Annotated in this window: 82 protein-coding genes and 1 pseudogene; 42 read left to right on the top strand and 41 right to left on the bottom strand. The window is 61.4% G+C overall.

All coding sequences use genetic code 11. From position 1 onward, the window contains the following. Positions 1-148: 148 nt before the first annotated feature. Together MnOB_RS01590 and MnOB_RS01585 are read right to left on the bottom strand one after the other, a co-directional pair. Entirely contained in the window at positions 149-1,456 is a 1,308-nt protein-coding gene (locus MnOB_RS01590) for a sensor histidine kinase (protein WP_077521274.1), read from the bottom strand. Continuing rightward, entirely contained in the window at positions 1,456-2,196 is a 741-nt protein-coding gene (locus tag MnOB_RS01585; protein ID WP_077521272.1) for a response regulator, read from the bottom strand. Before MnOB_RS01585 ends, MnOB_RS01590 begins: the two co-directional genes overlap by 1 nt. A gap of 221 nt (positions 2,197-2,417) precedes the next feature. Between MnOB_RS01585 and MnOB_RS01580 the strand changes: the two genes are divergently transcribed. From MnOB_RS01580 to ampC, 3 genes are all read left to right on the top strand, one after another. Continuing rightward, entirely contained in the window at positions 2,418-2,684 is a 267-nt protein-coding gene (locus MnOB_RS01580) for a DUF2790 domain-containing protein (protein ID WP_077521269.1), read from the top strand. A 59-nt stretch (positions 2,685-2,743) separates the two neighbouring features. After that, positions 2,744-3,967 (top strand): cytochrome c biogenesis protein DipZ, encoded by a 1,224-nt coding sequence (locus MnOB_RS01575; protein ID WP_077521266.1) that lies wholly within the window; start codon positions 2,744-2,746, stop codon positions 3,965-3,967. Positions 3,968-4,089: 122 nt separating this feature from the next. Then, on the top strand, positions 4,090-5,259 hold the full coding sequence (gene ampC, locus MnOB_RS01570) for a class C beta-lactamase (protein ID WP_077521263.1): 1,170 nt from the start codon (positions 4,090-4,092) through the stop codon (positions 5,257-5,259). Positions 5,260-5,420: 161 nt separating this feature from the next. Here ampC and MnOB_RS01565 read toward each other — a convergent pair whose 3' ends face one another. Beyond that, a complete protein-coding gene (locus tag MnOB_RS01565) occupies positions 5,421-6,152 on the bottom strand; it encodes an SDR family NAD(P)-dependent oxidoreductase (protein ID WP_077521260.1) in 732 nt (243 codons plus the stop codon). A 287-nt stretch (positions 6,153-6,439) separates the two neighbouring features. On the opposite strand from MnOB_RS01565, the gene MnOB_RS01560 reads away from it, so the two are divergent. After that, the gene (locus MnOB_RS01560) at positions 6,440-6,652 is read left to right on the top strand and encodes a hypothetical protein (RefSeq protein ID WP_158713756.1); all 213 of its coding nucleotides are present in this window, start codon (positions 6,440-6,442) and stop codon (positions 6,650-6,652) included. A gap of 74 nt (positions 6,653-6,726) precedes the next feature. On the opposite strand, the gene MnOB_RS01555 is transcribed toward MnOB_RS01560, so the two are convergent. Both MnOB_RS01555 and MnOB_RS01550 read right to left on the bottom strand, forming a co-directional pair. Beyond that, positions 6,727-7,755, bottom strand: a complete 1,029-nt coding sequence (locus MnOB_RS01555) for a D-cysteine desulfhydrase family protein (protein WP_077521254.1) — start codon at positions 7,753-7,755, stop codon at positions 6,727-6,729. Positions 7,756-7,832: 77 nt separating this feature from the next. After that, positions 7,833-8,039: a tautomerase family protein gene (locus MnOB_RS01550; RefSeq protein ID WP_077521251.1), complete on the bottom strand. Its 207-nt coding sequence runs from the start codon at positions 8,037-8,039 to the stop codon at positions 7,833-7,835. A 196-nt stretch (positions 8,040-8,235) separates the two neighbouring features. Here MnOB_RS01550 and MnOB_RS01545 point away from each other — a divergent pair, with 196 nt between their 5' ends. Then, positions 8,236-9,156, top strand: a complete 921-nt coding sequence (locus MnOB_RS01545) for a LysR family transcriptional regulator (protein WP_077521248.1) — start codon at positions 8,236-8,238, stop codon at positions 9,154-9,156. A 299-nt stretch (positions 9,157-9,455) separates the two neighbouring features. Further along, positions 9,456-11,651, top strand: coding sequence for a catalase/peroxidase HPI (katG, locus tag MnOB_RS01540; protein WP_077521245.1), 2,196 nt, complete (start codon positions 9,456-9,458; stop codon positions 11,649-11,651). 100 nt (positions 11,652-11,751) lie between these two features. Here the strand turns inward: katG and MnOB_RS01535 are convergent, their stop codons facing one another. After that, positions 11,752-12,459, bottom strand: coding sequence for a hypothetical protein (locus MnOB_RS01535; RefSeq protein ID WP_077521242.1), 708 nt, complete (start codon positions 12,457-12,459; stop codon positions 11,752-11,754). 426 nt (positions 12,460-12,885) lie between these two features. Next, complete coding sequence (locus tag MnOB_RS29470) at positions 12,886-13,422, bottom strand: hypothetical protein (RefSeq protein ID WP_158713755.1); 537 nt, start codon at positions 13,420-13,422, stop codon at positions 12,886-12,888. Positions 13,423-13,652: 230 nt separating this feature from the next. Between MnOB_RS29470 and MnOB_RS01525 the strand changes: the two genes are divergently transcribed. From MnOB_RS01525 to MnOB_RS01505, 5 genes are all read left to right on the top strand, one after another. Further along, positions 13,653-14,507 carry a DUF6502 family protein gene (locus MnOB_RS01525; RefSeq protein ID WP_077521236.1) on the top strand — a complete coding sequence of 285 codons (855 nt, stop codon included), beginning with the start codon at positions 13,653-13,655 and terminating at the stop codon, positions 14,505-14,507. Then, complete coding sequence (locus MnOB_RS01520) at positions 14,504-16,012, top strand: DUF5666 domain-containing protein (RefSeq protein WP_077521233.1); 1,509 nt, start codon at positions 14,504-14,506, stop codon at positions 16,010-16,012. Before MnOB_RS01525 ends, MnOB_RS01520 begins: the two co-directional genes overlap by 4 nt. Positions 16,013-16,122: 110 nt before the next feature. Beyond that, positions 16,123-16,878: a hypothetical protein gene (locus MnOB_RS01515; protein WP_077521230.1), complete on the top strand. Its 756-nt coding sequence runs from the start codon at positions 16,123-16,125 to the stop codon at positions 16,876-16,878. 162 nt (positions 16,879-17,040) lie between these two features. After that, positions 17,041-17,691, top strand: coding sequence for an oxygen-insensitive NAD(P)H nitroreductase (nfsB, locus tag MnOB_RS01510; RefSeq protein ID WP_077521227.1), 651 nt, complete (start codon positions 17,041-17,043; stop codon positions 17,689-17,691). 708 nt (positions 17,692-18,399) lie between these two features. Continuing rightward, a complete protein-coding gene (locus tag MnOB_RS01505) occupies positions 18,400-19,068 on the top strand; it encodes a TIGR04211 family SH3 domain-containing protein (protein WP_077521224.1) in 669 nt (222 codons plus the stop codon). A 109-nt stretch (positions 19,069-19,177) separates the two neighbouring features. Here MnOB_RS01505 and MnOB_RS01500 read toward each other — a convergent pair whose 3' ends face one another. Together MnOB_RS01500 and MnOB_RS01495 are read right to left on the bottom strand one after the other, a co-directional pair. After that, on the bottom strand, positions 19,178-21,181 hold the full coding sequence (locus tag MnOB_RS01500; protein WP_077521292.1) for a peptidase U32 family protein: 2,004 nt from the start codon (positions 21,179-21,181) through the stop codon (positions 19,178-19,180). A 108-nt stretch (positions 21,182-21,289) separates the two neighbouring features. Beyond that, positions 21,290-21,706, bottom strand: a complete 417-nt coding sequence (locus MnOB_RS01495; RefSeq protein WP_077521221.1) for a PaaI family thioesterase — start codon at positions 21,704-21,706, stop codon at positions 21,290-21,292. A 146-nt stretch (positions 21,707-21,852) separates the two neighbouring features. On the opposite strand from MnOB_RS01495, the gene MnOB_RS01490 reads away from it, so the two are divergent. Further along, positions 21,853-22,632, top strand: a complete 780-nt coding sequence (locus MnOB_RS01490) for a CHAD domain-containing protein (protein ID WP_077521218.1) — start codon at positions 21,853-21,855, stop codon at positions 22,630-22,632. Between the two features lie 12 nt (positions 22,633-22,644). Here MnOB_RS01490 and MnOB_RS01485 read toward each other — a convergent pair whose 3' ends face one another. Next, positions 22,645-23,259, bottom strand: coding sequence for an NAD(P)H-dependent oxidoreductase (locus MnOB_RS01485; RefSeq protein WP_077521215.1), 615 nt, complete (start codon positions 23,257-23,259; stop codon positions 22,645-22,647). Positions 23,260-23,368: 109 nt separating this feature from the next. Between MnOB_RS01485 and MnOB_RS01480 the strand changes: the two genes are divergently transcribed. Beyond that, complete coding sequence (locus MnOB_RS01480; RefSeq protein WP_077521212.1) at positions 23,369-23,980, top strand: TetR/AcrR family transcriptional regulator; 612 nt, start codon at positions 23,369-23,371, stop codon at positions 23,978-23,980. A gap of 9 nt (positions 23,981-23,989) precedes the next feature. Here MnOB_RS01480 and MnOB_RS01475 read toward each other — a convergent pair whose 3' ends face one another. Together MnOB_RS01475 and MnOB_RS01470 are read right to left on the bottom strand one after the other, a co-directional pair. Next, on the bottom strand, positions 23,990-25,210 hold the full coding sequence (locus tag MnOB_RS01475; RefSeq protein WP_077521208.1) for a diaminopropionate ammonia-lyase: 1,221 nt from the start codon (positions 25,208-25,210) through the stop codon (positions 23,990-23,992). Between the two features lie 34 nt (positions 25,211-25,244). Beyond that, positions 25,245-26,492: a Zn-dependent hydrolase gene (locus tag MnOB_RS01470; RefSeq protein WP_077521205.1), complete on the bottom strand. Its 1,248-nt coding sequence runs from the start codon at positions 26,490-26,492 to the stop codon at positions 25,245-25,247. A gap of 142 nt (positions 26,493-26,634) precedes the next feature. Here MnOB_RS01470 and MnOB_RS01465 point away from each other — a divergent pair, with 142 nt between their 5' ends. Next, positions 26,635-27,111, top strand: coding sequence for an Lrp/AsnC family transcriptional regulator (locus MnOB_RS01465; RefSeq protein WP_077521202.1), 477 nt, complete (start codon positions 26,635-26,637; stop codon positions 27,109-27,111). 156 nt (positions 27,112-27,267) lie between these two features. Here the strand turns inward: MnOB_RS01465 and MnOB_RS01460 are convergent, their stop codons facing one another. The 4 genes from MnOB_RS01460 to MnOB_RS01445 form a co-directional block, all read right to left on the bottom strand. Beyond that, the gene (locus tag MnOB_RS01460; protein ID WP_077521199.1) at positions 27,268-28,113 is read right to left on the bottom strand and encodes an alpha/beta fold hydrolase; all 846 of its coding nucleotides are present in this window, start codon (positions 28,111-28,113) and stop codon (positions 27,268-27,270) included. Positions 28,114-28,322: 209 nt separating this feature from the next. Further along, positions 28,323-29,672 (bottom strand): Na+/H+ antiporter NhaA, encoded by a 1,350-nt coding sequence (nhaA, locus tag MnOB_RS01455; protein ID WP_199824422.1) that lies wholly within the window; start codon positions 29,670-29,672, stop codon positions 28,323-28,325. A 174-nt stretch (positions 29,673-29,846) separates the two neighbouring features. Beyond that, positions 29,847-30,413, bottom strand: a complete 567-nt coding sequence (locus MnOB_RS01450) for a GNAT family N-acetyltransferase (RefSeq protein ID WP_077521196.1) — start codon at positions 30,411-30,413, stop codon at positions 29,847-29,849. Between the two features lie 222 nt (positions 30,414-30,635). After that, positions 30,636-31,829, bottom strand: a complete 1,194-nt coding sequence (locus MnOB_RS01445; RefSeq protein ID WP_077521286.1) for an OprD family porin — start codon at positions 31,827-31,829, stop codon at positions 30,636-30,638. 77 nt (positions 31,830-31,906) lie between these two features. On the opposite strand from MnOB_RS01445, the gene MnOB_RS28715 reads away from it, so the two are divergent. From MnOB_RS28715 to MnOB_RS01430, 3 genes are all read left to right on the top strand, one after another. Then, complete coding sequence (locus tag MnOB_RS28715; protein ID WP_158713754.1) at positions 31,907-32,182, top strand: hypothetical protein; 276 nt, start codon at positions 31,907-31,909, stop codon at positions 32,180-32,182. 557 nt (positions 32,183-32,739) lie between these two features. Next, the gene (locus MnOB_RS01435; protein WP_077521190.1) at positions 32,740-33,438 is read left to right on the top strand and encodes an ArsR/SmtB family transcription factor; all 699 of its coding nucleotides are present in this window, start codon (positions 32,740-32,742) and stop codon (positions 33,436-33,438) included. Between the two features lie 57 nt (positions 33,439-33,495). Beyond that, a complete protein-coding gene (locus MnOB_RS01430; RefSeq protein WP_077521187.1) occupies positions 33,496-34,170 on the top strand; it encodes a nitroreductase in 675 nt (224 codons plus the stop codon). A 23-nt stretch (positions 34,171-34,193) separates the two neighbouring features. Here MnOB_RS01430 and MnOB_RS01425 read toward each other — a convergent pair whose 3' ends face one another. Next, complete coding sequence (locus MnOB_RS01425) at positions 34,194-35,375, bottom strand: lactonase family protein (RefSeq protein WP_234358185.1); 1,182 nt, start codon at positions 35,373-35,375, stop codon at positions 34,194-34,196. 694 nt (positions 35,376-36,069) lie between these two features. Here MnOB_RS01425 and MnOB_RS01420 point away from each other — a divergent pair. Further along, entirely contained in the window at positions 36,070-36,342 is a 273-nt protein-coding gene (locus MnOB_RS01420; RefSeq protein ID WP_077521181.1) for a hypothetical protein, read from the top strand. Positions 36,343-36,559: 217 nt separating this feature from the next. Continuing rightward, complete coding sequence (locus tag MnOB_RS01415; RefSeq protein WP_077521177.1) at positions 36,560-37,057, top strand: ProQ/FinO family protein; 498 nt, start codon at positions 36,560-36,562, stop codon at positions 37,055-37,057. A gap of 171 nt (positions 37,058-37,228) precedes the next feature. Here the strand turns inward: MnOB_RS01415 and MnOB_RS01410 are convergent, their stop codons facing one another. From MnOB_RS01410 to MnOB_RS01360, 11 genes are all read right to left on the bottom strand, one after another. Next, the gene (locus tag MnOB_RS01410; protein WP_077521174.1) at positions 37,229-37,918 is read right to left on the bottom strand and encodes a GNAT family N-acetyltransferase; all 690 of its coding nucleotides are present in this window, start codon (positions 37,916-37,918) and stop codon (positions 37,229-37,231) included. 128 nt (positions 37,919-38,046) lie between these two features. Next, positions 38,047-38,922 carry an SDR family NAD(P)-dependent oxidoreductase gene (locus MnOB_RS01405; RefSeq protein WP_077521171.1) on the bottom strand — a complete coding sequence of 292 codons (876 nt, stop codon included), beginning with the start codon at positions 38,920-38,922 and terminating at the stop codon, positions 38,047-38,049. A 13-nt stretch (positions 38,923-38,935) separates the two neighbouring features. Then, positions 38,936-39,964, bottom strand: coding sequence for a 4-hydroxy-2-oxovalerate aldolase (gene dmpG, locus MnOB_RS01400; protein WP_077521168.1), 1,029 nt, complete (start codon positions 39,962-39,964; stop codon positions 38,936-38,938). A gap of 14 nt (positions 39,965-39,978) precedes the next feature. Then, the gene (locus MnOB_RS01395; RefSeq protein WP_077521165.1) at positions 39,979-40,920 is read right to left on the bottom strand and encodes an acetaldehyde dehydrogenase (acetylating); all 942 of its coding nucleotides are present in this window, start codon (positions 40,918-40,920) and stop codon (positions 39,979-39,981) included. A gap of 20 nt (positions 40,921-40,940) precedes the next feature. Continuing rightward, positions 40,941-41,738 carry a 2-keto-4-pentenoate hydratase gene (locus MnOB_RS01390; RefSeq protein ID WP_077521162.1) on the bottom strand — a complete coding sequence of 266 codons (798 nt, stop codon included), beginning with the start codon at positions 41,736-41,738 and terminating at the stop codon, positions 40,941-40,943. Then, positions 41,735-43,486, bottom strand: coding sequence for a bifunctional 3-(3-hydroxy-phenyl)propionate/3-hydroxycinnamic acid hydroxylase MhpA (gene mhpA / locus MnOB_RS01385; RefSeq protein ID WP_077521159.1), 1,752 nt, complete (start codon positions 43,484-43,486; stop codon positions 41,735-41,737). The genes MnOB_RS01390 and mhpA overlap by 4 nt, the downstream gene beginning before the upstream one ends. Beyond that, a complete protein-coding gene (locus MnOB_RS01380; RefSeq protein WP_199824420.1) occupies positions 43,483-44,484 on the bottom strand; it encodes a VOC family protein in 1,002 nt (333 codons plus the stop codon). Before MnOB_RS01380 ends, mhpA begins: the two co-directional genes overlap by 4 nt. A gap of 19 nt (positions 44,485-44,503) precedes the next feature. Beyond that, entirely contained in the window at positions 44,504-45,373 is an 870-nt protein-coding gene (locus tag MnOB_RS01375) for an alpha/beta fold hydrolase (RefSeq protein ID WP_077521155.1), read from the bottom strand. Positions 45,374-45,588: 215 nt separating this feature from the next. Then, on the bottom strand, positions 45,589-46,956 hold the full coding sequence (locus MnOB_RS01370) for a DUF1329 domain-containing protein (RefSeq protein ID WP_077521152.1): 1,368 nt from the start codon (positions 46,954-46,956) through the stop codon (positions 45,589-45,591). Between the two features lie 15 nt (positions 46,957-46,971). Further along, on the bottom strand, positions 46,972-48,888 hold the full coding sequence (locus MnOB_RS01365; RefSeq protein WP_077521149.1) for a DUF1302 domain-containing protein: 1,917 nt from the start codon (positions 48,886-48,888) through the stop codon (positions 46,972-46,974). A gap of 377 nt (positions 48,889-49,265) precedes the next feature. Continuing rightward, positions 49,266-49,871 carry a TetR/AcrR family transcriptional regulator gene (locus MnOB_RS01360; RefSeq protein ID WP_077521146.1) on the bottom strand — a complete coding sequence of 202 codons (606 nt, stop codon included), beginning with the start codon at positions 49,869-49,871 and terminating at the stop codon, positions 49,266-49,268. Positions 49,872-50,265: 394 nt separating this feature from the next. On the opposite strand from MnOB_RS01360, the gene MnOB_RS01355 reads away from it, so the two are divergent. Continuing rightward, positions 50,266-51,339 (top strand): amidohydrolase family protein, encoded by a 1,074-nt coding sequence (locus tag MnOB_RS01355; RefSeq protein WP_077521144.1) that lies wholly within the window; start codon positions 50,266-50,268, stop codon positions 51,337-51,339. 76 nt (positions 51,340-51,415) lie between these two features. After that, positions 51,416-52,618, top strand: a complete 1,203-nt coding sequence (locus MnOB_RS01350; RefSeq protein WP_077521141.1) for an amidohydrolase family protein — start codon at positions 51,416-51,418, stop codon at positions 52,616-52,618. A 92-nt stretch (positions 52,619-52,710) separates the two neighbouring features. Here MnOB_RS01350 and MnOB_RS01345 read toward each other — a convergent pair whose 3' ends face one another. The 6 genes from MnOB_RS01345 to MnOB_RS01320 all read right to left on the bottom strand — a co-directional run bounded on the left by MnOB_RS01345 (position 52,711) and on the right by MnOB_RS01320 (position 59,679). Further along, on the bottom strand, positions 52,711-54,639 hold the full coding sequence (locus tag MnOB_RS01345; RefSeq protein WP_077521138.1) for an acyl-CoA synthetase: 1,929 nt from the start codon (positions 54,637-54,639) through the stop codon (positions 52,711-52,713). Continuing rightward, on the bottom strand, positions 54,639-55,595 hold the full coding sequence (locus MnOB_RS01340) for a fumarylacetoacetate hydrolase family protein (protein WP_077521135.1): 957 nt from the start codon (positions 55,593-55,595) through the stop codon (positions 54,639-54,641). The genes MnOB_RS01345 and MnOB_RS01340 overlap by 1 nt, the downstream gene beginning before the upstream one ends. A 123-nt stretch (positions 55,596-55,718) precedes the next feature. Next, on the bottom strand, positions 55,719-56,804 hold the full coding sequence (locus MnOB_RS01335) for a VOC family protein (protein WP_077521132.1): 1,086 nt from the start codon (positions 56,802-56,804) through the stop codon (positions 55,719-55,721). Positions 56,805-56,892: 88 nt separating this feature from the next. Continuing rightward, the gene (locus tag MnOB_RS01330) at positions 56,893-57,507 is read right to left on the bottom strand and encodes a TetR/AcrR family transcriptional regulator (RefSeq protein ID WP_077521129.1); all 615 of its coding nucleotides are present in this window, start codon (positions 57,505-57,507) and stop codon (positions 56,893-56,895) included. A gap of 787 nt (positions 57,508-58,294) precedes the next feature. Continuing rightward, positions 58,295-59,110: an inositol monophosphatase family protein gene (locus MnOB_RS01325; protein ID WP_077521126.1), complete on the bottom strand. Its 816-nt coding sequence runs from the start codon at positions 59,108-59,110 to the stop codon at positions 58,295-58,297. A gap of 224 nt (positions 59,111-59,334) precedes the next feature. Then, a complete protein-coding gene (locus MnOB_RS01320; RefSeq protein ID WP_158713753.1) occupies positions 59,335-59,679 on the bottom strand; it encodes an antitoxin Xre/MbcA/ParS toxin-binding domain-containing protein in 345 nt (114 codons plus the stop codon). A gap of 415 nt (positions 59,680-60,094) precedes the next feature. On the opposite strand from MnOB_RS01320, the gene MnOB_RS29465 reads away from it, so the two are divergent. After that, on the top strand, positions 60,095-60,445 hold the full coding sequence (locus MnOB_RS29465) for a hypothetical protein (RefSeq protein WP_077521120.1): 351 nt from the start codon (positions 60,095-60,097) through the stop codon (positions 60,443-60,445). 217 nt (positions 60,446-60,662) lie between these two features. Here MnOB_RS29465 and MnOB_RS01310 read toward each other — a convergent pair whose 3' ends face one another. Beyond that, a complete protein-coding gene (locus MnOB_RS01310; RefSeq protein WP_077521117.1) occupies positions 60,663-60,953 on the bottom strand; it encodes a helix-turn-helix domain-containing protein in 291 nt (96 codons plus the stop codon). Between the two features lie 87 nt (positions 60,954-61,040). Between MnOB_RS01310 and MnOB_RS01305 the strand changes: the two genes are divergently transcribed. Further along, positions 61,041-61,490: a hypothetical protein gene (locus MnOB_RS01305; RefSeq protein WP_077521115.1), complete on the top strand. Its 450-nt coding sequence runs from the start codon at positions 61,041-61,043 to the stop codon at positions 61,488-61,490. Positions 61,491-61,667: 177 nt separating this feature from the next. On the opposite strand, the gene MnOB_RS01300 is transcribed toward MnOB_RS01305, so the two are convergent. Further along, a complete protein-coding gene (locus MnOB_RS01300; protein ID WP_077521112.1) occupies positions 61,668-62,261 on the bottom strand; it encodes a DUF6088 family protein in 594 nt (197 codons plus the stop codon). A 192-nt stretch (positions 62,262-62,453) separates the two neighbouring features. On the opposite strand from MnOB_RS01300, the gene MnOB_RS01295 reads away from it, so the two are divergent. Beyond that, entirely contained in the window at positions 62,454-65,471 is a 3,018-nt protein-coding gene (locus MnOB_RS01295; RefSeq protein ID WP_077521109.1) for a Tn3 family transposase, read from the top strand. Continuing rightward, positions 65,468-65,830, top strand: coding sequence for a Tn3 family transposase post-transcriptional regulator TnpC (gene tnpC, locus MnOB_RS01290; protein ID WP_077521106.1), 363 nt, complete (start codon positions 65,468-65,470; stop codon positions 65,828-65,830). Before MnOB_RS01295 ends, tnpC begins: the two co-directional genes overlap by 4 nt. A 699-nt stretch (positions 65,831-66,529) precedes the next feature. Here the strand turns inward: tnpC and MnOB_RS01285 are convergent. Then, positions 66,530-66,709 (bottom strand): MerR family DNA-binding transcriptional regulator, encoded by a 180-nt coding sequence (locus tag MnOB_RS01285; protein ID WP_077521102.1) that lies wholly within the window; start codon positions 66,707-66,709, stop codon positions 66,530-66,532. 68 nt (positions 66,710-66,777) lie between these two features. Between MnOB_RS01285 and MnOB_RS01280 the strand changes: the two genes are divergently transcribed. The 5 genes from MnOB_RS01280 to MnOB_RS01260 all read left to right on the top strand — a co-directional run bounded on the left by MnOB_RS01280 (position 66,778) and on the right by MnOB_RS01260 (position 70,001). Continuing rightward, on the top strand, positions 66,778-67,569 hold the full coding sequence (locus MnOB_RS01280; RefSeq protein WP_077521099.1) for a cation efflux transmembrane domain-containing protein: 792 nt from the start codon (positions 66,778-66,780) through the stop codon (positions 67,567-67,569). Between the two features lie 28 nt (positions 67,570-67,597). Next, positions 67,598-68,026, top strand: a complete 429-nt coding sequence (locus tag MnOB_RS01275) for a copper chaperone PCu(A)C (RefSeq protein ID WP_077521095.1) — start codon at positions 67,598-67,600, stop codon at positions 68,024-68,026. Between the two features lie 52 nt (positions 68,027-68,078). Beyond that, positions 68,079-68,753, top strand: coding sequence for a DsbA family protein (locus MnOB_RS01270; RefSeq protein ID WP_077521092.1), 675 nt, complete (start codon positions 68,079-68,081; stop codon positions 68,751-68,753). A 4-nt stretch (positions 68,754-68,757) separates the two neighbouring features. Beyond that, complete coding sequence (locus tag MnOB_RS01265; protein WP_077521089.1) at positions 68,758-69,207, top strand: methyltransferase family protein; 450 nt, start codon at positions 68,758-68,760, stop codon at positions 69,205-69,207. A 215-nt stretch (positions 69,208-69,422) separates the two neighbouring features. Then, positions 69,423-70,001, top strand: a complete 579-nt coding sequence (locus tag MnOB_RS01260; protein WP_077521086.1) for an SCO family protein — start codon at positions 69,423-69,425, stop codon at positions 69,999-70,001. A 110-nt stretch (positions 70,002-70,111) separates the two neighbouring features. Here MnOB_RS01260 and MnOB_RS01255 read toward each other — a convergent pair whose 3' ends face one another. The 3 genes from MnOB_RS01255 to MnOB_RS01245 all read right to left on the bottom strand — a co-directional run bounded on the left by MnOB_RS01255 (position 70,112) and on the right by MnOB_RS01245 (position 71,969). Further along, positions 70,112-70,855 (bottom strand): cytochrome c biogenesis CcdA family protein, encoded by a 744-nt coding sequence (locus tag MnOB_RS01255; protein ID WP_077521083.1) that lies wholly within the window; start codon positions 70,853-70,855, stop codon positions 70,112-70,114. Then, complete coding sequence (locus MnOB_RS28970; RefSeq protein WP_234358184.1) at positions 70,852-71,463, bottom strand: TlpA family protein disulfide reductase; 612 nt, start codon at positions 71,461-71,463, stop codon at positions 70,852-70,854. Before MnOB_RS28970 ends, MnOB_RS01255 begins: the two co-directional genes overlap by 4 nt. A gap of 302 nt (positions 71,464-71,765) precedes the next feature. Continuing rightward, positions 71,766-71,969 carry a co-regulatory protein PtrA N-terminal domain-containing protein gene (locus MnOB_RS01245; RefSeq protein WP_077521077.1) on the bottom strand — a complete coding sequence of 68 codons (204 nt, stop codon included), beginning with the start codon at positions 71,967-71,969 and terminating at the stop codon, positions 71,766-71,768. Between the two features lie 263 nt (positions 71,970-72,232). Here MnOB_RS01245 and MnOB_RS01240 point away from each other — a divergent pair, with 263 nt between their 5' ends. The 8 genes from MnOB_RS01240 (at position 72,233) to MnOB_RS01205 (ending at position 78,765) form a co-directional block, all read left to right on the top strand. Further along, entirely contained in the window at positions 72,233-72,550 is a 318-nt protein-coding gene (locus MnOB_RS01240) for a multinuclear nonheme iron-dependent oxidase (RefSeq protein ID WP_371578718.1), read from the top strand. Next, on the top strand, positions 72,541-72,912 hold the full coding sequence (locus tag MnOB_RS29115) for an HvfC/BufC N-terminal domain-containing protein (protein WP_234358183.1): 372 nt from the start codon (positions 72,541-72,543) through the stop codon (positions 72,910-72,912). Before MnOB_RS01240 ends, MnOB_RS29115 begins: the two co-directional genes overlap by 10 nt. 94 nt (positions 72,913-73,006) lie before the next feature. Further along, positions 73,007-73,300, top strand: coding sequence for a hypothetical protein (locus tag MnOB_RS29110; protein ID WP_234358182.1), 294 nt, complete (start codon positions 73,007-73,009; stop codon positions 73,298-73,300). Between the two features lie 790 nt (positions 73,301-74,090). Then, a complete protein-coding gene (locus tag MnOB_RS01230; RefSeq protein ID WP_077521071.1) occupies positions 74,091-74,774 on the top strand; it encodes a heavy metal response regulator transcription factor in 684 nt (227 codons plus the stop codon). Then, positions 74,771-76,165, top strand: coding sequence for a heavy metal sensor histidine kinase (locus MnOB_RS01225; protein ID WP_077521069.1), 1,395 nt, complete (start codon positions 74,771-74,773; stop codon positions 76,163-76,165). The genes MnOB_RS01230 and MnOB_RS01225 overlap by 4 nt, the downstream gene beginning before the upstream one ends. After that, positions 76,162-76,359 (top strand): hypothetical protein, encoded by a 198-nt coding sequence (locus MnOB_RS01220; RefSeq protein ID WP_077521066.1) that lies wholly within the window; start codon positions 76,162-76,164, stop codon positions 76,357-76,359. The genes MnOB_RS01225 and MnOB_RS01220 overlap by 4 nt, the downstream gene beginning before the upstream one ends. Before the next feature lie 11 nt (positions 76,360-76,370). Then, on the top strand, positions 76,371-77,099 hold the full coding sequence (locus tag MnOB_RS01215) for a helix-turn-helix domain-containing protein (RefSeq protein WP_077521063.1): 729 nt from the start codon (positions 76,371-76,373) through the stop codon (positions 77,097-77,099). Positions 77,100-77,817: 718 nt separating this feature from the next. After that, positions 77,818-78,765 (top strand): cation diffusion facilitator family transporter, encoded by a 948-nt coding sequence (locus MnOB_RS01205; protein ID WP_077521057.1) that lies wholly within the window; start codon positions 77,818-77,820, stop codon positions 78,763-78,765. 405 nt (positions 78,766-79,170) lie between these two features. Here the strand turns inward: MnOB_RS01205 and MnOB_RS01200 are convergent, their stop codons facing one another. Further along, positions 79,171-80,034 carry an SMP-30/gluconolactonase/LRE family protein gene (locus MnOB_RS01200; protein ID WP_077521054.1) on the bottom strand — a complete coding sequence of 288 codons (864 nt, stop codon included), beginning with the start codon at positions 80,032-80,034 and terminating at the stop codon, positions 79,171-79,173. 172 nt (positions 80,035-80,206) lie between these two features. Here MnOB_RS01200 and rloA3 point away from each other — a divergent pair, with 172 nt between their 5' ends. The 4 genes and pseudogenes from rloA3 to MnOB_RS01180 all read left to right on the top strand — a co-directional run. Continuing rightward, positions 80,207-80,758, top strand: a complete 552-nt coding sequence (gene rloA3 / locus MnOB_RS01195; protein WP_107504017.1) for a retropepsin-like aspartic peptidase RloA3 — start codon at positions 80,207-80,209, stop codon at positions 80,756-80,758. Positions 80,759-80,834: 76 nt separating this feature from the next. After that, complete coding sequence (locus MnOB_RS01190; protein WP_077521277.1) at positions 80,835-81,527, top strand: response regulator transcription factor; 693 nt, start codon at positions 80,835-80,837, stop codon at positions 81,525-81,527. Positions 81,528-81,543: 16 nt separating this feature from the next. Next, entirely contained in the window at positions 81,544-82,749 is a 1,206-nt protein-coding gene (locus MnOB_RS01185; RefSeq protein ID WP_158713752.1) for a sensor histidine kinase, read from the top strand. Between the two features lie 129 nt (positions 82,750-82,878). After that, positions 82,879-83,468, top strand: a pseudogene (locus tag MnOB_RS01180) (hypothetical protein); the annotation flags it as partial.

Below are 83,468 nucleotides of genomic sequence, written 5' to 3'. Positions count from 1 at the left end.
GTCCCCCGACAGGCGTTACCCATGTATCCCGGCTGAACACCGTGCGCACCGGTGGTATGACCTGGTGCCGAAGCTTTCCTTAAGTCGGTGCGCACAGCGCACCCTACGGTCCAGACCGAGCTAATTCACGTTCTACGAACGTGGATGTTTACTCGCGGCTGGCCAGCTCCAGCCGTGCACAGAGGCCGCCGCCGTCGCGGTTGGCCAAAGTCAGGCGTGCGCCCAGTGCCTGGCTCAGTTGCTGGGCGATAGCCAGGCCGAGGCCGGTGCCGCCGGTGGTGCGGTTGCGCGAGCTTTCCACGCGATAGAACGGTTTGAAGACCTCCTGCAGGTCCTCTTCGGCGATGCCCGGTCCGTTGTCGTTCACCAGCACCTGTACCTTGCCCTGTGCATCTCGTTGCACCGCCACCTGGGCGCTGCCGCCGAATTTCAGGGCGTTGTCGATCAGGTTGCTGAGCACCCTGCGGAAAGCATGGGGGCGGGTTTCCAGCAACAGGCCGCTGGAGCCATCGAGGGTCACGGCCTGGCCGCTGTCCTGGTAATCGCACACGAGGCTGTCGAGGAACGCATCGAGGTCGACTCGGCACAGTGCCTCACTGGCACCGTCCATGCTGCGGGCGTAGGCAACGCCTTCACGCACCAGGTGCTGCATTTCGTTCAGGTCGCTCCACAGCTTCTCCCGCTCCGGGGAAGGGTCCATCTGCTCCACACGCAGTTTCATCCGCGTAATGGGTGTCTGCAGGTCGTGGGAAATGGCCGCCAGCAATTGCATGCGCTCTTTCAGGTACGCACCGATGCGTCCTTGCAACGCATTGAAGGCGCGGGCGGCGTAGGACACTTCCAGGGGACCGCGCTCGTCGAGTTCGGGACCGGGAGTGTCCGGGTCGAGATGGTCCACGGCCTCGGCGAGGCGGGTGAGCGGTCGGATCGCCATGCGCACCGCCAGCCAGGTGCAAAAAAGCAGTACCGCCAATTGCAGGATCAGCATCACCGGCAGCCACTGCGCCATGGGAATGGGGCCGGGTGTGACATCCACCGTCAACGGGCGGCCGTCGCTCAATGTCAGGTGTGCCTGGAAATGCGGCCGCGGACCGGGAATGTCTTCGAAACGCAGCGGATAACGCTGGCCGATCGCCTCCGCAATGGAACTGGCCGCCATGTGCGGCTGGGTCATGTCCATGGGCTCGCCCTGCGTACCTGAGTCGAGCCGATAGCGGTAGTTGCGCCGTTCCAGCAGCGACAGCCAGGTGGCACGTTCCTCCGCCGGCAAGCGGTCGATCAGCGCCACGGCAGTGCTCACGTCGTGTTCGAGGTTGCCGAGCATCACGTCGCGCCCGGTCTGGTAGCGCTCGTAGAACTGCGAGGCGAAGGACATCCCGTAGGCCAGCACCAGCCCGGTGAGGAAGATCAGCGCCAGGCGGGCGGCCAGGGTGGTTGGCCAGCGGGGCAGGGCCATCACGTCGTCGGCTCGATCAGTTGCACGGGTAGCGAGAAGACATAGCCTTCGCTGCGCACCGTCTTGATATAGGCGGATTCGCGCGCATCGTCCTGCAGGCGTTGGCGCAGGCGGCTCACCAGCAGGTCGATGGAGCGGTCGAACACGTCCGCCTCGCGGCCCTGGGTGAGGTTGAGCAATTGCTCGCGGCTGAGTACGCGCTGCGGGTGATCGAGGAATACCCGCAGCAGTCGATACTCTGCGCCGCTCAGGGCAACCAGCGTGCCTTCATCATCGAGCAGGTGGCGCGCCGTGGTGTCCAGGCGCCATTTGCCGAAGCCGATCAACCGGCTGCTTTCGCTGATCTGCAGGTTGGGCGGCAGCATGCGGGTGCGGCGGATCACGGCGTTGATCCGCGCCAGCAGTTCACGGGCCGAGAAGGGCTTGGTCAGGTAGTCGTCGGCGCCCATTTCCAGGCCGATGATGCGGTCGGTCTCTTCGTTGCGCGCCGTCAGCATCAGCACCGGGGTCGCCTTGTGCTTGCCCACGCGCAGTTCGCGGCACAGCCGCAGGCCGTCATCGCCGGGCATCATGATGTCGAGGACGATCAGGTCGACGGTATTGGCGTCGAGGAAGGCCCGCATCTGCCGGCCATCGGCCGCCAGGCTGACGCGCAGGCCATTCTTCTTCAGGTAGTTGCCGACGAGTTCGCGAATCTCCCGGTCGTCGTCAACGACCAGGATGTGATCGACATGGTCCATGGAATAACCTCGTTAGTGGCTGTTCGACGCCAGTGTATCGGGCATTCCCGCGCTTGCCCGCCACCCTTTGTATTCCACTGTATCCGCCGCCCTTACTGATACCTGCCAGCGCAATCCCGGTCGGCACCGGACACATCGGCGATACCTCCCCGCAATGAAATGGGTACCCAGCGGATGCCCCCTTGCATCCGTCCCTTTTCTCAAGCGGTCGGGAGACCAGTATGAAACTCGCAACCCTGGGCAGCGCCTTTTTGCTGGCAGCCACCTTCAATGTCATCAGCTTTACGGCGCAGGCCGCCGAGAGCGTCAAGCCAGAGCCGTATCGCTACGGCACGCACCTGGATGTCAGCAAAGTAGTGTCGCTGCGCGAGGCGCCCTCCGTTCTCTGCCAGGTGGTCGATGCGCGCATGGATTACCTGGACTCCAAGGGCAAGCTGCACAGCCTGGAATACCGCAAGCATTCCAACGCCTGCGGCAATGAAAACTGACACTCGACGCCTGACTCCGCCCCGGTGATTGCCGGGCTCCATCTGCCACCGAGGTGCCTATGCTGCTCGTTGCCTTTCTAGGCGGGGTGCTGACCCTGTTCAGCCCCTGCGTACTTCCTGTCCTGCCCTTGTTGTTCTCCCGTGCGGGTGGCCCCGCCTGGTCGCCACTGCTGACGCTGGCAGGGTTGGCCTCCGGTTTCGCCGTACTGGCCAGTCTCGCGGTGGTTTCCAGTGAATGGGTGATCAACGCCAGCCAATGGGGGCGCTACTTTGCCCTGGTGTTGCTGGCCGTCTCGGCGGCGGCCCTGCTTTCTTCGCGAGTCGGCACCTGGCTGTCGCGTCCCTGGGTGTGGCTGGGCGACCGCCTGCAGGGCGATGCCCGTAGCCTGCCGCCAGCGCTTTCGGCCTGGCTGATGGGCTTTGCCGCCGGCCTGCTCTGGGCGCCCTGTGCCGGCCCCATCCTGGGCCTGATCCTGTCCGGCGCCATGCTCAACGGCGCCAGTGCGTCCACCAGCCTGCTGCTGCTCAGTTATGGCCTCGGTGGCGCCGTGGCGATGGGTGGGCTGATCTTCCTCGGGCGTGGCGTGTTCCAGCGGGCGAAGTTGTCGCTGGGCGCGGTGGAATGGCTGCGTCGCGGTGCCGGCGCCGTGGCGTTGCTGGCGGTGGTCGGCATTGCCACCGGCACCACTGACAAGCTGTCCGGCGTGGGGTCTTCCCGGCTGTCGGCCGAACTTGAACGCAAGGTGATCGAGGGTGTTCCAGTCTTGCTGGAGAGTATGGTCGGCAGCGCCCGCGCCGACAGCATCGAACAACTGCCTGACCTGGGCGCAATGCCGTCGCTGCAGGGTGCAACCCAGTGGCTCAACGGCCCGCCGCTGACCAACCAGCAATTGCTCGGCAAGGTGGTGCTGGTGGACTTCTGGACCTTCGACTGCATCAACTGCCGCAACAGCCTGCCGTACGTGAACCAGTGGGCCGCGCGCTACGCCGACAAGGGCCTGGTGGTGATCGGTGTGCACACGCCCGAATACCCCTTCGAACGGAAGATCGACAACGTTCGCGAGGCGATCGATCGCCTGGGCGTCAAGCATTCGGTGGCCGTCGACAACCAGTACCGTATCTGGAATGCGTTCACCAACCAGTACTGGCCGGCGCATTACTTCATCGATGCCAACGGACGCGTCCGTCACCTGCACATCGGTGAGGGCGATTACGACGACCAGGAAGCGATCATCCAGAAACTGCTGCAGGAACGAGCGGAAGCGGGGAAGACCGCAAGCTGATCTGATCCAGGTGCGCGGCTGCAGGAGGCGCCGCGCAACACCTGGTGGTAAAGGTGTTTTGGAGGGAGTTGCCCGGGATGGTAGGTTCTTCCGCCCTTTTCCATGATCGAAGGACAACCTCGATGCGCCCGACAGGAACGTGCCGCGCACAGATTCTCTTGATGACCCTTGCAGCCTTCCTCGGCGGCCAGGCCATTGCGAAGGACACGCCGGAAGCCATCGACGCCAGCGTCGAACAAGCCGCCCGCCAGGTGATGCAGCAGTACGGCATTCCGGGCCTGGCCATCGGCGTCATCGCCCGGGGCGAGCGACGCTTCTACAACTACGGCGTGGCATCGAAGGCCACCGGTGAGGCTGTCACCGGCGAGACGCTGTTCGAAGTGGGCTCCATCAGCAAGACCCTGACCGTGACCTTGGCCAGCTACGCCGCAGCCAGTGGCAAGTTGTCGCTCACCGACAGCCCAAGTAACTACCTGCCGGCGCTCAAGGGCAGCCGGATGGACCAGGTGACGCTGCTCAATCTCGCCACCCATACCGCTGGCGGCTTTCCTCTGCAATTGCCCGATGACATTCGCAACGAACGCCAGTTGATGGACTACTACAGCGCCTGGCAACCCCAGTTCGCCCCGGGCACCTATCGCACCTATGCCAACCCCAGTATCGGACTGCTGGGTGTGGTGGCCGCCAAGAGCCTGGGCGTGCCCTATGCCCAGGCGATGGAACGCGACCTGCTGCCGAAGCTCGGCATGGGGAATACCTGGATCGATGTGCAGGCCAGTGCGATGCCGCGTTACGCCCAGGGCTACGACAAGCAGGATGCGCCGGTACGGGTGAACCCGGCGATGCTGGCGGCGGAAGCCTATGGCGTGAAGACCAGCAGCAAGGACCTGCTGCGTTTCGTCGAAGCCAACCTGGGCCTGGTTGCGATGGATGGCTCCTTGCAGAAGGCGATAGACGCCACGCGCATCGGCTATTACAGGCTCGGCGCCATGACCCAGGACCTGATCTGGGAGCAATACGACTACCCGGTGGCTCTGCAAACGCTGCTGGACGGCAATGCCAGCCGGATGGCCCTTGAAAGTCATGCCGTCACGGTCGTCACGCCGCCCCTGGCGCCGCAACAGGCGGTCTGGGTCAACAAGACGGGTTCGACCAATGGCTTCGGCGCCTATGTGGCCTTCGTACCCGAGAAGAAGCTCGGCATCGTATTGCTGGCCAACAAGAACTATCCGAACGAAGAGCGGGTGAAGCTGGCGTACCGCATTCTCGGGGAGTTGGACGCGAAGCCGTAGGTTGTAGGGGCGATTTCAATCGCCGAACCTGTAGGAGCGAGGGGGACGCCGAGTTCTTGCTCGCGAAAGATCGTGCCAGGGCTGTTCGCGAGCAAGCTCGCTCCTACAGGTCCCCATGAGAAAGGGAGGCCGAAGCCTCCCTTTTTCTTGCCTTCAGACCATTACCACTTGCCGGTGCTCATGCCGCCGTCCACGGCCAGGACGACGCCGGTGGTGAAGTCGGCCTTGGCCAGGTACAGCACGGCATCGGCAATTTCCTGGACGGTGCCGACGCGGCCCGACGGCGCCAGGTTGTTGAGGAAGTCGCGAGCGGCCGGGTCGTGCATCGGGGTGTCGATGATGCCGGGGGCCACCGCATTCACCTGGATGTTGTGCGGCGACAGCTCCAGGGCCAGGGCACGGGTCAGCTGGTTGACGCCACCCTTGATCAATACCGGCAGGGCCGCAGGTACGTTGATGTTCGGCTGCAGGGCGACCGCCGCAGAGATATTGATGATGTGCCCACCGCCTTGCTGCTGCATGTGCGCCGCCGCTACCTGGGAGGTGTAGACGACGCCTTTGAGGTTGGTATCCAGCAGGCCTTCCAGGTCTTCCGGGGTGTAGTCGACAAAGGGTTTCGGGAGGAAGAAGCCGGCATTGTTGACCAGGGCTTCCACGCTGCCGAAGGCTTCGATGGCCGCGGCGAAGGCGTTGCGGGCAGTGGCCGGATCGGCAACGTCACCGGCGACACCAATGAAGCTGGCCGGATTGCCCAGGCTGGCGGCGGCTTCCTCGAGGCGCTCACTGGACCGGGCGGTACCGACGACGTTGTAGCCGTTGTCGATGAAGGCCTTGGCCAGGCCCAGGCCGATGCCGCTGGATGCGCCGGTGATGATTGCGGTTTTCTTGCTCATGGTGTGTTCCTCGCAGAGATAGTCGGGGGCTTCTTTCAGCGGGTCCGGAAAGTTGGTCGCTGTTGGGGAGGACTATATTCATGCGCTTGAAGTCGAAAAATCCGCTTTGCCTTGTTTCAGTTGATACCTGGTGTAATTAATCGCATGGGCGCTGGCGAGCCGATTTGTACGCTTATGTATCTGGGCGGCAGGGGCTTACATGTCTGTGCAAAGCAACCACGGTTCGACACATCGAGGGCATCCGCGCCGTAGAGACTGATGCTCACGACCTCCGTGGGATGAACTCGATGAAAACCCTGAAAAGCTTCCTGACGTCCATAGCCTTTTCCCTGGCCGGTGTCGCCGTGCACACCAATGCCGCCACCGAGAATCAACGCAATTCGAGCGGGATCTGTTTTCAATCGACTCCGCTGGGCAGCCGGAAGGCATTGCCAGAGGCGGGCCGGGATGGCACGGCAAGCGACTCGCTCGAAGCGCCAGTCGAGCGCGCGCAAGGCTGACGGCAGGCGCGTGCGGGGGAGGGTAATCCCCTGATGTGCGGGAGTCGGCCGGGCGTGTTCCCCGGCCGCATCGCTCACTCGTAGGCCGAGCGGTAGGCGAAGATCCCCGGCAGGCCGCCAGTCATGACGAAGAGGAGGTTGCTGCCCGCCGGGAAATCACCCTGCCGGACTGCGGCCAGCAAGCCTGCGAATGCCTTGCCGCCGTAAACCGGGTCGACCAGTAAACCTTCGTGCGAGGCCAACAGTCGGGTGGCCTCCAGCATCGCCTCGGTAGGTGCCCCGTAGGCATCGCCACGCTGGCTACCGTCGATCCGCACCGAGCCTTCATCCAACTTGGCGGACGAATCGAGGAGCTGCATGACCTGGCGAGTCTTGTCGACGGTTACCGCCAGCGCCTGCTCCTCGGTGGCAAGTACGGTGTAGCCGGTGACGCGTGTGGAAGCACCCGTCAGCGCAATGCCCGCCAACAGCCCGGAGTGGGTGCCGCCGCTGCCGTTGGGAACGATGATCTGCGTGAACTCCAGGCCGAGCGCCGATGCCTGGCGGAGGATCTCGAGCGCACAGGCTGTATAGCCCAGGCTGCCTCTGGGGCTGGAGCCGCCCAGGGGCATGAAGAAGGGTTTGTGGCCTTGTTGCCTGAGCCTGTCCTGCAGCTCGGCCGAATAGGCGTCGGGAGAGGCGCCCTCCGGCAGGCGGTGGAGCGTCGCGCCGAACAGCTTGTCGAGAATGAGGTTGCCACTGTGGCGGAAATCGTCGTCGGTACGCACGGCGGAAGGGGCCAGGATCAGTTCGCAGGCCAGGCCGTGACGAGCCGCGACGGCTGCAGTGAGGCGCGCATGGTTGGATTGCAGGCCGCCCCAGGTGACCAGGGTATCGGCACTTTCGGCCAGTGCCTCGCCGAGCAGGAACTCCAGCTTGCGCAGCTTGTTGCCGCCACCGCCCAGACCCGTCAGGTCATCTCGTTTCACATAGAGGTTGCAACCATTCAGCTCGGGAAGGGCGCTCAGGCGTGAAAGACGCTGGATGGGCGTCGCGCCTTCCAGCAGCGTCACCCTGGCGTAGCGTGCGAGGGCCGCATCCAGGTGACCGAGATCGTTCGACATGCAGACTGCTCCTGTGGTGTTGCGACGTCATGGATTACCCACCCGGCGAATACCGGGTGGGGCAGGGTGCATGCAGATCATCCGGGCTGGTTCTTGCGGTACTCCGTGGTGGTGATTCCGGCGTAGCCCCAGTTATCGGTGTCCACTTCTTCGATGACGATATGGGTGAGGTCCGGGCGCTTGCCGAGCACGCGTTGCAGGGTGTCGGTGATTTCGGCGATGACCTGGGCTTTCTGCTCCCGGGTAACGCCGTCACGGGTGATACGAACGCTGACGAATGGCATGTTTCGAACTCCTACGGGGTTGTTTCAGTGAACACCGGGGCAGCAGGACGACTGCGCCCCCGGTACGGTTTTTCGCCACCAACAGATGGTAGGCCTGGACGGCTTCGCTGAGCGGAAGCACCCGCACTATATTTGTGCCCGATGGGCGGATAAATGTAGCCTCGGATACTTCAGTTGATACTCGGTGTAATGAATCGTGAAACGGCATTTCGATGACATCCAGCTGGGCAGCATCGAGCTCTTCTGTCTTGCCGCGGAGGCGGGAAGCTTCACGGCTGCTGCGCTTTCAGCCGGGGTCACGCCGGCGGCCGTGAGCCGCTCGATTTCGCGGCTGGAGGAGCGTCTGGGCACGCGCCTGTTCGTGCGTACCACGCGGAGCATCCGCCTCACGGAAGGCGGCCGTGCCTACTTCGAACAATGCCGGCAAGCGTTGACCCAATTGGTCGAAGCCGAGCGCGAAGTGATGGGCAAGCAGCTCGAACCCGTCGGCGAATTGCGCATCAGCATTCCCACCACGTACGGGCACTACCGCATCCTGCCGTTGCTGTCCCGCTTTCGCGAACGCCACCCCGGCGTGAAGATCGACATCCACCTGAGCAACCGCAACATCGACTTCGTCGCGGAAGGCTACGACCTGGCGATTCGTGTGCGCGCCCAGCTGGACTCGACGCTGATCGCCCGGCACCTGGAAGATGCACGGCTGGTCGTGATCGCCACGCCGGACTACCTCGCCCGCGCCGGGACGCCCACCAGTCTGGACGACCTCGAGCAGCACGATTGCATCCAGTTCGAATTGCCCAGTAGCGGACGCCGTATCTCCTGGCTGTTCACCGAGGACGGCAAGGAGCGGGAGATCTTCGCCAACGGCAATTACTGTTGCTCGGACGATGTACTGGGCGGGGTGACCCTGGCCAGGCACGGCGCCGGGCTGTTCCAGACCTATCGCTTCATCGTCGAACGGGACCTGGAGGACGGCTCGCTGGTGGAAGTGCTCCAGGCGTTCGGTGGTCGCTCCCGTCCCTACACCTTGCTGTACCCGCATGGGCGCCATGTCCCCTTGCGCCTGCGCGCCTTCGTCGACTTCCTGATGGAGTGCCAGCGGGAGTGGAAGGTCTGATGGGTGGGAGGCTTTTACCGGCCCGGCGATTGAATTCGGCTATGGCTGAAAGATCGTTTCATCATCTTCCCGAACAGGCTCAGCACTCCCCGTGATAAGTCCCGGAAGCCCTTGATATCCCATGGGATGTCACCGCTCCCCCAGCGCCGTGGGCCGTGTGCCGGCGGGCTGCGCCCGAATCGATTTCACATTCCTTGTCTACTATCAATGCCATTTCCAAAACCTATTGGCTGGGTCGGCACCTGGATTCCAAGCTGAATAGACTGGTTGGCTGATGAAAAAAGAGAGAGGAGATAAGCATGTCCAGTGAAGCAAAGTGCCCGTTCGCAGGGAAAAATGTAAGTGCGGGTGTTATGCCATCGAATGCGCAGTGGTGGCCCAACCAACTGAATCTCAAGATCCTTCACCAACACTCGCCCGCCTCCAACCCGCAGGCGGCTGAATTCAACTACGCCGAAGCATTCAAGACCCTCGACCTCGACGCCGTCGTCAAGGACCTGCATGCCCTGATGACCGACTCGCAGGAGTGGTGGCCGGCTGACTATGGCCATTACGGCCCGCTGTTCATTCGCATGGCCTGGCACGCTGCCGGTACCTACCGCATCGCGGATGGCCGTGGCGGTGCGGGGACCGGTAACCAGCGTTTCGCGCCGCTCAACAGCTGGCCGGACAACGGCAACCTCGACAAGGCACGCCGCCTGTTGTGGCCGATCAAGCAGAAGTACGGCAACAAGCTGTCCTGGGGCGACCTCCTGGTCCTGACCGGCAACGTCGCACTGGAATCCATGGGATTCAAGACCTTCGGCTTTGGCGGCGGTCGCGTGGATATCTGGGAACCGGAGGAAGACGTTTACTGGGGTGCCGAAAAGGAATGGTTGGCCACCAGCGACAAACCCAACAGCCGCTATAGCGGAGACCGTCAACTGGAGAACCCGCTGGCTGCCGTGCAGATGGGTCTTATCTACGTGAACCCGCAAGGCCCGGATGGCAATCCCGACCCCGTCGCTTCGGGGCGTGACGTCCGCGAGACATTTGCCCGCATGGCCATGAATGACGAGGAAACCGTGGCCCTAACCGTTGGTGGCCATACCTTCGGCAAGTGCCATGGCGCCGGCGATGCAGCACAGGTGGGGGTTGAGCCCGAGGGCGGCGATATTGCCGACATGGGCTTCGGCTGGAAGAGCACCCACGGCAGCGGCATCGCGGGCGACGCCATCACCAGCGGTCTGGAAGGTGCGTGGACGCCGACACCGACCAAATGGGACAACAGCTACCTGGAAACCCTCTACGGTTTCGAATGGGAACTGACCAAGAGCCCGGCTGGCGCCCATCAGTGGAAGCCCAAGGGGACGACGGGAGACGGCCTGGTGCCGGACGCCCACGACCCATCCAAGCGCCACGCACCCATGATGACTACCGCCGACATGGCGATGCGCATGGACCCGGCCTACGAGAAGATCTCCCGTCGCTACAAGGACAACCCGGCGGAGCTGGCGGACGCCTTCGCCCGTGCCTGGTTCAAACTGACCCACCGCGACATGGGCCCGCGCAGCCGTTATCTCGGCAAGCTGGTGCCGAAGGAAGAGCTGATCTGGCAAGACCCGGTTCCCGCCGTCGACCATCCGCTGGTGAATGACCAGGATGTAGCCGCCCTGAAAGCGAAGATCGCCGCGAGCGGGCTGTCGGTTTCGCAACTGGTGAGTACCGCCTGGGCCGCCGCGTCTTCCTTCCGTGGCAGCGACAAGCGCGGCGGCGCCAATGGTGCGCGCCTGCGTCTGGCACCGCAAAACGCGTGGGAGGTGAACCAGCCGGCTGAAGTGGCCAAGGTGATTTCCGCCCTGGAAGGCATCCAGAAGGACTTCAACGCCTCCGGCAAGAAAGTCTCGCTCGCTGACCTGATCGTGCTGGCCGGCGGTGTGGGTGTCGAAACCGCAGCGAAGAACGCCGGTGTGAATGTGACCGTGCCGTTCGCGCCCGGCCGCACCGATGCTTCGCAAGAGCAGACCGATGTGGATTCCTTCGCCCCCCTGGAGCCGCTCGCCGATGGGTTCCGCAACTACGTCAAGAAGGGCTACGAGGATTCGACGGCGGAAATGCTCGTGGACAAGGCTCAGCTGCTGAAACTGAGCGCGCCGGAACTGACCGTACTGGTGGGTGGCCTGCGTGTACTGGGCGCCAACTACGGAAAGTCCCAGCACGGCGTATTCACCACACGTCCGGAAACGCTGACCAACGACTTCTTCGTGAACCTGCTGGACATGCGGACCAAGTGGGAGCGGTCTGCGTCCGATCCGAATGTACTGGAAGGTCGCGACCGCAGCAGCGGCGCACCCAAGTGGACCGCGACCGTAGTCGACCTGACCTTCGGCTCCAACGCCCAGCTCCGGGCCATCGCGGAGTACTACGGCAGTTCCGACTCGCCGCAGGCCTTCGTGCGCGACTTCGTCGCCGCCTGGACCAAGGTGATGAACGCGGACCGCTATGACCTGAAGTAAGGGTGAAATCGACTCGCCCTGATGGGGCAGTCGCTTCACTTGCATGACCGACGCCGCCGACAGGACATCCCTGCCGGCGGCGTGTTTTTTCAGGCCGGCGTTACCGGGTGTTTTCCGGAAGGGTGCTCTCCAGATACTCGACCACACCGCCCTGGAAATAATGAAATCCTTCCAGCACCCGTGCCGAAGGCGTGTACCTCAGGGCATAGAACCTGGGCAGGACCCTGCTGCGGGTCAGCCGCGTGTACTGCTGCAAGTACTCGGCAAGCTCATCGATCCAGCCCGCCACCAGATGGAAGTGATGGCTGAAGCTGCTCTGCGCCATCGCCATGGGAATGAACAGTCCTTCGTGTCTCGAATGACCCGAAAGTAGGCGGCCGATGCTCTCGGTAATGACGACAGGCTCTGCAGCGCCAGCGTGGGACACCGTCACGGTGAGTTCAATTGCCATGACCTTGCCGATGTCCTCGTGCAACTGCCCGATCAGCCGCACCAGCTCATCCACCTTTTCCTTGCGCTCGAAGTGTTCGGCCTGTTGCGTCAGAGCATTTGCGCTGCGTGCGGCTTCCTTGCGGGTTTCCTCGAGCTCCGTCTGGTTCTGCACGATGGTGAAGAGCAGGGCGATCAGTGCCAGGAAGGACAGGGCTGGATTCAGCAGGCCGCCAATGTAGTCGCCGAACTGTCCCCAGATGTCCTGGTGCTGGGAAAGCGGCAGGCCCTTGAACGCCGCCCAGTAGGCGAAGAACACCGCCGCATAGACGCAAACGGCAATGACCAGAACGCACTTGATGAGGGTCCGAGGCTTCATGTCCGGGCTCCAGGCGAGGAGGGCGTTGCTGCCAAGTATGGCGGGACTGGACGCTGACGCAGTCTGGCCATGGAGTTCGATGCTCGGGCTTCGTGTAGGAGCGAGCTCAAGAGCTTCGCGAGCAAGCTCGCTCCTACAAGTGCAACTCCGGATGATCGGTCGTTGACACTCGACCAGCCGGGACTAACCTCAAGACGTGGGAAAAATTCCCACACCAAAATACAAACCGGCTTACAGGAGCATGCGAAATCTGAAATTGATTTCAAGGTTCGCATGCAAGGGTTGAGCGGGTTGGGCACTGAAATCAGGATGCGGTAACCAATTTTCCAATGCTTGCGTTCGATAGGGAGATGACTACGCAACACCGTTCGGAGGTTCATCATGCTGCTCAAGAAGTGTTTGCTGGCGCTGGCCATTGGCGGCGTTCTATCGGCCTCGACCGTTCTGGTCCCTGACTCTATCAGCGGCTTCTCCAGTGTTTACGCAAAAGATGGAGGTGGCGGCGGTGGCGGTAGTGGCGGCGGCAGCGGTGGTGGGCACGGCGGCGGCAGCGGAAGCGGCGGTGGTGGTGGTGGCCACGGCGGCGGCAGTGGTGGTGGCAATGGAGGCGGTAGTGGCGGCGGCAGCGGTGGTGGCGGTGGTGGGCACGGCGGCGGCAGCGGAAGCGGCGGTGGTGGCCACGGCGGCGGCAGTGGTGGTGGCAATGGAGGCGGTAGTGGCAGTGGTCACGGCGGGGATGGTGGTGGCCACAGTGGGTCCGGTCACAGCGGCGACGGAGCCGCCGGTGGTCAAGGCGGCAATAGTGGACCGGGCAGTGCGAACAGCGGTCGTGGCAACGACGATGGTGCTGACCACGATGTCGGCGAAGCGCACGGTGTGGGACGGGGGGCGGACGACGGCCCCGATCACGATCAGGGCGAAGCACATGGCGTGGGCCAAGGCGCAGATGATGGGCCTGACCATGACGTCGGAGATGATCGGGGCGGAGTCTGACCGGCCAGCCCGCGGTTGCACGGGACCCGGAGTGGCACCGGTGCCCGTGTGACCCGCCTGGCCATATAGGCGGTGCGATTGCCTGAAGGAACGGGGGCACAGTCAGCACCGTCGATAACAGCGGGTGACGTTCAGGGCAGGCTGCCGGGAACGTCTACCCGCGCAACATACGAGTATTCCTATCGACAGGAGCACCTTGAATGCAGTTGCCCGCTTTCCCGCCCTCGTTGTTGCCGGCGCTCCAGCACGTCATGCGGCCGCTGGTGAGGCTGATGCTGAGGAAAGGGGTCACCTACAACTGCTTCGCCGAGCTGCTCAAGGAAATCTTCGTCAACGTGGCCGAGCGAGAATTCCGGCTGGACGACAAACCGCCTACCGACAGCCGCATCAGTCTGCTCACGGGCGTCCATCGCAAGGACGTCAAGCGCTTGCGCAGTGGGGTGGCCGACGAGAAAAAACCTCTGCCGGAAAACATCTCCCTGGGCGCGCACCTGGTCAGCGTCTGGCTGAACAATGCACCGTTCTGCAAGCATCCCGGACGCCCATTGCCTTTACCGCGTCTCGCCAGCAGCGGCAGGGAATGCTCCTTCGATGGGCTGGTCGCGACGGTCAGCAAGGACATCCGTGCCCGCGTGGTGCTGGACGAGTGGCAGCGCCTGGGCATTGTGCGGATCGACGAGCAGGATTGCGTGCACCTGGAGACCATGGCCTTCATTCCCCAGCGCGGATTCGACGAGAAGGCAGCGTATTTCCGCCACAACCTGCATGACCATGCGTGTGCGGCCGTGCACAACCTTACCGAGGAGGGCGAGCCCTTCTTCGAACGCAGCGTCCACTACGACAGCCTTTCGCCGTCTGCGGTCGAGCAGTTGCGCCAGGCGGTCAGCGCCGAAGGCATGCAGGTGCTGATCGCTTTCAACCAGCTGGCCGCGGAACTGGAGGAGCGCGACGTGCCGAAGCCCGAGGCGCGGCAACGCATCACCATCGGCCTTTATTTCTACACTGAAGGCAGTCCAGCCGACGCCTCCCGGCCTGAAGCAGCCCGCAAGCCATGAACATCGCCTCACGTTTCCTCTGCACCCTGGTCCTGCTTGGTGGGACGCTGCTGGCCCTACCCGCAAGCGCCGCGCCGGTTTGCCTTGATCCGGGGGGCATGGGCGGCACCGGTGCGGTGGCGACCGGAGGCATAGGCGGTACCGGGGCGCCTATCGCGCCTGCGGATCACGGAGGAATAGGCGGCACCGGTGCACCCGCTGACGAGGGCGGCATTGGGGGCACCGGCATCGTGGGCACCATCACCGGTTTCGGCTCGATCTGCGTCAATGGCGTGGAAGTCCACTACGACAGCAAGGTGCCGCTGAGCGAAAACGGCGTGCCAGCCAGTACCGGGCAACTGGCCATCGGCCAAGTCGTGGCCGTCGAAGCCCACGCATCGGCAAGAGGGCTGGTGGCACGGAACATCGCCATCCTCCATGCCTACGAAGGCCCGGTTACGGCGGTGGCCTCGGCGAACGCGCCGCTGCGCGTGATGGGGCAGCCTGTTCGCATCGCCGGCGACGCCCGCGTGACATCAGGGCTGCGCGTTGGGGATGCGGTGCGCGTCAGCGGTCTGCGCAACGCCACGGGTGAAGTCGTCGCCAGCCGGATCGACCGGGCACCGAAGCTCGCCCAGGCCAGCGCCATCGGCGCCATCGAGCGGCCAGGCGAACTCCAGGGGCTCGCCCTGACCAACAAGAGGCTGGCTCCCAACGTAGAGGTGCTGGTACGAGGCAACTGGAACGGCCGGCAACTGGATGTCGTCCAGAGCCGGGTCGATCCGGGACTGCCGTTCGAGGGACGCGTACGCAATGTGGTCGTGGAAGGGCTGGTGCATAGGCAGCACGGCGATCGCGTCGAGTTGGGCGGATTCACCGTGCAACTGGGACATGGCACTTCATTCAGCGGTGGGCGGTCGACGGAGCTGGCGGTTGACCAGCGCGTACGCGTTGCCGGGGTGATCGGGGCAGGGCGGAGCATCAAGGCCGAGCGGATCGAACTCGTCCGCGATAACCCCGCCGGCTCCATTCGGCAGGGCTCGGATCACAGTGGATCGGGTTCCGGTGAGACGGAGACGGAGTCGGAACATCATGGAAGCGGGAATTCCGGCAGTGGCAGCCATGATTCGGTGGAGCGGGTGCGGACCGAGTCCAGCGGACGCGACGACGCCGGCGAGACGCGAGAAAGGATCGAGCGGGAAGTGGAGTCGGCATCCGGAGAACTGGAACGCCGGGAACGGATAGAAACCCGTGAGTCCGCTGACCGTGTGGAAACCCGCGAGCGCATCGAGATTTTCGAGAACGGCGTGCGCGTCGAGCGAATCGAACGGATCGAGAAGATCGAGCGGTCGGATCGTCCCGATAAGCCGGATCGCGTGGAAAAGATCGAGCGCGTGGAGCGCGTCGAGAAGCCTGAAAAGATCGAGAAGCCTGAAAAGGTCGAGAGAGTCGAGAAGGTCGAACGTCCGGAGACGGTGGAGCGCCCGGAAGAGGTGGAGCGGGTGGATCGGTCCGGTCCCCACTAATCGCCGCGGCCGGTGCGGGGGAGCCGGAGCGTAATCCGGCGCGCCAGCTACTCTGGAGGAAACCCCGACCGAGCGGGGCGCCACCGTTCCTGGAGCGAAACGAGGTAAGCATGCCTGCCACGCGCGTGATTTCCCCGATCCTGTTGGTTTGCCTGGCTGCACCGGTCCAGGCGGATGAATTCACGCTGACGTCCGGGCTTGATTACTCACGGGGGAAGTACGGGACGCCGACCGTCAGCGAAACCTGGTACGTCCCGGTGGTCGGCAAATATGAAACCGGGCCGATGATCTACAAGCTCACCATCCCTTATCTGCGCATCACCAATCCTGCCGTGGGGCCGGATGGCGAACCCTTGGCGGGCGACGACTGTGGCAGCGACGAAAGCGGCCTTGGTGACACGGTGGGCAGCGCCGACTACGCGCTGCTGGACGGCAGTGACGGGGGAAGCCTGCTGGTGGACCTGATAGGCAAGGTGAAGTTGCCGACAGCCAATGAGGATCACTGCCTCGGTACCGGCAAGACCGACTTTTCGGGCCAGATAGACCTGACCCAGGGCTTCGGTGCATTCAGTGGCTTCGCCACGCTCGGTTGGAAGAAGTTCGGCGATCCGACGGACACGGATTTCCGCGATCCGATCTTCGCCTCGCTGGGCCTGGTCACGCGCGTGGCACCAGCCACCTCCGTCGGCGCCGCTTATGACTGGCGCCAAAAGGTGACCTCCGATGGCGACGAAATCCAGGAATTCACCCTGTTCCTGACACAAAGACTCGACGCCGAATGGAAGGTACAGGTGTACGCGCTGGCAGGCTTTTCCGATGCGAGTCCGGACGCCGGTGGCGGTGTGATGCTGAGCCACAGGTTCTGACTTTTTTTGTAGGAGTGAACTGCGACAGGACGAAAATAACTGCTGAACGTGGTTCATTTTCGTATTTCCTTTGAAAGTCCTTCTCCATCCAGCCGCTGTTTGCGCCTGCACATCCCCGTCACACTCCGGGCCCATACCGTCACCGAAACCCGGAGTGCAACCATGAATCCCGCTTCCCTCGCCAGCGAGCGCTATACCACCAAGGCCTACGATCCGGCCCGGCGCGTTGCCCAGCCGACCATCGACGAGCTGCTGGCACTGCTCCGGCAGGCTCCGTCGTCGGTCAATTCCCAGCCCTGGCACTTCGTGGTCGCCGGCACCGACGAAGGCAAGGCCCGCCTGGCCAAAGGTACCCAGGGGCCCTATGCCTACAACCAGCCCAAGGTACTGGACGCGTCGCACGTGATCCTCATCTGCGCCCGCACGGACATGACCGATTCCCATCTGGCGCAGGTTCTCGAGCAGGAGCAGGAAGACGGCCGCTTCCGTGACGAAGAGGCCCGCGCCGGCCAACTGCGCACCCGGCAGACGTATGTGAATCTGCACCGCGAGCGCCAGGACCTGCAGCACTGGATGGAGAAGCAGGCCTATCTTGCCCTGGGCACGCTGCTACTCGGTGCCGCGGCGCTTGGCGTGGATGCCACGCCGATGGAGGGCTTCGATGCGCAATCGCTGGATGCCGAACTGGGCCTTCGCGAGCAGGGTTACACCAGTGTGGTAATGGTGGCCCTGGGGCACCGCAGCGAGACGGACTTCAATGCCGGCCTGCCCAAATCACGGCTGCCTTCGGAGCGCGTCATCACTTCCCTCTGAGGCTAATGCGGGCTGTAGTAGGCCCGCTCGGAGTGGAACCGTAGGTTGTGGCTGAGCTATGCGAAGCCCAACGATTGGCGGACCTGCGGCCCGCTTGGCGAATGAATTCGCGCCTACAGACGCAGAAGTTCCCCCGCTGCACGGTCAGCCCCCTCTCCCTCTGGAAGAGGGTTGGGGTGAGGGAGGTCAGCGGTGGCTGGGGGCTTGTAGGTCAGACCTGCGGTCTGCTTGGCGATTGAAATCGCCCCTACAGAAAAGCAGAACGCCATCTGCGGAGGCGGAGTCGCCGGCTCGAGTCACCCCTCTCCTTGGGGAGAGGGGCCGGGGGTGAGGGCTGTGCCAGGCTTGCTCGGAGATCGAAACCCGTTCGAACGCTGTTTGGTGGACGAAAAAAGCGTCGTCCACCCTACGGGGCTGCTGCGCAGCCCATGGCGCTGTTCCTTCGGCGAGTTGCGCCAATCCGGCCGCGAACCGGTATGCATCGTCGGACCGTCCATCCCGCACTTTTGCCGCGAGTGAACTCAATCCACACATACGCGGTCTGTCTGCTGTCGGCCCACTGGGTGGATTGCATGGCTTTTCGCTACCTGGGCGACTCGCTGCCTTCCGTTCCATCCTGATCGCGTACCGTTCTGGAGCAATTTGCCCGGCCGGCTTTTTTCATGCCCGTTTGCCGGGTTTTGTCCCATCGCCATGTGAAGATTGCCCATGACCCTGTCCCGTCGTTTCCACGCCCGTGTTTCCCCGCTCCAGTCCCGTGCCTTCGGCGCCCTCATGCTGGGTGGCCTGTTGATGTCCGGGGGATCGGTCCACGCCGAGGAACCCGCCGGCAACGTGCGCTGGGTGAGCGACAGCCTGACGACCTATGTTCGTAGCGGCCCGACTGACGGATATCGCATCGTGGGTACGTTGCCCTCGGGGCAGAAAGTCGAGCTGCTCACGACCCAGGGCGACTACAGCCAGGTTCGTGGCCAGAATGGCAGCAGTGTGTGGATTCCCAGCCGTGACTTGCAGGAAGTACCCGGCCAGGCCGAGCGCCTGCCGCAGCTCGAGCAGAAAGTGACCGAACTCAGTGCGCAGCTCGCCGGCATCGACGAATCGTGGAAATCCCGAGTTCAGGGCATGCAGGAGACGCTGGATGCACGCAAGAAGCTGATCGACGAGCTGCAGGCCGCGCGCTCCGCGCTGGATGCCGAACTGACCCAGGCCCACTCCGAACTGCGTGATGCGCAAGCGCAGCTGGGCGACGAGAACAAACAGGTGCTGATGCGCTACATGGTCTACGGCGGCAGTATCGCCGGCGCGGGATTGCTGGCCGGGCTGATCCTGCCGACTTTCCTGCGAGTGCGGCGCAAGCGTAACGATCAGTGGGTTTGATCGGGGCGGCTCGCCGCGCAACCAGCGAGCTCGTCCCGATGAAGGGGCACTGCAGCGCTAGTGCCCCGGCTGGCGACCACTAGCGGGGCGGGCGCTGCTTTGCCTGGGCTCAATGCGGCCCGCGATGACGGATGGTCTTGAGCAGGTCTTCCGGGGTGATCTGACCCACGACATTGCTCGCCGCGCTGCCGGGTTGCGGCAGGCCGAGGATGTGGCCCTTCATCTTGCCCACCACGTGCATCTCGCAGGGTTTGCAGTCGAACTTCAGGGTCAGCACTTCATCCCCGTGGACCAGTTGCATCGGTGCGACCTTGGTACGCACGCCGGTCACGCCCTTGGCCTGTTTCGGGCACAGGTTGAACGAGAACCGCAGGCAGTGCTTGGTGATCATCACCGGAACTTCGCCCGCTTCCTCGTGCGCCTCGTAGGCCGCATCGATCAACTGCACGCCGTAACGGTGGTAGAAGTCCCGAGCCTTCTGGTTGTAGACGTTGAAGAGGAACGACAGGTGGGCTTCCGGGTACACCGGCGGCGGCACGCTGACGGCCTTGCGGCTGCCATGGGGGTGAGCGGCTACACGGGCTGCGGTCAGCGCTTCGATCGCTTCGCGGCGCAGGGCCTTGAGCTGGGACGCGGGGATGAAATACGCCTGCGGCGCATCCAGCTCGATGTTCTGAGCGTGATAGCTGGTGGTGCCCAGTTGGCCCAGCAGGTCATGCAGTTGCTCCAGGGCCTGTTCGGGTTTGTTCGCCGTCCCGAACGGACCGTCCAGCCTGACGCTTGCGCTCACGCCTTCCTCACTGGTGACGGCCAGTTCCAGGCCGTCTTCGCGCAGGCTGGCTTTCCAGCTCACGCCAACCCGACGTTCCGCCGAAGTCTTCAGCAGCGCCTGTTGCCAGTTGTGGTCCAGGTTGCGGGACAGCGGGTGATTCGGACGCAGCCGCGACAGGCCGGCGGGCATTTCGTTGGGCTCGACGCGGTAGCGCCAGCGCTTTTCACCTTCTTCTTCGAACTCGCCTTTCAACTCGGCGATGTTCGCGCGGAAGCCGACGACCTCGCGCTTGACCAGCACGTTGAGGCCGTCGCCGTTGGACAGCGGCTCATGGGTCACGGCAATCAGGTCGCGCTTGCCGACTTTCTCCACTTGCCCCACCAGCAGTCCGGTGAAGGTCGGCGTGTCGAAGGCGCCGATGTCGATCTTGCGCTCGGTGACGAAGTAGTCGGTGCTGCCGCGGTGGAAGGTCTTGTCCGGGTCCGGCACGAAGAAGTGATCCGTGCGGCCGCTGGAGGCAAGAGCGAGATCAGGGCGCTCGGCGAGGATGCCGTCCAGGCGCTGGCGGTAGTACGCGGTGATGTTCTTGACGTAGCTCGCATCCTTGTAGCGGCCTTCGATCTTGAAGGAGCGCACGCCGGCGTCCACCAGGGCGCTCAGGTTGGCGCTCTGGTTGTTGTCTTTCATCGACAGGAGGTGCTTCTCGAAAGCCACTACGCGGCCCTGGTCATCCTTGAGGGTGTAGGGCAGGCGGCAGGCCTGGGAGCAGTCGCCACGGTTGGCGCTGCGGCCGGTCTGGGCGTGGGAGATGTTGCATTGACCGGAGAAGGCGACGCAGAGCGCACCGTGGATGAAGAACTCGATGGCTGCATCGGTTTCATCGGCGATGGAACGGATCTGCTTGAGGTCCAGTTCGCGGGCGAGCACCAGTTGGGAAAAACCGGCCTGGTCGAGGAACTTTGCGCGCTCCAGGGTGCGAATGTCGGTCTGGGTGCTGGCGTGCAGCTCGATGGGCGGAATGTCCAGTTCGAGTACGCCCATGTCCTGCACGATCAGCGCATCGACGCCAGCGTCGTACAGCTCGTGGATCAGCTTGCGCGCCGGTTCCAGCTCGTCGTCGTGGAGGATGGTGTTGATGGTGACGAACACGCGCACATGGAAGTGGTGGGCGAACTCCACCAGCTTGGCGATATCCGCCACTTCGTTGCAGGCGTTATGGCGGGCGCCGAAACTGGGGCCGCCGATGTACACGGCGTCGGCGCCATGCAGGATGGCCTCGCGGGCGATGTTCACATCACGGGCGGGGCTGAGCAGTTCTAGTTGGTTTTTTGGTAAAGGCATGGCAATCACGTCCGGCACGGGTGCGGGTGGCGCATTGTAGCGGGCATGCGCCACCTGAGCATCCATGGGGTGCCGGATGGAGGTACGGGGAACTGTTGTTGCCGTCTTTCAGCGCATCGAAGCCGGCGGAATGGAGTAGGTGCCGACCACATGGGCCACCGGCTCCTCCAGCCCTTCCGAAAAGAGCGAGACCTCTCCCACTGCCAGGGTTTTGCCGACCTTCATCAGTCGGCATTCGCCGATGATGCGTTTGCTCGCTTCGGGCTTGCGCAGGAAGTTGATGGTGAGGCTGGTGGTGACCGCCAGCGGAACGATGCCGATCTCACCCAGCAGGGCAACGTAGAGGGCCACGTCGGCGAGTGCCATCAGGGTGGGGCCGGAGACGGTACCGCCGGGCCGCAGGTCGGACTCATCGACCTCCTGCGACACCCGCGCGCTGCGCTCCCATACGGCGTCGACGACGACGCGGGTCTGGGGAAATTCCTCCTGGATGAATCGCGCTATCGCTTCCTTCTTGTCGCTCATGTCGAGCTCTCCTGGCTGCATTGTCGGCAGGACGCTGCCATAACCCCCGCAATCCTGTCCATGTCGGGTGCGAATTGGCCCGCTGCAACACCATTCTCATGTTTGCCAGCTACGCTCCCCTGACCTTGCCGCGAAGAGTAGTCAGGATGTCATTCATCGATTCGGTAATCGCCCAGGTGCTGGGATTGGAAGTCGGGCTTCACCACGCTTATGCACGACTCGCCTGCCGCACGGATGAAGAAGCGCTGCATGATCTGCGGATCAATCTGCGAAAACTGCGCAGCCTGCTGCGCCCGATGCGTCGCCTGGCGATACCGAAGGAACTGGATGCGGCCGCCGCAGACGTCGGTCGGTTGACGACCCCGGTGCGTGATCTCGAAGTGCTGGTCGTCGAATTGCAGCGGCAAGGCTTCATGGATCAGGCCGAGCGCCGCCGGCACCTGCTGGAATCCCACTACGGGGTTATCGAGCGCAGCGCCACATTGCAGCGTTTCATGGTGGTGCTGGATGCCTGGCCGGCACGAATGCGTGAAGAGGAGCGAAATGGTGAGCTCGACAACCTCCGTGAGCGCGTGCGGATTCGCCTGCAACGGCAATTGCAACAGTTGCGCGAATCCCTGGCCGATCCGGCATTCGATCGTCATGCCTTGCGCCTCCTGGTCAAACGCATGCGCTACGCCCACGAAACTTACCCGAGGCTATCGTCCATCGGGCAGGAGGCCGTTTCGGCGCTGAAGGCCGTGCAGTCCGCACTGGGGGATTGGCACGACCATTTCCAGTGGTGCCTGCGGGCTGAACAGGATGCAGACCTGTTGGTGCTCAAGGATCGTTGGGAAATTGCCGGCGCTGCCGAGTTGAGTGCAGCCGAAGTCGAACTTTCCATCCTGGCCGAATGCCTGGAAGAACAATCGACTTCGGTCGCGTAGGGCCCCAGCGGTTCAGATCGCCTCGATTGCCTCGGGCTGTGCGACGACCTCGAACATTTTCACGCCGATGGCGCGAGCCGCATCCAGGTAAGGCTCGACGTCGCTGGACTCCGACTCGAAGTACAAGGAAGAGGACAGCACCGTCGCGCCGCAGTAATCGAAGATGCCGTGGTCGATCTGCGCCTTGATGGCTTTGTCATAGCCGTGGCGTTCGAAAGTACCTGCATCGACACCCGCCACACCGATCAGATGAACCTTGAGGTGACGCAGCTTCTTCCTCAGGCCACCTTCCTGGCTGTATTCAAAGGCCCAACCGTTGGCGAAGACCCGATCGATCCAACCCTTGAGCATGCCGGGCATCGACCACCAGTAGACAGGGAAGGCAAGCACCAGGGCGTCGGCGCGGTCGATCCGCGCCTGCTCGGCGGCGACGTCGGCCGGTGGTGCCACCTGGTGGCGGTGGACGGCATGGTCGGCGAAGCCGAACCGCGGATCGAAACCCTCTGCTGCTAGGTTGGCAATTTCCGCGTCATGGCCGGAAAGCTTCAATCCTTCGGCAACCTGTGCGGCCAGGCTGTGGGTGAGCGAGCGGGGATCATGATGGGCGACGACAATCAGGGCATGCATGGCAGGGCTTCCTGTGAGTGGATTGCGGCTGGACCTGGCGCCGGATATCCTGTGCGACAAGTTACTTTTAGTAAGTTACGGTTGGTAACTTACGTTTGGTAGGTTAGCCATGTCAACACTCGATGAAGAGGCGCGTCCGCGCCGTCGTTTATCCCGGGAAGAGCGGCAACGGCAGTTGCTGGATGTCGCTTGGCAAATGGTCCGCGAGGAGGGCACCGACGCGCTGTCGCTGGGCCGGTTGGCCGAGCAGGCGGGCGTTACCAAGCCCGTGGTCTATGACCATTTCAAGACCCGCGCTGGGTTGCTTGCAGCCCTGTACGTGGAGTTCGATACCCGCCAGACGGTATTGATGGATGCCGCACTGGAAGCCAGCGAGCCGACCCTGGAGGGCAGGGCAGGGGTGATCGCCTCGTCCTATGTCCAGTGCGTGCTGTCGCAGGGGCGGGAGATACCGGGTGTGATTGCGTCCCTGGACGCTTCGCCCGAACTGAAGTCCATCAAGTGCGAGTACGAGTCCGCATTCCTGGCGAAGTGTCGGACTGCACTGGCGCCCTTCGCGGGGAAGGACGGCGTAGCCCCGGCCGGGCTGCGCGTCATGTTGGGCGCGGCGGAGGCGCTGTCCCATGCCGCTGTCACCGGAGAGGTCACGCCGGAAGAGGCGCGAGACGAGCTCCGTGCAACCATCGTGGCGATGGTCGAACGCAACGCCCGGCGCAATTGACGTTACGCATCACTGAGCCCGCAACCAATCCTCCTGGCGTGCCAGAACCGCGCTCGCGGGCTCGCCCACCAGTTCGGCATAGAGGGCTGGCGCGGTGGCCCCTTCGGTGCTGACCAGCAGGACGCGAGAGTGGCAGTCGAGACCGAGTTCGGCGGCCCGGGGCGTGCCCATCAGTTGCCTGAGCCCGGCAAGCCCTGCCACCGCGGACTCCCCAGCCACAAGCGGCAGGTCCCGTTCGCCACCCTTGGCCAGGAGGCGCATGGCAGCCACCGCCTCGGCGTCTTCGACTGTCATGAAATAGTCGATGCAGCCTTCCAGGAACTGCCAGGCCAAAGGGGACGTTTCGCCGCACGCCAGGCCGGCCATGACCGAGTCCACGGTGCCGCTGGCCCGGGTCGCCCGTCCGGCCAGGGCGCTCTGGTAGAGGCAATCGGCCTGCCTCGGTTCGACGACGATCATCGTTGGCCGCTCGGCGCCGTAACGCTCCCAGAGGTAGCTGGCCATGCCGGCTGCGAGTCCGCCAACGCCTCCCTGCAGGAAAACGTGGCTGAAAGGGCATTCAGCGATGCTCGGCTCCAGCGCTTCCAGTGCCTCCGCGGCAATGATTCCGTAGCCCTGCATCACGTCACGGGGAATTTCGCTGTAGCCCTCGTAGGAGGTGTCGGACACCACCGTCCAGCCGTTTTTCTCTGCCAGCCTGGCGGCTTCGTGCACCGAGTCGTCGTAGTTGCCGTCAATGCGGATGATGCGTGCGCCGTACGCCGCGATGGCCTGTTCGCGTTCGTGACTGACGTGGGCGTGGAGGACGATCACGCAGTGGCAACCGATGCTTTGCGCCGCAGCCGCGAGGGCTCGGCCGTGGTTCCCGTCGGTGGCACTGATCACCGTGAAATCGGCCAGAGCCGCGGCATGCGCGCCTGCGAGCAAGGCGCGGGGCTCCAAGGCCAGCTCGGGGAAACGCCGAAGGATGAGGCGCACCAGCGCAATGGGCGCGCCCAGCACCTTGAAGCTGCTCAGTGCCGAGCGCACGGCCTCGTCCTTGAGCAACACCTGGCCGACGCCCAGGTCATGGGCAAGGTCAGGCAATTGCCACAGCGGCGTGATCGCGCACTCGAAGCGGCTCCAGCTGGACAGCCAGGCGCGGCTCTCGGCGGCCCGGGCGACGCTCATGATGGCGCGCAGGTCGTCTGGATAAGGGCGGCGAATCGCATTGGGGTTGGCGGTCAGCATCGTGAACTCCGGAAAGGAAGGCGGGGAAGGGCGGTCAGGATTGGGCGAGCCGCTGTTGCACCACATCGAGCAGCACCTGGGCGCCGGCCAGCAGCAGGTCGTCAGGGGTGTGCTCGCGCGGGTTGTGGCTGATACCGCCGTGGCTGGGCACGAAGATCATCGCCGCCGGCGCGATGCGCGCGATCATCTGCGCATCATGGCCGGCGCCGGAGGTCATGCGCCTGTGGCTGAATCCGAGGCGTCCAGCCGAGGCTTCGATGGCGGCAGCCAGCGCCGGATTGAAGGTCACGGGCTCGAAGCGCACCAATTGCTCGCTATGGACCTCGACACCTTCCTCGCCAGCCAGGCGCGCCAGCAAGGCGGCTAGCTTCTGTTCGGCCACTTGCAGCCGGCCTTCATCGGGGTGACGCAGATCCACGGTGAAGGTCGCCTTGCGCGGAATGACGTTGATCAGGTCCGGCTCGAAGCGCATGCAGCCGGCCGTTGCCAGCGTCCCGTCGACTGCAATTTCGCGCAGCCCGCTGACAACGGAGCTGGCTACCCAGCCCGCGTCCCGGCGCAGGTGCATGGGCGTCGTCCCGGCGTGGTTGGCGCTGCCCTTGATGGTTATCTGCTGCCAGGAAATGCCTTGCAGGTTCTCGACCACCCCGATCTGGATGCCTTCGGCTTCCAGGATTGGCCCCTGTTCTATGTGCAGCTCCAGGTACTCGTGCGGTAGCAGGGTGCCGGGTTCGAGATCACCGGCGTAGCCAATGCGGGCCAGTTCCTCGCCCAGGCGGGTGCCATCGGTGCCCAGGGTATTCAGGGCAGCATCGATGTCCAGGCCGCCCGCGTGGACCAGCGAGCCCATCATGTCCGGCTGGTAACGCACGCCTTCTTCATTGGTGAAGGCGGCAACCGTGATCGGGCGGGCAGGTGACGTGCCGGATTCGCGAAACGCCCGCACAACAGCGAGTCCCGCGAGCACGCCGTAGCAGCCATCCAGCGCGCCGGCGTCGGCCACGCTGTCGATGTGCGAGCCGATCATCAAGGGCGCCTGCTGATCGTCATCCGCACGCAGCGTGCCGAAAATGTTGCCGATGCGGTCTACCCGCACGTCCAGAGCCAGTGCATCCATCCATTGGCGCAGTCGGTCACGGCCGGCCTTGTCGGCGTCGGTCAGTGCGATGCGGGTGCGACCCTCCCGGCTGGGCTCCATGCCGATCTCGCCCAGGTCACGGATCTGCGTCAGCAGGGTTTCAGCGTCGAGCTGCAAGGGATTTTGTTCGGGAAGAGGTCTCATCGGGCCGGCTCCGGGGAAGCAAATCAGTCAATGGCGTAATAATATTTCTCGGGCGCGTACTCTTTTCTCTGAATACACGCCTTTTGCGCATTTCCATTCCGCGCATGCCACGCTTCGATCAATTTTCAATCGAGCCCTGCCCATGACTCTGGATATTTTCGATCTCAAGCTGCTCAAGGAAGTCCAGCAGGACGCCGGACGGTCGCAGGCGGAGCTGGGAGAGCGCGTTAATCTCTCGGCAGCGGCCGTCAACCGCCGGCTCAAACGCCTTAACGAGGACGGCGTGATTCGCCGGACGGTCGCCCTGGTGGACCCGGTGCAGCTGGGCCATCAGTTGACGGTGATCGCGGAGGTGGAGGTCGAGAGCGAGCGGCTGGATCTGCTGGACGCGATGAAACGCAGCTTCCTCGCCTGCCCTCAGGTGCAGCAGTGCTACTACGTGGCCGGCGAGTTCGACTTCGTGCTGGTGCTTGCGGTGAAGAGCATGGAGCAATACACCGACCTGACGCGGCAGCTCTTTTTCGAGAGCAACAACGTCAGGCGTTTCCGTACGTTGGTCTCCATGAGCAATGTGAAGGTGGGGCTGGAAGTTCCGCTCGACCTCGACGCGGATTCCTGAAGCTATGTCTGCGTTAGCTGTTGCCAGAGATCGGCCATCGGTCCAGGAGCCTCGTAGGAGCTAGCTTGCTAGCGAAACGGGGCCATTCGCTGGCAGGCCAGCTCCTACGGGCAATGCAGCTACTTGCAGCACTTGACGCGCCATCGGCATGGCCGTTCAGTCGAAAACGAAGGCGGCGATGTGCCTGGCGCTGGCCCTCGGGTATTGCAGGTGCGGCCCGTGGCCGGTGCTGGGCAGGGTGACCAGATGCAGGGTGGGCAGGCTCCGGCTCAGTGCATGCCAGTTCTCGACCGGGAATACGATGTCGTGGTCGCCGCCGAGATGGAGCACGGGCGTATCGGTGCTGCGCAGTGCATCCAGCGCAGGCTGCAGCGGGAACATCGGGTTGCGCGGTCCATCCCCCAACTGCTGCCCAGCCCATTCGTGGGGGACTTCGGGACAGCGGCCTTCCTGGCGGGCCGCGATGCGCTCGGCGGAATGCAGCGCGGCTTCGCGGCTGGCGGGCGACGTCGGTTCGAAGAACAGCTGAACAAAATCCTCGAAGTCGTTCTCGCGACAGGCCAGCTCGTAGAACAGCGCTTCGCCGGTCTTCACCAGTTGGCCGGGCGGCGTGGTGCCGAGCAGCACAAGGTGGCTGACCAGCTGCGGCGCTTGCAGCATGGCCACCTGTGCGGCGATGCCGCCGAGTGACCAGCCGCCGAGGACGACCTTGCCCAGTCCCAAAGTGGCGATCAGCTCGAGCGTGTCGCGTGCCAGCGATGCCGGGTCGTAGGTCGCTGTACCGCCGGACAGGCCCAGGCCGCTGTAGTCGAACACATGCACCTTGAAGCCCTGTGCCGCGAGTTCATCGAGAAAGGCCGGGTCCCAGGAATCCATGACCCCGCGGAAACGCAGGCACAGCACCATTGGCACGCCGTCGCCTATCACCCGGTAGGCCAGGCGACGGCCGCTGCATTCGATGAACTGGTTGGGTACCTGGCTGGCGGATAGCACGTTCGGCATGGCAGCGCTCCCTCGGGGCGTTGGGTGGCAGGATGATGGTTTGGTGTACCGTCATCGCGGTCCGCAACCGCAGCGCGAAGGAGGAGGGGGCCTGGCCCCGTGCACGCGAAGCAATGATGGCATCCACGCAGGGTAGCTCAGGCAGGTGGATACTGCGGCCAAGGCACCGGCCGCCAATCGGTTTGGCGGCCAGCGCTGTTTCGGTGCAGTCAGCTCCGCTGGGAGCGTTTCACCAGCACGCGGCCGTAGATGAGCCCGCTCACCCCGGCGACGACCGAAGCCATCAGCACGCCCAGCTTGGCGGCGCCCAGCAGGTCTGGCTGGTTGAAGGCGAGGTTGGCGATGAAGATCGACATGGTGAAGCCGATGCCGGCCAGGCAGCCGATCAGCCCCATCCACGCCCAGGTCATGCCCGGTGGCAAGGTGCACCAGCCCATACGCACCATCAGCCAGCTGCTGCACAGAACCCCCAAGGGCTTGCCCAGCACCAGGGCCAGCGCAACGCCGGAAAGCACCGCCAGCGACCCGCCCTGGTCAAGGTCAACACCCGCGAGGCTCACACCGGCGTTGGCGAGTGCGAACAGCGGCATGATCAGGTAGGCAACCCAGGGATGCAGGGCCATCTGCACGCGCGTTACCGGCGGCAGGAGTTCGCGTTGCGCCTGGCGAAGTTGCTTGATGGGTTCGATCAGCTCGGAGGCACCGTTGGCCGCCTGCTCGCGCTCGGCGTAGTCATTGATGGCGCGCGAGGCCAGCTGCAAAGGCGGGTCCATGACCTTCACCGGGCGTACCGGCGTCATCAGGCCCAGCACCACACCTGCCAGCGTCGGGTGGGCGCCGGTCTTCAGCAGACCGAACCAGAGCAGTGCGCCGGGCAGCAGGTACGCATAGGCCGAACCGATGCCGATACGTTGCAGGCCGAGCACCACCAGGATACCGGCAGCGGCGATGGCGAAGCCCAGCGGATCGAGGCCGCCGGAGTAGAACAGCGCGATGATCACCACGGCGACGATGTCGTCGATGATCGCCAACGCCAGCAGGAAGACGCGCACCGACGCTGGTACCGAACGGCCCACCAGCGCCAGGACGCCGACTGCGAAGGCGATGTCCGTGGCGGTCGGCACGGCCCATCCCTGGCGTAGGCCATCGGTGCTGTTGAGCGTGAGGTAGAGCAGGGCGGGTACGAGGACGCCACCGAACGCGGCCACTATGGGCAGGGCGGCAAGCTTGACGTTGGCCAGCGCGCCTTCATGGATCTCCCGGCGGATTTCCATGCCCACGACGAGGAAGAACACCGTCATCAACGCATCGTTGATCCAGAAGTGCAGCGAATTCGAGATGACGAAATCACCGATGCCGAACGACAGCGGTATGTGCCACAGGTGCTCGTAACTGCTGGCGTAAGGGGAGTTGGCCCAGATCAACGCGGCCGCGGCGGCGATCAGCAGGACGATGCCGCTGACGGCTTCGATGTGAATGAATTTTTCAAACGCGGAGAATGCTTTGTCGGCAATGCGCTGCACAGCCGGCAGCGCCTTTCGGGAAGGGGCTTGGTTCATGGTCTTGATACTCAGCAGCTTGTGCGGCGGCCCGACCAACACATGAAACCTGTCTGGCGCATATGCGCTGCCAGACACCCGGCGCGTAAATTACCCTGCCTTTTTCAATTTGGCCAGCACCTGTTTCGCGGGCCATGACGTTCCGGCTATCCCGAAAGGCGTGAAAACCATCGCTCAGAGCGCGAGGCTGTGGATCAGCTGCGAGGCATCTTGCGGGTCGCGTTTGCAAGTGAAGCCTAGTGCCCGGGAGAGACGCTGCATACGGACATTCGCCACGGTATCGATCGAGAACATCCGCTTGAAACCGTTATCGCGAGCGGTGTCGATGAGGTGGCGCATCAGGATCTCATCCAGGCCGAGGCCCTGCCAGGCGTCGGCGATGGTCACCGCGCACTCGCACTGGGTGGGGTCATCGGAAGCGGCGTAACGACTGACTCCGACTTCGACCGGTTTGCCGGCCCGATGCACTAATGCGACGTAGGCCATCTTGCGCCGGTAATCGACCTCCATCAGGTGGTCGAGCAGGCTGTCGCTTACTTCCTTGATCGCGCACAGGAAGCGGAAGTGGCGTGTTTGCGGGGAAAGGTCGCGGATGAACTCGGCTTCGCGCTCCCGATCTTCCGGACGCAACGGGCGGATTAGGACATGGCTGCCATCCGCAAGGGTTTCGACCCAATGCTCCTCCGGGACAGGGGCGCCGACACGGGCGGCGTGAGAATGCGCGCACTGTAGCTGGGACATGGCTGCGTACTCCGTAGTGAAAACCTGTCCCTTTTTCTACGCCGAATCGGCTGCGGCGGATTGATGGAGATCAAGCGAGTCGGGATGGGGGAAAATCAACCGACGAGCCGCACGTCCCGAGCCCTGGCGACCGTTATCTTGGGTAGGGGAGTTGGGCGTGCGTCTGCTCGGAAGGGAGCGAAGGAGGGGAGTCGCGCCGGCTGACCGGCGCGACCCGACGCATCAGAGGATGCTGATGGGGTACTCGATGAACGCGCGGACTTCGTTGAGATCCGGGCCCACCTGGTTGTCGGCGCGGTAGATGGAGTTGCGCAGCTTGAACGACAGGTCCTTGGCCGGGCCATCCTGCACCACGTACTTGAACTGGTTGAACAGCTCGCGCTCGGTGCCGTCGTTCTCGCCACCGGCAACGATGTCGGTGCCGCGTACGTAGGCGACCTTGTAGCTCAGGCCGGGGATGCCGTAACCACCGAAGTCCAGCTCGTAGCTGACCTGCCAGGACTGCTCGTCTTCCAGGTTGAAGTCCGAGTAGTAGGAGTTGGCCACGTAGATGGTTCTGCCGCCGTCGCCGAAGTTGTAGGCATAGCCGGCATCGCCGGTGTTGCGCTGGTGGGCGACGATGAAGGCGTGGGCGCCGATGCTGTACTTCGCGGCCAGGCTCCACAGGGTGTTCTTGTCGTCCTGACCGTCGCCACCGGAGGCCAGCGCCGCGTCGGAGCCGTCGTCGTACTTGGTGCGGTAGATGTTGAAGTCGAAGTTCAGCGCCTGCTGCTCAGCGAACGGAATGTTGTAGTTCACGTTGGCGTAGTACTTCTTGAACTGGTCCTCCACGTCGGAGTGGTAGAGGCTCACGCTCAGGTCGTCGGTGACGGTGTAGCTGCCGCCGACCACGTCGATGCTCTTCAGGCGGTTGGGGTCGCGCGCCGGGTCGCCCATGGGGCTGTCACCGGTGAAGCGGCCGACGTTCAGTTCCAGGCCCTCGATTTCCTTGCTGGTCAGCAGGGTGCCGGTGAAGGCCTGGGGCAGCAGGCGGCTGTCGTCATGGGCCAGTACCGGCAGGGACGGGAACTGGTTGCCGTACTTGAGCACGGTGTTGGAGACACGCAGCTTCACCGCCGCACCAGCCTCGGAAAGATCGTCCACCGGGCGGCCATCGCTGTCGGTGTCGAAGAACGCGGCATAATTGCGGCCACGGCCGCTGTCCAGTTTCACGCCCAGCAGGCCATAGGCGTCGACGCCGAAACCGATGGTGCCCTGGGTGAAACCCGACTCGAAGGTGCCGATGAAGCCCTGGCCCCAGGTCTTGGCGTCGTTGGTGTGGTCTTTGTAGTCACGGTTGAAATAGGCGTTGCGCAGCAGCAGGGTCGCGCTGGCATCTTCGACGAATCCTTTTGATTCGGATTGCTCACTGGCCATGGCGGGAACGGCGAGGGCGGCGGAAACCGCCAGCGCCAGAGCGCTCAAGGGGTTGAGTTTCGTCACGGGTGCTCCTGATGGACTTTGTTGGTCTTGATAAGGCAGGAATTCAAGAAGCTATCGACCACCGGAAGGCAGTGAGGCCTGCCGGTGGGCTGATAGGTAAAAATCCATTGGTTTTCGTTGTGATTGCCGGCTTTGCCGACGCGAAGCGCGCAAACAACTACCACGTGCGGCATCAATCAAAAAACTGTAATCATCAATTACGCATATTGATGAGATTAATATTTATCAAATTTGCAGCTGGGTATTCTGTGCGCGAGGGAACAGGGAATAGCCGATTCTCCCCGTGAATCGACTAGGGTTCCATCAACTTACTCTCTGATTCGGCCACCTCTTCGGAGGTGGCCTTTTTTTGTTGCGCGCGGCTAATCGCTTCGACTGCTCCATGAAGATACTTATGGATAATTGACAGATTCACTGCGGGTGCCGTAGTAGACGCATTCTCGTGGAATGCATTTGCACTTTAGTGTGTATGTCAAGAATTTCGGATGACTGGCGGCTAACAATTGAAAGAATCAAACCAAAGAAATCCACATCAATAGTTCCTATCAACGTATTTGATTTTGGATACAGGGAGAAATGCGTACACTTGCCCTCGATGAAGACTTTAGCCAAGTGCACTTCCTGGTCTTCCCCCAGGAATTGCGGTTGGCTTCCTCCACTTCATCAATCCTTTGGTTTTATTTAATGGCCGCCTTGCCCAAGGCGGCTTTTTTTATTGCCCGCATGAACGCCGCGAACACGACTTTTCTGCCAAAGAAGGGTGAGGACATGGCGAGCTCTCTCCATAGGGTTCGAGCCCGATTATGATGACGGCGACACTGGACACTTCGGGGAGCACCGACTCATGGATGCAGATACCGCCGACAATCATCTCGCCGCGCTGGCCGGCGCTATTGCCGATCCGGCGCGCTCACGCATGCTCTGCAGCCTGCTCGATGGCCATGCCCGCACCGCGACCGAGCTGGCCGCTGTCGCCGATATAGGTGCTTCCACCGCCAGCGGTCATTTCTCCCGCCTGCTGGAACAGGGCCTGGTTGTGCTGCACGTGCAGGGCCGGCACCGCTACTACCAGTTGGCTAGCCGCCAGGTCGCGCAGGCCCTGGAGAGCCTGCTGTCGCTGGCAGGCGTGCCTGCAGTGGCCTTCCGCCCTTCGACCCCCTCCGTGTTGCGCCAGGCGCGTACCTGCTACGACCACTGTGCGGGTGAAGTCGCCGTGCAGTTGCACGATGCCTTGCTGGCGGCGAACTGGATCGAAAGCCACGACAAGGATTACCGCATCACCGACGCCGGCAGCCAGGCCCTTGGGCGACTGGGAATCGACCTGGCCGAAGTGCAACGTCAACGGAGACGTCTGGCCTATCCGTGCATGGACTGGAGCGAGCGCACGCCGCATATCGGCGGTGCACTGGGCGCGGCCTTGCTTGACCTGATGCTCAAGCGCGGCTGGGTAACCCGCCACCTCGACTCCCGCGCCTTGAGCGTGACGCCAAAGGGAGCTTCCAGCCTGTCGAAAAGCTTCGGCATGGCGCTCGTCCGGCGCTGATGCCGCGGCTATCCAATTCACGAACCATTCACCATTCCATGCAGGGGAAGTACGCCAATGTCGGTTGCCGAATTGCTGAGAAAACGCATATCTGTCCGCGCCTTCACCGCCGAGCCGGTCGAGGCGCAAACCGTGCTGGACCTGCTTGAGGACGCGCGCTGGTCTCCGTCGGGCGGCAACCTCCAGCCGTGGAAAGTCATAGCGGTCAGCGGGGAAGAAAAGCTCGCCCTGGAACGACTTGCCGTTGAAACCCTGCTGAAGAACCCACAGGGCGAGGCGGGTGATCATCCCATCTACCCGGAAGGGCTCATCGATCCGTATCGCTCACGCCGCTACAAGGTGGGCGAGGACATGTACGCGCTGCTCGGCATTCCTCGTGAAGACAAGGCTGCGCGGCTGCGCAATCTCTCGCGCAACTACCAGTTCTTCGGCGCACCGGTCGGCATTTTCTTCGTCATCGACCGTTCCATGGGACATGGCCAGTGGGCGCATGTCGGCATGTTCATGCAGTCGTTGGCCCTGCTGGCCGAAGAGCGCGGCCTGGCGACCTGTATGCAGGAAGCGTGGGGCATGGTGCGCGAGAGCCTGCACCGGCATTTCGAGCTGCCGGAGCACGAACTGGTCTATTGCGGCATGGCGTTGGGTCATGCGGATCGCTCGGCACCGGTCAACAACCTGCGCTCGGATCGCGCGCCGGTGGAAGAATTTGCCCAGCTGAGAGGTTTTGCCTGATTCGTGCTCGCTGGATCTGCCCGTCACCCGGATGAGCCATCTCTCTCATTCACTTCCTGGTCCATCGGTACCAGGGCGAGGAACGCAGGGGTGTCCACGTGGATGCTTTGCAGTTTGTCGCCTAACTGTCCGGATTCGGGATTGCGACTGAACAGGTCGACGCTGTTATCCCCCTGATTGGCGACCAGGACGAACCTCCCATCGGCTGCGAGCACGAACTCGCGCGGCATGCGTCCCACCGGTGACCGATCGGCGAAGGTGAGAAGGCCGTTGTCAGGGTTTACCGAAAACACGATCAGGTGGTTGTCATCGCCGCGATTGAGTACCAGCAAGAAACGACCGTCCGCGGAAAGATGCAGCGCCCCGGCAGCCACTTGGCCGGAGAAGCCGGTGGGTGCAAGCGGGAGCGCCTGCAATTCCGTGAGCCTGCCTCCGCTGTGCGAAAGGCTCATCACAGCGCCTGAGAGCTCCAGCGTCAGATAGGCGAAACGGCCATCCTCGGAAAACACCATATGCCGGGGTCCGCTACCGGGCGGTGCAGGGAAATAGGGCGGTTCGGCGGGTTCCAGCGGCCGATCCGGATTGTCTGGCCGGTAGCGGTAAGCCATGACCTTGTCCGCTCCCAGGTCCGCTGCGAACAGGTATTCGCCTGAAGGCGTCATCACCGCTGAGTGCATATGGCCGGTCGCTTGCCGGTCCCGGTTGACGCCGCTTCCGGGGTACGCCTCGCACTGCCGCACCGCGCCGAGCGCGCCACTGGAACCTGCCCGGATCACGGCCAATGAGCCGCCGGTTAAAGACGCGTAATTGGCGACGAACAGATAGCGTCCATCGGGGCTGATGCTGGCGTAAGTAGGTTCGTCGCCCTGTGATTCCCGCGAATCCACCTCATGCATTTCACCCGTGCGGGGATTGAAGCGGAAGGAGCTGATACGCCCGCCACTGCAGTCATTCGCATCACTGGCGTTTTCATTGACGGCGAAGAACAGCTGTCGATTGTGGCTCCGGACGATGAAAGAAGGATTCGCGCTGCGGATCAGACCCACCGGCCCGTGGATACTGCCCAGTTGGGCATTGAAGCGATAGAGATAGATGCCTTCACTGCGACCCTGGGTATAGGTGCCCACCAGCAGGTAGAAGCGGCCTGTGGGAGATGCTGTGGAGCCAGCGCTAGGGTCAATCGGGGCGAGCAGCAGGTCAGGCATGCCGAGGATCCTCTTCATGGTGGCGAGCTCCAGGTGGATGGCCGGTTGACTGCAACCCGGTGGACTGGGTTCAGAAGGACTCCACATTCAAACCTTTCCGCGTTCGCCATGGCCCCCAAAAAACGGAACCTGGAGAACGATGTATGGCCAGTTAGAAGTTGCGCGCCACTGTCATCTGTCAGCGAGACGGGAAAGTGCTGTTGGTGAGAAAGACGAATCACGAGAAAGCCCGCCACGTCTTTTAGGGGAGGGGGACGTGGCGGCAGTCTTTTTTTCGATTTGCTATGGGCGGCTGTGCCCAAAGGTGCTTCTCGCAGAAGCTGCACAACCTTTATCCCTTCTTTGGGGACCTTTTCAGCATACTCCCGTGCAAAGCCAGGCGTCAGAATGTTCCGAGCCGAAGCGGCTTGGACTCATGACTGTTGGGCAAGGACACAGGAGGAGCTAGGCCTTTTCTGGATACCAACACGTATATAGGCGACCGACGGAAGGGAAGCCGCCTCGGCTGGGTATGAGCGAGCAGCCGGGCGGCGCAGTCCTGCGTCGCAGGACGAACGGAGTGTAGTTCAGTGTTACAGGGACCTTCAGGAAATAGGGTCGAATCGGTCTAAGCAGAATGTCACCCGAGGTGTATACCAATACAGCCAGTTTGGCGCACTCACGGCGGTAACGAACCTCAGCCGATGGAATCTTGATGATTCGGACCCTGCAAACTCGACTGCACGACAGGCTTGCGCAGCTCCTTCCACGCCATCTCGTACAAGTGTCCATGGCGCCCGACGGAATCGGGACAATAGCCATCAAAACCATGAGTTCCGACGAGAGCTGGACGATCACTGGTTTGAACATTCAATCGCTCATGGGAAAAGGAGCAATGGAAGACGTAGTCGACGAGATTCTCCTGGAAGTTTTTTCGTTGAACGACGGGCCGCCGATGCATTCATTGAACATCGCAAAGAAGGCCTGACGAACACAGGATCTGGTTGGGCGGTCAGATCAGATCCTTTTCGCTTCTCCCATCCCCGATTTAGACCGCATCCCTTCATTTCCTGCGGGCCGTGACTCGCCAAAAAACTGGGAATTATCGCAAACCACCCCAGGTCTCAGACCGACGTGCGTGCTACTTGAAGGCTGCATGGGATAATCTTGCGCCACGAATCAACCATGAAGCTGTGAATTGAACGATGGGTTTTGAACAACTAGCTGAACTACGTGATCGTCTGCGGGCTGAAGCAAATCAGGTAAAGACTGCCAGCCCCAAGCCTTCCAAACGGAAGCCCTCTCCCCAGGCAAAGCCTCGTGACCAGGATCCTGCAGTGGAAGCGATCTGGCGCTTGCAGAAGCACTTCCCCTTGGCGTTTCCAGTCAATCCGGCACCCAAGGTTCCGCTTAAGGAGGGCATTTTCAAGGACGCTGAGCAACATCTGGAATTACTGGGAATTACCAGCGAACAGCTCAAACTGGGGATCGCTACCTGGTGCCGCGGAAGTCGTTATTGGGCAAGCATGGTCGAGAATGCGTCGCGCCTGGACTTGAACGGTCAAGCAGTTGGCACGGTGACGGCAAGTCAGGCGCTGCATGCGAAGCAGCAAGCTTCGCGGCAGCGCGGGCAAGATCGACGTAACCGTGCGAAACCCAAAAAGGCCACCCCAGACTCTGCCGCGGATATCGCAGCGGAATGACTGGAAGCATCTGAGCCCGGAGTCGAGTCGCCTATCCAGTTGGATCACTGGCAAGTGCGCGAGTTAACCAGCACCCCTAGGGGGGGTGTGTGGTGCTCTGAAGGCGATTCGACGGGCAGCTTCTGGCCGAAAACAGAGGTTCAAAGCAAGAATCAGCTGCCCCTCTGGCCGTCAGTGGATCGTAGGGAAACGCTCTTTCACCAATGCCTGAGCCTGATGGGCCATCTGGTCGAGCAGGCGGTCGCGTTTGTTCTCGGCCTCGCTCATGGCCTTCTTGCCGTGTTGCTGCACCAGGTAGGCGTGGATTTGTCGTACTTCCTTGGATTGGAATATCGGCGCCAGGTCCTGCACCGCCACCATGCCGTCCGAGCGGTGATCGCGGGTATTCAGCAGCACGTGCGGACCTTGCGCTGCCAGTATCTGAAATCCCATCGACTCAAAGGTCGGCACCTTGTTCGCCGCGCAGGCCAGCTCGGCGTGAGGCCGATGCTTGACCATCTGCTGCAACAATGCCCGGGCAATACCGCGTCGGCGGTGGCTGGCCTTGACAGCCACATAGGCCAGCGTGCAGGCCTCGGCATCATCCTGGCTCGGTAGGTACAGGGCAAAACCCAGCACCTGGGAGGGATCTTCATCATCCAGGGCCAGGATCAACCGCGCGGTGCTCTCCGAAGCGTTGTTCATGGCTTGCAGATACAGGTGCACCTCGTAGCCAATCACGTACTGATACAACTGATAGAGCGGATTGCTGGGCGTCAGCGACACCGGGCTGATGTCGCTGAAGTAGTCCACCACCATTTGTAGTACCTGACTCTTCAGGGATTCGGGCGGCGATGTGTCCAGGAATGCAAGGGTGAACATCTGAAGCTGGCTCCGGGCGTGCCCGATTCGGGGAATCGGCGCTGGCGCCATTGTAAGCCCTCGGCGGACGGAAGCTTCAGGTCAAAAGCGGTCGTGCAAGGCCGGGAGTTGGTATCGAACTGCTTTGCCTACTGTTGGGATGACAGCCTCGACAAATGGCTACTGACCCACTCCTGGCTCATTTCCCAGAGCCTTGAAGCCAAGGCCACGTCCTGGGCTACGGGAGAAGGTTCGGCCTTCTTGCAGTCCACGTAGTACTGACCGCTCTGGTTCGTCAAGGCGGGTTCTGTTGCGCAGTACAGGGTGGTGGCTGCTCCATCAGCTTCGCTGCGCATGAATTGCTTGACTAGCCAGGCGGCTGGAGCGGGGAGGGCGCGCCAGACGTTGGTGGCAACAACCCCCGGGTGGACTGCATAGGTGGTCACTCCGCTCCCGTCCAGACGCTTTGCCAATTCCCGGGTAAACAACAGATTGGCCAGCTTGGCTTCGGCGTACTCCCTGAGTCCGGTCCGACTGGCCGTAGACTGACGTACAGCGCTCATATCGATGGTCCGTGCATGACGATGAGCTTTGCTGGAGACCATGACGACTCGCGCAGGAGCAGATTCCTTGAGGCGTTCGAGCAGCAGCTGCACCAGCAGGAAGTGGCCAACGTGACAGGTGCCGAATGTCAGCTCGAATCCGGATCTTGTCAGCCCACGTTGGCCTGCCAGGCCCGCATTGCCGACCAGCAGGTGCAGAGGAAGGCGAAGCTTGAGGAATGCTTCGGCGCAGCGTCGTACTGAGTCCAGGTCTGCAAGGTCCAGGGGGATGTAAGCAGCTTTTGCCGTCCCATCACTGGCTTGGGAAATTTCGTCCAGGACAGGGCGTGTGCGCTCTGCGGAGCGGCAGGCGAGGAACACCCGGTACCCTTGCAGTGCCAGCTCCCGCGCGGTGACACGGCCGATGCCGGAGTTGGCACCGGTGATCAGCGCCACCTTCCCATTGGGAATGACTTTACTCACGTATTCGCTCCTTTCAGTGAGGCGCATGGTTCTGCTGTTTCACGAGATCCAGCGCAACGTCGACGATCATATCCTCTTGCCCACCGACCATGCGCCGTTTGCCCAGCTCGACGAGGATGTCGAGGGTCTTCAGCCCATACTTCGCCGCGGCCACTTCGGCGTGGCGCAGGAAGCTGGAGTAGACGCCGGCATAGCCAAGGCCGAGGGTTTCGCGGTCGACCCGCACCGGGCGGTCCTGGAGTGGACGCACCAGGTCATCGGCGGCGTCCATCAGGCGGTACAGGTCGGTGCCGTGATTCCAGCCCAACCGCTCCGCGGCTGCAATGAATACCTCCAGCGGCGCGTTGCCGGCGCCGGCGCCCATGCCGGCCAGGCTGGCGTCGATGCGGTCGCAGCCTTCTTCTACCGCCGTGATCGAATTGGCCACGCCCAGGCTGAGGTTGTGGTGTGCGTGCATACCGGTCTGGGTGGCTGGATCGAGCACCGCCTTGAAGGCGCGCATGCGGTCACGGATGTCATTCATGTTCATCGCGCCGCCTGAGTCGGCCATGTAGATGCACTGGGCCCCGTAGCTCTCCATCAGCTTGCCCTGGCGAGCCAGCTCCTCGGCCGGAATCATGTGGCTCATCATCAGGAAGCCCACGGTGTCCATGCCGAGCGAGCGGGCGTATTCGATGTGTTGCCTGGACACATCCGCCTCGGTGCAGTGGGTGGCCACGCGCACGGATCGGGCACCCGCGTCGTAGGCGGCCTTCAGGTCGTGCACGGTGCCGATGCCGGGCAGCAGCAGCACGGTCAGGGTGGCGTGTTCGATGACGTCCGCCGCCGCTTCGATCCACTCCAGGTCGGTGTGGGCACCGAAGCCGTAGTTGAAGCTGGAGCCTTGCAGGCCGTCTCCGTGGGTGACCTCGATGGAGTCCACCCTGGCCTGGTCCAGCGCGCGGGCGATGGCCTGAACCTGCTCGATCGAGTACTGGTGGCGAATCGCGTGGCTGCCATCACGCAGGGTCACGTCGGAGATATAGAGCTTCTTCTCATTCATACCTGATCCCCTCGTTAGCTTTTTAGTGACTGCGCCATGCGCTCGGCAGTGGCCAGCGCGGCAGAGGTCATGATGTCGAGATTGCCGGCATAGCTCGGCAGGTAGTGAGCGGCACCTTCCACTTCGAGGAAAATCGAAGTCTTCAGCCCAGAAAAGCGACCGTGGCCGGGAATGTTCAACGGCGCATCCTCCGGTATCACATCGAACTGCACCCGCTGCTTCAGCCGGTAGCCCGGCACGTAGGCCTGAACGGCCGCAGCCATATCTTCGATGCTCGCTTCTACTTCAACTTGATCGGCGGCCTCGCTGAGGACGAACACGGTATCGCGCATCATCAAGGGCGGTTCGGCTGGATTCATGATGATGATGGCCTTGCCCTTGGTTGCCCCACCGATCACTTCGATGGCTTTCGAAGTGGTTTCGGTGAATTCGTCGATATTGGCGCGTGTTCCCGGGCCAGCGGATTTGCTGGCAATGGAGGCGATGATTTCCGCGTAGTGAACCTTAGCCACCCGCGATACGGCTGCCACCATGGGGATCGTGGCCTGGCCACCGCAGGTCACCATATTCACATTGAGCTCGTTTCGATGCTCCTCCACGTTCACTACCGGAACGCAGTAGGGGCCAATCGCCGCGGGGGTCAGATCGACCAGTCGAATCCTGGGCTTGATGGTGCGCAGAAAGGCATCGTTCTTCACGTGGGCGGAAGCCGATGTCGCGTCGAAGACAAAGTCGATCTCATCGAAGTTCGGCAAGCGGGTCAGGCCTTCGACCCCTTCGTGGGTGGTCGCTACGCCGAGTCGCGCGGCGCGGGCCAGGCCATCGGAAGCCGGGTCGATACCGACCATGGCACCCATCTCCAGGTGCTGGCCATGACGCATGATCTTGATCATCAGGTCGGTGCCGATATTGCCGGAGCCGACGATGGCGACCTTGAGTTTCTTTTGACTGTTCATCCGGGTCTCCAGGATCGGGCTCAGTAAAACCGGCAGCTGACTTCGCCCATGCGGGTCAGGCGTAGATGTAGGTGATCGCCGGCTTTGACCGGGGTCATCGGGCCCAAGGCACCGGAAAGCAGTACGTCGCCAGCCTTCAAGGGGCGGCCGATTTCGGCCATCGTGCGTGCCAACCACAGACAGGCATCCAGCGGATTGCCCAGACAGGCGGCGCCAACACCGATGGACGCCTGGGCACCGTTCTTCTCCAGCAGCATGCCCTCAAGACGGAGGTCCAGCGCCGACAGCCTGGTAGGCTGCTTGCCCAGCACGTAGAGCGCGGAGGAGGCATTGTCGGCCACGGTGTCGACCAAGGTGATCTTCCAGTCGCGAATGGCCGAATCGACGATCTCGATCGCAGGGAGCAGGTACTCCGTGGCATGAAGCAATTCGGCCAATGTGGTATCGGCATTGGGCAGGTCGCGGCCGAGCACGAAGGCAATTTCACCCTCGGCCTTCGGCTGGATCAGTCGGCTGCAATCGACGGCCTCCCCGTCGGCGACTTCCATATCGGCGAAGAGCATGCCGAAGTCCGGACGATCGACTCCCAGTTGCTGTTGCACCGCGTGGGAGGTGAGACCGATCTTGCGGCCGACCAGACGGCGGCCTTGTTCCAGTGCCTGTCGGGTATTGATCTCCTGGACCGCGTAGGCGCCAGAAAGGCTATCGATGCCGAAAGTGCTGGAAACCTGGTCACAAGGCGTTCGCTCCTGGCGCGCCTGCCTCAGCGCGGCAGCAGCCTGCTCCAGGTGCTTCAGGGATTCCTGGATGTGGTTCATGCGCTTTTCCTCAGGGATGCGATGCCGCTGTCACGGGTTGCCAGGTCCGGCCGCCAGCCCAGTTGCTCCCTCAACTCGGAAAGGGCTGCATCGAGGTCTTCGGCTTCGACCAGACCGAAGACGAACTTGTCCGGACGGATGATGGCGACCGCTTGGTGCTTGCGGCCATTGCGCCTGAACCACTTGACCAGCTCGCCGTCCGGCTCTTCGACTTCCACCAGCCCATCCGGTGTCTGGCGTTGCTCGTGCAGCCCCTGGGGACGGCCACCGAAGGGGTAGAGCGTCACGTAGCGGGTATCCAGCGCTTCAAGCAACTTCCGGGAGTCTGGCGAGAGAGCGTCGAGAGGATTGTTCTCCAGCCCGATCAAGGCGTAGCCCTCGCCTAGTACATCATCGAGCAGGACGCGCTTGCCCTTGAATGTGCGGACTTGGGGCTGCGGAATCGGCGTGCCCTCGACACCCTTGCGTCCCTTGCGGCGGAGGCCGAGATAGGTGCCGGGCTTGTAGGTCGGGGTAGGTTTGAAGCCACCTTCGCGCAGCCATTGGCCGGCGACCGGCGTGGCCTCGAGCACCTTGACCGCCAGGTTGCGAAGCGTGCTCGCCACCGGGTTGGACATGGAGACGAAGTCTTTCATCAGCACCGAGATGTCGATCATCGACTTGGCGTGGTGATAGCGCTCGCTACCGTAGGTGTCGAGCAACTTGTCGGTAGCCTTGCCACGCAGTACCGCATCCAGCTTCCACGCCAGGTTGTAGGCGTCGCGTACGCCCGAACTCATCCCCTGACCCATGAATTGAGGCGTCATGTGAGCGGCGTCGCCGGCCAGGAAGACGTGCCCCTTGCGCCACTCGCGGGCTACCAGCGCATTGAAGGTGTAGACCAGGCGGCGTTTGACCTCGAACTTGTCGGGATCGACGAAGCGGCTGATCAGCGCCCGTACGGTCGCCGGGTCTTCCATATGTTCCTTGGTCTGACCGGGCATCAGCATGAATTCGAAACGGTGGAACCGGCCAGGCTGCGGGCAGCTGACTACTGGAGCTTGCGGATCGCAGACAAAGTTGAAGTAGGGGATATGGCGCAAGGCGTCTGCGCCTTCCTTCATTTCCAGGTCGACCACCAGCCAGGGCTCGGGGAAGTTCTTGCCATCCATGCCGATGCCGAGCTTTTCCCGCACGGTGCTGCGGCCGCCATCGGCACCGACGAGGTAACGGGCTTTCAGGGTCACCGGCGCGGGATCGCTGTCGGCTTCGACGCGTGCATCGCTGCCGTCCGAGAAGCGGTAGCTGCGGGTGGCCTGGTGGGTAAGGGTGACGAGATCGCCGTCCTGCTGAAAGTCCACCAGTTCCCGGCCGCGCAGTACCTGCACCTGCGGATAACGCGAAAGCAGGTCGCTGAGCTTGGTTTCCATCCAGGGCTGGTAGAGGAAATTGATCACCGGCCAGCCGAAAGGCCGTTTGAGTTGCCAGTAGCGTCCGATCACGCGGCCGTCGGCGTGGGTCCACTGAGCGGGAGTATCCACCTGCATGTCCTGGGCGAGCTCGTTGGCCACGCCGGCCGACTGCATCACCCGCATGCACTCGTCGTCGGTGTAGACCGCCCGTGCATTGCCGTAGAAGGCCGGTTCACGCTCGAGTACCAGTACGGAAAGGCCGCGCTTGCCCAGCAGGTGGGCGAGGGTGGCGCCCGTCGGGCCGAGACCGGCAATGACCACGTCTATGAGCTTGTTGTCGTTGTTGTAGCTGTTCATTTCGAATGCGACTCCTGCAGCGGGGAGTACTCAGGGGAGAGCAACGAGCGCAAGCCGCGCCCGAAATTGCCCAGATTGGTGGAAAGCTTGTTCCAGGTACCCGTCTTCTCGGGGCGGTGTCCCCACAGGCTGATGCCCTGGTGTGTCGTGGGCTGCCAGGAGCGCTCATCCACTTCCAGCGCGTTCCAGCCAAGCTCGATTTCGAAGCCGGAAGGGCAGAGGACATAGAAGGACTGTTCGCGATCGTTCGGGTGCTCGCCGATCTCATGGGCCATCTCGAAACCCAGGGCACGACAGCGCAGGAAGGCATCGGTCAGCTCGCCCACCGAGGTCGTCAGCAGATTCATGTGCTGCGCCTTGGTGCGGATCGGATCCATGGGCAGGCCACGGACCTGGGCGATTGCGATGGAGTGGTGGCGTGGATTGACCCGGAAGAAGTCGATGTCCACGGTGACGCCCGCCAGTTGCTCGACAATGCTGTCGCTCTGGCGCGCATCGAAAATTTCCTGCCAGAAGCGCCGCATGGCCTTGCCCCGACGACTGGTAATCGCCAGGTGGCCCATGCCGGCCTCGCCGGTGATGAAACCGGCGCAGAGCATGTCGAGTGGCTCGTCGGTGGTCAGCGGCTCAATGAACAGTTCGATGGCCAAACGCTTGGGGCCGATAATCCGCCAGAAATGCGCCACGCCCCGTACCGCTGCTTCTCGCTCAGAGCTGGCCTGGACTGCGATTCCGCGCGTCTTCAGGCGCTGCAGCACAATGTCGAGGGTCGCCTGGTCGCGCAGTTGCCAACCTATTGCGACAAAGTCTTCGGCCGGCCCGCGCTGGATGATGACCCGGCGTTGATGCGCGTCCATGCGGAAGGCCAGGGAGTCCCGGTCCGCATGCTGCAGATGGAGCCCGATGCCATCCTTGAGGAAGGTCTTCCAGTGGTCGATCCGATTCGACTCGATCAGCGCATAGCCCATGCTGCTGGCGCCGAAAATATCCTGATTCATCTGCACGACTCCTCGGGGATCAGGCCGGAACCCGGTTCATCAGGAACCCGGTGGTAACTGCGTTGAATTCCGCCGCGCGCTCCCACTGCACCCAGTGGCCGGTCTTGTTGAACAGGTAGAGATCACAGTTGGGCATGCGCTTGCGCAGCGCTTCGCCACCGCTCGGGCGGTTCACCTTGTCGGCGGAGCCCCAGAGCACCAACGTGGGGACCTGGCACTGCGCCAGTCGGGCATCACGAGTGAAGTCCATGCGCAGTGCTGCTTTCAGACCCTTGGGGCGGCGCAGTGGTGGGGCTGCGACAACTTCCGGGTCAATGCTGGAGCGGAAGCGTTCTTCAATCATCGCGTCTGACACCTGGCTGCCGTCGTACACCAGGTACTCGCGGATGAAGCGGGTGATCTTTTCCAGCGTGGGGCCTTCGCCGCTGTAATAGTTCAGCAACTGGTTGAGGCCTGGAGTGGGTAGGCTGCGAGTGGTGTTGATACCGCCGGGCCCCATCAGTACCAAGGCGGAAACTCGCTTTGGGGCATCCAGCGCCATGCGCAGGGCACAGGCTCCGCCCAGGGAGTTGCCGACCACGTGGGCACGCTTGATGTCCAGGGCGTCGAGCAGTCCGAGCATCGCGCTGGCCAGGTCGCCGAAGGGATCGTCGCGATTCACGCCCTTGGTGGACTTGCCATAACCTGGCATGTCCGCGACCAGTACGCGAAAGTGCTTGGCCAGGGCTTCGATATTTTTCGAATAGTTGGACAGACCGGACGCGCCGGCACCGCCGCCGTGAAGCATGAGCAGCGGATAACCCTGTCCCAGTTCGTTGATGAAGATCTGGCGTTTGCCGACGGTCACACTGCGGGAGGTGATCTTGGGAATGGCTTCGTTGCTGCTCATGGCGCGCTGCTCTCTGATGGAAGATGAGTCGCTCTGTTAGCGATGATATTCATGTCTATATTTGAACACAACTGTTCATTTTGTGGATAAAGCTTGCCCACACACAGAGCTCCTGCTTGGAACCCGTCATCCCTAGGTGGTGTTGGGCCTGGTAGAAAAAGGCCGCCCCGAAGGGCGGCAAGGTCGCGGGCTTGCGGCCTGCGACGGAGTAGCCGTCAGCGAACTCCCGCGCTGCGTAATGCTGCTGCGGTGTATTCGGCGGTGCTGGAGGTCAGACCGAACTCGATCGGCTGCTTCTCCTCGTTGCGCATACCGGAAACGATGTAGCGGCCGTTGATCAGGTCATACAGAGCTTCGGTACCCAGCCAGGCGATCTGCAGGTCGTACATTGGCTCCATGTGACCTTCGGCTGTCCGCCAGAGGGTGCCGCGGGAGTCGTAGTGATCCGCCAGGGCGATCTGCCAGGTGTCTTCGTCGATGTAGAAGACTCGCTTGGCATAGACGTGGCGCTCGCCCGGCTTGAGCGTTGCCTCGACCTGCCAGACACGGTGGAGCTCATAACGGGTCAGGTCGGAATTGATGTGGCCGGGTTTGACGATATCCGCGTATTTGAGGTTCGCCGCGTCGAGCTTGAAGCTGTTGTAAGGGATGTAGACCTCGCGCTTTCCGACCAATTTCCAGTCGTAGCGGTCCGGCGCACCGTTGTACATGTCCAGGTTATCGGCGACACGCTGGCCTTCGGAGGCAGGGTAGGGGCCGTCGTAAGAAATCTGCGGTGCTCGACGCACACGGCGCTGACCGGCGTTATAGATCCACGCCATGCGCGGTTCTTTCACCTGGTTCAGTGTTTCGTGTACCAGCACGACATCTCCCGCCAGACGCGCAGGCGCTGTGACCAACTGCTTGTAGTAAAAGAGCACGTTGCCCGGGTTGGCCGGGTCAAAGTCGGTGACCCGATCGCGGAAGGTGAGCTCCTGCTTGAAGTACACCGGCACGAAGGTGCCATTGGCCAACGGCGTCGCTTGTACGTGGACCCGCCTGGCGCTGCCGCCGCGATAGCGGGTGATATGGTTCCACACCACTTCCAGGCCGTTCTGGGGGATAGGGAAGGGCACGGCGGTGGAGAAGTTCTCCAGCCCATTGCCGCCATCCACCATGGTGGTTTTGGTCGCGTTTTCCTTTGCGGCCTTGTAGACGAAGTCCGGAGCGTTCGCGGTGCGGTGGCTGGGGTAGACGGGCAGATGGTAGGTGTCCGGATAGCGCTTGAGCATCGCGACCTGCCCAGCCGTCAGATGCTCCTGGTACTGCGCCATATTCTGCGCACTGATGGTGAATAGTGGCTTCTCGGATACGAAAGGATCACTGAGGAAGCCGGCTGCATCTCGATTGCCGGAATCCTTGGGCAAGCCGCCACTCCAGGCCGGAATAGTGCCGGCGGCATTGCCGGCCATTTCCGCTCCCAGCGGGGTGAGAGAGGTACCCAACTGCCCAGCCTGTTCCGCACTGACGGCAGCTTGGGGGGATTGGCAGGTAAGGCTCAGGCTCAGCGCAAGCGAGTGCGCCAGGATGATCGTCTTATTCATGCTTATGAACTCCGCTTAGAACGACACGCCAAAACTCAGGGCAACGAAGTCGCGATCGATGCTCGAGTTGTAATCACCGCCGAAGAAGTTGGTGTAGGAAAGACCGGCGGAATAGGTGCTGAGGTAACTGGCGTCCAGGCCAAGGCTGACGGCTTTAGCGCCTTCGTTGAACAGCCCGTTGGGGCCGTAGCCATCGACGTCGTGGGACCAGGCGATGCTGGGTTTCAACTCGATGCCCGGAATCACGTTGTTGTATTCCCAGATGGCGCGAGCGCGATAACCCCAAGACGTGCTGGTGACGAAGCCATCGTCTTCGCAGTACTTGCTGAGGTTCTCCGCGGTCGCGCTGCCCAGGGTTTGGGCGTTGAAGGCCTGGCAGCCTCCGCCTGGCAGCGGGCCGGGACCGAAGATGGGGTCGCGCCCGTAGCGAACCTTGCTGGAGCTTTCCAGACCGCCGACATGGGTAATGCCAAGCTCACCTACTAGGGTCAGGCGATCAGCACCCATGACCTGGTCAAAGAAGTGGGTGAACGTGGTCTGGAACTGGCTGATTTCCTTGCGCCGGTAGCCGTGCTGGGTGGCGCCAGGGGTAGCCGTGAGCAGCGAGGCGTTTGGTGCCAGTGGACTCAGACCGGATAGCAGGACATCAGTGACGTTAAGCTGAACGGGGGCGTTCGGCCGGTAGCTGAATTCCCCGCTCCAGGCGGTACCGGTGGGTAGGGTCGTAGAGAAGCTCAGGCCATACAGTTGAATGTCTTCGGGGTACTCAACGAAGTACTGGCTACTGCCGATCACGGCCAGGGGCAGCAGATTCTGAGCCAGTGCCGCGGCAGCGGGAACAGGAATGCCCGCGCCTGCCAATGATCCGACGAGACCTGCCCCGCTGTACGCGCCGGCAGGGGCGGCGGTTGCGCTGAAAATCGGCGTGCGGCTGTGGTAGTTCATGAAGTACGCACCGAACTCGGTGTCCAGCGTCTCGGAGAAGTAGCGCAGCGCAGTACCCCATTGGCCACCGTCACGAGCGTCCACATCCCCGCCACGCGGCACGATGACTCCTTCGTCCGGATTTCCCCAGGTCACGCCGCGAGCATTCAGGACATTCATTGCCGCATTGCGAAGAGGCGCCGGCAGTGCACTACGCACCTGCTGCTCGGTGCGCAGCACGGCCAGGTTCTGGTCGCAGCCATCGGCTACCACATCGGTGGAGGAGAAGAAGGTGCCGCAGTTGTCGATGACGGTCTGGTCCCACTCCAACTGGTAGAAGGCTTCTGCCGACAGGTTGTCGGTCAGGCTCTGGGACACATAGAACATATTGACCGGGATCAAGCCTTCCTTGATCTCGGAACCGGGGCGACGAAACGCAGAGACGTCGATCGGGTTGATGGAGTTGATGCTGTTGCCGATGAAGGTGCTCTCACCCCAGCTCACCACCTGCTTGCCCAGACGCACGCTGCCCGGCAGGTCGGCGATGTCGTAGTTGTGGTAGACGAAGGCATCCAGGAGCTGGGCGCCGGCGGACTTGGCGCCTTCCTTGCGGTTGTGATCGTCGATGTCCTTGAACAGACGGCTCTCGTCCTTCAGTTCGAAGTCGTACCAGTACTTGCCACGAACGAAGACGCCGGTGTCGCCGTACTTCAGCTCCAGGTCATGGATGCCCTTGAAGATCTTCGAGAAGGTCTCGCCCTTCTTGAAGTTCAGGCGGCCGTCATCACCCGCCTGTGAAAGGCCGTCTCCACCATTGTTTACGCCAATCAGATCCGAGTCGGGACTCTGCGTTGACCAACTGGCGCCGACCGACAGGTTGGAGTCGAACTGCCCTTCGATCTCGCCAATCTTGAAGCTGACAGCCTGAGCAGGGGCGCAGATGCAGGTCGCCAGGCTAACCGCACATGCAAGGCGGGCGGGTTGCCATGGGGGTCGTTTCATTGTCATGCCTTCGCTACCTCTTGTTTTTGTATTAAGTGCGCTTGCTTTTTTCGGGACGTGAGAAGCCGTCCAGTTCATCGAGCAATCGATGAATCCGTACTCTTGATTCGCGGGAAATTGGGCGCCGGCGAGAAAGCTAGGGTCGTAACCTCATGCCATGAGCTCCAGGCCTCGGTGCCTGACGGTGCGCCGGGGTGTTCAGCTCGATAGGGCGCATCGGAGCGGGCTGAAGTAAGCGGTCATACCTTGGAGCAGGGACGCTTGGACGAGGGGGTAGGGGAGGTGCGTCGTCGCTTTCATTGTTGTTGTCTCCGACTTTCTACAGGCAAAGGGAACCCGGCCCCTCTGAGAGGGGTAATTGAAGTGCGGGTTATCCGATGGGGTTACTCGGGTGGGGGCAGTGCCGGAAGCTCTTTCGCGGCGAGTGCCTGGGCTTCCTTGATACCGATGCCCAGGGCCCTCAGTACCAGTTCGGCGGCATCCGAACCGGCATCCCTCCAGGTCTTGTGCCCCTCCAGCACAAGAAGCATCCCGGTCAGTACTACGCCGCCCATCATGGCGACCACTGACGTCAGTTGCTCCTGGCGGAAATCGTAGCGATGCAGGGCCAGACCACTGAGGATGTCCTGCACGGGTGGGCCACTCCAGAGCTCGCGCAATGTGGCGCTGGTGGCGGCGTAACGCACGATGAATCGGCCCCAATAGGGCTCTTCGTGAGCACGACGCATGTAAAAGCGAATCCCGTTTGCCAGACGCTGGGCGGGATCCATGTCTGGATGCGCGCTCCTGGCGACCCGAAGGTTCATCTCGCCGCTCAATTGGGACGCAACATCCTCGAACAGTGATTCAACCGAGCTGAGGTTGTTGTAGATGGTGCCGCGGGCGACCCCGGCGACCTGCGCCAGCTCGCTGACATTCACCTCGCCAATGCTCTTCTCGGCGAACAGACGCAGTGCCGCGTCATGGATACGTTTCTGAACCGGGCTCATGGATCAGGCACAGCCTCTCATCAAGATGCAATGGCTGCATTGAACACTTGTGTTTAAGTCGAGTCAATAGCGTTTTTTTGCGCGCCGCATCATCTGACAATGCCTGCTGCGCGTGTAACACCCGTGTGACGCAGCCTGCGGAAGCCAAGAGTCGCTTTCAAAAGCTCGGTTTCCGCCAGTCGCCCGGTTGGCGGGAGAGCGTTGCTCTGATTGACAGAATTGAACGCTAATGTTCACTATTGCTCTGTCGTGTTGTTGCTTCTGGCTCCTATCCCGCTTCAGTCTGTGTCGGATCGCAGCCTTGCAGCACGACGACTGAAGTCGAAGTCGTCTGCGCCTAGAGCTCTCACGGAGCTACAACGGCGCTGATTCCCCGCACTGACCAGAGGTTTCCATGCCAGTAAAACAAGGTCGCATAGATGTTCACCATCACGTCATCCCGCCAGCTTTCGTGGAGGTGATGCAGGCCAAGGGTATTACCAAGGTGGCGGGTGCACCGTTGCCAAGTTGGGATGCGGCGAAATCCATCGATGTGATGGACGCCAACGGGATCCAGACCGCCATCACCTCGCTTTCCGCTCCTGGCGTACATTTTGGTGATGGTCCTCGGCAAGCCAGTGATCTGGCACGTCGCTGCAACGAATTTTCTGCCGAGATGAGTGCGCGCTATCCCGGGCGCTTCGGCTCGTTCGCCGTTCTGCCTACGCCCTTCACCGCAGAGGCTTGTGCAGAAGCCATTCATGCGCTGGAAACCTTGCACGCCGACGGAGTTGTGCTGTTGGGGAGCACCGATGGGGTGTTTCTCGGCGACGCCCGATTCGATGAGTTGATGGCCGAACTGAACCGTCGTGATGCCACGGTCTTCGTGCATCCCAACCTGCATGCCACCAGTGTGAACATTGGCCTGCCGATGCCCGGATTCCTGATCGAATTCCTCTGCGATACCACACGCGCTGCGGTGAACCTGATCCGCACCGGCACGCTGGACAAGTACCCGAATATTCGCTGGATCCTTGCCCACTCCGGGGGCTTCCTGCCGTTCGTGGCGGGGCGGGTGGCGGACTCAGGTGCAGCGCCCGCGCTGGGGGAAAGAACGCCTCAGGAGATGCTTGGCTACATACGACGCTTCTACTACGACACCGCGTTGTCGCCTTCGCGCTACTCCATGGCGGTGCTCAAGGAGTTGATCGATCCGTCGCATCTCCTGTTCGGCAGTGATTTTCCGTTCGCTCCCGCGCCAGTAACCGCCGTGCAGTGCCAGACGTTGGACGCTTCGGACTTGTGGTCCGCCTCCGGGCAGTACGGCATCAACCGTGGCCACGCCTTGCAGTTGTTCCCCAAGTATCGACTTGCGTCTGAAGCGATCGTGGCGGCGCCAGTATTCGAAGACGAGTCCTTCTCCAGCCGCTTCAAGCGCGCCATGACAGGTCCCATGGGAAGCCTGACCGAAAGTATGCGTGACCGCTGATTGCCCATTGCGCGCGTCGGGGCCTGGCCGATACCGCCAATGCCCTCGAAAAGAATTCCAAGAATAAGAGGTTGTTATGAAGCGTCGTGAATTCGTTGCCGGTGCGAGTGCTCTTGTGGGAGCAGGCCTGCTTGCAGGCAGTGCAAGTGGTGCCTCGTCGGGAAGCGCCGGCGTAGCGATACCAGGTGTCGAGGCGGAATCGAGCCGAGAAACGGAAAACATTTCGGCAGGCCGAATCGATGTCCACCACCACATATTCAGTCCCGCGCTGCGCGAAACCTTGCAGCGTCATAACGTCCACCAGCTCGCAGGCAACGCCATCCCCGACTGGACTCCGGAGTCATCGCTGGGGGCCATGGAGCGGAGCGGAGTGCGGACCGCCATCACTTCAGTCGTGATGCCAGGGCTCAGCCTGGAAAGGAGCGAGCTCGTCCACGTATCCCGCAGCAGCAATGAGTACTCCGCTGATCTGGTGCGCCGATATCCGGGGCGCTTCGGCTTCTTCGCCCATGTGCCACTGCCTTTTACCGATAACGCCTGTGCCGAAGCGATTCATGCGTTGGACACGCTGAATGCTGATGGCGTGGTGCTGTTGGCAAGCAATGGCGAGAAATTCCTCGGGGATGAGACCTTCGATGAGTTGATGAGCGAGCTGGATCGGCGTCAGGCCACCGTGTTCGTCCACCCCAATCTGCACCCGTCCACGGTCGAGTTAGGCCTGGATACGCCTCCGGGTTTGCTGGAGTTTTCCTGTGACCTGACCAGGGCCGGATTGAACCTGATTCTCTCCGGCACCATGGAGCGCTACCCACAAATTCGCTGGATACTGGCCCATGCGGGCGGTTTTCTGCCGTACGTGGCCTGGCGCGTGTCCCTCGCCAATGCAATGCCGGAATTTAGCGACAAGGCGGCATTGGGCGTTCTCAACTACTTGCGGCGCTTCTATTTCGACACCGCCTCGTCAGCCTCGCGTTATTCCATGGCCACACTACGTGAGCTGGTGGAGCCATCCCGCATTCTGTTCGGTAGCGATGCGCCCTACGAAGCAGAAGGTCAGACACTCGCCCAGATCACTGAGCTTGGGAAAGACGGATTCTGGTCAACGCAGATGGTTGCCGGAGTCGAGCGTGAACATGCATTGAGCCTTTTCCCTCGGTTCAGGATGGAGGGTGAAGCGGTTGCTGCCGCGCCGCTGTATGAGCATGAACCCTGGTCGGGACAGATGAAGCGCCAGATGCTCCAACCGCTTCGTTCACTGGCGCAGAATATGCGGAAGTAAGGCTGCAGCAAGTCATCTCATCGAAGGGGCAGGGGATGCATCTCATCCACTGCCCCTTGTCGTTACTGTGTGCGGGTCACTTGGTGCGCGTGTCACGCTGACGGGGTCACTGCGGGAGAAGGGGTGAGCCAGTCGATCTGGAAACTGTAGCGACCCAAGGCGCGCGCCAAAGGCTCTCGCCATTCTCCAGTTTCAACCTGAGCGACCAGTCCGCGCCGGGCGTCCTGGACAACTTCCACAGTAACCTCGGCCAAGCCAAGTGCTGAGGCTTCCTCGCGGATTACGCGGGCGATCTCCCGCTGCTGTAGCGCAGGCTTGAAGATCTTGCCGACCGGGGTCACCGGCAGCGCATCGAGAATCTCTATGCGCTTGGGAACGGCTGCGCGTTCGCTGATCCTCTCTGTGGCGAATGCCAGCAGCTCGGTACTGTCCGTGCGCTGGCCAGTGCTCAACTGCACGTAGGCAACTGGCACTTCGCCGGCATGCGCATCAGGGCTGCCAACGGCCGCCACCAGCGCCACTGCAGGATGGGCTTGGAGCGCTTCCTCGATCTGCTTCGGATCGATGTTGTGACCACCCCGAATGATGAGTTCCTTCTTGCGTCCTGTGAGCCAGAAATAACCCTCGGCGTCCTGGCGACCAAGGTCGCCCGTATTCAGCCAGCGACGGCCCCCAATCTCGATCCATACGCCCCGATTGTGGCTTGGGTCGAGATAGCCGCAGAACACATTGGGGCCATGGATGGCGATTACGCCAACCTCGTCTGGCTCGGCATCACGCAGGTACTCGCCCTGATCATTGAGCATCACCGCGCGCATTTCCTGGTAGGCGAGGCGCAGGCCGATGGAGCCGATCCGCCGTTCACCCTCTGGCGGGTTGGTCGAGGACACGCAGGCGCCTTCGGTCAGCCCGTATCCCTCGAGGATGCGCACGCCAATCCGTTGCTCGAACTCGCGGAACAGCTCTACCGGCATGGGTGCTGCGCCACACAGGGCGTACTGCAGGCTGGACAGGTCACGGTCACCGACCGGCTGCTGGAGCAGAGCGGAATAGACGGTGGGAACACCGGAGAAGAAGTTGATGCCGAAGTGCTCCGCCATCGCCCAGAAATTCTGGATCACCGCAGGGCCGCGATAGCCTTTTGGCGTGCCGATGATCACGCGGTCGCCGTGGGTCCAGGGCATCAGGCCGGTGACCAGTTGGCCATTGACGTGGAACAGCGGCAGGCCGCAGAAGATGACCTGGCCAGGTGGGCGCGGCTGCATGTTGGCGGCCATCGCCCAGGCATTGAAGACCTCGGACCCATGGGTTCGGATGGCGATCTTCGGCAAGCCAGTGGTGCCGCCTGTACAGAAGTAGGACGATGCCTCGTCGGATCTGATCTGACGACCACTGACCAGCCGATTACCTGGCTGGCGGCGCATGAGCGCGCGCAGATCGTGAATACGAAGTTTTTTGTGCCGTGCTTTCTCGCGCCGCGCCATCCAGCGCAGGGCGACCTTGGCGAGAGGGCTGACATACGGCGCCATGTTCACCCAGATGACATCGCGTACACCGGGCAAACGATCGAGCTGGCTCGCCAGTTTTGGCCAGAGATCGGCCCCGGGCGTCGGTGCCAGGGTCACCACCACGCGAGCATCGGCGGCACGCAACAGGTCGGCGATCTGCGCCGCCTCCAGCAAGGGGTTGATTGCCAGGACAACGCCTGCCGCTTCGCCACCCCAAATAGTGAAATGGGTTTCCGGCAGGTTCGGCAGCAGGAACGCGACCACATCCTTCGGGCCAACTCCCAGTCCATGAAAGGCATTGGCGGCTCGGGTTATGTCGGCGAAGAGCGCCTTGTAGCTCCAGTCGTGAGTGCGCTGGAACTTTTTGGCCTCGAGAAAGAAGCTCAATGCATTTGCGTGGGGACGTTCCTCTGCGCAGTGCTGCAGGGCCGCGTAAGTACTCGCAGGCAGTTCGCGGCGGGCGAGGGGAGTGCTCTCCAGGGCCCGGATGTCGGCGAGGGATTTCACGGCCATCAGGCTTGCTCCACCACGAGGTTGCGCTGCATGCCCAGGTCGATCACACCGTCGGCACTGCGAATGCTCGCCTCAACGACATCGCCGTGCTTGAGGTAATGGTCGCTGCGTCCTTCCTGGGCCTTCATGAAGGCCTTCCACTTGACCGCCTCTGGTAGCAGGGCGGCGATGCGCTGCTTGGCCGGCGAAGGTATCGACAGGGCGCAGCCGGCCGGCGTGCCGGTGGCGATCAGGTCGCCAGCTGCGAAGTCCTGCACGTCGGACAACTCCGAAAGGGTTTCGGCAGGGCCGAAAACCAGGTTGGCGGTGCTGTCATTCTGGCGGACCTGGCCGTTGACCGTGAGGCGGAGTTGGAGCTTGTTCAGGTAGCCCATTTCATCCGCGCCAAGCAGACACAGGAACGGCCCCACCGGACCGAATGTACGGAAGCTCTTGCCCTTGTAGAACTGCATCTGCGGAATCTGGATGTCCCGGGCGGAATAGTCATTGACGATCACCACACCGGCCACGAACTCGTGGAGGTTGGCGTCCGTGACCTTCACCGCACCGCTGATCTCGCGCTTGAGTACCAGGCCCAGCTCGATCTCGTAATCGAGGAAGCGGACGTGGTGTGGTTTGATCAGCTCGCTGTCAGCCGCGACGATGCAACCGTTGTCCTTGGTGAAGATCATGTTGAAGTGCTTGGCGTCCGGGTCCATGCCCGACTCGATCATGTGCTGGCGGTAGTTGGCACCCTGGCAGACGAAGCGCTGATTGCGAGTGACCGGCGAGAGCAGTCGCACCTCGCCAAGCGTGAGTTCGCCGTCCTGCAACTGGGCGAGTTTCTCCGCTCGTGTCTGTCGGATCAAGTCTCCCGTGGTCTCGAAGCGACCGGGAATCCGTGAAATGCGTTCGTGGCGGATGACACCCCAGTGCGTGTCATTGAGATATTCGAAGCGGACAAGGTGAACGGGCATCGATTTGGCTCCTGGTACAACGATTGGCCGCTGGTTAGCGACGGTTGGCGAAGCTTTGTTGTAGGGGCAGGGCTGGCAGCAGCACTTCGCTGGCCAGCAACACGGAGAATTTCGTGGCCGGGCCTAACCGAACATGCGCGCCAAAGTGATCAGCTTGCGCAGTGTCAGGTCTGGACTGCGCCGCAAGTTGCGCAGCAGTGCACGCAAATTGGCCAGGCTCATCCGTGGGCGGGTGAAGTCTCTCGGCATGCGCTGGCCCCATTGCGCCATTGCATCCGGGCTGACCTCATGCCAACCCGTGGGCCTCGTAGCGGTGAACAGGTCGCCATCGCAGTAGTGCTCATGCTTATCGCCCCAGGGGTCCTGCCAGTAGTCGAAAATCTGGCTGCCGAGGATGTGTCTGCCGATACCCCAGGCATGCTTCCAGCCACGTTCCTGCAGGACGCGCTGGCCCATACCCACTGCGTCGGCATCCACCACCTCATAGGCACTGTGGCTGTAGGCGGCCATGAAGCCCTGGGCGATAGCCAGGGTGTGATGGTCCGCAGGCGCGTCCCCCAGGTCCAGGCGCATGAAGGCGACCGCTGGTGAGCCGTCCGGCAGCACCTGGACGTCACTCGGAATGAAGCCGAAATGCTGTGTGTACCAGGCGCAGGTGTCCTGAAAATCGGCCACCTCCAGCACGACATGACCGAGCCGGGTGATTTCCGGTGGCGCGATGGGTGGGCGCTGGGTTGCGTTGATGCGCGGTGTGCCATTGTCCAGGTTGAGTGGGAGCGGGGCCCGATGCGGTAGGGCCGGGCAGGGTGCCTGACCCTGTATCGCCTCGACAAGGAACCCAGATGGATCGATCAGCCGTACAAGCTCGCCACCTCCCGGGGCGTCGACCTTCTCAATCTGTGTGGCGCCCGGAAGCCGGCTGAGGCGCACCAGATCCTCACGGGTGGCCACGCTCAGGCCGAAGCCGATGAAACGAGGACGTTCCGCATGGTGGATGCGATAGCAGTAGGGCGCTTCGGCGGTACCCCGCAGGTAAATCACGTCCTCTTGGCGGTGACTGGTGACCAAACCGAAATCAGTCAGGAAGCGCTCGGCGCGGTCCAGGTCGGGACGCTCGAAGATCAGGTGGATGAGGCCTGTCGCCATAACCGTTGGCGCTGCGTTTCGAGTTGGCTGTTGAGTGGAAAGCAGGTTGGCAGTATTGGACATTGTTGTTCTCCGGCGGCTTTCTTGGGGCCGAACGATGCCAACGCTCCTTGGTTGGCCAGGAGCGCGCGGTTAACGATTCGGCACTAAATCAATCGGGGCAGGGCAGAGGTGGCAGCTCTCCGGTGGCCAGGACCGCAGCTTCATCGGGGGCAATTCCGAGGGTCCGCAAGATCATCTCGGCGGTGTCCGAACCGGCCTCGCGCCATGTTTTGTGACCTTCCATCACCAGCAGCATCGCGCCCAACACGCTGCTGGCAATCATCGAGATGACGCTGAGTAATTGCTCCTGGCGGAACCGATAGCGCCCTTTGGAAAGGCCACTGAGCACGTCGGCTGTAGCCTGGCTGTAGAGCGTCTCGCGGAGCATGGGGGTGGTCATTGCGAATCGGCTTAGAAAGGCACCCCATTGCGGCTCTTCATGGGCGCGACGGATGAAGAAGCGAATACCGTTCGCCAGGCGCTGTCCGGGGTCTTCCAGGTGGCTGATGTTCTTCCTGATGCGTCGATGCATGTCCGCACTCAGTTGACTTGCCACGTGCTCGAAGAGCTGGTCCATCGTATCCACGTACTGGTAGATGGTGCCGCGCGCCACACCTGCTTCTTTCGCAAGATCCCTGATGCTTAGCTGGGTTGCACCTCTTTCCGCGAACAGACGCAGCGCGGTCTGATGAATTCGGCGCTGGGCGGTGGTCATTGGCTCCATCAGATGTCTCCAAGATCTCTATTGGGAACAATTGAACACACGTGTTCATAAATGGTCAATAGAGACTTTCGGTGAGTTGATGCGGAAAGCCCTCAGGTGGCCTGGCCTGGCAGGGTCGCAATTTAGCTGCGCAATCAAAATCGGTGGTGGATCTGGCAGGCCCTGATGTACCCGACCTTGAAACTCCATGCAGACGCGTCTGCTTGGGATAGCAGCTGCCTGGCGGGCGCCGCGTATGGAGCTGCGAGATTGCAGCACAGACGATCTTTAGGTCCGCGCATTGCAGCGTCTACCAGCTCCAGGCATTTCCTCAAATGCGCTGACGCTTCAAGCTCCAGCTGCAATTCGTCCTCGAGCTTCGTCAGCTATTCAGAAGTCAGTGGGATTTCGAAAAGCGAAGCTGCGTTCGCCATCCCATGATTACGTGAGCATCGTTAGTGTGAGGCGTCCTGCCTTGGCGGCGTCCAAGGTCCAGGAGCGCACGAAGGGCAGAATTAGCTAGCGCCGCTGGAATGCCTGCGGCAGAGTCCGGGGATGATGGATTTGGCGATCCTTGCAGGCTTCTGGATTCCGGTGCTCGGTGCGATCGTTCTTATCCTTGGCTTCGCATAATCTATATTATGGTAAATCAGGTGCTATGTTAGACAGGCGTGCTACTCGCGAGATCAACCTGCGCCTCCTTGCGGGGAAAGCAATGTGGCACTTTTGGCCGCTTATGACCCAGTGTTTTCCTGTTTTCGGAACTCAACGTGGCACTCAACACTGGCACTGGAAGGCAATTTAAGACTCAGCATCGCAGTACCCGCTCCCAGTCACGCCTTAGCAAGGGATGGCAGGCTCGGGGCGCGCCACCGAAGCAGCGATTAGATACGACGGCCATTTCGCTCTCAGTCCGGTACCGGATTGGCTGGCCATCTTGGTCAAGCAGGACGCCACCACTAGCAAGTAGCAACGCATGCCCGGCGACCACGTCATGGGCCGAAACCGGATACAGCGAGACTGCGCAAACCGCATCACCAGCCGCGACTCGGGCCAGCCGGTAGGCAATACTTGGCATCGCATGAAACTGAGCTGGCGTACAGAGCTCAGCGTTTACCTGGGGTTTAGCCTCGGCAGCCACGCTCACCATGACCACGGCCCGGTCACTTAGTCGCTGCTGGCGGAGATCGTTAACGACTGGTTGGCCGTTGCGCAACAGGTGCGGTAATCCCTCGGCCCAAGCGATGCAGTCAGCGCCACGATCTGACGTAACCGGCGCATGCACGACACCCATTACCGGCTGTGCATCTCGCAAAAGCCCAACCGAGATGGCCGAGCCTTTTCGGCCGTTCAGGAAGTCGCTGGTGCCGTCGTTGGGATCGATCACCCAACACCATGAGTCGCCGGTCAGGACATGCCCGGTTTCTTCGCCCCAGAAGTCGCAGGGCAATAGATGTAATAACGCTCCACGCAATTGTTGCTCGATCTCAACGTCCACGGGGGCTTTGTCACCATGACCGCGCGGCCCCTCAGCGCGGCCCCATTCGGCAGATAACAGCCTCCCGGCCCGGAGCACCTGAGCCACGACTAGTTCGAGTAAGGTTTTGAGGTCGGGCTGGAGCATAATCAGAGCCTGTATAGCGCTAGTGAAGGTAGGCCCCAGTGCTGGAGGCGACAGGAATTATCCTATACATCCATACGCAGTTGGCTGCTGCCAGCTGCTAATGGGGCTGCCTCCCCTACCCTTGCGCTTTGTTCCCCGTGCGCAATTACCGAGTTCCGAGGCGGAGGTTAGGCGCACCACCTGCGTTGGCTGCTATACGCTGCGGCACGCGTCAGTTGTTGCCCTTACTGGTATACGCCGTACTCGAGCCGCCCCAAAAAGGCAGCCAACTGCTCGTAGTCGGCGGACTCTTTGATCATGTCCAGGGGGACCTGCCGGTCTAGCCCCATTGCCGGAACGGTGAACCAGCGTTCTGCTGCAGCACCGGAACCAAACACAATTTCCGCGTGGGCGGATACGGCAATCAATCTGAGCAACCGCTCCCCATGGGCGGGCTTCAAGTGCGCAGACGGCTCGTGCAGCCAGCGGCGCAAAGTCCGTTCAGATATGCCTAGCGCGCGACATACCAGCGGACGCTTCTGCAGAAGTGGTGCGCGCCGGGCGGCGGAAAGCAGCTCGTTAAGCGTCATACTGGTGCCAGATACTGCGAAAGATTCCGTTGAAAGCCCAGACGGTGAGAGCAGCTGGAGCGCTCGCTGCGCCAAGGTTTCCAGTGCAGTGGTAGACGACTCGCGAGCTACATTCATCTTTATAGTCCTGGGGCTTTGCCCGCTTCTGCCCTCCCCCATGAGGCCGCGGGAGGCACTACCAGTGGCCTCAAAGCAAGGCGAAGGTAAAACCAGCCTCCCAACGGAGGCTGGCACAGACCTAGGTTCGTCACCAGTATGGGCGCTGGGAGAGGCTTCACTAGGGCGGCTGCGGGATTCTACGCCCACCGGCACTGGTGAGGCACCCGGCAGCGATAAAACGTGGTCGCCGCCGATTGCGCTTTGTCCGTTGGGCGTGAGCACCGACAACCAACCTGATCGCTAGGAGGCTTGGCCGATGAGTTGGAAACTAACTTGCCAGGACGCCGCTGATGGCAGCGGTGACCTGATCCTGGAACTGCCAGACGACCTGCTCGAGGCCGCCGGATGGAAGGTGGGCGACATCCTGGAACTGGAGGGCGACCTGGCCAATGGTGGCGCCATTCAACTGAAGAAGACGGTTCTGTGCGATGTGTGCGATGTGTGCGGTGCTGGCACTGCCGAAACCGGACATGGGGTACTGCAGGCGCAGTGGCGAGATGGCGAGCACGACGGGCTACGCCTGTGCAGGGGCTGCTTCGACTACGCAATGGCCACACTCCGGCGAGAGCATGAACTGAGCCACATGTTTGATGAAGAGGGACAGTGAGCTCGGGCTGCGACTAAAGCGGGGAACGAGTTTTTGCTCGTTAACCCGACTCACGGGCGGATAGTCCTTCGCGTTGGCTCAAGGTGACTGAGCTTTTTAGGCCGACTGGGCGGATCAAAAGGGAGCCGACCATTACTTTGCAGGTCGGCATTTATATGCGTCTCCCCTGCCCTCGGCTCGGTCAAATGACCAGCCTGGGCGCGGGAGGTGCAAGCGGCTAGTTGCCGGCCTCCTCAAGACGTTTGAGCTCCGCTTCAATCCGCCGAATGAGGTCACGCCGCCCTACCCCGCTGTCTTTTTGAAGATAAGCGGCAACCAGCATGGTCGCGGGATGGACATCCAGTACACCGGCAAGCTGCTCGAGTTTCTCGATGGTCGGCCCTTTAATGCCTCGCTCCAGGCTGCTGAGGTAGGTTCGGCTACTCACATTGGAAAAGTCTTCCTGGGTGAGGCCGCTCTGCTTGCGTAGCTGTTTAAGCGCCAGTCCAAACGCTGTGCTCAGTTCCATTTTGCCGATCCTGCAAAAAGGAACGATCAAGCCTTTGTGAACACTATAGGGCTACAATCTATAGGGTTCATTTTGAGGTGCAGGGTGATGTTTACGACCTACCGGAACGCGGAGATCCACCTGGACCCCGCGGAGGAAAGTTCCAGCACTCAGCTGTGGAGCTATGTTGAGCAGGAGATCACCTGGCCATGGTTCTACCTGCAGATCGTTCGGCGTCATGGCCGTCAGACCTACCGGAGCATGTTGATGCTCCATCACGCTCATGACCTGAAAAAAATCATTGATGATCAGTCGAATCTGGCCTGGGTGGAGCAAGTGCAGCTAGTCACCCCGGCACACGTCAATGGCCAGCCCAGGTGGCTGATGGAACCCTTGGAAGAGGTCTGCATTATCCGAGATGGACCAGCGGGGGATCCGGGCTACCTCTATAAGGTCGCCAATGGGGTCAGCTACTCCATGCATCACCGACGAAACCTGGAAGCGCTGATCGTCACCGATGTCATTTTCTCAGCCGAGCGGCACCTTCGACCAGAGTGACAAAGCTAGCCGCAATTAGTCGTCTCTCGCAGCCTTACAGAACAGGGACAGTTTTGGCGCCCTCAGGGCCGGACATAGACCGCCTTCTGTCAGTTGCGAATCCGCTCCACTGCAGGGTGTGCATGGGAGCGGGTTAGCTACTCAAGGTGGGCAGGTCGAGGCAGCGCTTGAAGCGACTCACACGTCAGTGACGGACGTCAATGTCGACCGCATCCATTTGGGCATTCTGCAGGCCCGGAGCTTGATCAGCTCTTCCCTACTCAGGCTATCGGTGATTTTGGAAACCACCTGGGTCGACAGCCCCTCTTTACCCATGTAGTGGAGAGCAGTAAGGGCGAGTCCCACCCTCGTCCCAGCATGCTGCAAGCGATCACTCGACACATGCACGAGGCGGACCACTGCGTTACCGACCTTGAGTACTCGAGTCGGGCCGCTGGTGTAGTAGACCGGCTGCATCTGCATTTGTGTACTGAGCCCGAGCCTGCGGACAGCTTCAGAACCGTGAATCTGGATCGTCTCTCCATTCGACTTGGTAATGACCTGCATCACGGTAGTCGGGCTGGGCCGGACGTTCTTGCCCACGTACTCGTTGAATTTCGGGCGCATATAGACGCCGCGAACGATGCGTTCCAGTCGACCCAATTGCACCAGCTTGGAGAGTGCTTTATCGACCGATGTACGAGACCCCACCTGAGCGAACAATGCGCGGGAAAAGGGCTTTCCCTTCTCCATATATTTGATTCGGTTCGCCATAGCTTCCGTGACGGACATGAGGGGCATCCATAGTCATCTTTTCTGGCTGGTAGGAAGACTAGGGGTCATGCCGAGATAAGGGGAAAATTAGGACATTCGTTCTGTAAGGCAATGAATTACAGGGAGATTTATTACGGCCTTTTGGCTGGTCGTCCGCATTCTTGCGAACCGTCTATGCTGATGGCTTTGCCTTGCTTGGGGACGCACTCAATGGCCTCGGTGGAAAGGACAGCCTACCCTCCCTTACCCAGTCAGTTGTCAGCGAAGGAGCTTCATCGAAGCTACTCCCTGTCTGACTCCGAGATCGAATGGGTCGACAACACCGCTAAGAGTCCGGCGCTCTCAATTGCGCTGGCAATCCAGCTAAAGGTGTTTCAGCAGCTCCACTATTTCGTACCGCTCGAAGAGCTCCCCCAGGAACTCGTCAGCCATGTCCGACGTTGCCTGCGCTACGGAGCGCGTATAACTCCGCGCTACAGCAATCCCCGCACACTTTACCGGCATCAAGCTGCCGTCCGGCAGTACCTGCAGGTTACCCCGTTCTATAGCAGCGACGGGCTTGCAGTTACGGAGCAAATCGCACGTGACTGCGCTTCAGTACTAGAACAGCGAGCCGATCTTATTAATGCGATGCTCGATGAGCTGATTCAGCGCGGTTATGAGCTTCCGGCTTACTCAACGCTCAACGACATCGCGGAAACCGCGTTGGCGGGCGCGCAAGAGGCTATCTTCAACCGCGTGGTAGCTCGAACGCCAATAGATGTGGTCCACAAGCTGAAGGAGCTGCTCGACACGGAATTCGGCCGCCGGCAGAGCGATTTCAATACGCTCAAACAAGCACCCAAGAAACCGTCGCGCAAGCACCTGGAGGTGCTGATCGACCACCTTGCCTGGCTAGATGGCTTTGGCGATCTGGACACCATTTTCGAGGGAATCGTTGAGACCAAGATCCGGCATTTTTCTGCTCAGGCCGCCGCCGCGGACGTCGCAGAACTGAAGGATTGTTCGCCGCCGAAGCGCTACACCCTGATGCTGGCGCTGATCTATCGGATGCGGGTGCGAACTCGGGATCATCTGGCGGAAATGTTCATTCGGCGGATTTCGACCATTCACAAGCGCGCCAAGGAGCAGCTGGAGCAAATCCAGGCCCGGCAGCGCCAGAAGGTGGAACAACTGGTGGCCACCCTGGGTGGGGTGCTGCAGATTCTGGCCCAGGAACCAAACAACGAGGAGGCCGGCAGCCTAATTCGGGAGTACGTCTGCCCCGACGGCAATCTCGATCGGCTGCTGGAGTCCTGTGCCGAAGTACAGGCCACCGGGGGTACTAACTACTTACCCCTGATCTGGAAACACTTCAAATCTCATCGCTCGCTGCTGTTTCGCTTGAGTCATCTTCTGCAATTAGAACCAACCACCCAGGACCGTTCACTGACTCAGGCCCTTCAGCTCATCCAGGACAACGAGAATTTGCATCGGGAGTGGATCGATGAGCATGTCGATCTCTCGTTTGCCTCGGAACGTTGGGGCAAGGTCGTGCGCCGCCCCGCCAGCGAGGGTCCGCCGACGAGCCGCCGCTACTTGGAAGTCTGCGTGTTCTCCTACCTGGCCAGCGAATTGCGCTCGGGGGATCTTTGCGTTCTAGGGTCCGAGTCCTTCGACGATTACAGAAGGCAGTTGCTCCCCTGGGAGGAGTGCCAGGAGCGTCTGCCGGCCTACTGCGAGAAGGTCGGCCTGCCCAGCACGGCCAAGGGGCTTGTCGAATCCCTCAAGGCTCAGTTGGCGGAAACCGCGCAGCAGCTGGACGAAAAGTTCCCTTCCTGCCGCGGAGATGTCTCGATCAACGACGCCGGCGAACCCGTGCTGCGGCGGGTGATGGCGAGGGATATTCCGCCGTCTGCTATCTCATTACAAACGGCAATCGTCCAGCGCATGCCCGCCCGGCACGTGCTCGACATCATGGCCAACATCGAGCATTGGATTCAGTTCACCCGGCATTTCGGGCCGATGTCCGGCAACGAGCCAAAGCTCAAAGATCCTGCCGAACGCTACCTGATGACCATCTTCGCCATGGGCTGCAACTTGGGGCCCAACCAGGCGGCTCGGCATCTTGCCGGGAATGTCACGCCGCACATGCTCTCCTACACCAACCGGCGCCACCTCTCGTTGGAGAAATTGGACAAGGCCAACCGTGAGCTGGTGGAGCTCTACCTGCAACTCGATCTACCTAGGCTGTGGGGCGACGGCAAAGCGGTGGCGGCAGACGGCACCCAATTCGACTTCTACGACGACAACCTGCTCGCCGGCTACCACTTCCGCTATCGCAAGATGGGCGCCGTGGCCTATCGGCATGTCGCCAACAACTATATCGCAGTGTTCCAGCACTTCATCCCGCCGGGAATCTGGGAGGCGATCTATGTGATCGAGGGGTTGCTCAAAGCGGATCTCAGCGTCGAACCCGACACGGTGTACTCCGACACCCAGGGCCAGTCGGCCACGGTGTTCGCCTTCACCCACCTGCTGGGCATCAACCTGATGCCGCGCATTCGCAACTGGCGGGACCTGGTGATGTGCCGGCCGGATCGTGGGGTGTCCTATAAGCACATCAATCGCCTGTTCACCGATACGGCGGACTGGCAGCTGATCGAAACCCATTGGCAGGATCTGATGCAGGTGGCGCTGTCGATCCAGGCTGGCAAGATTTCCTCGCCGATGCTGCTGCGCAAGTTGGGTTCCTGCAGTCGGCGCAACAAGCTCTACCATGCGGCACAGGCACTGGGCAGCGTGGTCCGGACGATCTTCCTGCTCAACTGGATCGGCAGCCGTGAGCTGCGCCAGGAAGTTACCGCCAACACCAACAAGATCGAGTCCTACAACGGCTTCTCCAAGTGGCTGTCGTTCGGTGGCGACGTGATTGCCGAGAACGATCCCGACGAGCAACAGAAGCGCTTGCGCTACAACGACATGGTGGCCTCCTCGGTGATTCTGCAGAACACCGTGGACATGATGCGCATTCTACAGAAGCTGGCCCGGGATGGTTGGCAGTTCACCGATGAGGACGTGTCCTTCCTCAGCCCTTACTTAACTAGCAACGTTAAGCGCTTCGGTGAGTTCAACCTCAAGCTAAACCGCCCGCCGGAATCCTGGATCAAGGACTCGGTCTTCCAGCAGGCGGCGGGTTCGCTTCGAGCCGGTATGCCCAGTCAGGCTTCGGTGGAGGAAATCCAATGATCGACATTCCACCCGCGTCGTTTCGTGTCACGCCCTATGGTGAGGTGGATGCAACCACACTGGATCAGGTCCGGGACGGCTTCGACACGTCCCGGCTCCTGGGCCTGGTGGACGGTCTGGATGCCTGTCTTGCTGACATGGGCGGTGTCATCGCGCTGCGCGAAGAGCTACTGAGGCTCCACGCGATGGCGCTGACCCTCGTCGAGGGTGCCGCCCCGACAGTGCCTACCGAGGGCGCCTGCATCTGGGCTGAAGCGGAATCCGTGCAACTGGACCTTGAGACGTTGGCCGCATGGGTTCGCTCGGCGCAGGCCTGCCTTACCCCTTTGGTTAATCTTGTGCCCGACCACGAGCAGTAGCCCAGCTATGCCTTAGATTAAGCCGAGCCCCGAGCCGGGCCTGGCCTGTTCGTGGCAAGCTAGCCACCGAAGGCTTTCTTGCGTTGCGCAGTCCGTTCCCGGCGTTGGTTTTCCGTAGGCGGTTCGGCGCGTGGCAGCCAGTTGGCCTGCTGTTGATACTGGATGTTACGCACCACATGACCTTCTTCGAGGCGCTGCAGCGCTGGTTCATTATCGGCTTGAATCAGCGCGCTGGTCAGCGCCGGACTGGGTTGGGGCCGCTAGTCACTCAGATGGTCGCTCCGATGTCGGTCAGATCCCTCTAGGAACGTATTCCAATGGAGCCAGTGCCATTGTAACTGCGACAGTTGATGGCATCGTTCAACGCCATGTTGGTCCGGCTGGATGAGCCTGAGCAGTTGAGGTCCGCTTTTTTGCTTTAGCCCGCATCCACCTGGTGGCTCACAGTGAGAGTCACCGCATGGAGGACTTCACGATGGGCAATTACCTCAGGTTCATGATTCGCTGGTTCAGTTACCCGATCGTCTTTGGCGGCACTGCCGGCTGAATGATCTGGCCGCTCTACCAAGGCGTGCCTTACTGGCCTGCCACGCCCCTCATTGCCGCAGTGGGGATTGCTTCAGTGGCAATGCTGGAGCACCGGCAGTCGTTTCGAGAGGACTGGCTTGAGGATCATCATGATACCCGGACCAACCTCGTTCATATTATCGTGAACCTAAAGACTAGACGATCCCGACCTTGCTCCGAGCACAGACTATAGCCTGACGAATTGCACTGGGCGGCCGGCAGCAGACCCAGACTCTCGTAATAGCGGATGGTTACGGCCTTGGTATCCATTGCCTTGGCCAGTTGTCCCACCGTGAATTTCGACTCGCTCATTCGACTTGACCTTATAGTTGCTATAAGCGCCATTCTACGAACATCAGGTCGTGAATGAGGATCGGATCATGGACAGCTGCTGCGAAAACAAGGCCGGCGAATTGGCCCAGCTGCGTGCCCGGCAAAGCCGCGTGCTGTATATCGTCCTGGCCATCAATGCCCTGATGTTCCTGGTGGAGTTCAGCGCTGGCTGGATTGCCGGGTCAACCGCCCTACTCGGTGACTCGCTGGATATGTTCGGCGATGCCTCGGTGTACGCCCTGACCCTCTTCGTGCTGCACCGCAGCGTTCGCGCACGGGCAGGCGCAGCGCTGTTCAAAGGCGGCTTCATGTTGCTGTTCGGCCTGGTGGTGATCGCCGATGCCGTACGCAAGATGTTGCTGAACGAGGTGCCGGCCGCCGACTGGATGGGTGTCGTGGGCGTGATCGCGTTGCTGGCCAACGGCGTGTGCTTCGCCCTGCTCTATGCGCATCGCAGCGATGACCTGAACATGCGCTCCACTTGGCTCTGCTCACGCAACGATCTGCTGGCGAACAGCAGCGTGATTGTCGCGGCGGGCCTGGTTGCGCTCACCGGCAGTCTCTGGCCAGACGTGGCGGTCGGCTTGGCCATCGCCATGCTGTTCCTGCACTCGGCCGGGCAGGTCATCAGCGAAGCCTGGGGTGAATGGCGAACCGCTGCAGCCTCCCCGGTTGCCCAACCGATTGAAGCCACGGCCAACAATTGCGGCGGCAATACGCCGGTTCGGCAGGAGCCCTGCTGTGCCCCCAAGGCCACGGTGGTCGCGGTCGAGCCCGGCTGCTCCTCGAAAACATCTAACCCAGCCAAGGGTTGTTGCGGCCCGAAAGAGCCGCACTGAGCAACTCCATCACTCAAGGAGAAAGCTGATGCTGCGATTCCGATTCTTCTGCATGGCGCTACTACTCGCCACCTCGGCCGAGGCGCTGGCGGACCTGGAGGCCAAGGATGCCCGACTGCGCCTGCTGCCCGGCAACTTGCCAGCCGCCGGTTACTTCCGCCTGACCAACACCGGCACACAGCCCGTGGTGCTGACCGGCGCGCAGAGCCCCACTTACGCGGAGGTGATGATGCACCGCAGCGCGGTGGAGAACGGCACCGCCAGTATGCAGCACGTCGAGAAGGTGGAAGTGGCCCCTGGCGCCACAGTGAACTTCGCGTCAGGCGGCTATCACCTGATGCTGATGCAACGCCAGCGACCAGTTGCGCTGGGCGACAAGGTCGAAGTGACCCTGCAATTCGCCGACGGCCAGAGCCTGCCGGTCACGTTCACGGCGGTCTCGCCGGCCGCACAATGAAAATCGAGCCAAAGTATTCACGCAATCTCCTAGCCACTCCTTGGAGCCCCCCATGAGTCGACGTTTCGTCGTCCTCGAAATCGCCTTCTTCGCCTTAATAGCAATTGCGGCGGCGGTACTCTTTTTCGACCGCCAGATTTCGCAAGAAGAGCAGGCTTCTGCTACTTCCGCTGTGTCCTCCGAGCCCGCCACTGCAGACCCGGCCACGCTGGTGCGCTTCCATTCGCCGACCTTCGGACCATCCAACGCGTCCGTGACCATAGTCGAGTTCTTCGATCCCTCCTGCGAGTCCTGCCGGGCCTTCCATCCGTTCGTCAAACAGATACTCGCCGAGAACCCCAACGACGTCCGCCTGGTCATGCGCTACGTGTTGTTCCACAAGGGTTCCGAAGAAGTGGCGCGACTCCTGGAAACCTCGCGCAAGCAGAACCTGTTCCCGCAAGTGCTGGAGGCGGTGCTCGCCGCTCAGCCGGAATGGCATGACGACCCGCAAGTGCTGAAAGCCTGGGAAGCCGCCGCCAGCGCGGGGCTGGACGTGGAGAAGGCTCGCGCCGAGCTGGGTTCCCCTGCCATCGATGCGGTACTGAAGCGCGACATGGAAGATGCCAAGAAGATCGGGATTCGTGGCACTCCAACCTTCTACGTCAACGCCCAGCCGCTGGTTGAGTTCGGTCCAGAACCGCTGCGCAATCTGGTGCTGTCGGAAATCAAGCAAGCAAGGAACTGACACCATGAACTGGCTGGAGCACCGTGTACCGCCGCCCCTGGTCGCCATCCTGTTCGCGGGGCTGATGTGGTTGATTTCGCCCCAGGCTGCGACTGCCGGCTGGCACCTGGGCGCCGCGATTGCCGTGCTGCTGATGGGAGCGGCCGTGTGCCTGGCCGGCGTGCTGTCCTTCCGCCACGCCAGCACCACCGTCAACCCGCTGAGGCCGGAAACGGCCTCAGCGCTGGTCAGCTCCGGCATCTACCGCCATACGCGAAACCCCATGTATCTGGGGTTTGCCATCGCCTTGGTGGCCTGGGCGTTCTACCTCGCCTCACCCACTGCGCTGCTGGGCGTGGTCGGGTTCGTGCTCTACATGAATCGCTTTCAGATCGCTCCGGAAGAACGGGCGCTGGTGTCTTTGTTCAGGGGGGAGTTCTTGGTCTACAAGGCGCATGTGCGAAGGTGGCTCTAGCGCGGTAAAGTTCTCGACGCCGCGCGACATGACCGTCTTGGGCAAACCGAGATGAGCCCATCACACGTCACTTGCAAAGCGCCACCGGTCAGCAACGCATCGTAAGATCAGCGCCCCTCATCGGTTTTACATTACGCCATTCGAATCTCATCGGATTGGGAAGCTATGCTCAGCCTGTACCCTCAGTGGGCAAAGGCTGAATCTGGAGGTGGTGAATGTACAGGTGGCTATCTTGTGTGCTGGCATCTCTACTCATCACCGGTTGTGGAGAGCAGAGTTGGCAGACTCAGGACGTCACTGGAAAGATGCCAAGGCTTGAGTTCAACCTGACCGATGAGAATGGTCAGGCAGTAAGCGAAAAAGACTACCTTGGAAAGATCGTGCTGCTGTTCTTCGGCTTTACTAGGTGCCCTGACGTTTGCCCCACCACCTTGGCAAAGATATCAGCGGCCTCGAAAAAACTGGACGAGCAGACCCAGAGAGATCTGCAGGTTCTGTTCGTATCGGTAGACCCGTCTAGGGATAACCAACAGTTATTGCGTACCTATACAGATGCCTTCGGGCCGCAGTTCATAGGGCTTACGGGCGATAAATCATCGCTGGACAACCTGACTCGTCGCTACCACAGCATTTACGAGTACGGAGCGAAGGATCAATCCGGTAACTATGACGTTTCACATTCCATTGCTGTGTACGCTTTCAATCGAGATGGAGAGGTTAGAGTTCTGTTCCGTGACAGTGACCCGTTGGATGCAGTGGTGGCCGATTTACGGCAGCTCTCTGAGGGCAGCTAGCGCCAAATTCAGGCCCCGTTTAAGCGGGGGCTCAGGGCATTGCACCTGGCGACGAGTTTTTCGCATCCCAATTCGCCGGAAAAATTCCGCTCACGCACTCATAACGGTACCTAACCGATTCTTCCCAGTATCGGAAATGCCTCCAGCAACCACCAGGCGAAACGGGTCAGTTGGCCTGTCACCATGGCCAGGCCCATGAGGATGAGGATCACGCCCGCCCCGATGTGGATGGCACGACTCCAGCGACGAAAACGCCTCATGCCAGCCAGGAAATGATTGGTGAATAGCGCGGTCAGCAGGAATGGCATGCCCAAGCCAACTGAATAGATCGACAGAAGTGCGACGCCATTGGCTCCCGAGGCGCCAGTGGACGCGCTCAAGGTAAGGATGCTGCCAAGGATCGGGCCGATACAGGGAGTCCAGCCGAAGGCGAAGGCAATGCCCAGTAGGTAGGCGGTAATCGGCCCCCCAGACGTCTTTAACTGGTGGATGAAGCGAGTATCCATGTTTAGCCAGCGGGGGTTGATCAAACCAGTCATGAACAGCCCCAAGGCAATGACAATCAGCCCGCCGACCAGATTGGTTTCCTGCCGATAGGCGATCAGCAGGCGGCTGATCGCTGTCGCACTTGCGCCCAGGGCGATGAAGACAGTGGAAAAGCCCAGCACAAAACTCAGGCTCATGCCGATTATCGTAAACCGCTCCCGGCTCCCCTTCAGCTCTTGCAATTCGTCCACTGTGCGGCCGGCCATAAAGGACATATAGCCCGGCACCAGGGGCAACACACAAGGGGAAAGGAACGAGATCATCCCTGCGACCAATGCACTCAGAATGCTGATCTCGCCCAAGCTCATGGCTGCCTCTTAGTCGAGTTAATTACCTCTCGGAGGTACGCTTCAACCTCCGGGGCATCCCATTCCGCCGCCCCCAGTTTACGCCCGAGCTCCCTGCCTTCGCGGTCCAGCAAAAGTGTGGCCGGTAATCCGAAAGCACCGAGCACTTGGATAGCGTGCATTTTCTCGTCCACGAAGATTTCGAGCCGTTGAATACCTACTTCCCGATAGAAGTCTCGAACGACGGCTAGCCCGTCCTGATCGACGGAAAGTGCTACAACCTGGAAGTCCGCCCCTCCGAGTCGCTCCTGCAAACGGTCAAGCGTCGGCATTTCCTCACGGCACGGCACGCACCAGGTAGCCCAGACGTTCAGTAGAACCACCTTTCCGCGAAAGTTGGCAAGGTTGAGCGTTTGCCCCTCCGCATCGACGAACCGAAGCTCCGCCAAAGGTCTGGGTTCTGGCCACAGTGTTAGGCCGGCCCGTACGACATGCTCTGTCCCCCAGGTCAGTCCGGCCCCCACGGGGAGCGATAGCAGCAGCGATATCAACCAGATCGTCCAACGTCTTGAGGAATGCAAACGAAACCATTTGGATCTAATCGGGAAGCCGATGCTTTTGAGTTGCACGGTACACCTCAGGATCAAATCGCCTCTCTGAGGACTATAGCCATTGCGCGTCCAGTGTTGTGCGACCAACCTTTCCATTGCCGGGCTTCCGCTCGTCTTCTTCTGGAACCAGTCGGCAGCGCCTACCATCAACCGGGAACGCAGTTGCTATAAGAACGGAATGGTCAGGGGAGGATTCACGTGCACGCTGCATCTATTTGGGGTGTCTACGGGGAAAAGGCTGAAGCTGGGGAGATCGTGCCAACGCAGCCTTTAACCTGCCGCGTTGGTTATCGCTGTTCAGCCTGGTTAACCGGTCCAACTTAGCCGCTGGTGCGTTCGGTCGATTTGGCCTTGCCCTCGGCGACCGACGACTCCACCTTCTGCTGCTCCAGGCGATAGGCGTCCATCGAGACCTGGGCGGCCTTCTGCGCTCGGGCGAAGGTGCGATCGCCACCACCGGCGGCCATGGTCAAGGAGGAGGCGGTCAGGGCAGCGATGGCGATAAGGGCTTTCATGGATTTCATGTGAGTATCCTCAAATTTATAGTGGTTGGCCCGCCGATCCACGGGCTGAGCTTCAGACTCAAAGCCACCTTAACCAACCCGCCCTGACAACAACCTGAGCTGAACATTACATTTCTGTCAGGTTGCCATTTCCTTCTTGTGGAGCCTCCCGCTTGCTCATAGTGCCCGGGACGTGCCAGAGAGACGCGGTCTCGAGCCCCTCTCTGACTGACATACCGCGCCCGCGAGCCGAGTCTTCTGCCGTTAGCGACGAAGGCCCCGGCGTGACTCCGATCTACGCCAGCTCGCGCAACCAGAAATTCGACTCCTGGCAGTTCATCCAGGCGCTGCCGAAGGAGCGCATTCGCAAGATCCATCTGGCCGGTCACAGCGACTACGGGCACTACCTGATCGACACCCACGACCAACAGATCACCGGTCCGGTCTGGGACCTCTATGCGTGGGCAATCGAGCACCTGGGCCCCAGGGCCACCTTGATCAAGCGCGATGAGATCTTTCCCCCGCTGGACGAGTCGCTGTCCGAGTTGGGGAACGCCCGGACGGTCGCGGCCAAGACACCGGAGACTGCGGCATGCGTCTGATCACCTTGCAGCAGGCCTTCGAACGCTATCTGCTGTTCGGCGAAAGCACGGCGCCTGCCGAACTGCTGCAACAGCTGCGCGCAAGCGAGGCACTGTCGGCGGAAGACGGGCTGCGGGTCTATCACAATGCCTACCGCACCCGGCTGCTGTCCGTGTTACGCGAGGACTTTCCAGCCATTCTCCACTGGCTTGGAACCGAGGCCTTCGAGCAATTGGCGCAGGCCTATATCGAACCCTGGCTGCCACGGCATTTCAGCCTGCGCTGGCTGGGCGAGAAGCTTCCCGGGTTCATCGGCGATTACCTCAGCGAATCCCAGGCATCCCGGCTGCGGAGCTGTAGTGGGCCTTCACGCTGGCCTTAGATGCGGCGGACAAGCTCCCGCTAACACTGTCGGACATGGCCAGAACTGGGCCAGCCTGACAGTGCGGCCACGCTCCAGCGTGTGCTGGCTCACTTTGAACTCGAACGCGCTGGAGATCTGGAAGGCCACCAAGGCGGTCCCCGTTCCGGAAAGCCTGCCGCTCGCTCAACCGCTGAATTGCCTGGTCTGGCGACACGAACTAACCCGCCAGTACCGGAGCCTGGACCAGCCGGAATCGTCGGCGCTCCAGCTGATGGCACGTGATCGCCAGGCGTTTCCCGATCTCTGCGCCAAGCTGGTCGACGTGTCTGGAGAACAGGCTCCGCTGCAAGCCGCGACCTGGCTCAGGCAGTGGGCGAGCCAGGGGTTATTGCTGTGGCGCAGCTGAGACTAGACTCCTCGGCGGTCACGCTATCATGCTGTTCCAACGGTCCAAGCAATGTCCAGTCATGCTGCCGCAGATGAATAACGCCGGCGAGAATAATTGCCCATATTTGTTCCCACGTGACCACCGCGCAATCGCAAACGCGGTGCAAGTCAGCCCTCTTGAGCGCTTACTTTGGTGGCATAACCCTGCCCCTGGATCACTAAGCAGAGCTGTTCAGGGCTGTACGCGCTCTCTACCAGGACCTTGCCAACAGTTCGGTCTACTTCATCCTGGCCTCTCGCAGATGGTTGAAAATCTCATGCTTGCTCCTGCTTCTGTGGGGCGACTTACCCAAAAACTACAAATACGTCAGCTTAAAAAAGTACGGCGCCGTTCAGGCGCCGCTAGGCCAAAGGAGCAATTACGAAAGGCCTGGAAGATGGGGGAATTCTTTTTGGATAGCAGTTCTTTGTCGGCCACTACAACTTGTGCTCACGCATGTGATCATGCGTGCTAGCCGGGGCGAGCCTTTTCCGCCTGGATCAGCACGGCAGAGGACAACAGGAGCGAGGCAACCAGAAGTGGGGATTTCAGGGAGTTCATTGGGCAGTCTCCTCACAGAAAGCTGTGTGGCCGGCCGCTGTGTTGTCCTGCTCGAGAGCCGTGTGAGCGCGCATCCAATGCTCACGCTTGCACCATAGACAACGCTCCCTGACAGTGGCCTGATGCCAAAATTACATTTTTGTAAGCTTGTGGTTGGGACGACTGATTCGCGGCACACTCGGGCTGCTCGTGAATTGGAACCTGCCGCATGAAACTCTTGGTAGCTGAAGACGAAATTAAAACCGGTACTTACCTGCAACAGGGCCTCAGCGAGGCTGGATTCAATGTGGACCGGGTAATCACCGGCACCGATGCCCTCCAGCATGCCCTCAGTGAGTCCTATGACCTGTTGATCCTGGACGTAATGATGCCGGGTTTGGACGGCTGGGAAGTGCTACGGATGGTTCGCGCCGCCGGGAAAGACGTTCCCGTGCTGTTCCTGACCGCCCGTGACGGAGTCGAAGACCGCGTGAAGGGGCTTGAGCTGGGCGCGGACGACTACCTGGTCAAGCCCTTCGCGTTTTCGGAGCTGCTGGCACGGGTCAGGACGCTCCTCCGCCGTGGCAGCAGTGCTCCTACCCAGGCCATCGTGAGAATCGCTGACCTTGAGGTTGACCTGCTGAAGCGCAGAGCCATTCGGGGCGGAAAGCGCATAGAGTTGACCGCTAAGGAATTCTCCCTGCTCGAACTGCTGATGCGCCGGCGCGGCGAAGTATTGCCGAAGTCACTGATCGCTTCGCAGGTCTGGGACATGAACTTCGACAGCGATACCAATGTTATCGAGGTGGCCGTACGGCGCTTGCGGGCGAAAATCGACGACGGTTTCGCGGTGAAGCTCATCCATACCGCCCGCGGCATGGGTTATATGCTCGATGGGCCAGAGCCGGAATGAAGCATCTGTCCCTAACCACCCGCATGAGCCTGATGTTCATGCTCGCCGTCACCGCAGTTCTGACGGCTGCTGGGCTGAGCTTCAACCACCTGAGTCAGCGACACTTCAAGTTGCTCGATTACGAACGCCTTGTTGAAAAACTTGAGTCCACCCAAAACATTCTCCGGGAACTGTCTGATGTGACTAAATTCTCCGAGCTGAAACCCCAGCTCAGTGCACTGCTGGACGCACACCGCGACCTGTCAGCCATCATTCTGGCCAGTGACGGCCAAGTGCTGTTCGCTGAGCCGAGCATGGTGAACGTTCCCCAAGGGCTCCGCGTCAGATCGGTCCCGACCATGTGGGAATGGCAGGATCAAGAGTTCATGTACCGTGGCCTGACTGCCCAAATCAGCATTCCTGGCCTGTCATCCCCGTTGACCCTGTTGTTGGTACTGGATGTTACCCACCACATGGCCTTTTTCGAGGCCCTGCAGCGCTGGTTCACCATAGGGCTGATCATCAGTGCGCTTCTCAGCGCGGGACTAGGTTGGGTCGTCGCACGCAGTGGTCTGCGTCCTTTGCGGCAAGTCACCCAAATGGCTGCTTCGATGTCGGCCAAATCCCTCAAGGAGCGCATTCCGATGGAGCCCGTTCCGTTGGAGCTGCAGCAGTTGATGGCATCATTCAACGCCATGTTGGCGCGACTGGATGAGGCTTTCGTGCGACTCTCCAACTTTTCCGCCGACATTGCTCATGAGTTGCGAACGCCAGTCAGTAACCTGATGACCCAGACCGAGGTTGTCCTCTCCAAGAAGCGCGATAACGAGGCGTATGAAGAGACCCTGTACTCGAACCTCGACGACCTGAATCGCATGGCGCGGATGATTGACGGCATGTTGTTCCTGGCCAAGGCAGACAATGGCCTAATCGTCCCTAAGCGCGAACGAGTCGAGCTCGAGGAAATTGTTGGCAAGCTCTTCGATTACTACCAGCTATTGGCGGAGGACCATGGGATCTCGCTCGACGTGTCAGGTTCTGGCAGCGTCCGCGGTGATGAGCTGATGTTGGATCGCGCCATTTCGAACCTGCTCACCAACGCTCTGCGCTATACGCCTCAAGGTAAAACCGTCGCCGTGAGGGTCTCCCAGACCAGCGCGTCGACCATGCTGACCGTGGAAAACCCGGGTGAGTCCATACCAGCAGAACACCTCGAGCGGTTGTTCGATCGGTTCTACCGCGCCGACCCTGCGCGCCGGGAAGGCAGTCCCAGAAATGTCGGCTTGGGACTGGCGATTACCCGCACCATTGTCGAGGCGCATCGGGGCCGGATCTGGTGTACCTCGGCCAATGGCCGTACCGCCTTCCACATGGAGTTTCCTCGGTCAGATGAGGCAAAGGAGTCAGAATGACCAAAGTGCAACTGAGAGCGGAGCTAGAGCAGCAGGCTCGAAGCTTCGTGGAGCGGGACGGTGGTGAAGTGGTGCTGTATGCCGCCCAGCGTAAGCCTGATCGGCAACCCTGGCGAAAGAAGCCCAGCCTGCTCGATGAAGCGTTCCGAGCGGAAGTGCAGAAGATTGCCAGCCAACGTGATGTGGAAACCTAAGGCGCCTCTGAATGAACACAGCGCAAGGTATCGGCTGGCGTGGCAAAGCCTGGATTTCACCCGGGCTTGGAGTCTTTCTGGGGCAGGCGGGTAGCCACGATTGGCATTGCCACTTGGCCCATCAGATCACCATTGGCTTAAGCACCCATCTGACCGTTAGCACCCCGAACGCGAGCGTCACAGCACGCGCCATTTGCATCCGAGCAGGGGTAACGCATCGGATTGAGGCAGTGGAGGTCATGTCGATCTACCTCGATGCGTTGTCCGCGGAGGCGCATGCCCTTCACGCCGGAGCAGACATCTTGCCGATCGAGGTGCAAGACGTCGCCGCCCTACGGGCGTTGCTGGAAACACCGAACCTCATTGCCCAGGACGTGCAGCAGATGGTTCGCCAAGTCCTTAACCTGACCGTCACACTGGCCATCGATCCGCGGTTGCAGACCGTCCTCGTGGCCTTGCGCGCATCGATGCATGGCCGACAGTACCTGGCCAGGCTGGTCCAACTTTCGCCGACCCGGTTTTCTCATTGGTTCGTTGAGCAGACCGGTTTGCCGCTGCGCAGTTACCGGAAGTGGAGTCGTCTGGTCGCTGCTCTTCAAGACATTGCCGCAGGGCACAGCCTGACCGAGGCCGCCCATGCCGCTGGCTTTGCTGACGCCGCGCACTTTTCACGGACCTTCCGCAATCTGTTTGGACTCGATCCGTCCTCGGCGCTGGGCCAGGTGAGCCTGAGCAGCTGAAGCCAGCTTTTTTGTTCAAGCCCGCATCCACCTGGTAGCTCACAGTGAGAGTCACGGGGCGATGCCGAGATAAAGGAAAATTAGGACATGTTGGTCATAAGCTATTGATATAAATAAGGTTAATTAAAATAAAAGATCGCTTCGATGCTCTTTCACCAGGCGTCGCTGCCTGCAACTTCGCATGATTTATAGGCATCAGGCCGCGATTCGAGAGTTTCTCCAGGTCAAGGCCTTCTATGGGAGTGAGGCGCCAGGCATCGCTCTCCGAGTCGCACAGGACGCTGCCGAGATCTTTGATCAACTCGAAACGCTGTTTGCCCTGTCGAACTTGTGGATGGCGCGCCGACAGTTGCTGGCCACCCCAGGAGAGGTGCGCCTGTAATGTGGGCAATGGCCGCCGCGAGGAGCTCGCTGCGGCTAAAAACACAGAAATGAGCGGGTGGTCGGATCTTTTTTGATCGAACCTCTTCTTACAAAATCGGCGAGGGCTGAAGCCAACCAGATATACATGGCTACGTCACACCATCCCTAAAGCTCACGTCCTTGGCGAGCGTAGCGATTCGGCGCCATCCTTTCTTCGACGGCATTGACCCTTCTGGTACTGCCGACCCTCTAGAAAGGGTGCACCACGAGAAAGAGGTTGAAGTGGCCAGGCATCGTGTGGATTTCATTTCTAGCGATCAGCCAGGCTTGCAATCAGAGAACTGGGGAGAGAGCCATGAGGTATCCAGAAAGCGACGACCACAACCATCATGATCACGAAGAACACGATCATAGCCATGAGGGGCATGACCACACCCCTACCGTGAACGAAGGGAATGTCCGACGTATTCGCTTTGTGTTTGTTTTAACTGCTGGCTATGCCCTGATACAAGCAATCGGCGGGTGGTTATCTGGCTCTCTCGCGCTGATCGCCGACTCTGGACATATGGTATCGGACGCAGCAGCGTTGCTGTTGGCTTTGATCGCATACCGAGTGGCGGCGCGTACAGCAGATTCGACGCGCACCTATGGCTTTCATCGAGTGCGTGTTCTCGCGGCACTCGCCAATGGTGCCGCCCTTCTGATCCTGGTTTCCTGGATCGTTTGGGAGGCGATAGAACGCTTCCGTGAGCCGACCGACGTGCTTGCCGGCCCTATGCTGGCAGTGGCTGTGATTGGTCTGGTGGTAAACATCGTTGGATTCTTGGTCCTGCGCATGGGAAGCCAGAACGACAGTAACCTGCGGGGAGCTTTTCTCCATGTGATTGGGGACCTGTTGGGGTCAGCGGGGGCTATCGCCGCAGCAATTGGCATTTTGCTTACAGGCTGGACCGTTCTCGACCCAATTCTCTCCGTCCTGGTGGCGTTGCTGGTGGTGCGTTCAGCCTGGGGCCTAGTCAACGAATCCATTCAAGTGCTCCTGCAAGCTACTCCTCGCGGTCTCGATGCTACGGCGGTAGTAGAAGATCTTCGGCGCTTGCCTGGGGTAGCAGAGGTCGGCCATTTCCACGCCTGGACACTCACGGACGAAACTCGTATAGCCACCGTTCATGTAGTCCCCATGCCGGGTACGGATCCCTTGTCCCTGCCGCCCCTGATCGCGGAGCGGCTGAAGGAGAGCCATTCAATTGAGCATGCCACGGTACAGGTGGATGCACCGGGGAACCTCAATCGATGCACCTGAACGCCGGCGGGTATGAACATCGCGACGTCCATGCCCACGGTGCCTTGGTGCTTGATCAGGGGCGCCGTCCAGACTGATGCACTTGCCGGGACGTGCCCGGACCCGAGAGAGGCTCAATGCCGTGCTGAAGCACGCGTTTGGCTCGCGCGTCGCGATGCGCACCAAAGCTAATAGACGCCACCGAAGCACTCATGGCCTGGCTCAAAAAAGCGAGCCCGCGCGTGTCTGCGCGTTCTTTCACGACCCGCGCGTTTAATAAACGGCCTAATCGATAATTTATGCCGGTTCGCTAAGCCGTAAACACGACGGCTCTGTCCACATGATTGATAGTGGCGAGGATCTGCTCCGGCTCAGCCAGCGGCGAGTTGACCAGATAGCCGGCTAACGCCCTTAGCGCCATGCCGATCAAGATCCATTCGGCAGTCGGAAGAGTTCAAGAATGCGGTTACGCCCCTGTTCCGCCAGCAAATAGCGCCCGCTGCCGAGGGGGACGATGGTTTGCGCCGCACGCAGGTGCTGGAGAATCACCTGAAGGTGGCCACTGGGGTCCAATAACAGCAGGCGGGCCCCGTGGGTGGCGTCCTCGGTGATCCATAGCCCATCCCCCGTGCACTGCACGAATCCAGGTGCGTTCAAGCCTTCGACGACGATCTGGTCCTGTCTTGCGGGCTGCCACTGTTTGACCCAGCCCTTGGGTTTCTCCGTGTAGAACAGCCGCCCATCCGGGCAGACACTGACGCCTTCGCCCTCGTCCAGGCCCTCACGCAGGACACTGAGCTGCCGGGTGCCTGGGTCGTAACGCAGCAACCGCCCTTGCGGCCGGTCTTCGATCGCATAGAGGAAATGGCCGTCGGTGGCGACGCCCTCAACGCTGTCAGCCTCGAACAAGGTCTCACTGCGGCCGTCGTGCAACCACAACACGGGCAGTGCCCCGCCTTCCTGCCCCGTGACCAGACCTCCTCGGAACATCACCAGACCGTCCGGCTTGGACAAGCCCGTCAGCACTTCGGTACCGCGGCCGTCGACCTCCAGGCGCAGAATCTTGCCCATGCGATCGGGCAGCTCTTGGCTGACGAACAGCGTGCCCTGGCTGTCCAGCGCCAGGGCGCTGATCATCGGAATACCCCGCGAGAACACCTGGTACTCCCAGCCCTCTGCCGCCGCAACTGGATACAGATGGCGCCACGCTGGGTACGCAGCGGCCGTTGTCAGCACCGCAGCGGCCATGATCATCGGTCCGCGCCAGCGCTGCCTGGGGAACAAGGACATTTGGCGACCTCTCAGTCGTAGCGCGGCAGAAACTGCTGCAACATTGCCGGAGAGGCCGTGAAGAAAGCGTTGTCGAATGGTCAGTCACGACGAGCGAAATGCAGCTCGCCGGCGAGCGGCTTGGGCACCGCGTTAACGAGTTCTTGACGGCTCCCGGTGCAGAGTGCTGCCCATGCATCCTGGAGGAATCCCCTATGGCACGTTCGAATTTCAATGGATCGCAGTGGCTGTTCTCGCCTTTCTGATGAGCCCTCACGCCAGTTCTGCGACCAACAGCACACCCAAGCTGTTTGGTTGGGTCGAGGAAGGATTGCTGCTCTCTGAAAAAGTCTCGGTGAAGATCAAACTGGATACCGGGGCACTGACGTCATCCATAGACGCCAAGGATCTCGAACGCTTCGGGAAGAACGGGGTAAAGTGGGTGCGCTTCAACGTCGAAGTGAAAGACAGCGACACGGGCAAGCTCGTCAGCGTGCCGTTCGAGCGGCGGATTGAGCCCAAAGAGGAGGTCCGTGGCGCTGGCGGCGCCGAACGTCGGCCCGTGATGATGAAAATGTGTATTGGCAACCAAGTCCATAACGAGCAGTTCTCCCTGAAGAACCGCGGAAAAATGCTCTACCCGGTACTCATCGGCCGACGTACGCTGGAGAACCTGGGCGCGGTGGATGTTTCCCCCACCTTGACCATGGAGCCCAACTGCAGCAAGAGTGACGCGGCTCAGTAATGCGTGACGGCCGCTACCCGTGGCTCATGCGCCCAGACGCGCAATCGACATTCAGGCAGCAAAAGTGAACCAGGCCTTGCGAATTCTGATCATCGAAGACAACCCGGATATTGTCGCCAACCTGTATGAGTACTTTGAGCCGCTCGGACATCAGCTCGACAATGCACGAACGGGCTATGCCGGGCTGATCCGAGCCGCTGAGCAGCGTTTCGACGTGATCGTGCTCGATGGCATGCTGCCCGGCCTCGATGGTCTGGAGGTGTGCCGCCGATTACGTGAAGAGCAGCAGTGCAATGCCCCAGTACTCATGCTCACCGCCCGCGATACGGTTCACGACAAGGTCGCCGGCTTGCGTGCAGGCGCCGATGACTACTTGGTGAAACCGTACTCCCTGATTGAATTGGAGGCGCGCCTTGATGCGCTGGTAAGGCGGGTCCGCGTGTCCGGCCCTGACCCGGTGTTGCGCTTCGGCGAGCTGCAATTGGACACCGGGACCTTCGAGGCGCGGCGCGCGGGGCAACGGCTCGAACTCGCGCGATTCGGCTACAAACTGCTTGCCGCGCTGTTGCGCGCGGCACCACGTCTGGTGACCCGCGAAGAACTGGAGCAGGAACTCTGGAAGGACGAGCCTCCGCTCAGCGATGCCTTGCGCAGCCATATTTACGCGCTCCGGCAGGCCGTTGATAAGCCCTTCCCAAGTTCCCGGCCAATGGTGGTCACGGTAGCGGGCATTGGTTACCGGCTGGTCGACGACGATGCATCCGAGTGACTCGTTGCGCGGCCGAATGGTCGCTGCCTACGTGTTGTTGGCGGTGATCATTGTCGGTTTTTTTGCCGGCTCGGCATCCTTCGTTGTCTGGGAGATTGAAAATGAGCTCATCGACAAGCGCCTGAGTCACGCGGCGGAACACTGGGCAGCCGACTCGTACAACCCTGTGCTGATGCAGACCATTGATCTCAGCTTTCTCCGGGGCACGCAGATTCCCCAGCCACTGCAACACCTCGCGCCGGGTACGCACGAGCTTCGCCTGAACGGCCGGGGACTGCACGTACTGATTGGCGAGGTCAAAGGTGAGCGTTATGCGGTGGTAGATGACCAGAGTGACTTCGAGTCCATTGAGTCCTCGTCCTACATCGCCCTGGGCATCGCGTTTCTGGGTGGCATTGCCTTGGCCATCCTGATCGGCCGGGCCAGTGCCAACCGGGTCATCTTGCCATTGACCAAGCTGGCCAGCGCTGTGCAGGACGGGCAGCAGGCAGGTGACCTGCCGGGACTCGATGCCACCGACGAAATTGGTGTGCTGGCTCGCGCAATTGAGGACCGCACCAACCAGTTAAGTCTGGCGTTACAGCGCGAACGCTGGTTCACCGCGGATGTCAGCCATGAGCTGCGCACGCCGCTGACCATCATGCTTGGCGCGGCCGAGGTATTGACCAGCCGCTTGCGCGATCGCCCCGATCTGCTGGTGATGACCGAACGCATCCGGCGCAACGCCTCGGATACCGCGCAACAGGTCGGCGCCTTATTGCAATTGGCACGCGCACCCGAAAGCACGGACCTCTGCCTAGTTGCCTTGCGCCCCTTGGTTGAGCGTGAGCTGGAACGCTGCCAGCCGTTGCTGCGAGGCAAACCGCTGACGCTCCAGTTCGAGGCGCCCGATGAGGTGTTAGTGCAGGCCATTCCGGAGCTGGTCACCATTATGGTGAGCAATCTGATTCGCAACGCCTGCCAACACACCGAGCAGGGCACCATCAGGGTTCGCTTGACCGCCTGCCAGATCGTGGTGGAGGACAGTGGTACCGGTTTGCCGGAGGCCGTGCGGGCCAGGCTGTTTGATCGTTTCGTTCGAGGCAGTGAGAATTTCACGGACGGTTCTGGGCTCGGGCTGTCCATCGTCAAGCGCGTGGCCGAACACCTGGGCTGGACGGTACGGCACGACCCCGCAGCGACCGGCGGTAGCCGCTTTACCCTGAAGTTCGCCGCAACCTGATACCCAGCAACCGTTGATCCTGCCTGGGTAGCTCTGCATCGCGTGGGCATGCTCATCTCACAGCGCTCCTGCCGCCCCAGCCTAAACTGTGTAACACACCCAGAACGGGCTGTTGCATGGTGGCTGCCGATGAAGAACCGTCATTCGATACGCGGCCGAATGGTCGCTGCCTTTGTGCTGTTAGCGGCGATCATCGGTGGAGTGTTCGCCGGCTCAGCGTTCTTCGTGATGGCGGAGATCGAAAACCAGCTAATCGATAAGCGCCTCGCTCGCGTCGCTGAATCGTGGACTTCAGGCTCCAACAGTGCAGTACAACTGCAGGTAAGCGACCTCAGTTTCTTCGTCGGCCAACAGATACCACAGCCCTTGCAGCGCTTGAGCCCAGGGACCCACGAATTACGCCTGAACGGTCGGACTCTGCGCGTGTTGATTCGTGAGGCGGACGGCCAGCGCTATGCCGTAGTGGATGACGAAAGCGACTTCGAGGCAATAGAAGACCGTACCTATGTTGCCTTGAGCCTGGCGTTTCTGGGCGGCCTCGCCTTGGCTTTACTGATTGGGCGGGCCAGCGCAAGCCGGGTCATTCGGCCCCTGACCGAACTGGCTTCTGCAGTACAGGCCGAGCAGCGAGAGGAAACGCTTCCTGGCCTTGATGCAGCCGATGAAATCGGCGTATTGGCCCGGGCGATCGAGGATCGCACCAACCAGCTTAGCCATGC

This window comes from Metapseudomonas resinovorans (assembly GCF_002003485.1).
In the GTDB taxonomy this organism is placed as follows: domain Bacteria; phylum Pseudomonadota; class Gammaproteobacteria; order Pseudomonadales; family Pseudomonadaceae; genus Metapseudomonas; species Metapseudomonas resinovorans_D.
This window is presented reverse-complemented; position numbering and strand designations above follow the sequence as displayed.

Coding starts and splice junctions, on each gene's coding strand:
- MnOB_RS01360 (WP_077521146.1), bottom strand. CDS start 49,871: ATGAGCCCGGTTCAGAAACGTATCCATGACGCGGCACTGCGTCTGTTC.
- MnOB_RS01305 (WP_077521115.1), top strand. CDS start 61,041: ATGTTTACGACCTACCGGAACGCGGAGATCCACCTGGACCCCGCGGAG.
- MnOB_RS01255 (WP_077521083.1), bottom strand. CDS start 70,855: ATGAGCTTGGGCGAGATCAGCATTCTGAGTGCATTGGTCGCAGGGATG.
- MnOB_RS29465 (WP_077521120.1), top strand. CDS start 60,095: ATGAGTTGGAAACTAACTTGCCAGGACGCCGCTGATGGCAGCGGTGAC.
- MnOB_RS01485 (WP_077521215.1), bottom strand. CDS start 23,259: ATGCATGCCCTGATTGTCGTCGCCCATCATGATCCCCGCTCGCTCACC.
- nfsB (WP_077521227.1), top strand. CDS start 17,041: ATGAATCCCGCTTCCCTCGCCAGCGAGCGCTATACCACCAAGGCCTAC.
- MnOB_RS01185 (WP_158713752.1), top strand. CDS start 81,544: ATGGTCGCTGCCTACGTGTTGTTGGCGGTGATCATTGTCGGTTTTTTT.
- MnOB_RS01205 (WP_077521057.1), top strand. CDS start 77,818: ATGAGGTATCCAGAAAGCGACGACCACAACCATCATGATCACGAAGAA.
- ampC (WP_077521263.1), top strand. CDS start 4,090: ATGCGCCCGACAGGAACGTGCCGCGCACAGATTCTCTTGATGACCCTT.
- MnOB_RS01280 (WP_077521099.1), top strand. CDS start 66,778: ATGGACAGCTGCTGCGAAAACAAGGCCGGCGAATTGGCCCAGCTGCGT.
- MnOB_RS29470 (WP_158713755.1), bottom strand. CDS start 13,422: ATGGTCAGGCCCATCATCTGCGCCTTGGCCCACGCCATGTGCTTCGCC.
- MnOB_RS01465 (WP_077521202.1), top strand. CDS start 26,635: ATGACTCTGGATATTTTCGATCTCAAGCTGCTCAAGGAAGTCCAGCAG.
- MnOB_RS01575 (WP_077521266.1), top strand. CDS start 2,744: ATGCTGCTCGTTGCCTTTCTAGGCGGGGTGCTGACCCTGTTCAGCCCC.
- MnOB_RS01435 (WP_077521190.1), top strand. CDS start 32,740: ATGGATGCAGATACCGCCGACAATCATCTCGCCGCGCTGGCCGGCGCT.
- MnOB_RS01220 (WP_077521066.1), top strand. CDS start 76,162: ATGACCAAAGTGCAACTGAGAGCGGAGCTAGAGCAGCAGGCTCGAAGC.
- MnOB_RS01460 (WP_077521199.1), bottom strand. CDS start 28,113: ATGCCGAACGTGCTATCCGCCAGCCAGGTACCCAACCAGTTCATCGAA.
- MnOB_RS01260 (WP_077521086.1), top strand. CDS start 69,423: ATGTACAGGTGGCTATCTTGTGTGCTGGCATCTCTACTCATCACCGGT.
- MnOB_RS01520 (WP_077521233.1), top strand. CDS start 14,504: ATGAACATCGCCTCACGTTTCCTCTGCACCCTGGTCCTGCTTGGTGGG.
- MnOB_RS01590 (WP_077521274.1), bottom strand. CDS start 1,456: ATGGCCCTGCCCCGCTGGCCAACCACCCTGGCCGCCCGCCTGGCGCTG.
- MnOB_RS01415 (WP_077521177.1), top strand. CDS start 36,560: ATGGGTTTTGAACAACTAGCTGAACTACGTGATCGTCTGCGGGCTGAA.
- MnOB_RS01370 (WP_077521152.1), bottom strand. CDS start 46,956: ATGAATAAGACGATCATCCTGGCGCACTCGCTTGCGCTGAGCCTGAGC.
- MnOB_RS01325 (WP_077521126.1), bottom strand. CDS start 59,110: ATGCTCCAGCCCGACCTCAAAACCTTACTCGAACTAGTCGTGGCTCAG.
- MnOB_RS01560 (WP_158713756.1), top strand. CDS start 6,440: ATGAAAACCCTGAAAAGCTTCCTGACGTCCATAGCCTTTTCCCTGGCC.
- MnOB_RS01480 (WP_077521212.1), top strand. CDS start 23,369: ATGTCAACACTCGATGAAGAGGCGCGTCCGCGCCGTCGTTTATCCCGG.
- MnOB_RS01565 (WP_077521260.1), bottom strand. CDS start 6,152: ATGAGCAAGAAAACCGCAATCATCACCGGCGCATCCAGCGGCATCGGC.
- dmpG (WP_077521168.1), bottom strand. CDS start 39,964: ATGAATGAGAAGAAGCTCTATATCTCCGACGTGACCCTGCGTGATGGC.
- MnOB_RS01500 (WP_077521292.1), bottom strand. CDS start 21,181: ATGCCTTTACCAAAAAACCAACTAGAACTGCTCAGCCCCGCCCGTGAT.
- MnOB_RS01215 (WP_077521063.1), top strand. CDS start 76,371: ATGAACACAGCGCAAGGTATCGGCTGGCGTGGCAAAGCCTGGATTTCA.
- MnOB_RS01365 (WP_077521149.1), bottom strand. CDS start 48,888: ATGACAATGAAACGACCCCCATGGCAACCCGCCCGCCTTGCATGTGCG.
- MnOB_RS01230 (WP_077521071.1), top strand. CDS start 74,091: ATGAAACTCTTGGTAGCTGAAGACGAAATTAAAACCGGTACTTACCTG.
- MnOB_RS01380 (WP_199824420.1), bottom strand. CDS start 44,484: ATGAATCAGGATATTTTCGGCGCCAGCAGCATGGGCTATGCGCTGATC.
- MnOB_RS01450 (WP_077521196.1), bottom strand. CDS start 30,413: ATGTCCCAGCTACAGTGCGCGCATTCTCACGCCGCCCGTGTCGGCGCC.
- MnOB_RS01275 (WP_077521095.1), top strand. CDS start 67,598: ATGCTGCGATTCCGATTCTTCTGCATGGCGCTACTACTCGCCACCTCG.
- MnOB_RS28715 (WP_158713754.1), top strand. CDS start 31,907: ATGGACTTTGTTGGTCTTGATAAGGCAGGAATTCAAGAAGCTATCGAC.
- MnOB_RS01495 (WP_077521221.1), bottom strand. CDS start 21,706: ATGAGCGACAAGAAGGAAGCGATAGCGCGATTCATCCAGGAGGAATTT.
- MnOB_RS01375 (WP_077521155.1), bottom strand. CDS start 45,373: ATGAGCAGCAACGAAGCCATTCCCAAGATCACCTCCCGCAGTGTGACC.
- MnOB_RS01505 (WP_077521224.1), top strand. CDS start 18,400: ATGACCCTGTCCCGTCGTTTCCACGCCCGTGTTTCCCCGCTCCAGTCC.
- MnOB_RS01585 (WP_077521272.1), bottom strand. CDS start 2,196: ATGGACCATGTCGATCACATCCTGGTCGTTGACGACGACCGGGAGATT.
- MnOB_RS01420 (WP_077521181.1), top strand. CDS start 36,070: ATGATTCGGACCCTGCAAACTCGACTGCACGACAGGCTTGCGCAGCTC.
- MnOB_RS01395 (WP_077521165.1), bottom strand. CDS start 40,920: ATGAACAGTCAAAAGAAACTCAAGGTCGCCATCGTCGGCTCCGGCAAT.
- MnOB_RS01475 (WP_077521208.1), bottom strand. CDS start 25,210: ATGCTGACCGCCAACCCCAATGCGATTCGCCGCCCTTATCCAGACGAC.
- MnOB_RS01430 (WP_077521187.1), top strand. CDS start 33,496: ATGTCGGTTGCCGAATTGCTGAGAAAACGCATATCTGTCCGCGCCTTC.
- MnOB_RS01295 (WP_077521109.1), top strand. CDS start 62,454: ATGGCCTCGGTGGAAAGGACAGCCTACCCTCCCTTACCCAGTCAGTTG.
- MnOB_RS01320 (WP_158713753.1), bottom strand. CDS start 59,679: ATGACGCTTAACGAGCTGCTTTCCGCCGCCCGGCGCGCACCACTTCTG.
- MnOB_RS01355 (WP_077521144.1), top strand. CDS start 50,266: ATGCCAGTAAAACAAGGTCGCATAGATGTTCACCATCACGTCATCCCG.
- tnpC (WP_077521106.1), top strand. CDS start 65,468: ATGATCGACATTCCACCCGCGTCGTTTCGTGTCACGCCCTATGGTGAG.
- MnOB_RS01390 (WP_077521162.1), bottom strand. CDS start 41,738: ATGAACCACATCCAGGAATCCCTGAAGCACCTGGAGCAGGCTGCTGCC.
- MnOB_RS01340 (WP_077521135.1), bottom strand. CDS start 55,595: ATGCCCGTTCACCTTGTCCGCTTCGAATATCTCAATGACACGCACTGG.
- MnOB_RS01490 (WP_077521218.1), top strand. CDS start 21,853: ATGTCATTCATCGATTCGGTAATCGCCCAGGTGCTGGGATTGGAAGTC.
- MnOB_RS01350 (WP_077521141.1), top strand. CDS start 51,416: ATGAAGCGTCGTGAATTCGTTGCCGGTGCGAGTGCTCTTGTGGGAGCA.
- MnOB_RS01470 (WP_077521205.1), bottom strand. CDS start 26,492: ATGAGACCTCTTCCCGAACAAAATCCCTTGCAGCTCGACGCTGAAACC.
- MnOB_RS01200 (WP_077521054.1), bottom strand. CDS start 80,034: ATGTCCTTGTTCCCCAGGCAGCGCTGGCGCGGACCGATGATCATGGCC.
- MnOB_RS29115 (WP_234358183.1), top strand. CDS start 72,541: ATGCGTCTGATCACCTTGCAGCAGGCCTTCGAACGCTATCTGCTGTTC.
- MnOB_RS01535 (WP_077521242.1), bottom strand. CDS start 12,459: ATGAAGCCTCGGACCCTCATCAAGTGCGTTCTGGTCATTGCCGTTTGC.
- nhaA (WP_199824422.1), bottom strand. CDS start 29,672: ATGAACCAAGCCCCTTCCCGAAAGGCGCTGCCGGCTGTGCAGCGCATT.
- MnOB_RS01270 (WP_077521092.1), top strand. CDS start 68,079: ATGAGTCGACGTTTCGTCGTCCTCGAAATCGCCTTCTTCGCCTTAATA.
- MnOB_RS01525 (WP_077521236.1), top strand. CDS start 13,653: ATGCAGTTGCCCGCTTTCCCGCCCTCGTTGTTGCCGGCGCTCCAGCAC.
- MnOB_RS01445 (WP_077521286.1), bottom strand. CDS start 31,829: ATGGCCAGTGAGCAATCCGAATCAAAAGGATTCGTCGAAGATGCCAGC.
- MnOB_RS01345 (WP_077521138.1), bottom strand. CDS start 54,639: ATGGCCGTGAAATCCCTCGCCGACATCCGGGCCCTGGAGAGCACTCCC.
- MnOB_RS01310 (WP_077521117.1), bottom strand. CDS start 60,953: ATGGAACTGAGCACAGCGTTTGGACTGGCGCTTAAACAGCTACGCAAG.
- mhpA (WP_077521159.1), bottom strand. CDS start 43,486: ATGAACAGCTACAACAACGACAACAAGCTCATAGACGTGGTCATTGCC.
- MnOB_RS01300 (WP_077521112.1), bottom strand. CDS start 62,261: ATGTCCGTCACGGAAGCTATGGCGAACCGAATCAAATATATGGAGAAG.
- MnOB_RS01225 (WP_077521069.1), top strand. CDS start 74,771: ATGAAGCATCTGTCCCTAACCACCCGCATGAGCCTGATGTTCATGCTC.
- MnOB_RS01580 (WP_077521269.1), top strand. CDS start 2,418: ATGAAACTCGCAACCCTGGGCAGCGCCTTTTTGCTGGCAGCCACCTTC.
- MnOB_RS01265 (WP_077521089.1), top strand. CDS start 68,758: ATGAACTGGCTGGAGCACCGTGTACCGCCGCCCCTGGTCGCCATCCTG.
- MnOB_RS01515 (WP_077521230.1), top strand. CDS start 16,123: ATGCCTGCCACGCGCGTGATTTCCCCGATCCTGTTGGTTTGCCTGGCT.
- MnOB_RS01335 (WP_077521132.1), bottom strand. CDS start 56,804: ATGTCCAATACTGCCAACCTGCTTTCCACTCAACAGCCAACTCGAAAC.
- katG (WP_077521245.1), top strand. CDS start 9,456: ATGTCCAGTGAAGCAAAGTGCCCGTTCGCAGGGAAAAATGTAAGTGCG.
- MnOB_RS01555 (WP_077521254.1), bottom strand. CDS start 7,755: ATGTCGAACGATCTCGGTCACCTGGATGCGGCCCTCGCACGCTACGCC.
- MnOB_RS01330 (WP_077521129.1), bottom strand. CDS start 57,507: ATGGAGCCAATGACCACCGCCCAGCGCCGAATTCATCAGACCGCGCTG.
- rloA3 (WP_107504017.1), top strand. CDS start 80,207: ATGCATCCTGGAGGAATCCCCTATGGCACGTTCGAATTTCAATGGATC.
- MnOB_RS01410 (WP_077521174.1), bottom strand. CDS start 37,918: ATGTTCACCCTTGCATTCCTGGACACATCGCCGCCCGAATCCCTGAAG.
- MnOB_RS01550 (WP_077521251.1), bottom strand. CDS start 8,039: ATGCCATTCGTCAGCGTTCGTATCACCCGTGACGGCGTTACCCGGGAG.
- MnOB_RS01245 (WP_077521077.1), bottom strand. CDS start 71,969: ATGAAATCCATGAAAGCCCTTATCGCCATCGCTGCCCTGACCGCCTCC.
- MnOB_RS01425 (WP_234358185.1), bottom strand. CDS start 35,375: ATGCCTGACCTGCTGCTCGCCCCGATTGACCCTAGCGCTGGCTCCACA.
- MnOB_RS01285 (WP_077521102.1), bottom strand. CDS start 66,709: ATGAGCGAGTCGAAATTCACGGTGGGACAACTGGCCAAGGCAATGGAT.